This window comes from Lactiplantibacillus xiangfangensis, assembly GCF_001438845.1.
GTDB lineage: Bacteria > Bacillota > Bacilli > Lactobacillales > Lactobacillaceae > Lactiplantibacillus > Lactiplantibacillus xiangfangensis.
Genome location: NZ_JQCL01000080.1, coordinates 72,061 through 162,062 on the forward strand (window position 1 = coordinate 72,061; position 90,002 = coordinate 162,062).

Annotated in this window: 71 protein-coding genes; 55 read left to right on the plus strand and 16 right to left on the minus strand. The window is 46.3% G+C overall.

What is annotated here, in order from left to right:
• Positions 1–490: 490 nt before the first annotated feature.
• Genes IV64_RS09590 through IV64_RS09605 form a run of 4 tightly spaced genes read left to right on the plus strand, consistent with a single transcriptional unit; the run spans position 491 to position 3,918 of the window.
• Positions 491–1,684 (plus strand): betaine/proline/choline family ABC transporter ATP-binding protein, encoded by a 1,194-nt coding sequence (locus IV64_RS09590; protein ID WP_083491633.1) that lies wholly within the window; start codon positions 491–493, stop codon positions 1,682–1,684.
• The gene (locus IV64_RS09595; protein ID WP_057707024.1) at positions 1,684–2,316 is read left to right on the plus strand and encodes an ABC transporter permease; all 633 of its coding nucleotides are present in this window, start codon (positions 1,684–1,686) and stop codon (positions 2,314–2,316) included. The genes IV64_RS09590 and IV64_RS09595 overlap by 1 nt, the downstream gene beginning before the upstream one ends.
• 13 nt (positions 2,317–2,329) lie before the next feature.
• Positions 2,330–3,265 carry an osmoprotectant ABC transporter substrate-binding protein gene (locus tag IV64_RS09600; RefSeq protein WP_057707025.1) on the plus strand — a complete coding sequence of 312 codons (936 nt, stop codon included), beginning with the start codon at positions 2,330–2,332 and terminating at the stop codon, positions 3,263–3,265.
• Positions 3,265–3,918 (plus strand): ABC transporter permease, encoded by a 654-nt coding sequence (locus tag IV64_RS09605; protein WP_057707026.1) that lies wholly within the window; start codon positions 3,265–3,267, stop codon positions 3,916–3,918. Before IV64_RS09600 ends, IV64_RS09605 begins: the two co-directional genes overlap by 1 nt.
• Positions 3,919–4,079: 161 nt before the next feature.
• Here the strand turns inward: IV64_RS09605 and IV64_RS09610 are convergent, their stop codons facing one another.
• Entirely contained in the window at positions 4,080–4,424 is a 345-nt protein-coding gene (locus tag IV64_RS09610) for a hypothetical protein (RefSeq protein ID WP_157061127.1), read from the minus strand.
• Between the two features lie 189 nt (positions 4,425–4,613).
• Here IV64_RS09610 and gmk point away from each other — a divergent pair, with 189 nt between their 5' ends.
• From gmk to IV64_RS09665, 11 genes are all read left to right on the plus strand, one after another.
• Positions 4,614–5,234, plus strand: coding sequence for a guanylate kinase (gmk, locus tag IV64_RS09615; protein ID WP_057707028.1), 621 nt, complete (start codon positions 4,614–4,616; stop codon positions 5,232–5,234).
• Positions 5,231–5,443 carry a DNA-directed RNA polymerase subunit omega gene (rpoZ, locus tag IV64_RS09620; RefSeq protein ID WP_057707029.1) on the plus strand — a complete coding sequence of 71 codons (213 nt, stop codon included), beginning with the start codon at positions 5,231–5,233 and terminating at the stop codon, positions 5,441–5,443. The genes gmk and rpoZ overlap by 4 nt, the downstream gene beginning before the upstream one ends.
• A gap of 255 nt (positions 5,444–5,698) precedes the next feature.
• Positions 5,699–6,922 (plus strand): bifunctional phosphopantothenoylcysteine decarboxylase/phosphopantothenate--cysteine ligase CoaBC, encoded by a 1,224-nt coding sequence (gene coaBC / locus IV64_RS09625; protein WP_057707030.1) that lies wholly within the window; start codon positions 5,699–5,701, stop codon positions 6,920–6,922.
• Between the two features lie 22 nt (positions 6,923–6,944).
• A complete protein-coding gene (gene priA, locus IV64_RS09630) occupies positions 6,945–9,362 on the plus strand; it encodes a primosomal protein N' (RefSeq protein WP_057707031.1) in 2,418 nt (805 codons plus the stop codon).
• 39 nt (positions 9,363–9,401) lie between these two features.
• Positions 9,402–10,352 carry a methionyl-tRNA formyltransferase gene (fmt, locus tag IV64_RS09635; protein ID WP_057707032.1) on the plus strand — a complete coding sequence of 317 codons (951 nt, stop codon included), beginning with the start codon at positions 9,402–9,404 and terminating at the stop codon, positions 10,350–10,352.
• The gene (gene rsmB, locus IV64_RS09640) at positions 10,349–11,692 is read left to right on the plus strand and encodes a 16S rRNA (cytosine(967)-C(5))-methyltransferase RsmB (protein WP_057707033.1); all 1,344 of its coding nucleotides are present in this window, start codon (positions 10,349–10,351) and stop codon (positions 11,690–11,692) included. The genes fmt and rsmB overlap by 4 nt, the downstream gene beginning before the upstream one ends.
• Positions 11,693–11,709: 17 nt before the next feature.
• Positions 11,710–12,459, plus strand: coding sequence for a Stp1/IreP family PP2C-type Ser/Thr phosphatase (locus tag IV64_RS09645; RefSeq protein WP_057707034.1), 750 nt, complete (start codon positions 11,710–11,712; stop codon positions 12,457–12,459).
• Positions 12,456–14,483: a Stk1 family PASTA domain-containing Ser/Thr kinase gene (gene pknB, locus IV64_RS09650; protein WP_057707035.1), complete on the plus strand. Its 2,028-nt coding sequence runs from the start codon at positions 12,456–12,458 to the stop codon at positions 14,481–14,483. The genes IV64_RS09645 and pknB overlap by 4 nt, the downstream gene beginning before the upstream one ends.
• Before the next feature lie 96 nt (positions 14,484–14,579).
• Entirely contained in the window at positions 14,580–15,476 is an 897-nt protein-coding gene (gene rsgA, locus IV64_RS09655) for a ribosome small subunit-dependent GTPase A (protein ID WP_057707036.1), read from the plus strand.
• 21 nt (positions 15,477–15,497) lie between these two features.
• Entirely contained in the window at positions 15,498–16,151 is a 654-nt protein-coding gene (gene rpe / locus IV64_RS09660; RefSeq protein ID WP_057707037.1) for a ribulose-phosphate 3-epimerase, read from the plus strand.
• On the plus strand, positions 16,151–16,813 hold the full coding sequence (locus IV64_RS09665) for a thiamine diphosphokinase (protein WP_057707038.1): 663 nt from the start codon (positions 16,151–16,153) through the stop codon (positions 16,811–16,813). Before rpe ends, IV64_RS09665 begins: the two co-directional genes overlap by 1 nt.
• 599 nt (positions 16,814–17,412) lie before the next feature.
• Here IV64_RS09665 and rpmB read toward each other — a convergent pair.
• Positions 17,413–17,598 carry a 50S ribosomal protein L28 gene (rpmB, locus tag IV64_RS09670; RefSeq protein ID WP_057707039.1) on the minus strand — a complete coding sequence of 62 codons (186 nt, stop codon included), beginning with the start codon at positions 17,596–17,598 and terminating at the stop codon, positions 17,413–17,415.
• 237 nt (positions 17,599–17,835) lie between these two features.
• Here rpmB and IV64_RS09675 point away from each other — a divergent pair, with 237 nt between their 5' ends.
• From IV64_RS09675 to IV64_RS09770, 20 genes are all read left to right on the plus strand, one after another.
• Positions 17,836–18,198 (plus strand): Asp23/Gls24 family envelope stress response protein, encoded by a 363-nt coding sequence (locus IV64_RS09675; RefSeq protein ID WP_057707040.1) that lies wholly within the window; start codon positions 17,836–17,838, stop codon positions 18,196–18,198.
• A gap of 36 nt (positions 18,199–18,234) precedes the next feature.
• Complete coding sequence (locus IV64_RS09680; RefSeq protein WP_057707041.1) at positions 18,235–19,944, plus strand: DAK2 domain-containing protein; 1,710 nt, start codon at positions 18,235–18,237, stop codon at positions 19,942–19,944.
• A gap of 253 nt (positions 19,945–20,197) precedes the next feature.
• Positions 20,198–22,237: an ATP-dependent DNA helicase RecG gene (gene recG, locus IV64_RS09685; RefSeq protein ID WP_057707042.1), complete on the plus strand. Its 2,040-nt coding sequence runs from the start codon at positions 20,198–20,200 to the stop codon at positions 22,235–22,237.
• 30 nt (positions 22,238–22,267) lie between these two features.
• On the plus strand, positions 22,268–23,314 hold the full coding sequence (plsX, locus tag IV64_RS09690; protein WP_083491634.1) for a phosphate acyltransferase PlsX: 1,047 nt from the start codon (positions 22,268–22,270) through the stop codon (positions 23,312–23,314).
• Positions 23,315–23,352: 38 nt separating this feature from the next.
• A complete protein-coding gene (gene acpP, locus IV64_RS09695) occupies positions 23,353–23,598 on the plus strand; it encodes an acyl carrier protein (protein ID WP_057707043.1) in 246 nt (81 codons plus the stop codon).
• Positions 23,599–23,742: 144 nt separating this feature from the next.
• Entirely contained in the window at positions 23,743–24,441 is a 699-nt protein-coding gene (gene rnc, locus IV64_RS09700) for a ribonuclease III (RefSeq protein WP_057707044.1), read from the plus strand.
• Positions 24,442–24,528: 87 nt separating this feature from the next.
• Positions 24,529–28,089, plus strand: coding sequence for a chromosome segregation protein SMC (gene smc / locus IV64_RS09705; RefSeq protein ID WP_057707045.1), 3,561 nt, complete (start codon positions 24,529–24,531; stop codon positions 28,087–28,089).
• Between the two features lie 27 nt (positions 28,090–28,116).
• Positions 28,117–29,580 carry a signal recognition particle-docking protein FtsY gene (gene ftsY, locus IV64_RS09710; RefSeq protein WP_057707046.1) on the plus strand — a complete coding sequence of 488 codons (1,464 nt, stop codon included), beginning with the start codon at positions 28,117–28,119 and terminating at the stop codon, positions 29,578–29,580.
• A 512-nt stretch (positions 29,581–30,092) separates the two neighbouring features.
• Complete coding sequence (locus tag IV64_RS09715) at positions 30,093–30,440, plus strand: putative DNA-binding protein (RefSeq protein WP_057707047.1); 348 nt, start codon at positions 30,093–30,095, stop codon at positions 30,438–30,440.
• Positions 30,441–30,461: 21 nt separating this feature from the next.
• Positions 30,462–31,910 carry a signal recognition particle protein gene (gene ffh / locus IV64_RS09720; RefSeq protein WP_057707048.1) on the plus strand — a complete coding sequence of 483 codons (1,449 nt, stop codon included), beginning with the start codon at positions 30,462–30,464 and terminating at the stop codon, positions 31,908–31,910.
• A 96-nt stretch (positions 31,911–32,006) separates the two neighbouring features.
• The gene (gene rpsP, locus IV64_RS09725) at positions 32,007–32,279 is read left to right on the plus strand and encodes a 30S ribosomal protein S16 (protein ID WP_057707049.1); all 273 of its coding nucleotides are present in this window, start codon (positions 32,007–32,009) and stop codon (positions 32,277–32,279) included.
• Between the two features lie 17 nt (positions 32,280–32,296).
• Positions 32,297–32,554, plus strand: a complete 258-nt coding sequence (gene khpA, locus IV64_RS09730) for an RNA-binding protein KhpA (protein WP_057707050.1) — start codon at positions 32,297–32,299, stop codon at positions 32,552–32,554.
• Between the two features lie 356 nt (positions 32,555–32,910).
• Positions 32,911–33,435 (plus strand): ribosome maturation factor RimM, encoded by a 525-nt coding sequence (rimM, locus tag IV64_RS09735; RefSeq protein ID WP_057707051.1) that lies wholly within the window; start codon positions 32,911–32,913, stop codon positions 33,433–33,435.
• Positions 33,435–34,175: a tRNA (guanosine(37)-N1)-methyltransferase TrmD gene (gene trmD / locus IV64_RS09740; RefSeq protein WP_057707052.1), complete on the plus strand. Its 741-nt coding sequence runs from the start codon at positions 33,435–33,437 to the stop codon at positions 34,173–34,175. Before rimM ends, trmD begins: the two co-directional genes overlap by 1 nt.
• Positions 34,176–34,291: 116 nt before the next feature.
• The gene (rplS, locus tag IV64_RS09745; RefSeq protein ID WP_057707053.1) at positions 34,292–34,648 is read left to right on the plus strand and encodes a 50S ribosomal protein L19; all 357 of its coding nucleotides are present in this window, start codon (positions 34,292–34,294) and stop codon (positions 34,646–34,648) included.
• A gap of 341 nt (positions 34,649–34,989) precedes the next feature.
• Positions 34,990–36,246 carry a hypothetical protein gene (locus IV64_RS09750; protein ID WP_057707054.1) on the plus strand — a complete coding sequence of 419 codons (1,257 nt, stop codon included), beginning with the start codon at positions 34,990–34,992 and terminating at the stop codon, positions 36,244–36,246.
• Positions 36,247–36,257: 11 nt separating this feature from the next.
• A complete protein-coding gene (locus tag IV64_RS09755; RefSeq protein WP_057707055.1) occupies positions 36,258–37,421 on the plus strand; it encodes an amidohydrolase in 1,164 nt (387 codons plus the stop codon).
• 122 nt (positions 37,422–37,543) lie between these two features.
• Complete coding sequence (locus IV64_RS09760; protein WP_057707056.1) at positions 37,544–38,410, plus strand: SPFH domain-containing protein; 867 nt, start codon at positions 37,544–37,546, stop codon at positions 38,408–38,410.
• A 156-nt stretch (positions 38,411–38,566) separates the two neighbouring features.
• Positions 38,567–40,309 carry a hypothetical protein gene (locus IV64_RS09765; protein WP_057707057.1) on the plus strand — a complete coding sequence of 581 codons (1,743 nt, stop codon included), beginning with the start codon at positions 38,567–38,569 and terminating at the stop codon, positions 40,307–40,309.
• Positions 40,260–41,765, plus strand: coding sequence for a hypothetical protein (locus IV64_RS09770; protein WP_057707058.1), 1,506 nt, complete (start codon positions 40,260–40,262; stop codon positions 41,763–41,765). The genes IV64_RS09765 and IV64_RS09770 overlap by 50 nt, the downstream gene beginning before the upstream one ends.
• Positions 41,766–41,980: 215 nt before the next feature.
• Here the strand turns inward: IV64_RS09770 and IV64_RS09775 are convergent, their stop codons facing one another.
• Entirely contained in the window at positions 41,981–44,371 is a 2,391-nt protein-coding gene (locus IV64_RS09775; RefSeq protein WP_057707059.1) for an NAD(P)H-dependent oxidoreductase, read from the minus strand.
• Positions 44,372–44,532: 161 nt separating this feature from the next.
• Between IV64_RS09775 and IV64_RS09780 the strand changes: the two genes are divergently transcribed.
• Positions 44,533–45,450, plus strand: a complete 918-nt coding sequence (locus tag IV64_RS09780; protein WP_237757336.1) for a LysR family transcriptional regulator — start codon at positions 44,533–44,535, stop codon at positions 45,448–45,450.
• Between the two features lie 83 nt (positions 45,451–45,533).
• Here the strand turns inward: IV64_RS09780 and IV64_RS09785 are convergent, their stop codons facing one another.
• Positions 45,534–48,659 (minus strand): MucBP domain-containing protein, encoded by a 3,126-nt coding sequence (locus tag IV64_RS09785; protein ID WP_057707061.1) that lies wholly within the window; start codon positions 48,657–48,659, stop codon positions 45,534–45,536.
• A 187-nt stretch (positions 48,660–48,846) separates the two neighbouring features.
• Complete coding sequence (locus IV64_RS09790) at positions 48,847–51,966, minus strand: MucBP domain-containing protein (RefSeq protein WP_057707062.1); 3,120 nt, start codon at positions 51,964–51,966, stop codon at positions 48,847–48,849.
• A 394-nt stretch (positions 51,967–52,360) separates the two neighbouring features.
• Here IV64_RS09790 and IV64_RS09795 point away from each other — a divergent pair, with 394 nt between their 5' ends.
• From IV64_RS09795 to IV64_RS14405, 3 genes are all read left to right on the plus strand, one after another.
• Positions 52,361–52,978, plus strand: coding sequence for a hypothetical protein (locus tag IV64_RS09795; protein WP_057707063.1), 618 nt, complete (start codon positions 52,361–52,363; stop codon positions 52,976–52,978).
• 140 nt (positions 52,979–53,118) lie between these two features.
• Positions 53,119–53,691: an NADPH-dependent F420 reductase gene (locus IV64_RS09800; protein ID WP_057707064.1), complete on the plus strand. Its 573-nt coding sequence runs from the start codon at positions 53,119–53,121 to the stop codon at positions 53,689–53,691.
• A 303-nt stretch (positions 53,692–53,994) separates the two neighbouring features.
• A complete protein-coding gene (locus IV64_RS14405) occupies positions 53,995–57,837 on the plus strand; it encodes a bacterial Ig-like domain-containing protein (protein WP_057707065.1) in 3,843 nt (1,280 codons plus the stop codon).
• 39 nt (positions 57,838–57,876) lie between these two features.
• Here IV64_RS14405 and IV64_RS09810 read toward each other — a convergent pair whose 3' ends face one another.
• The 5 genes from IV64_RS09810 to IV64_RS09830 all read right to left on the minus strand — a co-directional run bounded on the left by IV64_RS09810 (position 57,877) and on the right by IV64_RS09830 (position 63,367).
• Complete coding sequence (locus tag IV64_RS09810; protein ID WP_057707066.1) at positions 57,877–58,512, minus strand: glutathione S-transferase N-terminal domain-containing protein; 636 nt, start codon at positions 58,510–58,512, stop codon at positions 57,877–57,879.
• Between the two features lie 220 nt (positions 58,513–58,732).
• Positions 58,733–59,479 (minus strand): alpha/beta hydrolase, encoded by a 747-nt coding sequence (locus tag IV64_RS09815; RefSeq protein WP_057707067.1) that lies wholly within the window; start codon positions 59,477–59,479, stop codon positions 58,733–58,735.
• A 102-nt stretch (positions 59,480–59,581) separates the two neighbouring features.
• Positions 59,582–59,848 carry a hypothetical protein gene (locus IV64_RS09820; protein WP_057707068.1) on the minus strand — a complete coding sequence of 89 codons (267 nt, stop codon included), beginning with the start codon at positions 59,846–59,848 and terminating at the stop codon, positions 59,582–59,584.
• 164 nt (positions 59,849–60,012) lie between these two features.
• On the minus strand, positions 60,013–61,758 hold the full coding sequence (locus IV64_RS09825) for a 1-deoxy-D-xylulose-5-phosphate synthase (RefSeq protein WP_057707069.1): 1,746 nt from the start codon (positions 61,756–61,758) through the stop codon (positions 60,013–60,015).
• A 169-nt stretch (positions 61,759–61,927) separates the two neighbouring features.
• A complete protein-coding gene (locus tag IV64_RS09830; RefSeq protein WP_057707070.1) occupies positions 61,928–63,367 on the minus strand; it encodes a C69 family dipeptidase in 1,440 nt (479 codons plus the stop codon).
• Between the two features lie 121 nt (positions 63,368–63,488).
• On the opposite strand from IV64_RS09830, the gene IV64_RS09835 reads away from it, so the two are divergent.
• The 8 genes from IV64_RS09835 to IV64_RS09870 all read left to right on the plus strand — a co-directional run bounded on the left by IV64_RS09835 (position 63,489) and on the right by IV64_RS09870 (position 71,138).
• Entirely contained in the window at positions 63,489–64,385 is an 897-nt protein-coding gene (locus IV64_RS09835) for a YitT family protein (RefSeq protein ID WP_057707071.1), read from the plus strand.
• Between the two features lie 51 nt (positions 64,386–64,436).
• Positions 64,437–64,631, plus strand: a complete 195-nt coding sequence (locus tag IV64_RS09840) for a 2-hydroxymuconate tautomerase (protein WP_057707072.1) — start codon at positions 64,437–64,439, stop codon at positions 64,629–64,631.
• A 76-nt stretch (positions 64,632–64,707) separates the two neighbouring features.
• Entirely contained in the window at positions 64,708–66,033 is a 1,326-nt protein-coding gene (gene lysA, locus IV64_RS09845) for a diaminopimelate decarboxylase (protein WP_057707073.1), read from the plus strand.
• Between the two features lie 245 nt (positions 66,034–66,278).
• Positions 66,279–67,193, plus strand: coding sequence for a prenyltransferase (locus tag IV64_RS09850; protein ID WP_057707074.1), 915 nt, complete (start codon positions 66,279–66,281; stop codon positions 67,191–67,193).
• A 163-nt stretch (positions 67,194–67,356) separates the two neighbouring features.
• Complete coding sequence (locus IV64_RS09855) at positions 67,357–68,130, plus strand: potassium channel family protein (protein ID WP_057707075.1); 774 nt, start codon at positions 67,357–67,359, stop codon at positions 68,128–68,130.
• Between the two features lie 229 nt (positions 68,131–68,359).
• Entirely contained in the window at positions 68,360–69,079 is a 720-nt protein-coding gene (locus IV64_RS09860; protein WP_057707076.1) for a WxL domain-containing protein, read from the plus strand.
• A gap of 38 nt (positions 69,080–69,117) precedes the next feature.
• Positions 69,118–70,158, plus strand: coding sequence for a WxLIP family cell surface protein (locus tag IV64_RS09865; RefSeq protein WP_057707077.1), 1,041 nt, complete (start codon positions 69,118–69,120; stop codon positions 70,156–70,158).
• A 704-nt stretch (positions 70,159–70,862) separates the two neighbouring features.
• Positions 70,863–71,138 (plus strand): hypothetical protein, encoded by a 276-nt coding sequence (locus IV64_RS09870; RefSeq protein ID WP_057707078.1) that lies wholly within the window; start codon positions 70,863–70,865, stop codon positions 71,136–71,138.
• A gap of 88 nt (positions 71,139–71,226) precedes the next feature.
• On the opposite strand, the gene IV64_RS09875 is transcribed toward IV64_RS09870, so the two are convergent.
• Positions 71,227–72,036, minus strand: coding sequence for a Cof-type HAD-IIB family hydrolase (locus IV64_RS09875; RefSeq protein WP_057707079.1), 810 nt, complete (start codon positions 72,034–72,036; stop codon positions 71,227–71,229).
• Between the two features lie 142 nt (positions 72,037–72,178).
• Between IV64_RS09875 and IV64_RS09880 the strand changes: the two genes are divergently transcribed.
• A complete protein-coding gene (locus IV64_RS09880; protein WP_057707080.1) occupies positions 72,179–73,549 on the plus strand; it encodes an RsmB/NOP family class I SAM-dependent RNA methyltransferase in 1,371 nt (456 codons plus the stop codon).
• A 253-nt stretch (positions 73,550–73,802) separates the two neighbouring features.
• Here the strand turns inward: IV64_RS09880 and IV64_RS14410 are convergent, their stop codons facing one another.
• From IV64_RS14410 to mvk, 5 genes are all read right to left on the minus strand, one after another.
• On the minus strand, positions 73,803–73,973 hold the full coding sequence (locus tag IV64_RS14410; protein ID WP_157061129.1) for a hypothetical protein: 171 nt from the start codon (positions 73,971–73,973) through the stop codon (positions 73,803–73,805).
• A gap of 168 nt (positions 73,974–74,141) precedes the next feature.
• Positions 74,142–75,182: a type 2 isopentenyl-diphosphate Delta-isomerase gene (gene fni / locus IV64_RS09885; RefSeq protein ID WP_057707081.1), complete on the minus strand. Its 1,041-nt coding sequence runs from the start codon at positions 75,180–75,182 to the stop codon at positions 74,142–74,144.
• 116 nt (positions 75,183–75,298) lie between these two features.
• Positions 75,299–76,390 (minus strand): phosphomevalonate kinase, encoded by a 1,092-nt coding sequence (locus IV64_RS09890; RefSeq protein WP_057707082.1) that lies wholly within the window; start codon positions 76,388–76,390, stop codon positions 75,299–75,301.
• A gap of 58 nt (positions 76,391–76,448) precedes the next feature.
• Positions 76,449–77,429, minus strand: coding sequence for a diphosphomevalonate decarboxylase (gene mvaD, locus IV64_RS09895; RefSeq protein WP_057707083.1), 981 nt, complete (start codon positions 77,427–77,429; stop codon positions 76,449–76,451).
• A gap of 15 nt (positions 77,430–77,444) precedes the next feature.
• Positions 77,445–78,383: a mevalonate kinase gene (mvk, locus tag IV64_RS09900; RefSeq protein WP_057707084.1), complete on the minus strand. Its 939-nt coding sequence runs from the start codon at positions 78,381–78,383 to the stop codon at positions 77,445–77,447.
• A gap of 406 nt (positions 78,384–78,789) precedes the next feature.
• Between mvk and IV64_RS09905 the strand changes: the two genes are divergently transcribed.
• The 7 genes from IV64_RS09905 to IV64_RS09935 all read left to right on the plus strand — a co-directional run.
• Positions 78,790–81,594, plus strand: coding sequence for a helicase C-terminal domain-containing protein (locus tag IV64_RS09905; RefSeq protein WP_057707085.1), 2,805 nt, complete (start codon positions 78,790–78,792; stop codon positions 81,592–81,594).
• A 72-nt stretch (positions 81,595–81,666) separates the two neighbouring features.
• On the plus strand, positions 81,667–82,167 hold the full coding sequence (locus IV64_RS09910) for a cell wall elongation regulator TseB-like domain-containing protein (protein WP_157061131.1): 501 nt from the start codon (positions 81,667–81,669) through the stop codon (positions 82,165–82,167).
• Between the two features lie 21 nt (positions 82,168–82,188).
• Positions 82,189–83,388, plus strand: coding sequence for an aminotransferase class I/II-fold pyridoxal phosphate-dependent enzyme (locus IV64_RS09915; protein WP_057707087.1), 1,200 nt, complete (start codon positions 82,189–82,191; stop codon positions 83,386–83,388).
• Between the two features lie 20 nt (positions 83,389–83,408).
• Entirely contained in the window at positions 83,409–84,704 is a 1,296-nt protein-coding gene (gene asnS, locus IV64_RS09920; RefSeq protein WP_057707333.1) for an asparagine--tRNA ligase, read from the plus strand.
• Between the two features lie 361 nt (positions 84,705–85,065).
• Entirely contained in the window at positions 85,066–86,214 is a 1,149-nt protein-coding gene (locus IV64_RS09925; RefSeq protein ID WP_083491651.1) for an RNA-guided endonuclease InsQ/TnpB family protein, read from the plus strand.
• 204 nt (positions 86,215–86,418) lie between these two features.
• Positions 86,419–87,153 carry a DnaD domain-containing protein gene (locus IV64_RS09930; RefSeq protein WP_057707089.1) on the plus strand — a complete coding sequence of 245 codons (735 nt, stop codon included), beginning with the start codon at positions 86,419–86,421 and terminating at the stop codon, positions 87,151–87,153.
• Positions 87,154–87,629: 476 nt separating this feature from the next.
• Positions 87,630–90,002: BspA family leucine-rich repeat surface protein (locus IV64_RS09935; protein WP_202813324.1), on the plus strand; the 2,373-nt coding region annotated here is incomplete at its 3' end.

The window sequence follows — 90,002 nt, forward strand, 5'->3', positions numbered from 1 at the left end:
CTTGGATCGCTACTATCAATATCAGTACAAATAATATTTGGGTCTTTAATTTGAAGCGTATCTTCGATAAAATGATTTTGGGACATTTTTTCTCACTTGCCTTTACTTTTACTTTGGTCGGTACGGGTGGTGCATTGAGGAGATTTGTCCTTTTATTTTACACAAAAATTGGGTGTTGATGGAAATCCATCAACACCCAATATTCTAGAGCCCAAATTGCCTTTTGGCCCACGTTTCGACCATAGTAATAAGGAAAGCCATTCCAAAATAGTTGATATTTCTGAATGGCTTTGTGAATTTTGTCTCACACGCTTTTTAATCATTGTGAAGATTAGCGCATTAAAGGCAGTTCTGCACCTGAAAATTCCGTATTTGCATGGCGTGTTGTTTGCAATTTACTTTTAATATACGTTATGCTAATTAGGGTACAGTTTATTAAGTGAACTGAAAAAGCAGAAAAATGATTGGAGTGATGAGGTTGTTTCTGACAATGGAACATTTGAACAAGACGTATCCTGGTGGCAAAGTCGCCGTTGAAGATTTTAATCTAGAAATCGAAAAAGGTGAGTTTGTTTGTTTCATCGGGACTTCTGGTTCAGGTAAAACGACGACCATGCGGATGATCAATCGGATGTTAAGTCAGACTTCCGGCACTATCAAGTTAAATGGCGAAGATATCAGCAAGATGGATCCGGTGAAATTACGCCGCCAAATTGGCTACGTAATTCAAAACATCGGGCTGATGCCGCACATGACGATTAGAGATAATATCACCTTAGTGCCGCGTTTACTTAAATGGCCACAAGATAAGATGGACGAACGAGCCAAAGAAATGATTAAGCTAGTCGAATTACCAGAAGACTACTTAGACCGCTATCCATCCCAGTTATCTGGTGGGCAACAGCAACGGATCGGAGTTGTTCGGGCGTTAGCTGCGGACCAAGACTTAGTTTTAATGGATGAACCTTTTGGGGCTTTGGACCCAATTACTCGTGAAGCCTTACAAGACTTGGTCAAAGACTTGCAGGAACGTCTGGGCAAGACCTTCGTATTTGTGACCCATGATATGGATGAAGCGTTGAAGTTATCAACGCGGATCGTCATCATGGACGGTGGCGAAATCATGCAGGTTGATACGCCAGATGGTATTTTACGGCATCCCGCTAACGAATTCGTTGAGAACTTGATTGGGAAAGACCGGTTGATTCAAGCCCGGCCAAGTATCACGACCGTTGGGCAAGTTATGCTTAAAGACCCAATCGCAACGACCCCCGGCAAGTCTTTGACGGATGCGCTGCGGTTAATGCATGATAAGCGTGTTGACTCCCTGTTAGTGACTGACGAAGCGGGTATCTTAAAAGGTGTGATTGGCATTGAAGACGTGGATTACAACTTTAATTCCGCAACCAGTGTCAGTGACATCATGAAGAAGGACCTGTTCTATGTTCAGTCCAATTCGTTGATTCGTGACACCGTTGAACGCATTTTGAAACGGGGCTTGAAGAACATCCCCGTCGTTGATGACAATCACCGGCTAGTCGGAATCGTTACGCGGGCAACCTTGGTTGATATCGTGTACGATGCGCTCTGGGGTGACGAAGAGGCAGATGAAGAAACGAACAATATTCACCACGGGGAGGACGAAGACGCCGACTCCGCGAGTGCCAAGGGCGGTGAAGCCTAATGATGAGTTTCTTACAAACTTACGGGGCCCAGCTGCTAGTTAAAACTTGGCAACACTTGTACATTTCGGCTTTTGCGCTGTTACTTGGCGTGATCGTCGCGGTGCCCATCGGGGTCTTGTTGACCCGTGCAAATGGGACCGTGGCTAACGTGGTGATGTCGATTGCCAGTATGCTACAGACGATTCCCGCAATGGCGCTCTTAGCGTTGATGATTCCGTTCTTTGGGATTGGGAAGATTCCGGCAATCGTGGCGTTGTTCATTTATTCGCTATTGCCAATTTTGCGCAATACCTACTTAGGGATGAAAGATGTCGAACCGGCGCTGATTGATGCCGCTAAGGGAATGGGTATGACGAGTGGTCAGTCGATCATTAAAGTCGAAGTACCCATGGCTGCCCCGGTTATCATGTCTGGGATTCGGTTATCAGCAACGTACGTGATTGCTTGGGCCGCATTAGCTTCCTATATCGGTGCTGGTGGTCTTGGGGACTTTATTTTCAATGGTTTAAACCTTTACCGAACTGACCTGATTTTAGGTGGGTCAATTCCAGTTATCATCCTAGCCCTCGTTGTGGATTGGTTACTCGGCAAGCTCGAAGCCGCTGTTACCCCACGGACAACACAGGCGTAAGGGGGATAACGAGATGAGAAAATTTAAAAAATGGATTTTAGGCATCATCGCGACGGTTGCTAGTGGTGTTTTATTAGCTGGTTGTGGTTTTCCCGGTTTATCGGGATCGTCTTCTGACACGGTTCGAATTGCCTCACAAAATACGACGGAACAACAAATTATGGCGTACGTGATTCAGGATATGATTCAGCACTATTCTAAACTGAACACGACGATCATTAATAACTTGGGTTCTGGGACGGTTAGTTTCAACGCTTTGAAAAATAACCAAGCCGATATTTCATCGATTCGTTTTACCGGGACCGATTTAACGACCATCTTAGGTGAAACGGCCGATCGGGGCAACGTGAAGGCGACCGATGATAAGGTTCGCTCACAGTTTAATTCGAAGTACCACATGACGTACTTCCCATCCTATGGGTTTGCCGATACGTACGCGTTTATGGTGACCCAAAAGACGGCTAAGAAGTACCATTTGAATTCAATTAGTGATATGAAAAAAGTCGCTTCTAAGTTAACAGTTGGGTTGGACCAAACTTGGCTGGAACGGAAGGGTGACGGTTACGACGACTTCCAGAAGTTGTACGGCTATAAATTTGGGAATACTTACCCGATGCAAATTGGGCTAGTTTACGACGCGTTGGAATCTGGTAAGATGGATGCCATTTTAGGTTATTCGACGGATGGTCGGATTGGCAGTTACGATCTTAAAATCTTGAAAGATGATCGTAACTTTTTCCCACCGTATAATGCCAGTGCCGTTGCAACGAATAAAGTCCTAAAGGAACACCCACAATTGAAGCCAATTTTGAGTCGTTTGAACGGTAAAATCGATTTGAAGACGATGCAAAACTTAAACTACAAGGTGGATAACAACTTGGTTGAACCAGAAGTGGTCGCTAAGCAATTCCTAGAACAACATAACTACTTTGAAGGGAGTGACAAGTAATGGCACACATGAATTTGCTGCAACAATTGGGGTATTACTACCAACAAAACGGTGCGTACGTGCTTAGCCAATTTACCCGTCATTTTCTAATTTCAATTTATGGGGTGTTGTTTGCGGCCATTATCGGAATTCCGATTGGGATTTTTATTGCGCATCATAGTAAGTTGAGTGCGGAGGTTATTGCCATCGCCAACGTGATTCAAACGGTGCCATCGTTAGCGATGCTGTCGATTATCATGATTGGGTTAGGCTTAGGTGTCAACACCGTGATTGTCACGGTCTTCCTATATGCTTTACTCCCAATTATCAAGAACACCTACACGGGGATGCGAAACGTTAGTCCTAGCATTCTTGATTCTGGTAAGGGGATGGGGATGACTCGCTGGCAGATTCTGCGCATGGTCGAGTTACCACTCTCACTATCAGTAATCATGGCTGGGTTGCGGAACGCGCTCGTGTTAGCAATTGGGATCACGGCGATTGGGACCTTCGTTGGTGCCGGTGGCTTAGGAGACATCATCATTCGGGGTACTAACGCCACGAATGGTGGGGCCATTATCTTAGCCGGGGCATTACCAACGGCCTTGATGGCGATTATTTCCGACACGGTCTTAGCTTGGATTGAAAAGCGGGCCGATCCAACTCAAAAGTAAGGTAAACAAAAAGATTGATTTACAGGTCACCCACCGTACTCATTCAGGGAAGTAGGGTCGGGCTGTAACATCAATCTTTTTAATTTGCGGTTAAAACACTTCAACCAATATGCAAGGTTGTATTAGCTGAAATTTCATCTTTAACCGCAAGTAATTTAGTTTTAATTAAGTGGTGCGCGTTTAATATAGCGAATCATCGTTGGTTCAATCAGGTGCGTGACGTGTTGGTGACGGTTGACTAAGACTAACTGGCCACTTGCCAGAGTTTTGAGCACCCCGTGAATGTTATAGGGATGCGTCTCCGTTAGGCTGGGTTGCATCTGTAACATAATCCGGTAGTGTTGGGTCTGAGCTTGTTTTAAGAACAAATCCCGCTGGAAAGCCGGCATCGTTGGCAGTAACGGCGCAACGATGGTCGGGGCAGCGATGAAGTCGTCCATAAATTGACGGTAGGAAGCTTGTAAATTTTTGGAAATTAATTTTAAATTAGATTGTTGATTTTGCATGTTGGCCACCTCGAACATTTGTTTGTGTTTTTATTATACGAACAAGCGTTCTAAAATGCAAGCAATAAATGACCAAAAAATTAGATTGGCAGATGTTAATCCGCGCAATCGCTTGATAAGACTTGCAATCTAGGCTCAAAAAGTGCAAAATAATCTTTAAAACATATTTAATAAGGGGAATTTGCGATCATGGCGAAACAAGGCATGTTAATCGTCTTATCAGGTCCTTCGGGCGTTGGCAAGGGTACCGTCCGGAAGGAAATCTTTGACTCAGATGATAACGATTTTCAATATTCAGTCTCGATGACGACTCGGAAAATGCGTCCGGGTGAAGTTGATGGAAAGGACTACTATTTTGTCTCCAAAGATGAATTCGAGGATGAAATTAACAGCGGCGGTATGCTTGAATATGCCAAGTATGTTGACAATTACTATGGAACGCCCTTAAAATATATCAAGCAGTCTTTGGCCGCCGGTAAGGACGTTTTCCTAGAAATCGAAGTTAACGGTGCCATGCAAGTTCGCGAAAAAATGCCTGACGGTGTCTTTATTTTCTTGACACCACCCGATTTAATGGAACTCAAACACCGGATTATTGGCCGGGGCACGGATGACATGAGTGTCATCAATAAGCGGATGGCCAAAGCCGTCGATGAAATCAAGATGATGCGCAACTATGATTACGCGGTAATCAACGACGAAGTGCCGTTGGCTGCAGCGCGGATCAAAGCGATTATCAAGAGCGAACGTTACAGTGTGAAGCGGGTCATGCCCGAGTATGAAGAAATGTTAGGAGATGCGGAATCATGATCTTATATCCATCAGTTGATGACTTGTTGAAACAGGTTAATTCACGTTACTCATTGATTATGTTAGCTAGCAAGCGGGCCCATGAATTAGATGCTGGGGCAACCCCAATGCTTAACGAATATAAGTCCGTTAAGACGATTGGTCGGGCCTTAGAAGAAATCGCTGCCGGCGATTTAATGATCGACCCCGACGAAACTGACGAAAACTAGTTCCGCTAAATTAGCTGCGTAACCGGTATGGTTATTGTGGCGAGTATCATAAAGAAATCCCTAGTTGGTCTGCAAAATGGCCAGCTAGGGATTTTTAGTTTGACTGCCGGCGGCTTTGAACTACAACTCTGATGTAATTCTTGATACAATTAAACCATGTGTAGTTGCGACTACTAACGTCGTAATGAAAAACGGTTTTATAAATTTGAAAGTTTGGCTGGGAGTTTCGAGTTCGGCCACAAAGGACGTGAAATAGTGGATATTTGGAATAAACGGCACGTGACGGTAGTGATCAGTGGTGGGATTGCCAGCTATAAGGCGTTGCTATTGATTCGGCAATTGATGAAACGGGGCGCGACGGTTCGCGTCGCAATGACGGCCCACGCGGCGGAGTTTGTGACGCCATTGACGTTTCAGACCCTCACCCAACAACCGGTCGTACTAGATGAATTCACCGCCACCGATCCTAAATACGTGGTCCACGTCGCCTTAGCTGATTGGACGGAGACCATGATTATGGTGCCGGCGACGGCTAACCTAATTGCCAAAGTCGCTAATGGGATTGCGGATGACGCCGCAACGACGACGATTCTTGCAACCACCGCACCTAAGTTTGTGATTCCAGCGATGAATTCGCACATGTATGCCAATCCAGCGGCACAACGAAACTTAAACCAGTTAGTTGCGGACGGCCTGCACGTTTTGACACCGGCGACGGGGATGCTTGCGGAAGGTTACAGCGGCAAAGGGCGGTTACCTGAACCGGACGTCATCATCGACTGGTTAACGGATCAGTTGACCCAGCTAACGCCTAACTTACCGTTAGCGCACCAGCACGTGCTGGTGACAGCGGGCGGAACGCGTGAAGCCATCGATCCGGTTCGATACATTTCAAACCGGTCTTCCGGTAAGATGGGTTACGCGGTTGCCCAGGTCGCACGTGAAATGGGGGCTGATGTAACCTTAATCAGTGCAACGGATCAGCTCCCCGTTCCGGTGGGCGTTCACCTGGTTAAAGTGGCTTCGGCCGCTGAGTTGTTGACGGCCGTGAACGCGGCGTTTCCAACGACGAACCTGTTGGTCATGGCGGCGGCTGTCTCTGATTATCGTCCAGTTCAGTCCGCTGATCAAAAGATTAAGAAACCGGCCGATCACGGTGACCTGACGCTCCAATTAACGGAGACGCCCGATATTTTGAAACAACTAGCGCCGCAAAAGACGAGCCAGTACGTGGTCGGTTTTGCGGCCGAAACCCAGCACCTGCTGACGAATGCGCAACGCAAATTAACGCAGAAACGGTTAGATCTGTTGGTCGCTAACGACGTTTCGAAACCTGGCGTTGGATTTAACGGTGACACGAATCAGGTCACGCTATTGCGTCCAAACCAAGAACCCGTGAAAACGGCGTTATTATCAAAAATTGAAATTGCTCGGACCATTTTGACGACTGCGGTGGCCGGTGGTGCGGTGAAAGCATAGGTTATTAGAGAGGAAGACGAGTGTGGCACAAATTGCCCAAGTTTTAGTCGATGTGCCGACGATGCAGACGAATCGGCCGTATAGTTATCAGATCCCAGTGGCTTGGCAATCACAAGTCACACCTGGCATGCGGGTCGTTGTGCCCTTTGGCCGTGGCAAGCGTCGGGTCCAAGGGTTCGTTTTAAAATTAGATGAAACGACTAACTATGACGGTGACTTAAAGGCCATCGATGCGGTGGTTGATCTCGCTCCAGTTTTAAATCACGAAGCCTTAGAAATGACAGAATGGTTAGCGGAAAGTACGTTTTCATTCCGAATCACTTGTGCCCAGACGATGCTCCCGGCCGTGATGCGTGCGAAGTATGAAAAGCAGTTACGCGTGACCGCTCAAACGACGAGCACCGTTCAGCAGACGGTCTTCAAAGACCAAACGGAAGTGCCGTTTGACGACGTTGCGACGACGCCCAAAGCGGTGAGTGATTTATTGCGGCTACAAGCCGACGGACAAGTTGACGTTTATTATCACGTTAAAAATCAGGCCCGCCGCAAAACCCAACTGGCCGTTAAACCGCTCCTGACGTCGAGTGAGTTCACTGAAGCGGAAACCGATGTCCGAGCGGGGGCGACCCAACAGTTAGCGTTACTGAAAGGCTTAGCAACGTTAAACGGGGAAGTACTCGCACAGAAGGCCTTTACCGAACGCTTTGGTGTCAGTGAAGCAACCATTCGAGTGGGAGCTAAAAAGGGTTGGTTAGAAAAAGTTGCCGTGGAGGTCTACCGGGACCCCTATGCAACAAGTAATATTAAGCCAACTAAACCGTTAAAATTAAATGATGAACAACAAGTCGCCGTCGATCAGATCGTCACGGCGATTGAAGCACCGAAAACGACGACCTTTCTACTAGAAGGCGTCACGGGTAGTGGGAAGACCGAGGTTTACTTACAAGCCATGGCAGCCGCCCTAGCACAAGGCAAGACGGCCTTAATGCTGGTGCCTGAAATTTCGCTAACGCCACAGATGGTCAACCGGGTGAAGGGCCGCTTCGGTAAAGCCGTTGCGGTACTGCACAGTGGCTTGTCCAGTGGTGAAAAGTACGACGAGTGGCGACGCATTCAGCGTGGTGAAGCGCAAGTCGTTGTGGGCGCCCGCTCAGCGGTATTTGCCCCACTTAAGAACCTGGGTCTAATCGTCATGGATGAGGAACATGAAAGTACTTATAAACAAGACGATGCGCCACGCTACCACGCGCGCCAAGTCGCGTTGTGGCGGAGCCGTTACCATAATTGCCCGGTCGTTTTAGGCTCAGCGACTCCATCCTTGGAGACCCGGGCCCGGGCCGAAAAGGGTGTTTATCAGCGGTTAGTACTAGCTGACCGGGTCAACCGGCGGCCCATGCCGAGTGTGTCGATCATTGATATGAAAAAAGAAATGCAGCAACACGCTGAGAGTAACTTTTCAGCGCCATTACTAGTTGCGTTACAGGACCGCTTGGACCGACACGAACAGAGTGTGTTAATGTTAAACCGACGGGGTTACTCGTCATTTGTGCTCTGTCGTGACTGTGGGTTTGTCTTAAAATGTCCTAATTGTGATATTTCATTGACATTGCACATGGATACGCACACGATGAAGTGTCATTACTGTGGTCATGAAGAAGCCATTCCCCGGGTATGTCCGAACTGTCACAGTCGGCAAATTCGGTATTACGGGACCGGGACTGAAAAGGTTGAAGAAGAGTTACGCGATTTGTTACCGGACGCCCGTATTATTCGAATGGATAATGATACGACGCGTAAGAAGGGCGCACACGCGAAATTGTTAGCGCAATTTGGCAGTGGCGAGGCCGATATTTTAATTGGGACACAAATGATTGCGAAGGGGTTAGATTTTCCTAACGTGACCCTCGTTGGCGTACTTAACGCGGATACCGCCCTCGGATTACCTGATTTTCGGGCAAGTGAGCGCACCTTCCAATTGTTAACGCAGGTTAGCGGTCGGGCTGGCCGGGCTGAAAAGACGGGGCACGTCTATATTCAGACGTTTAATCCGGATCATTACGCGATTCGATTTGCCAAGCACCACGATTACGAAGGCTTTTTCAAGTATGAGATGCGGATGCGGCATCAGGGCGGTTACCCGCCGTACTACTTCACGGTCCAAATTACGGCGAGTGATTTAGACGAGGCGGTTGCTGCTAAGCGGATGTACCAGCTCTTACAGTGGTTACGGCCACGGTTAGCGCCCAATACGATCATTTTGGGACCGACGCCCAAGCCGATTGCCCGTGTCAACCGGCGCTATTATTATCAAATTGTGATTAAATATAAGCAGGAACCTAATTTAAAGCAGACTTTGACGACCTTACTGCACGAAACGCAAGTTCAGCAGCGTCAAGGTCTCCAGATTGGCATCGACGTGGAGCCATTACACTTCATGTAACGGGTGCCGTTATTTTGGAACGTACGGAGGAATAATTTAATGACATCAATCGTATTTATGGGGACCCCGCAGTTTGCGGCCCCAATCTTAGAAAGTCTCATCAAGGAAAAGTACCAGGTCTTAGCCGTTGTGACCCAACCGGATCGCAAGGTGGGGCGTAAGCACGTTTTGACCGCGTCACCCGTTAAACAAGTGGCCGTGGCTCATGATATTGAAGTCTTACAGCCTGAAAAAATCGGCGGCAGTCCCGAAATGCAACGGATTATTGACTTGCAACCGGATCTGATTGTGACCGCAGCGTTTGGACAGTTCTTACCAACTAAGCTTTTAAAAGCCGCTAAGGTTGGCGCCATCAACGTTCACGGCTCCTTGTTACCGAAGTATCGTGGTGGTGCGCCGGTTCAATATTCCATCATTAACGGCGAAGCGGAAACTGGGATTACCATTATTTACATGGTTAAAAAGATGGACGCTGGTGACATGTTAGCTCAACAAGCGATTCCGATTGAAAAGACCGATGATACCGGGACAATGTTTGAAAAGCTCAGCGTGGTCGGGCGTGACTTACTGTTAGCAACGTTGCCGAAGTTGCTAGCTGGCGAGTTGACGGCGACCCCTCAGGACGAAACGCAAGTCACTTTTTCACCAACGATCAAACCCGAACAAGAAGAATTGGATTTCTTTAACCAAACGGCGACTCAGATTGACGACCAGGTTAGAGGGATGCGTCCCGCCCCAATTGCCTACGCGATGCTCGACGGTAAACGGACCAAGTTTTGGGACGTGACGCCACTTGACGAGCAGGTGACGCAAGCAGCCGGACAAGTGGTCCGCAAGGCCAAGCATGAGCTCGTCTTAGCAGCGGCCAACGGAACGGCCTTAGCGGTTAACACGATTCAACCGGCAGGTAAACCTAAGATGACAATTACAGACTTTTTAAATGGGTCAGCGGATAAATTCGCGACCGGAGAGCAGGTTATTAGTAAATGAGTACAGTAGACAACACACCCCGCTGGTTAGCAGTGGCAGCCTTAGCAAAAATTAAAGATGGCGCTTATTCCAACTTGCAGTTGAACCAGATGATCAATGACCATACGATGGATCGGCGTGACATTAATTTGCTGACGAACATGGTCTACGGCGTGATCCAACACCGCATGACCCTTGAATACTGGTTGAAGCCCTTCGTACGCCACCCCAATCAGATCGATCCTTGGGTTAAAGAGTTACTGTTGAGTGCGGTCTACCAGTGGCAGTATCTGGACAAAATTCCACAACGGGCCGTCTTTAACGAAACGATTGAAATTGCCAAGGTTAAGGGTCATTCCGGGATTCGGCGGTTTGTGACCGGTGTGTTACACCAAATGGATCGTAGCGGACTACCTAGTTTTGACGATATTAAGGACCCCGACGAACGTTTGAGTGTGATGTACAGCATGCCCGTTTGGTTAATTGATGAACTTCGGGATCAACTCGGTGCTGATAAGATGGTCAGCATCTTGAAATCACTCAACCAGCCTGCTAAGCAATCACTGCGTATTAACCCAACCGTTTCGACCGTTGAAGACGTGCAAAGCGCCTTGGAAAATGATGGCCTGACCGTTGAAGCCAGCGAAGTGTCACCACTAGGATTGATCGTCACTGAGGGTCAAGCCATTAACACCGAGGCCATGCGTTACGGGATGTTTACAATCCAAGATGAAAGTGCCCAGTTAGTAGTGCCCGCATTAGATGTTCAACCAGGCGATAAAGTTCTAGATGCCTGTGCGGCGCCTGGTGGAAAAACGACCCAGATTGCGGCTGAATTGGATGCAGATCAGGGTGGCGAAGTTGTCGCCTTAGATATTCACGCCAATAAAGTAAAACTAATCGGTCAAAACGCCGCACGCATGCACGTTGCAGACCGTGTCGCGGCAACCGAACTCGATGCGCGTAAGGTTGGAACTGAATTCGGTGATGAACACTTTGACCGGATCCTCGTTGATGCGCCATGTTCTGGTTTAGGACTCATTCGGCGGAAGCCTGAAATTCGTTATGAAAAGCAGCTCAGCGATAGTATGAATCTGCAAAAGATTCAGTTGGCGATTTTATCGGCGGCGGCCCCAACCTTAAAAAAAGGTGGTATCATGACGTATAGCACTTGCACGATTTTGCGGCAAGAAAATCAGGATGTGATTGAGCAATTCTTGGCAGCACACCCCGATTTTGAGTTGCAGATGACGCCAACGAAACAAGCTTTAAAAGCGGATCGGGATGTGAAACCATTGTCGATTTATCCGGATGACTACATGTCAGACGGCTTTTTCATTGCTTGTTTGCAAAAAAAATAACGGTGGAGTGGTGAACAGTGGATTTTGCATACCGGTCGGATATTGGCCAACAACGTGAAGAAAATGAAGACTACGTCGGCGTTTTTAAGAATAAAGCGGGGATTAACTTCGCCATCGTCGCGGACGGTATTGGCGGACACCAGGGTGGTGACGTGGCTTCTGAAATGGCCGTGTCACACATGGGGTATCGCTTTGAAAATACGACTTTTGATCAGCCGACTGATGCGGTTAAGTGGCTTGCAAATGAAGTTCAAGATGAAAACCAGCACATCATCGAAAAGGCCCGTGAGTTTTCGGACTTAAAAGGGATGGGGACGACCATGGTGGCGACCTTACTCTTTGATGGCGAATTCTTAATGGCTAACCTCGGTGACAGTCGGGGCTACCTGTTCCGTGAAGGTGAGTTACACCAGTTAACGGAAGATCATTCTTTAGTGAACGAACTCGTTAAACGGGGCGAAATCTCAGCTGAACAAGCCAGAAAACACCCGCAAAAAAATATTATTACCCGGACACTCGGTATTTCGCCAGATGCGGATATTGATACCAACTTATTCGAAATGGACGCTGGTGACCAGTTGCTCCTCTGTTCTGACGGTTTAACTAATATGGTGCCGGATGATCAGTTAGCAAGCGTTTTGAAAGCAACTGACCAGACGGCAGCTCAGAAGTGCGAAACTTTAATCAAAATGGCCAACACGGCTGGGGGACTAGACAATATTACCGCCTTGATCGTTGCGGTAGATGGTGAGGTGGCCGGTAAATGACACCCAACTATACCCTTAGCGGACGATATCGAATCGTTCGGTCATTAGGTGAAGGTGGGATGGCCAACGTTTACTTGGCACACGACTTAATCTTAGATCGCGATGTTGCGGTCAAGCTCTTGCGTTTAGACTTGCGCGATGATCCAAAAACCATTAAACGGTTTCAACGCGAGGCCTTAGCGACAACGGAATTAGTGCATCCGCACATCGTTAGTCTGTACGATGTCGGTGAAGAAAACGGTATGCAGTACCTTGTTATGGAGTATGTTAAGGGAATGGATCTGAAGAACTACATTAAGGAAAATTTCCCGCTACCGTTACAACAAGTCATTGATATCATGGAGCAGATCTTAAGTGCTGTGGCCACCGCCCACGCGCATAATATAATTCATCGGGACCTCAAGCCCCAAAATATTTTGATTGATGAACAGGGCAACGCCAAGATTACCGATTTTGGGATCGCGGTGGCGTTGTCCGAACACTCGATGACCCAAACGAATACGATTTTAGGCTCCGTTCACTACCTCTCGCCAGAACAGGCCCGCGGTAGTATGGCGACGAAACAGTCTGATATCTATTCGTTAGGCATTATTTTGTATGAAATGTTGACGGGGTCGGTCCCGTTCAAAGGTGAAACGGCGGTTTCAATCGCATTGAAGCATTTCCAAAATGCGATTCCATCCGTTCGTGATTTTGATGCTGATATTCCGCAAGCCTTAGAAAACGTTGTTTTACAAGCGACAGCTAAGGACCCGCGGGACCGCTATATCACGGTTGAAGATATGGCCTCGGATTTGCTGACCACGTTATCAACGACGCGGGCTGGTGAAAAACGGTTTATTCCGGCTGATTTAAATAATGATGAAACGCGGATTATGCCTAGTGCGGATATTCAGGCCGCTATTAAGGCAAATCAGGATGGCAAAACGCAGGTCATGCCGCGTGATCCAGTGGCAAAATCGACCGAAGTTCACCCGAAGACACCTGAGTCTAAACCGGAAACAGACGATGCTCCGTTGCCGACCCGTTCGTGGTCTAAACGGCACCCGTTACGCCGGCGAATCATTATTTTTGGGAGTATTTTCGTGTTACTCGTGGTCGCAGTTGTCATTGGCTTAGAATTGAGTCGGCCTCAGTCGACGACGGTTCCTAAGGTCACTGGCATGTCGCAGGCCGCAGCAACGAAAGTGTTAGCCAAGCATAATTTGTCAGTCGGCAAAGTGAAACGCATTAAGAGTAACCGCGTTCGCACGGGACAAGTGGTTAAGTCCGACCCGGGAAGTAAGACGATTATTTCTCAGCACGCTCGGATCAACCTGACCGTTAGTAACGGTGCTAAAAAGATGAGCTTTGGTAACTACGTCAATGAAAGTTACCGAGACGTTCGGCAAACATTGAAGTCAGCTGGCTTTAACGTTCAGGAACGGTTTAGCACTTCGGACGTTGCGGAAGGCCAGATTATTAGTCAGGACGTGGTTGCGGGAAGTACCGTGTTACCAACCGCGACGACGGTCACTTTTACAGTCAGTGCGGGGAGCCGCTACGTTGAGTTGAAAGATTTAACGGGCGAGAGTCGGACTGATATCGTGAATTACGCACAGTCAAATGACCTGAACGTGAACTTTAAACGGGGCTACTCGTCTGACCAAAAGGCGGGGTATTCCTATGATCAAACGCCGGATGGTGGCAACGACGTCCGGGCTGGGTCAACGATCACGGTGACCATGTCACGTGGAAGTCAACCGAGTGGTCAAGGTACCCCGGAGAACTTTTATGTGAAATTGACTTTACCGTATAAGTCATTGACCACAACGGCGACACCTGCAAATGATGTCAAAATTTATTTGCAGGATGATAATCACGTCTTGGGGACACTGTACCGCGACGTTGCAATTATGCACGATACCCGGGTCAGTTTACCGTTTGAACTCAGTGGCGACACCAAGGGACGTTACCGCATTGTTCGTAACGGGGTCACCATCAGTGAGAAAGCCAACATTACCAGTAAGGATGCAACAAATTAAAATAGTAAGTCATGCGCAGGCATGACTTTTTTTGGTACAATAGGGATAGTTATTCAGAAGTGGACCGTACCAAATCAAGAATAAGGTGGTGCTAATTTGAAAATTGGACAAATTCGACAGTCGTTAAGTGGTTTTTATGACATTTATTCAGACGGTCAAACGTATCGAACCCGGGCGCGCGGAAACTTCCGTAAGCGTAAGATTACCCCGTTGGTTGGGGATCAGGTAGAATTTGATAGTACAACGTTACAGGAAGGCTACCTTTTGAAAGTATTGGACCGGCAGACGCAGCTGGTACGGCCACCAGTGGCCAATGTCAACTTAGCGGTCGTTGTAACGGCGACAACGAAGCAGGAGTTTTCAACTAACTTGTTGGATCGCCAACTAGTGGCATTAGAAGTGGCGGGAATTCAAGCTGTCATTTACTTTGCCAAAACGGACTTGTTAGACGATGAGACCTACGCGCAACGGGAACAATTGGCACAACGGTATCGCCAAATTGGGTACCCGGTCATTATTGATCGAACTGCCTTTTCAAAAGCGTCGTTAGCGGCGATAAAAAAAGAACTGGCGGGGCACGTTGCGGTTGTCATGGGGCAAACGGGGGCCGGTAAATCGACCCTGTTGAACCACTTGCAACCCGGCCTAGATTTAGCGACTGGTGAAATTTCGCAAGCCTTGAACCGTGGGAAACATACGACTAGAAAGGTCAGTCTGATTCCCATCGCTGATGGGTTAGTCGCTGACACACCAGGGTTTTCATCGTACGAAGTCTTTGACATTGCGGCCAACGAACTCACGCATTATTTTCCAGAGTTTGTTCAGCTTGGACAAGACTGTAAGTACCGTGGTTGCGTGCACATTAACGAACCGCACTGTGCGGTCAAATCAGCGTTAGCCGACGGTGACGTTTTGCAAAGTCGCTACGATAATTACCTGCAATTTTACGAAACAATCAAGAATAAAAAAGTGATTTATAATAAGAAAAAATAAAACGAAAAGTGAGTGAGACTGATGATTAAAGTTGCCCCTTCAATTTTAAGCGCGGATTTTGCTAATTTACAACGCGACGTTCAACTGGCAGAAAAGGCCGGTGCGGATTCGATCCATATTGATGTGATGGACGGTCAGTTTGTCCCGAACCTATCTTTTGGGATGAAGACGGTTGCTGATTTACGTCCGGTGACGTCACTAACGTTAGATTGTCACCTGATGATTGTGGAACCAGAGCACTTTGTTGAACAATTTGCGAAGGCCGGTGCGGATCTGATTGGGGTCCACGTTGAGAGTACGCGGCACATTTACCACGTTCTCCAATTGATCAAGCAGGCGGGTGCCAAAGCTGAAGTGGTTGTTAATCCTGGGACGCCGTTGAGCATGATTAGTGAAGTTTTACCCTTAGTTGATCAGGTCTTGATCATGACGGTCAATCCTGGTTTTGGCGGGCAACATTTCTTAGAACCAATGCCCGCAAAAATCAAGGCGCTTGCGGCGATTAAGCAAGAACACGGCTATGATTTTGATATCCAAGTCGACGGCGGCATCAATGCCACTACGGTTAAACAATGTTACGATGCGGGTGCCACGGTTGCTGTCGCGGGCTCATTTGTCTTCGATAGTTCGGACCCAGCTGCTCGGATTCAGGATATTAAAGTGGCGACGAACTAATGACAACAACGGTAAATCTACTCGTGGGTGGGCCGATGGCGAATTGGCCGGACCATTTAGAACGGATTCCTGGTCCCTGGGTCGGTGCCGACCGGGGTGCGCTACGGCTAGTCAAACTGGGTATTAAACCAGTAATGGTCGTCGGTGACTTTGACTCGATTACCGCGTCAGAATTGGCGACGGTCAAGGCGGCTTTGGCCGGTGCGGTCATTGTGAAGCCTGACCAAGACCATACGGATACGCAACTAGCGCTGAAATCGATCTTTGAACAATTAGATCCAGACGAAGTCCATATTTACGGTGCGACCGGTGGACGACTGGATCATTTGTTGGCTAACGTTTGGTTAGTCTTAGATCCATTTTTTCGCAAATGGGCACCCAAGGTCAAACTGATTGATCGCCAAAATACTGTCGAATACTTTTTACCAGGGGACTATCAAATTCATAAGGAACCAGACAAAAAGTACTTGGCCTTTGTCCCGTTGATGCCAATGCACCTAACGCTTCCCGATGAGAAGTACCAGTTGCAAGCCGACCATAATGACTATCCAATTTCATGGGCCAGCAATGAGTTTGTCGGGACGAGTGGCCGTTTCAGCTTTGACCAAGGTGTCTTAGCCGTCATCCAGAGCCGGGATGAAGCTTCTGCTCGGCATGAATAGGGTAAGCAAATTAGACATTTAAGATTTCGTCCGGCCGTCACTGATAACATGCGGTCGTGGGACCGGGTCAAGCCTGAGAAGCGTCTTGCCCCTCGCCCGGAACACTTGCAAAGGTCGCAATTGTCCCGGACCGTCCGTGGTGTAAAGCCGAAACACCATCGGCTAAACGCCACCTTCACGACTGATATTATCAGTGGCAACCTCCGATTATCTAACAGAATAATAATATTAAACAAATTTTAGCGCAGGCGAGCAGAATTGGTGTGCTGTGTCAGCAATGTCAGCCGGCGTTTTTTAGCCGACTGATATTGCAGGGCACTTCAGAGACGTGGTTTATCGGCTCTGAAGCGAGGCCACAGACCGCACTTTGGCTGTGACCGTCCCTTATAGCACACCGGTTCTGATCGACGGAGCGGCTAATTTAGTCACAATTATCAGTAATAAGCAAAAAAGATGGCTCCTAAGAAATGAATTCTTAAGGGCCATCTTTTTTTGGTGGAATATTCAATTATAAAGTTTATAAAAAAATATGCCGTCAAACGTGATTTTAGGTAACAAAAAACGCCAGGCACAAAAAATTGTGGTGGCGGTTTGTTGCGCTAAACGCGCGTTACTTTACCTGATTTCAAAGTCCGAGCTGAAACCCAAACCTTCTTTGGTTTACCATCAACTAAAATGCGAACTTTTTGCAAGTTAGCTTTCCAGCTGCGGCGGCTGTGGTTTAAGGCGTGAGAACGCGTGTTACCAAAGTGCGTCCGCTTACCCGTAACGAAGTCTTTTGCCATGTTGATCTGCCTCCTTCGGTAATCATTGATAAAAGGTCGTTGCTTTATCATTCACTTGAATAATTTATCATAGTTTAATACAGGTTGCAATACATTTCTATCAAGTAATTTTACTTTACTGCTAAATTCCTACGCTGCGGGCTTTCAATAGCACGGTCGCTTGATTTTTCTTTCATGGGTTGTTGTGCTATGATAAACTATCGTAAATGAGCGCGTTAAAACAAGGAGGCTATTTTCATGGCTGTCAAAATCAAAACGCAATTTGGAACAATCGATATCGATAATGATGTTATTGCGACGGTCGTCGGCGGTGCCGCGACGGATAATTACGGGGTTGTCGGCATGGCTAGTCGTAATCAAATTCGTGATAATTTAAATGAAATTTTACGCCGCGAAAATTATGCGCGGGGTGTCGTCGTTCGTCAAGAAGACAACGGTGTCGCCATTGATGTCAATGTCATTGTTAGTTATGGCACTAAAATTTCAGAAGTTTCACGCAATGTCCAAGCCAAGGTCAAATATAATTTGCAAAACATGCTTGGCGTTACGGCCAATTCGGTCAACGTCATTGTCCAAGGTGTGCGGGTAATGAACGACTAAATTGAAGTTGGTGTAAGCCAAGGAGGAATTTTGAAATTGAAAATCACCACGATTACTAACCTTGAATTTGGCAAAATGGTGCAAGCTGCTTCTCAAAAGCTAAACCAACGTGCTGAGTTCATTAATTCTTTGAATGTCTTTCCGGTACCAGATGGTGATACCGGGACTAATATGAGTTTGTCGATGGCCAGCGGGGCGAAATACGAACGCGAAGAAACCAGTACCCAGGTGGGTGACTTGGCTTCAGCCCTTGCCAAAGGTCTATTAATGGGTGCGCGCGGAAATTCTGGCGTGATCTTGTCACAAATTTTTCGGGGCTTTTCGAAAAACGTTGCCGGTAAAGCAACGTTAGACGCCAATGATTTGGCAGAAGCCTTCGCAGCTGGCGCTCAGACGGCTTATAAGGCCGTTATGAAACCTACTGAGGGAACTATTCTGACTGTCATCAGAGAAGCTGCTGGTGCCGGTAAAAAGGCCGCCAAGAGCACTGATGATATTTGTGAGGTTATGACCAAGGTCGTTGACGCAGCGGAAGCAGCACTGAAGTCAACGCCTGATTTGTTACCTGTTTTGAAGCAAGTCGGGGTTGTAGACTCCGGTGGTCAAGGTCTAACTTTTGTATTGGAAGCTTTTAGTGACGCCTTAAGTGGCAAGATCGATGAATCTAAAGACTACGTCCCAGATGACGCTGAAATGGATTCCATGATCGACGCTGCCCATCACCAAAGTGTCCAAGGGAAATTAGATCCTAATGATATCAAGTACGGTTACTGTACTGAAATCATGGTTCGAATCGGCGACGGTAAGCTTGTCGATCATAAATTCGACTACGATACTTTCTACGATTACTTAGCAAAACTAGGTGATTCGTTACTCGTCATTAACGATGATGAAATTGTTAAGGTGCACGTGCACACTGAACATCCCGGCGATGTCATGACTTGGGGCCAACGCTTTGGTGCGTTGATCAAAGTTAAAGTGGATAACATGCGTTTACAACAAGAAACCATCATGGAACATGACCAAGAAGAAACGAGTGCTGAAAACAAAGTAGCCGCAGCGGAATCCGCACAGCCACAAATCGACATGCACGGGTATGCCATTATTTCAGTTTCATCTGGTGATGGGATTGCCAAGCTCTTCACGGGCTTAGGTGTAACGCACATTATCGCTGGCGGTCAGACGATGAACCCAAGTACGGCGGATATCGTTAAAGCGGTCAACGACAGTGGTGCCAAACAAGCCCTTGTTTTACCAAACAACAAGAACATCTTCTTAGCTGCTGAACAGGCGGCGGAAGTGGCTGACGTTCCGGTCAAAATCGTTCACAGTAAGACGATTTCGCAAGGGATGACGGCGATGTTGGCGTTTAATCCAGAAGCCGACTTGGAAGACAACCAGGCTGAAATGGAAGACACGCTTGATACGGTCATCAGTGGACAAGTGACCCACGCGGTTCGGGACACGACTATCGACGGCTTGGAAATCAAGAAGGCTGACTACATGGGCTTAGTGGACGGTAAAATCGTGATCACGAACCCTGACCGTGAGACGGCAACGTTGGACATGGTTAAAGCCATGCTTGATGAAGACAGCGAACTCGTCACGATTATTTATGGTGCGGATGCCACTAAGGCGGACGCAGATAAATTAGCAAAAGCTGTTCAAGCGTTAGATAGTGAACTTGAAATTGAAATTCACGAAGGGGACCAACCGGTTTACCCATTCTTGATTTCAGTCGAATAAAGTTAGCTTAATTAAATAAATTATGCAGATTGGGGTTGGGCTTGTTAAGGTGCCAGTCCCTTTTTGTGTTTTAATTAAAGGTTGGAAGTTAAATTTAGGAATTGGTTACTGTTGTATCAGTATTTAGACTAATACAAATGAGTTAGTCTGGTTGCCACTGATGCCACCCGATGGAGCGGTAACTAGGTGTTTGGTCAGTCATTAAAGTCTTTGGTATAATTGACACATAATCTTTCGGAAAGGGTGTGCGGAGATGGCACAACAATTAAGTGACGCCGTGGGAACGCTGAGTGGTGTTGGTCCAGCACGACAAAAAGCGTTAGCGGAACTAGGTATTAATACGGTCGCCGACCTTTTAACGTACTATCCCTTTCGCTACGATGATCTCCAAGTCAAAGATGTTAATGAAATTGCTGATCAGGAAAAAGTGACTTTAAAGGGAACCGTTGCGTCGGAACCAGTTTTAGCACGATTTGGCCGTAAAAAGAACCGCTTGAACTTTCGGCTGTTGATTGAACACGACGTTTACATGGTGACCTTTTTTAACCAGCCGTACTTGATGAAACAAATTGAGACGGGCCAACCGATTGCCGTTTACGGTAAGTGGGACGCTAAGCGTAGTAGTCTGACTGGGATGAAGATTATTAACCCTAATAACGCCGACGAAGCGTTTGGTTCAATTTATCCCGCTAGCAAGTCGGTCCGGCAAACGACACTTCAGAAGTTGATCAAGCAGGCGTATGACAATTACGCCGATTTGTTGGTCGATATCGTGCCGCCGGCGTTAGAGACGAAGTACCGGTTACTGTCGCGGCGTCAGATGGTCCATGATATGCATTTTCCAGCTAGTCAGGATGCGTCTACGGCGGCGCGCCGCTCTGCCACTTACGAAGAGTTCCTATTATTTCAAATGCAGATGCAAGCACTCAAAAAAAATGACGCGACGACTAATGGGATTGCGATCCACTATGACAATGACCGTTTAAAAGCGTTTATCAAGACGTTGCCGTTCGAATTGACCCACGCGCAAAAGCGGGTGGTCAATGAGATTTGTCTGGATTTAAAATCATCACAGCACATGAACCGGTTGTTACAAGGGGACGTGGGTTCTGGTAAAACCATTGTGGCCGCCATTGTGATGTATGCGGCCATTACTGCTGGTTATCAGGCGGCCTTAATGGCACCGACTGAAATTTTGGCGGAACAACACGCCAATAATTTGGCCCGGGTGTTTGCGGATACCGGTGTTAACGTTGCGTTGCTGACGGGTTCAACGAAACCCGCGGCCCGCAAGACGCTGTTAGCGGCTTTAGCTGCTGGTGAAATCAATCTTTTGATTGGGACGCACGCCTTAATTCAAGACGGGGTCGAGTACGCCAACTTAGGATTGGTCATTACGGATGAGCAACACCGTTTTGGGGTCAATCAACGGGCGGCCTTCCGGCAAAAAGGTGGGCAGCCAGATGCGTTGGCCATGACGGCGACGCCGATTCCCCGGACGTTAGCGATTACCGCGTATGGTGAAATGGACGTATCAGAAATTGATGAACTGCCCGCGGGTCGTCAACCGATTCAGACGACGTGGGTGCGCAGTAATCAGGCCAATTCAGCCCTGAGTTTCGTGCGGCAACAAATCGATGCCGGCTCACAGGCTTACGTGGTGACACCACTGATTGAAGAATCGGAAACACTGGACGTCAAAAACGCCGAAGCGTTATCCGCTAATTTGCAAGATTACTTTGGTCCGTCGATTAAAGTTGGTCTGTTACACGGGCGTTTAAAACCGGAAGAAAAGGAAGCTGTTATGGCTGAATTTAAAGCGGGTGACCTACAAGTGTTAGTCTCGACGACGGTCATTGAAGTGGGGGTTGATGTTAAGAACGCCACCATCATGATGATCTACGACGCTGACCGGTTTGGTTTGGCTCAGCTCCATCAATTGCGGGGCCGGGTCGGCCGGGGAAGCAAAGCGTCGTTCTGTATTTTAGTAGCTGACCCTAAGAATCAACAGGGGATTGAACGGATGCAGATTATGACCAAAACGACCAATGGTTTTGTGCTTGCCCAGAAGGACTTAGAATTACGGGGTGCTGGGGACGTGCTGGGCGTCAAGCAATCGGGGATGCCAGCCTTTAAAGTTGGTGATCCGATTGCGGATTTGAACGTTTTACAAGTTGCTCAGCAAGACGCACACGCCATTGTGCAACAAGCAGATTGGCAAGATCAACCGGACAACCGGGCACTGGCCCAATATTTAAAAGTGAAATTAGCAGCGGTCGGGACCTTAGACTAGCTGGTGAATACGAGAGGAAATGGTGACAAGATGATCAAGATTGCGATCGATGCCATGGGTGGCGACTACGCCCCTAACGCAGTAATTGAAGGGGTCGAACAGGCCCGCGACTTATTTGAGGACACGGTCTTTTTACTTTACGGTCAACGGGACGTCATTACTGCCCAGTTAAAGAACCGGGAACGCATCCAAATTATTAATGCTGACGAAGTGATTACGATGGAAGATGAACCGGTACGGGCCGTGCGCCGCAAAAAGAATTCATCGATCGTGATGGCGGCGCAAGCCGTTAAAGACGGTCAGGCCGACGCCTTTTTCTCTGCCGGTAATTCGGGTGCGGTACTAGCAGCCGGGTTATTTATTGTTGGCCGGATCAAAGGGATTGACCGTCCCGGATTAGTTACGGCTTTACCCGTCGTCCGCAATGCGAACCAGTCGAACTTTGTGATGATGGACATTGGGGCTAACGCTGACAGTAAGCCGTTAAACTTGCAACAATACGGTGTGTTAGGGACTTACTACGCGGAACGTATGATGCACGCGAAGAATCCGCGGGTCGCCTTACTTAATAACGGGACGGAAGACGATAAGGGAAATAAGGTGCATAAAGCAGCCTTTGAGTTACTTTCCCAGACGGCCGACATTAACTTCGTTGGTAACGTTGAATCTCGTGATTTATTGAACGGGGTTGCGGACGTGGTCGTTACCGACGGTTTTACCGGTAACGCCGTTTTAAAGAGTATTGAAGGTACTGCCCGTTCTATGCTAGGACTAGTGAAGGACGCCGTTTATAATACCGGGGTCGGTGGTAAACTAGGTGGCTTGCTCTTAAAGAATGGGTTCAATCAGATTCGTTCTCAAATGGACTACTCACAGTACGGTGGGGCCGTCTTATTAGGCTTGCAGGCGCCCGTTGTGAAGGCGCACGGTTCCAGTAAAGCACCAACCATCGTTAATACGATTCGTCAAATTCGGCAGATGGTCAGCACGGATCTCGTGCCCGGTGTGGCGGAGTACTTTGCCACCCAGCAAGCTAATCAGCAAGCAAGTGTAGACAAGCCCGCGGAAAACGATTAGAATACTTTAGTGAATTCAAGTTAGTGAGGAGTTTCTACATGACGAAAGAAGAAATTTTTAATAAGATTGCGGCCATCATTGCTGATCGTTTTGAAATTGATCAAAGTAAAGTTACCAATGAAATGAATCTGCAAAAGGATTTGGACGCTGACTCCATTGATTTTGTCGAATTTGTCTTGGAACTTGAAGATACCTTTGGAAGTGAAATTTCTGACGAAGATGCCGAAAAGCTTTCAACGGTTGGTGAAGTTGTCGATTACGTCGCTGCTCACCAAGCAAAATAATGGTCCTCAAAAAGCAGGTCTCCCGATTGGGAACCTGCTTTTTGAATATTAGGGGGATCACACCTAATAAAATTGTTATTAAACAGCCAATCATAGTATAATATTTAATTGTATCGGTATTTTGTTTAAGGAAGGAAGCACAATATGATTACAGAATTAGCTGCGATGCTCAAAGACCGTTTTGGGATCGTTTTTAACAATCCTGATTTATTAGCGGAAGCCTTCACACAGGCCTCATACGTCAATGAACATCAGGATCAAAACTTGAAGTTTTATGAACGGGTCGAATTTTTGGGGGATGCCGTCTTGGAATTAGCCGTATCCGAGTATTTATACAAACGCTATAAAGACATGCCCCAAGGCAAGTTGACTCGCCTCCGAGCTGCGATGGTGTGCGAAGATAGTTTCGCCAGTTTCGCGCGGGAGTGCGGGTTTCCGCAATATATTCGCTTAGGTAAAGGGGAACAAAAAGCCCGGGCGTGGGAACGTGATTCCCTCCTTTGCGACATTTTTGAATCCTTCGTGGGCGCTTTATACCTAGATCAAGGCCGTGAACCAGTCTTGAAGTTCGTTCGCCAAGTCATCTTTCCTAAGTTGGATGAAGGCCGCTTTGACGGGGTCTTTGATTATAAGACCACGTTGCAAGAATATTTACAACGAGATGGCGATGTTGCTATCGACTATCAACTCATTGAACAAGATGGTCCGGCCAACGAACGGTCTTACGAAATTGCCGTCTTAGCCGATGGTAAAAAGATTGGTCAGGGCTGGGGACATTCCAAGAAGGAAGCCGAACAAAGCGCTGCGCACCAAGCTTACACTCAAGCACAACAGCAGGATTAGTTTTGACTGTGACAGTGAAGTATAGCTATCGAAATATTTTATATTGTCGTTAAGTAACGATTAATAATTACAGGAAGTTTGTGTCGAATGCAACTTAAATCATTAGAAATCAGCGGCTTTAAGTCCTTTGCCGATAAAACCAAAATTGATTTTCAAGCCGGAATGACTGGCATTGTCGGCCCAAACGGTAGTGGTAAGAGTAACATTATCGAAGCCATTCGCTGGGTCCTGGGCGAGCAGGCTGTCAAAAGTTTGCGTGGAACAAAAATGACCGACGTTATCTTTGCCGGTTCTGCAAACCGCAAGCCGCTCAACATGGCAAAAGTCACGATTACGTTTGATAATAGTGATCACTTTTTACCACTAGACTATGCGGAAGTCAGCATTACGCGTAAATTATTCCGGAATGGTGACAGTGATTATCTGATCAATAATCAAAGTTGCCGGCTAAAAGACATCACCAACTTGATGATCGATACGGGGCTTGGAAAAGATTCCTTCTCCGTCATTTCACAAGGTCGAGTTGAGGCGGTCTTTAACGCCAAACCGGAAGATCGTCGGAGTATTATCGAAGACGTTGCGGGTGTTTTAAAGTACAAAAAGGATAAAAGTACCACGGAGGCTAAGCTAGCAGAAACGACCGACTATTTAGATCGGGTCAATGACATCATCGCGGAACTTGCGCAACAAAAAGGACCGCTGGAGCAACAAGCTAGTTTAGCTCGGGATTATCAGGATCAAAAACAAAAGTATGACGATTTAGACCGTTCACGGTTAGTCAAAAAGATGACAATTGCGCACGATCAATTAGTCACGGTCAACCAAAAGCTGACCGGCGCCAAGACGCTCGTTGCCCAGTACCAACAACAAGTTGATGCTGGTGCGACCAAGTTGGCAACGTTGACGGCTCAACAAGCTGAACAACGCCAGTTAAAAGATCAACTGGCAGCCAAAAACTTGGAACTGACGAAAACGATCGAAAATACGCAGGGGCAACAAGGGGTCGACGCCGAACGCCGGCAGAACCAGCAGGCCACGCAAAGTCGTTTACAAGCGGAACTGGCTAACGCCACGGATCAGCTGGCTAGTTTGGGTGAACAGCGATCCCAACTAACCGCACAGCTGAGCCAACAACGCGAGCAAATCAAAAAGTTGAAGGCGACGGTCGCCGAGTTGACAACGGCGACTAGTGAAGCGGGACGTAAACAACTGGCTGATCAATTAACTGCGTTGCGCAATGCGTACGTAGATGAGAAGCAGGTTCAAGCCGAACTAAATAATGAAGCTAAGAACTTAGTGAAACAGCACCAACAAGCGGGGAACCAAACCGATGCGTTGGCCCAACGTTTAGTGACCGCCCAAGCTAACCTTAAGCGGGCACAAACGACGGTCGATGTTCATAACCGTGACCAGAGTACCTTGCAAAATCAATTGACGCAGCAACAAACTGCACTAACACAGCAACGGGAACAGTTTAAAGCTAACGCCGTTAAGATTGATCAGCAACAGCAACGGTGGTTAGATGCTGCCGGGATGATGCAACGCGAAAAGTCACGGTTAGAGGCGTTACAATCGGTCCAAGAACGTTACACGAATTTTTACGCCGGTGTACGAATGGTTTTGCAACATCGGCAACAGTTTGCCGGTGTCGCCGGCGCGGTCTCTGAACTGTTAACGGTCCCAAGTTCATATACAAAGGCCGTGGAAGTCGCGCTTGGTGGGCAATTACAAAACATCGTTTGTGATACCCAGCAGACGGCCAAGGTCGTGGTTAACTTCTTAAAGCAGAACCACGCTGGTCGGGCGACCTTTTTACCAGTTGACCGGATTCAGGCCCGGCAACTTGCCGTCAATACTGAACACGAGTTGCAACAACAACCCGGTGTTTTGGGTATTGCCAGTGAACTGGTCGACTGTGAACCCCAGTTACTAGCGATTAAGCGCTATTTACTGGGTACGACGGTCATTGTTGATACGTTAGATCACGCCATGGCCATTTCGCGGACCCGCCGTTTCCGTTGCAAATTAGTAACGGTTGGTGGCGAAACGATTGCGGCCAGTGGTGCGATTACCGGTGGTGCGACTCGTCACGATGACAACGGACTGCTACAACAGCAACAGTCCGCTGAAAAGATTGCGGCGAACGTCGACCAAATGCAAGGCGAACTAATCACTTACGAAAAGGACTTGGCTGACGCTAAGAAAGCTAATCAGGACCTCTCTTCACAGATTGAGACGAATCAACAACGGCTGAGTGACTTAAAGGATCAGTTGAATCAGGTCCAAGCTCAGTTACAGGCGGCTCAAAGTGAACAGACTCAATTGGCGCGTCAGGTTAAAGCCCTCGATTATGAACAACGCCAGCGTAGTCAGGCCGATGATAGTTATGAAGACCAGGTTACGCGTAACGAGCAGGCTAAGGCCGATAACGACGCTAAGTTGAAAGACTATCAGGCACAAATGGCAACCGTTGAACAGCAGCAAAACGACTACGAAGCCTACCAAAAGGCGCAAAGTAGCCGGCTGCAAGACCAACGTGAACAACTGGTCACGTTGCAGGAACGGTGTAAACAAACGCAGGTCCAGGTCGAACAGTGTGACCAACAAGTCCAGCAACAGACCCAGGCGCAAGCGCAAGCGCGCGCTAGTTTGGAAGAAATCAAGACGGACCTTGCGAGTCAACAAATGTCGGTACAGGAACGGGCATCGGTCCTTAAAACGGCTCAAGCCAGTCAGGCTAAAGTATTGCAGGCCCGTAAAGACTGTGACCAACGATTAGGGGACCTCAACGACACCGTTGAAGAGCTTTCAGATCAACAGGTTCGCAATCAGCAACTGGCTGCTGCCGCAACTGATGATTACCGGCGTCTTGAGTTAAGTCAAACCAAGTTAACCGGTGAAGTCGATCATGCAACGGCGGATTTGGCCGAAAAGTATAGCTTGACGGTCGAAGCAGCCAAAAGCGATGTCAGTGACTTAGAATTGCCTGCCATTAATGAGCAGTTGAAATTGTTAAAACGCGGGTTGGATGAAATTGGGACGGTTAACCTAGGTGCGATTGAGGAGTTTGATCGCGTGAAGGAACGTTACGACTTCTTAAGCTTGCAGGCTAGCGATTTGAAAGAATCTAAAGCCCACCTGTTACAAACGATGGCTGATTTAGATACGACCGTTGCGACCCGCTTTAAGACGGCCTTTGACCAAGTTGCTAAACAGTTTAGTACGATTTTTGTGCAAATGTTTGGTGGTGGAAAGGCCGAATTAATTTTGACCGATCCGGAGCACTTGCTGACGAGCGGGGTCGATATTATGGCCCAGCCACCTGGCAAGAAGTTCCAACGGTTAAGCCTATTATCTGGTGGGGAACGGGCGTTGACGGCCATCACCTTGCTATTTGCAATCTTGGCGGTTCGTCCAGTGCCGTTTAGTATTTTGGATGAAGCTGAAGCCGCGTTGGACGATGCTAACGTTGACCGTTTCAGCCAATATTTAAATGACTTTCAAACGGGGACACAGTTTGTCATCATCACGCACCGTAAGGGAACGATGATGCATGCCGATGTCTTATACGGTGTCACCATGGAAGAATCCGGGGTCTCCAAAATGGTCTCGGTATCCTTAGCAGATCTTAAAAATGAACAAAACTAATTCAAATAAGAAAAGGAAGTGTTCAACATGGGACTGTTTAGTCGCCTGAAAAAAGCATTCAGTTTACCTGAATCTGAAGAATCCCAAGCAAGCGCGGCGGCGAGTGAAGCCGTTGACAGTGAAACTAGTCAGGCAAGTGCTGGCACTAGTGACGTTGAAAGCGTCGCTGCCAGCAGTGCGCCAGTCGAGAGCACGGTAGCTAGTAGTGAAGCCCCAATTTCTGAGGCGCCCGTTTCGGCTCAAGGCGTTTCCGAAGCACCCGTTGTAGAATCAGTTGCGGCTGAATCAACGGCGTCACAGGCACCTGCTAGTGAGGCAGAATCAACTGAAGCTGATTCTGCCTCAGCCCCGCAATTAACAGCGAGTGAAGCCGTTGCGAAGTCAATTGCAGCTTTGAAAGCAGCGGTTGCGAGCCAAAGTGCTTCTGTAGCAGCACCTGCTAGCGAAGAAGCGGCCACTGTAGACGAGTCGAGTGACGTGCCAGAAGCAGTCTCGGCAGCAACCAGTGCGGCTGTGGCTGAATCTGAGGTATCAGCTGAAAGCGAAGCGGAACCAACTGAAGCGCAGCGTTACGATGAAGGCTTGAAGAAGTCGCGGAAGACCTTTGGGGATCGCATCAACGCCTTTTTGGCCAACTTCCGGCACGTTGATGAAAGCTTCTTTGACGACCTGGAAGACACGTTGATTGAATCCGATGTGGGTTATGAAACGGCAATGCGGATCAGCGACGAGTTACGTGACGAAGTAAAGCTTCAAAACGTTAAGAGCAAGAAAGAAATTTCTAGCGTTATCGTTGAAAAGTTAGTCGATATGTACGGTGAAGCCGGTAAAGGCGAAGATAATTCGATTCACATGGCGAAAAGCGGCCCAACCGTGATCCTGTTTGTTGGGGTCAACGGGGCCGGTAAGACGACGACCATCGGTAAAATGGCAAACATGTATAAACAGCAGGGCAAAAAAGTCCTACTGGCTGCCTGTGACACGTTCCGGGCGGGTGCCATTCAACAACTGCAAGTTTGGGGCGAACGGGACGGCGTTGACGTTGTTGCTGGCCCTGAAAAGAGTGATCCAGCCTCCGTTTGCTTTGACGCGGTCAAGAAAGCTAAGGCCGAAGACTACGACGTGCTCTTCGTTGATACCGCTGGTCGGTTGCAAAACAAGGTCAACTTGATGAACGAGTTGGAAAAAATCAAGCGGGTCATCACGCGTGAAATCCCAGATGCACCGCACGAAGTCTTACTAGTGCTGGATGCTACGACTGGACAAAATGCGTTGAATCAAGCGAAACTGTTCAAGCAGTCCACGAACGTGAGTGGCATCGTTTTGACGAAACTCGACGGGACGGCTCGTGGTGGGATCGTGTTGGCGATTCGAAACGAACTACACCTCGCCGTGAAGTATGTTGGTCTAGGTGAAAAAGTAACTGATTTACGGCCATTTAACGCCAATGACTTTGTCTACGGGCTATTTAAAGATGTCATTACAGCCTAAATGAATAATCAAGATGGTGCTTAGGACTCGCTCTTAAGGACCATCTTTTGTGTTTGGGTAAAGTCTAACTTAGCCGCTACGTTGGGTAGCCTTGGGTTGCTATGGGGGACGGCCCCAGCCACACTGCGGTCTGAGGCCTCAATTCAAAGCCGATAACCCGCGTCTTTGAACTGCCCCGCAAGATTAGCAGGAAAAAGTCCTGCCAATCTTGCCGACACAGCACCCAAAGCTACCCAACTTCGCTAAAAGAAATTTTACGATTGTTATCACTGGAATAACTGACAAGCAACTAATTTTTATTAGCTCAGATCTTGATACAACGGGACTTAATTCCAAATGTCCTATGCAACCTCTAGTCTAGGTGTCTGGAGATTAGCGAAACTAAAACTAGGTACAAATGAGCGCCCTTTCATTTTTTATATGAAAATGGCGGCTGAGAGTTGACGAATCCTACTAAAATCGGTAATCTTAACTAGTATGTAGTCTGAGAATATCGCGCGAGGAGTCACCGCATGGAAATTGAAAAAAATTATCGGATTAACTCGCTATTTGAGTTTTATGAACCGTTATTAACGACTAAACAAAAAGAATATATTCAACTGTACTACGGCGATGACTATTCCTTAGGTGAAATTGCGGCCGAGTTTTCGGTCTCACGCCAAGCGGTCTATGATAATATCAAACGGACCGAAAAGATTTTAGAAGGTTATGAAGCCAAACTTAGCTTGTACCATGATTTTGTGGAACGTAACCACGAAGTCGACGCTATTTCTGACTATATCAAAGCGCATTACCACGGTGATGCAACGTTAATTAAGATGATTCAACAACTAGTTAGCTTAGAAGCTGACTCAGAATAATATAAAGGTTAGGTGACACTGATGGCATTTGAAGGCCTAACAGAACGTTTACAAAAAGCAATGACCAATCTCCGACGTAAGGGGAAGGTCTCAGAAAGCGACTTACGGCAAACGATGCGCGAAATTCGCCTCGCGTTGTTGGAAGCCGACGTTAACTTTTCAGTCGTTAAGGACTTTGTTAAGACGGTCCGCGACCGCGCCCTCGGGGCAAAAGTGCTGGAAGGTTTAAATCCAGCGCAACAAATCGTTAAGATCGTTAATGAAGAATTAACGAAGACGATGGGTGAAACGGCCGTACCATTGAACAAATCGGCCAAGATTCCAACCGTTATTATGATGGCCGGGCTTCAAGGGGCCGGGAAAACGACGACCGTTGGGAAGTTAGCCCTCAAGCTTAAAAATGAAGAAAACGCGCGGCCATTAATGATTGCGGCCGACGTTTACCGTCCCGCTGCGATCCAACAATTACAACAAGTTGGGGATCAAATTGGCGTACCGGTCTTTGAAATGGGAACGGACGTTGATCCGGTTGAAATCGTGCGTCAAGGGATGGCCCACGCAAAAGAAAACCATAATGACTACGTCTTCATTGATACGGCTGGTCGTTTACAAATTGACGAACAGTTAATGAATGAATTGGCTAACATCAAGGATTTAGTCCATCCTGACGAAATTCTGTTAGTAATCGATGCCATGACTGGGCAAAATGCCGTTAACACGGCCGAAGGGTTTAACGATAAGTTAGACGTGACCGGGGTTGTTTTGACCAAGTTAGACGGGGATACCCGTGGTGGGGCCGCGCTTTCTATTCGGGCCGTGACTGGCAAACCGATCAAGTTCGTTGGTCAAGGTGAAAAGATGACCGACCTTGACGTCTTCCATCCAGATCGGATGGCGGATCGAATTCTTGGTATGGGTGACATGCTGACGCTGATTGAAAAGGCGCAAAAACAGTATGATGAAAAAGAAGCCGAAGAAATGAACCGCAAGATTCAGGAAAACAGCTTCGACTTTAACGATTTTCTTGCGCAATTAGACCAAGTTGACAAGATGGGGAGCATGGAAGATATCATGAAAATGATCCCCGGAATGGCTAACAATCCGGCCATGAAGAACGTCAACATGGATCCTAAAGACATCGCACACGTGCGGGCCATTGTTTATTCAATGACTGAAAAAGAAAAAACGGATCCCGATTTATTGAATCCTTCACGGCGCCGGCGAATCGCAGCTGGTTCTGGGCGTCCAATCCACGAAGTTAATCGGATGATCAAACAATTTAACCAAACCAAAAAGATGATGAACCAAATGTCGAAGGGTAACTTTGCCGGCATGGAAGGCCTGATGGGCGGCAATGGCGGCGGTATCGGTGGTAAGATGCAGCAAATGGCCATGAAGCGCATGGTGCGGCAAACTAAGAAGACAAAACAAAAGCGTTTAGCGAAGGCAATGCGTCGTCGGAAACGCTAGTTTAAAAGATTTTTTAGCCTGTCAAGAAAAAGTCCTTTACAAGCTATTGATTTACTGGTATATTATTACCTGTTAAAGAATTCGGGAGGTGTTTAAATGTCAGTCAAGATTCGTCTAAAGCGGATGGGTTCAAAGAAAAATCCATTTTACCGGATTGTCGTAGCAGACTCACGGTCACCACGTGATGGTCGTTTTATCGCCCAAGTCGGCACATACAACCCACTTACTGAACCAGCCCAAGTTAAGCTTGAAGAGGAAGATATCCTCGGTTGGTTGAACAACGGTGCGCAACCTTCAGATACGGTTAAGAATATTTTATCTAAAGCCGGTATCATGAAGAAGTACCACGAAGCAAAGTACACTAAATAATAAAGCGGTAATAGATCATGGCAGATATTAAAGCTTTAATCACCACGGTTGTCACGCCTTTGGTCCAACATCCTGATGATATCCAAGTTACTTTTAAGGAAACCCAACGGTACCTTGAATATAACTTAACGGTTAACCCCGAAGATATTGGACGGGTGATTGGTCGCCAGGGACGGGTTGCTTCTGCAATTCGGACGATTGTGTATAGTGTCCGCGTTTCAGGACCTAAACGTGTCCGGCTTACGATCGAAGACGGACAACAAAAAAACTCTTGAGCAAGCAGCGATGTTTTGTTTAAGAGCTTTTTTATTACTTATCTAAAGGGTTTAATAGTGGTCGCTTCGTCGATTAGGACTGGGGGACGGTTCCAGCCATAGTGCGGTCTGGAGCCTCGATTCAAAGCCGATAAACCACGTCTTTGAATAGCCCCGGATTAGCTGCGAAAAACTTTCAGCTAATCTTGCCGACACAGCACACCAGTCCTAATCGACTTCGCTGCAGGCAACTTTATTAACATAAGGATGGTTGGGGCTTGTCAGTGATTGCAAAGACAGGCTACAAGGGACTAATTTGTAGTAGTTTAAAATAATATAATGAGATTAAAAATAGAACGATTTAAGGAGGCTACTAGATGGATTATTATCGGATTGGGACGTTAGTCAACACGCACGGTATTCGTGGTGAAGTGAAGGTTGTTGTGATTACTGATTTTCCTAAAAAACGGTTTAAAGTGGGGCAACAAGTGACTCTGTTTAAATCACCAGACAAGACCATGAACGGTGTCACGGTAACGATTGCCACGTCACGTCAACAAAAAGGGCTCTTTTTCCTGACATTTAAAGGGCTCGGTAACATTAATGATGTTGAGCAGTACAAAGGCTGGACCATCATGGTAAAAGCTGAAGAATTACACAAGTTACCAGCTGGCGAATATTACTATCATCAAATCATCGGCTTGTCCGTTGTGACGACGGACGGTGAAACTCTGGGTAAGATCAAAGAAATTTTAGCACCGGGTGCCAACGACGTTTGGGTCGTTCAACGTGACCATGGTCAAGACGACGTCCTCTTGCCAAAAATTCCACAAGTGATTAAAAAGGTTGATTTAGACGCCGGTGTGGTCACGGTTGAACTAATGGAAGGGCTGATCGACTAATGCAAATCGATATTTTAAGCCTGTTTCCAGGAATGTTTGAAGGGCCGTTGCACGAGTCAATGATTGGTAACGCCATCGAAAACGACGTCATTAACGTGGATGTCACGAACTTTCGGGATTACACGACGGACAAGCACAACCACGTCGATGACTATCCGTATGGTGGCGGAGCCGGGATGTTGCTCCAGCCCCAGCCCATCTTTGACGCCTTAGATGACGTTCAAAAGAAGCATCCGTCCAAGGGGCGGGTCATCTTGTTGGATCCTGCGGGTGTGCAGTTTAACCAGCACGTGGCGGAGGACTTCGCAAAAGAAGACCACCTCACGTTCATCTGTGGCCACTATGAGGGCTATGACGAACGTATTCGGTCACTTGTGACGGATGAGGTCTCACTTGGCGACTACGTCTTAACTGGCGGTGAATTAGGCGCCATGGTGATGATTGACGCAACCGTGCGGCTGATTCCTGGTGTTTTGGGTAACGCCGAATCTGCACCCGGTGATTCGTTTTCTAGCGGCCTGTTAGAATACCCCCAATACACGCGGCCGGCTGATTTTCGGGGGATGCCCGTGCCAGATATCCTGCTCAGTGGGGATCACGGCAAAATTGATGACTGGCGGTTAGCGCAGGCCCTCAAGCGGACTTATGAGCGTCGGCCCGATATGTTAAAAGATTTGAAACTGTCTGGAAAAGCCCGCCAAATGCTGGCGGACATCCAGGCTGACGAGCTGGATCACTAAATTTAGCTTGCATTCTTTAGAATGAATATGTTATTCTATTTATTGGCTATTATGCCCATTAACGATGTTCCGCTGACCAGGTTGTCACGAATGTCGGCGAAAGGAAGATACAAATTATGCGTCAAAACAAATTGATCGAAAAGATCACCAATGACCAACTCCGGACAGATATCCCTGATTTCCGTGCCGGTGATACGGTTCGTATTCACGCCCGTGTTGTTGAAGGAACTCGTGAACGGATCCAATTATTCGAAGGTGTCGTAATCAAGCGTCACGGTTCAGGAATCAGCGAAACTTATACTGTTCGTAAGATCAGTAACGGTGTCGGTGTTGAACGGACTTTCCCATTACACACACCACGGGTTGCTGCCATTGACGTTGTACGCCAAGGTCGTGTACGTCGTGCTAAGTTGTACTACTTACGTGACTTACATGGTAAAGCTGCACGTATCCCAGAACGTCGTCGCGGCTAAATCACAATGTAATCAGTTTGAATTAGTGGCGTAAGCCTTGATTTGAACGCAAAGAACGACTAACTGAATTTTCAGTTAGCCGTTTTTTGTTACCTGTAATTTGAAATTGATTCTAAATTTAAAATGTCAGGATAGTTTGTCCAATTTTTGATTTGGATTCTTAATGAAAGGGTGGAAAAAGGAATTGTAATTAAAGATGAAACCGCTTTAAAAATGGCTTTAGTCGGATATTAGCTAAAAGGGTCGTAATTAAGTTAGCAATCTGTTAGATTATGATTAAAATATAATTAGAAAAATGAATGACCAACTAATTATAAATAATTTAATGGAGTGTGATGCTTATGGCTGCAATTATTGCGCTAATGACTGTTATGGGTTTTATCATGGTAGGTGAATGGGTTTCAACCCGTTCTCGGGCCTTCATCCCGTCAGTTTTCATTACGGCTGTGCTATTTTTGATTGGATTCTGGACGATCGTACCGAAAAACGTGGTTCCCCAAGCTTCCTTTGGGACTCAGTTCATTGCAATTACGCAAGCAGTTTTGCTAGTCCACATGGGGACCCTTATGGACTTGAAGCTATTACTTAAACAATGGCGCGCCGTGACCATCGCCTTAGCCGGTGTAGTTGGGACCGTGGTCCTTGCCATGGGTGTTGGGAGCCTACTATTTAGTTGGCATACCGTTGTCGCAAGTGTGCCACCTTTGACTGGTGGCTTGGTTGCTGCTTTCTTAATGACTTCCGGGTTAAAAGCCCAAGGCATTACCGCTTTAGTTGCCTATCCGGTTGCAATGTTCGTTGTACATAGTATGCTCGGTTACCCATTGACGTCATGGATGCTAAAGCGTGAAAGCAAACGCCTCCTCGTGAAATATCACGCTAATCCAGCACCCGTCGTCGCCGTTGACGATGCCAAAGTTGCCCGGGCGACTAACAACACGACCGCCCAAGTGACGGACAGTGCGCGGGACAACGAAACAGCAATTGCACCAAGCAAAGCATTTTCTCGGTTTAAGCTACGGCGCTGGCAAATTTCCGATGCCTACGATACACCAGCCTTTATGTTATTTAAGGTCGCCATCGTCACGGCATTGGCAGAATGGGTCGCTAGTTTATTACACGGCACGATTAACGCATTTATCGTCTGCTTGGTCTTCGGTGTTATTGCTCATCAATTTGGCTTCCTAGAAGATTCCGTTCTTGAAAAGGCGGGCGTGTTCCACTGGTTAATGTACGGCTTACTAGCCTACATCTTCTCAAACTTAAGCATCGTTAAAGTTAGCATGTTGTCAGGAATCTTAGTCCCAATCGTGACCTTGATCATCTTAGGTGTTCTCGGCATGTTCTTAGCTTCCGCTGTATTAGCAAAGCCGTTAGGGTTCAGTCGCGAAATGGCTTTTGCCAGCGCGCTGACCGCGTTGTTCGGTTTTCCAGCCGATTACATTGTGACCCACGAAGTTGTTAGCATCATGGGTTCCACTGACAAAGAGAAGAAATATTTACTCGATAATATGCTACCAAAGATGTTAGTTGGTGGGTTTGCGACCGTGTCAGTCGCGTCGGTTATTATTGCATCGGTATTCTTGAAGATTTTGTAGGGGGCATTTTTATGACAACAACTGATTTAACGACTTGGATGACGGGGTTACGTCATCAGATTCACTCATATCCAGAACTCGCACTACACGAGGTGAAAACAACCGCGTTGATTAAGAAAACGTTGACGGATTTAGGCGTTCGCGTTTTACCCTATCCCGGGGCGACCGGGGTGGTGGCTGAGATCGGCCATGGCGAACCAACCGTCGCGTTACGGGCGGATATTGACGGTTTACCCGTTTTGGAAAAATCCGCGTTGCCATTTGCTTCCACGGTAAAGGGCCATATGCACGCTTGTGGGCACGATTTTCATACCGCGGCGTTACTAGGTGGCGCACGGCTACTAAAGGCACATGAAGCCGAATTAAACGGAACCGTTCGCTTGATTTTTCAACCGGGTGAAGAAGGATACGTCGGGGCGAAGCTCATGATTAAAAATGGCGTGTTAAACGGTGTTCAAGCTATTGCGGGGTTTCATAACCAACCAGATATCCCGGTAGGTACACTTGCGCTGAAGACCGGTCCAATGATGGCTAGTAATGATAACTTTGACGTCACCATTAAGGGCCACGGTTCTCACGCGGCGATGCCGGAAGCGAGTCATGATCCCATCGTCACGCTGGGAGAATTGATCACGGCGTTGCAGACGATTCGCAGTCGTAACATTGCGCCGGATGCGCCGTTGGTGTTGACATTAGCGGCAGTTCAAGCCGGGACAACGTTTAACGTGATTCCCGATTCAGCGGAGTTTAAGGGGACTATCCGGACGTTCAGCGCGGCTAACCGTCAATTAGCCAAGGAACGGTTCTACGACATTGTTGAGGGTGTGACCAAGATGAATGGTCAGACGACGGAAATCAAATGGGACCGTGGTCCAAGCTGTGTCAATAACGATGAAACGTTGACGGACGTGTTGGCGAAAGCGTTGGCCGACACCGTGACCATCGTACCAGCGCATCCTTGCAATGCGGACGATGACTTTGCGTTGTATCAAGAACGAGTCCCCGGATTTTACGGTTTCCTTGGGTCGGGTGGGACCGGCGTCTTACACCAGTCCAACTACAGTTGCAACGATGCCGGACTGATTTACGGGGCGAAGTTCCACTTGATGGCGGCGAAGGCAATGCTAGCAGCCGTTTCAGCCGGGGTGTTAAATCCGGTCGACCAGGCGGTTTAAAAATTAGATGATGATGTAAAAGACGTTTCACTAATCAAGTGGGACGTCTTTTGCATCGTTGTAGAGTCGAACCTAAGCGGGTACGCATGCTATAATAAGAGGCATTGAAGGGGTGACCATCATTGAAAGAAAAACAAGTTTTTCATATTAATGGGTACATTGGATTGGTCCTAGCAGTCTTATTCGTACTGGCCGGGGGATGGCTCGTTTGGCTGGGCGCAACTGGGGATCAGATCTTTAACGTATTTTTAGGGGCGTTGCTGATCATTATTGCGGCGTTCGGGGCAAGTTCGCTGACCATCGTGGGTCCAAATGAAGCGCGGGTATTAACGTTCTTTGGAAAATACATTGGGACGATTCGTGATTCGGGGCTATTTATGACCGTGCCACTAACTAGTAAATTTGCAATTTCACTACGGGTGCGTAACTTTAATAGTGCCATTTTGAAGGTGAACGATTTACGCGGAAACCCGGTCGAAATTGCGGCGGTGATCGTGTTTAAAGTGGTCGATACGAGCATGGCGCTGTTTGCGGTGGATGACTACGAACAATTTGTGGAAATTCAGAGTGAATCCGCAATTCGGCACGTGGCATCTGAGTATCCTTACGATACGTTTGACGATAAGGAAAAGATCACGCTACGGAGTAATCCAACGGAAGTTTCGGACCGTTTAACGGAAGAGTTACAGGAACGGTTGAACGTGGCCGGGGTGGAAATCGTGGAAACGCGCTTGACCCACTTGGCATACGCGACGGAAATTGCGAGTGCGATGCTGCAACGGCAACAGTCATCCGCTATCTTATCTGCGCGGAAGGTAATTGTTGAAGGGGCCGTATCGATTACTGAAGAGACGATTCAGCGGTTAGAAGAGGATACTGGTATGACATTATCAGATGAAAAAAAGATCCAGTTAATTAATAATTTGATGGTCACGATTGTGTCGGAACGTGGGTCACAGCCGGTGATTAATACGTCGAATGTGAATTAAATATATGTGAATAGTATAAAGTATTGGAAGACTGGGTTAGTCTTAGTAGCCCAGTCTTTTTGTATGTCTCTAGTGAGGAGAAAAGTGAGTAATTAAGGAATTATGTAAGCGTTATTATAGTATAATTATTTATATATAAATATAGAAGGTGTTTGCATGAAATCAGAACAATTTTTGACACAAAAAGTGAGCTCATTACAAAATGAGTTTGAGTTAGCCGGGATAAAAGCATATGACTCAGAACAGTTGCAAGGCAAAAAGAAGAAGCAGTTGACCAACGCAGCTAAAGTAATTGGCGCGGGAATCAATCAAAATTTAATTACTGCGGTTTTAGATTCGACAATATTTGGTAGTGGTAAAGAAGGCGCGGTGTTTACAGGAAAATGGTGCATGATTCGAGGCTCATTTGGTGACCCTAGTGGCAAAATTGATTTAGCGCGTCTACAAAGTATTGATTATGTGATTAATACGTCGACAAATGATAAAGGAAAAGAAGTTAAAGAATATCGGCTTGAATGGAAATATCAAGATGATAATGAGGAAGCTGAAACACACTACTTATCAACGAGTACAAAGACTGATGGTGACGTACTAGCGTGTGTTGATAAAGTTTTAAATGATTTTAATGAAAATGCTGATAGTGAAAACATTAAAGAAACGGATCACGGTCAGACTTTGACGGATTTAGGGGAGGATGCTGTATTTCAGTACTTAAAGATAATTTATCTTTATTTAGTTGGCCCAGAAAATAACTTTGGCGACCATGAGTTACGCAATTACACAATGTTACAGAGTCAATTAAATGTATCTAGCGAAATGGACCAGCGGTTAAGAGTATATAGAATGGAATCAGAACATGAAACGCTTGCATCTCAGGTAGAGGCTTTGAAAACATTTATTCCGGAAGGTAGTCAGCCCACAATTTTTCAATCTTTAGTCAATGATATTTTATCGACATTTAGTGATGATGATTTAGCTGGCTGGGAAGAGGAGCCTAAATTGGCAACTGTCTTGCAAGTAACGAATGTAAGTTCAGATCAAGCCAAGTTTTTTGCCCGTAACCAGCAGTTAACTAGGCGACAATTAAATGAAAAGTTAACTGACAATGAGGTCAAGGAACTAACTAAAAAGCTAGCGGCCTCTGGTGCTTCTGTCGGAGCGTCACTTTTGGCGTTAGCAGTAACCGGTGCGAGTGTAGGTGCATTTGGTGAAGCAGGTCTTGGAACCCTGGCATTTATGACGATGAGTACGGGGGGCTTAGGGCTCGCCGTGGTAGGAATTGGTGCTGCTAGTGTAGCGGCGTACAAGGGTGTTGAATACTTAACAAATTCACAAAAGTCGAAATATGCCTATCGAAATGAACTTTTGCAGGCAAAAGTTATTAAGCTATCTAATTCTCAACAAATCATTATGAAAGATATTAATTATATGACCGATAAGATTGCTGATGAAATGAGTAAGAATGAAAGTAATGAAGTTAAGCTGGAAAGAGCAGAACGTTGGATTGCTAGTGTTAGAAATCGTTCAAAAGTAGGAACAAAAATGGATCAAGAGCGTATTTCGGCTAACCGTGAACAACTCATTTCAGAAATACCAGTACAAATTGACCGTGAAAAATTACATGATTTGGTACAGTCACATACGTTTGGTAACGAAATTGAAACTCAGATTTTAGGACTTTATGACGATGAGGATAATTTACAAGCTAACTTATCAGTACGTAGTCTGAGCATGTTGTTAAATCGTTTAAATAGTATTGAATATACTAAAGCAGCTACAATGGCCAATACTAAGGTTGCCGGTAAGAAAGTTAAAGGAATGGCAAATTCATTTATTAAGAGGTATACGGATGACAAATCAGAACAACAAGATGACGAATCTGAACAGCAACCTGAATAAAACAGCAGAAGTATTGTCAGTAAACCAGGATGAAGCTGAAAAGGCACTTCATCGGACACAAGAATTGACGTCGATGGTTGATGAATTATCAGAAAAAAATGATAATCAAGCTGAACGTTTGGATGATTTATTGGATTCATTAGATGATATAGATCTTGATGATTTAAATCTTGACGATCTTGAGGATTATGATGAAGAGATTCCGGTGCTTAACGAAAAAGTTGATTTGGAACCATTAACGTACATGCAAACGAGTCATGATTTTGATTCTTTGATTGAGCAAAGCGAAGAATACGCCGAAAAATGCAATTTAGACCTAAGCAACCCATACTTATCTGGACTGAGTGAAGTTGAAATCAATCAATTAAGCACGAGATTGAGTGAAAAATATGAGCAGACGAGACTGGATAAATGGGACTATGCGTTTGCTGGTGTTGTTGGCATTATCGGTGGCTTAATGGATGCCTTCTTAGTAGGGTCAGTAACTGATGGCAATAATCCAAAAACAGTTGATGAACAAGGCCGACTGAGCAAAGGTGTCGATAACGTTTATCAAACATTTGTTAAAAAATATGCTTCGTTTGAATCTGGTAAAAAAATGGATTCTCCAAGTCAAGCAATCCGGTGGTTGGAAAAGCACCATAAAGTGTCATATGATGCCTCGAATAATGGCAAAGTAATTGAGGGCGTCGTTAAAAATATGAACCCAGCTAACCATCATTTATTATCAATGGCTCATGATCCTGGTCCTTTGGGGCTAATTTCTGGTATTTTGGATCAAATGGATGGGAAGAGTACTTTTCTGAGTGGTGGACAGCTGGTTCGCGTCGTAACAGACTCTGCAGAGTCGAAAGCCGTGACTAGCCAAACAGGTCCAACAAAAGTAATTGCAGCGGCGCAAAATTGGTTTGGTCATATTTGTTCAGATGTTTCAGGTGCAAGTGGTAGCAAAGGGCGTGGTGCAGGGCTACCCGCACCTTTCTATGAACTGACACAAAAATTGAATTTTGGTAGTGTAAATATTAAGGGTGACAATAAAAGTTTTGCGGAGGTTTTTGAATGGCTCTATAAACAAGGCTTGGATTGTCGGGCGTTTACTGCCCAAGCGATACCCGTTCTCATAATGGAAACACTGGTACGTTTATATTGGGTTTATAAGAATCATTTTTACTATGGAAAGACTTGGAAAGAAAGTATACCCATCGCAAATAAAATGGATTTACAGAAATTAATATTGACTGCAACTGCAACTTTTGAAACAGTTGACATAGCAGACAGTATTATTCAAAATGGGGCCAATGTCCAAGCTTTATTGCGTATTAATTTTGTCGGAATCGTAGATATGTCGTTCAGATCGTTTCAGGTACTACGTAGCACTGTCTCAAAAGGTAAGCATATTGACAAGCTAGATAGTGACTTGCAAGTTGAATGGACGCGTGTTTACCAGACAATTTAAACGTGGGTAAGCCTCATTAAGCTTCGTGAGTGTGATTTGCTAGGGGAAAAGGATTAATTAAAGTTGAGAAAAAACAAGCAAAGTCGCAACCTGCAATCGATTGACTGCGTGGTTACGGCTTTGCTTGTTTTTTAAGTCCTAAAAATTAAATTTGCTGGAAAGGTGTGACAATCTGATTTAAATCTCATCTACATTTAAGCGGTTCAAAAGTATAATTATTCACTGACTTTAGCAAGTGCATTTTTAACAGCACTCTTCAGTGCTCGACTTGAGGCGGAGGCCCCTGAAATACCGTCGACATCGTAGGTGTTATTAGCCACCATATTTTTAGGCAGTTCCTCAACCGCTTTTAACCCAAAGTCTTCACTTTCGTTTTGTTCGATAACCTCGACATCTTTGATCTTACTATCATCGTAGGTGACCCGAACAACAACGCGACCGCCAATCCCTTGGTCGCTAACCCCTAAATATTGATTCGATTCCAAGTCGATGTCATCGAGGTTGGTTTGTGCAAGGTCGTTTTGTGGCGCAACATTACCGACTTCACTTGGTTCGGCATGATTATTTGAGGTAGTAGTATCATCCTTAGGTTTGGCTGCATTTTCACCAGCAATTTTACCAAAGATGAGGCATTCTGCTAAGTTATTCCCACCTTGATACAGGTTAGTGTTGATCCCACCTAATTCACCAGCACCGTAAAGATGGGGCACGGGTTCACCATTTAAGCCAATGATTTCTGCATTCGCATTTCGTTTTGGCCCACCTTGCGTGTTGAGCATCGTATGGGTTAACGCAGCTGCATAGAAGGGGCCGTTATCAAATTTACGCATGGATGCCGGTGCACGGTGGTATTCATAATCTTTTCCTTGTTCAGCGAATAAGTTGAAGTTAGTGACAGTATTGACCAAGTTGTCCGAATCAACACCGAGCTTTTGTGCTAACTGCTTGATGCTATCGGCTTTGACTAGTGTATCCAAGAAATCAGAGTAAGGGATGTTTTTATTGGCCTTAATTTGTTCTAACTGAGCCTGATCAAAAATCAAGTATGGATGTTGGTTTGCACGGGGAACGCGCCAAGTTCCGTGGTCCCAAATATGGCCGTGACGGCATTCTTCGTCTTCTTTGAAGTAACGGGTCGCATCGTCCGCAATGGTTAAAATGCTTCCGGTATATAGATCTGGCCAGTAGTCGAGAATCAAGCGCGCACGCTTTCCGTCTGGAACCTTAAAGGCGAGTCCATGAAGGAAGCCAACCGCTTCGTAATTATGCATATGCCATAATTTAGCACCGACTTCGGCTGCCATTCGAATGCCATCGCCACGGTTGTAAAGGGTACCTAGTGGTGATAATTTTGTTTCGCCAAGGTAATCTTGAATTTGCTCTTTATTGTTTTCAAAGCCACCAACGGTTAAAACGACCCCGTTTTTTGCACGAATATTGTAAGTTTTCCCATTACGATCGATTTGTGCACCCAAAATGACTTTACTGATTGGATCTTGAATTAAATGCATTGCTCGGGAGTTCAACCAAACATCAATTGAATCAGAACGGTCAAGTACCTTTTGACGAATAATCTTCCAAAGTGCCGCATCAAAGATTCCGTTATGCACGGTCAAAGCGTCCGTTGAATCCGCGCCTGCAAGTTCTGGAAATTCTGAGATAACACTTTTGGCAAATGCGGATAATTGACCACCGCTGTGCTTGAAACTATACGGTTTAACGTCTAAATAATTTTGGAGATAGTTAGGAAAATCAACCATTTTTTTAACGAAAATATCAATCATCTTTTCATCGAGATCAAATGGTGCGGTCATGGCCTTGTAGTAGGCTTTTAATCCGGGAACGTCATCTCCAGAAGCTAAAATTTGAGCAGCGTAGCGGGTGTTACCGCCTTCGTGGCCAGCGGGTGCAGCATCAACTAACAATACTTTGGCACCACTGTCCGCGGCATGGCGGGCTGCAGTAGCGCCAGCACCACCAAATCCGAGTACCAGCGTGTCATAGGTGGTACTCCAAGCAATTTTATCAACATAGTTCATATCGGTTTCCTCCTCAGTTAAATCTGGGACCATTTTATGAATGAAATCTAGATAGTTATCGAAACATTCCGTTAAGAATGCGATAGTTTGTTTATTCTTTAACTTGTGATTGGCATCAAATTCATCCCGACAGTTTCCTAATAAAAATTCATTACCTGGAAGTACTAGGGCGTTGACGCCGGGGGAGTCCAAAATCTGTTTTAAATTGATTTGGGCACGCGAGGTTCCTTGACTACCGTAAGATGCCCCGACGACCATGACGGGTTTGTCTTTAAAGGGATGACTAGTACACGACAGCCATTCAATCATGCTTTTTAAGGCAGCTGGAATGGCGTGATCGTATTCCGGAGTTGCGATAATGACACCGTCAGCATCGTCGATTCGTTGCGAGATTTCTTTGACGGATGCCGGGACGTTATGACAATTATTTTCATTAAAAAGCGGTAATTGATTGATTTCAATGAGATCGACTTTTGCCCGGTCACTAAAAATACTTTTCATGTATTTTAGTAGGAAGCGATTGAATGAATAGTCAGCGTTAGTTCCTGTTATACCAATGAGTTTCATTACTTCACCAACCTTTGTGTTATTATTAACAAGTCTTGTTAAATTAAGCGTTCCTAATTAGTTCTCCTTCATTATGAAACCGTTTTCTGTTAAAGTAAAAGTACTTATCGGCATATGACTATAACTGATTAGTTATAGAAAGGGGCCTAATATTGAGTGTGATGAATGATAAATTAAAAGACATTTTGGAAGGCGTTACGAAGTATTCAACGATTACGCAAGTTTCGAAGGCGTGCTATGTCAGTCAGCCCTATATTAGCCGCCTACTAACGGAAACCGAAGCCGACTTTGGGATGAAACTTGTTAATCGAAACTTAACGCCAATAAGTCTGACGTATGCCGGGACACGGGTCTTAGCATATTTGCAGGAGGAAGTTTTAATTGATCGGAAAATGCAATCAGAAATGCAACAACTTTCGGAGCATCAGGGTGGTTCATTGACCATCGCTGTGTACCCCGGATTTGCTAATTTTTGGATGCCACGGTTATTGTTTAAAATTCAACGGCGTTTTCCGGCGTTACACATCAAGATTGTTGAAGAAACGACTAGTATTGCTGAACGCGACTTACCATCTGGAAAAATTGATATTTTTATTGGAAAGGTTATTTACAATGAAAAAATTAATAGTTCAAGTTTGGGACGGATTCCGCTTTATTTAGTGATTCCGGAGTATTCTAAACTGTTTAAGCGGGGGCATTTATACCGAGATAGTGTAAGTGATGACATTAAAATTTTGAATGGCGCGCCCTTCATAACCATTTCACAAGAATCACGGTTTCAAGAAATGATTGATCACTTTTTAAAGGATAATGGTGTGCGGGTTAGAAACGTCGTGGAAGTTCAAAATACGATGTTAGCGACTTTACTTGCTGCAAGTGGGGGTGGGTATACGATTACGATGAAACAGATTATTGAGAATCTTCCCAAAATTGGGGACATTAACGGGCTGAAGTTACCAATCGACCAATTCTCTTTAGACGTTGGTGTGTCATACTGTGAATCCAGTTCGACTTCTAAGTTTATCGAGGAAACCGTTTCAATAATAAAGCAGGTTGGATTGACCGGATTAGGTTGTTGAAGCTTAAAATAATCAGTTTAGAGATTAAAAAAACGACTCACCGACGGATGATAGTTGTCGGTGAGTCGCTTTGTTGCTGATTACTACTTAAATCGTTTTAATAAGGTGAGTCCTAATCCAAGCAAACCTAGTATGCCAGTAACTGCGATCCAACGAGTCCGTTGCTCGTTAGTTGCGGGAAGTGCTTTATCCTGTGTTGGTTTTGTGTGAATCTTTTCCGTTGTCACCGTTTTAATTGGTGACGTTGGTAGGGGCTTGGTAGTCGCTGGCTCCTTAGATGGTTGACCTGGTTTCGGTTGGTCAGGTTTAACCAGGTCCGGCTCACCAGCTGGATCAGTGGGGAGGACTGGCGGCTCGGTCGTGTTTCCATTGCCATCGCCATTAGCACCACTATCGGGAACCGCTTGCACGTGCAAGTGAACGATTAACGTTTGTCCGTCGCTAGTACTCAAAGTAACGGGATAGGTCCCGACTTTATGACGATTAGCTTGGCTAAGATCGACGCTCACATTCAAAGTTTTACCATTTTTATCCTGAGCCACGGCTTTGAAGTCACTGGCGGTTGGCGCTGGACCGTCCACGGTCATCGTAAAATCTTGCCCGGTTAACTTCCGTTGGTCCTTGTCAGGGGCCTGTTGCTGATAAAAATAACTGACGGTCTGATCCTGTTCGTTGAACGTTCCGGTAGTGGCACCCGTTGTTCTAACGTGAGTGTAGCCGGCAATTGCTTTAACGGCGGTGGTGTACGTCGTATCTAATGGCCCGGTCAGCGTATCTTGAGGTGCTAAGGTGTGCCCGTCTAAATCCAAATAATTGACGGTCACTTGTCCTAGTTTAGCGGCTTGCTTAGCGTACATTAGTGTGACGGTGGCTGGCTTTTCACTAAATTGTCCGGTCAGATCGCCATTAGCGTGTTGGTATTGGTAATCTTTAAACGTCGGTGGCGTGATGGTATAAGTGGCCGCAATGCTTCCAGTCAGCTCAGCATCTGGCGCCAGAGTTTGACCATCGGTAGTTTGATACTTAACGATGACTTGCCCTTGCTTTTCCTCGGTGGCGTGATAAATCAACGTGACGGCTTGGTCGTCCTTAGTGAAAGTACCGTTTAATGTGCCCTCAGCATGGTGATACGTGTAACCCGCAATATTTGGCTGGCTAACAACGTATGGTGTGTCGACATCACCAGTTAAACTGGTCGCGGGAGCTAGTGTTTTACCTTGATCATCCAAGTAGTTGACGGTGACTTTCCCCCGAACCACGGCATCCTTTCTGTAGGTTAGGGTAACGGTTTTAGCGGTTGACGTAAATTGTCCAGTCAGGTCACCTTGAAGGAAGGTATAGCCGTCAATGGTTTTCTTTTCAATCGTGTAATCAGTTGCGATTGGTCCGGTCATCGTCGTGGGTTCGGCCAATTGCTTGCCTTGGTCATCGACGTAGTTTACGGTGACCGTTCCTTGAGCAACTTGTTTGCGATAAATGAGATTGACGGATTGACTAGTCGTCGTATAAGTTCCGGTCAGTTGGCCCGATTCAAAAGTATAGCCGTCAATGGTTAGTGGTTCGATATTATAGGTGTTACCGAGTTTGCCCGTCATGGTCGTCGGCTTAGCGAGGGCGTGACCGTCTGAATCGAGGTAGTTCACGGTAATACTACCCTCGGTTGGAATCTGGCGATAAGTCAACGTGACGGTCTGTTCGCTACTATTGAACGTGCCAGTTAAGTTACCGGATAGGTAATTGTAGCCGTCAATGGTTTTTGGCTTGATCTCGTAACTGGTTCCTAAGTCACCCGTCATCGTCGTGGATGGCGCAATGGTTGTGCCCGCTTCATCTTGATAATTGACGGTCACTTGCCCCTGTTTGGCATAATTGAGCGTAATGGTCTGTGCGGTGCCACTAATGGTCCCCGTAAGTGGCACGTCATCTTGAGTGCCCTGATAAGTGTAGCCATCAATGTCAGGTGGTGTTATGGTGAACGGATCATCGATTGCACCCGTAATCGTGTCGGCTGCCTTGATTGGGTGGGTTGGGTCAGCCGAATCGACATAGTTGACCGTCACCGGTGCAGCAGCTTTAGGTTGCCAAACGAAGGTGTCGATCGCGGGGGTGTTGGTTCCATCGTAGATCGATACTAATTGGTCAGTCGTTAAAACCTGATCACCATTCGGCTGACTGGCCGTTCCCGTGCCGATGTTCTGCCAGTACCCCGTATATTTATTGGTTTCAGAAATCGAGCGCAGGCCGGTGCCAGCGAGCTTGGAATAGGGTCCCAGTTTAATTTCTTTAAGTAACATGGCGCTGTTAAACATTCGCCAAGTTCCACCGTAAGAAGTGCTTAAATTGCGCATGTCAAAAGAAGAGATATCAATATTGTTGATACCAGCCAGGGTGAACATGCTCTCCATACTGGTGATATGGCTGGTGTTTTGCCAGTTAGAAGTATCAATTGATTCCGCTTGTAATTGGAAACCAAAATTAGCTAGGCTAACTTTGGGTGCTTGAAAATTCCAGCCAGATAAATTTAACAGTTTAAATAAGCGCTGATAATTGTCATCGAAGTCACCCGCACGTCCGAATGCCATGGATCCGCTAGTTAACGCACCGACGTCCCAGTGACTGAGGTCAAGGGTCCCGACTAGTGCGGTTGCGAAGAAGGTTCGATCGATGGTTCTAACTTTACTGGTATCCCAGTGTTCGACACCGGTCAGATCCGTTAGTTGTGAGTCTGCGTAGAATAGATCGTTAAGATTTGTCGTTCGACTGGTATCGACATTGTCGAGGCCGTCGATTTGAGTTAGGTTACCCAAGCCGGCAAAGAGTCCCGCGGCTGCGGCGTTAAACGTGACTGGTCCGGTGATTTCAATCTTGGTAATTGAGGCGCTGTAAGCTTTCCACGGCGACTTATCGGTCGTGTTATTCGCAAAGTCACCGGGGCCAATCGTCAAGGTACCATCTTGCAAGGACCAGGCGCTGGAACCAAACGTCCCCGTGATTGGTTCACTGGTGGTTGTGGTCAAGGCGAATGCCGTCAAATTTTTAGCAGCCAGGGGTGTCACTGGTGTGGTTGATTGCGTTAATGAAGATGAAGGGAATGGATCAGGTGAGGATGCGTGAACTGATAATTGAGAAAACGCTGTCATTGTACTGAAACTTACAACAACGAGACCGAGTGTTTTCCAACGAGTTCTGGGTAGTTGGTTGGTAACCATGATTTTTACTCCTTTTAGTTTAGTAAGTGCGGTTAACAATTAAACCATAGTATATTATGAATATTGACCAATGTACATTATTCGCAATTATAATAAATGGGTATAAAAGGGGTTTTGATACTATAAAATTGGGTGTTGATGGATTGCCATCAACACCCAATTTTTGAGCAAGCGTCATTTAATTGACCTATGATTTGAAACGTTTAAATAAAGCCAGCCCTAGTCCGAGCAATCCGATTAAACCCGTAACTGCGACCCAACGAGTTCGCTGCTCATTAGTTGCGGGGAGTACTTCGTCTTGTGTTGCTTTTGCCTGAACTCGCTCCGTCGTTGCCGTTTCAATTGGCGACGTGGGGATTGGGCTCATTGTTTTTGGAACTTCAGTTTTAGAAATACCTGGTTGGTCGGGCTTGACTAGGTCTGGTTCACCCGCTGGGTCAGTTGGAAGAACTGGTGGCTCAGTAGCATGACCGCCATCGTTGTCGTCGTCCCCGTTGTCACCACCGTCGGGAGCCGCCCGGACGTGCAAGTGAACGATCAACGTTTGACCATCACTGGTCCGCAATGTGACCGGGTAAGTGCCGACTTGGTCAAGTTGTGCTTGAGTGAGATCCACCTCAACCGGCAATGATTGTCCATTCTTATCCTGCGCGCTGGCTTTAAAATCGGTGGCCGTTGGGGTGGGGCCATTGACGATCATCGTAAAGTCTTGGCCGGTCAGTTGCCGCTGATCAACATCGGTCGTTTCTTGTTGATAGTAATAGTTGACCGTTTGCGCCTCAGCTGTAAACGTCCCGGTTGGGGCCCCGGTAGTTTTGATATACTTGTAACCCGCAATTTGCTTAACGGTAGTCGTATAGGCCGTGTCAATTGCGCCCGTTAAAGTTGCTTTTGGCGCAATCGGTTGTCCATTCAAATCTAAATAATTAACGGTGACTTGTCCGTTGGCAACGGCATCCTTTTGGTAAATTAGGGTAATGGTCGGCGTCGTTACACTAAAAGTTCCCGTTAGCTGATCACTTGCATGTTGAAAGTGATAATTTGTAAAGGTCGGGGGCGTAATGGTGTACGACTCACCAATCGTCCCGGTGAGTTGGGTGTCGTCAGCCAGCGTTTGTCCGTCGCATGTCTGGTATTTGACGTTAACTTGTCCTTGTGGCTCAGGAGTCGCTTGATAGATCAGGGTCACAGTCTGAGGCGTTTTTGTAAATACGCCGGTTAACGGACCGTCAGCGTGTTGGTAGGTGTAGCCGTCAATCGTCAGCTGGCTAATGGTAAACGGAGTAGCCACGTCTCCCGATAACGTTTGCGATGGTGCAAGTGATTTACCCGCAGTATCTTGGTAATTGACGGTGACCGTCCCTTGTGCGAGCGGTTCTTTGCGATAGGTCAGCGTAACCGCTTTATCGGTCGCCGTGAAGATCCCCGTTAGTTCACCAGTCAAAAAGGTGTGGCCTGGAATGGCTATTTTTTCGATAGTGTATTCACTGTTAACGGGACCAGTCAGCGTTGTCGGTTCCGCAAGCTCATGGTCTTGTTCATCAACGTAACGGACGGTCACAGTGCCATGAACGACGTTTCTTTGGTAAATCAGTGTGACTGATTGATTAGTAGCGGTAAACGTTCCGGATAATTGCCCCGACTGATACGTGTAACCACTGATTGTCGGTGGCGTAATGGTGTAGGCGCTACCAATTTTGCCCGTCATGGTGGTTGGCGCTTCAATCGTGTGACCTTCATCGTCTAAATAATTAACTGTAATACTGCCTTCGGTTGGGATGGCGCGGTAGGTTAAGTTCACGGTTTGTGGTGCTTCCGTAAAGATTCCTTGAAGATCACCCGCGACATAGTCATACCCGGGAATGGCGAGTTGATCAATCGTGTACGTGGTTCCCACGTCACCGGTCTTTTTCTGAGCCGGCGCAATCACGTTGCCTGCTTCGTCCAGGTAGTTTACCGTAACCTGGGCCTGTTTGGCGTACAGTAAGGTGATGTCCTGCGCAGTCGTGCTAAACGTCCCGGTTAATGAACCGTTACCTTGCGTGCCGCGATAAGTGTAACCGTCAATTGTGGGTGGGGTAACCGTAAACGGATCATCGATCGCACCAGTGAGTGTGTCCGTTGGCTGAATGACTTGACTAGGATCAGCCTGATCAACGTAGTTCACCGTCACCGGTTCCCCAGCGTGGCGTTGCCAAACGAACGTATCCGTTGCGGGGGTCTGAATCCCGTCGTAGCGGGCGACCAGTTGATTAGTCGTTAGCACTAGATCGCCTTTAGGTTGGCGGGCTGTCCCGTCGCCAACGTTTTGCCAGTAGCCCGTATACTTATTGTTATCAGGCACTTGGGTGAGATTGGTTCCGGTCAACTTAGAATTTGGCCCGAGTTTAATTTCTTTGAGGTTCTCGTTGTTTGACAACATTTTCCGTGTGCCATTCGAGGAAGTTGGCAAGTGGCGCATATCAAACGAAGAAATATCAACTTTTGACACCCATGAATAGTAGAACATGTATTGCATGTCTGAAATATTGTGGGTATTTTTCCAGTCAGAAGTATCAAGATCAATGTCCGCTAGTTCTTGGAGAAATAAAGCTAAAGAGGTATTAGGGCTTTTAAAATTCCAGCCGGACAGGTCGAGCCGTTTAAACTGGGATGTTCCGGTACGTGCAAATGCCAGCGTTGTCCTATTCAATGAGCTAACATCCCAATGACTGAGATCAAGGGTGCCAGCTAAACCGGTCGTCATAAAAAGATAGGAAATGTTTTTAACGTTGCTTGTGTTCCAGTATTCAATGCCAGGGACACTTTTTAAATTAGGGTTATACCCAAAGAGGCTTGACATATCAGTAGTCTTACTGGTATCAACCTTTTCAAGACCGTCAATTTGGGTCAGTTTGGGGAAGTTCGCAAACAGCGCGTTAGCTGTCGTATTGAGGGTCACTGGTCCCGTGATTTCAATTTTGGTAATCAAAGCTCGATAATCATTCCAGGGAGAACTGTTGACGGCGTTATTTGCAAAGTCACCGGGCCCAATTGTCAGGGTGCCGTCTTGTAGTGACCAATTACTGGTGCCAAATTGACCCGTGATGGGGTCTTCCTTAGTTGCCGGTGTCGTTAGGTCAAGCAAGGTCGACGTTCCTGGCAGTGAAGCCATTGGGTGAGGTTGTGTGACTGAATTGGCTAGCGATAGTGGGGTTGTAAAAGTAGTTGCTTGTGCTGATTGAGCGGTGAGTGTCATGACGCCGGCACTTAAAAGTAAGAGGCCAAGGCCAGTCCACTGGGTGCCGGGATGCCGTTTTGTAAGCATGGGGGCGTTCTCCTTTAGCTGGTTAGTCAGTTTAGTTAACGATTTAAAATCAACTAAATTATAATATGGATAATGACCGGTGTACAACAAATGCTAATGTGAAATATAAAACATTTGATACATTGGGTATCTGAAATGACTGCTATATACAAATATGCGTGATAGCGGTAATTACATGGAAACCATAAGCTTTAAACCAAGTCGGTGTTATACGTCACAAGAATTAATATTAATGGTGTAGTTGTCGCTTGAAGAGATAAATGTGCCATGCAACTAAGTGCGAAGCCAAGTTGATTACAATTTTTCAAAAAACAAAAATGAAATTGGCAGTAAATGCGTAACTAATAATCATCGTGATAAAATCATGAAAGTTCATTATTGGGGGAGATTTTGTTTGAAAAGCGTAAAGTCGGTTAGTTTAGGGTTATTGTTGGTCATGATGGGGACAGTTTTGGTGGGCTGCAGTAGTGGTGAAATAACGACCACGACTGATGAATCGGCTAGTTCACAGGTCGAGCGGTCAACGAGTGAATCAGAGGAAGATGAGGCAAGTAGTTCTTCGGCGGATGATAAAGTGACAAGTTCCTCAGAAGATGAGGCGGAAACCAGTTCTTCAGCGGACGAAAAAGCGACGAGTGCTTCAGAGGATGAAACGGAGACCAGTTCTTCAGCTACCAGTGATTCATCTGAAAATCAGGTTACTGATAAAAGTAGTTCGACTAAACCAAGTACCAGTGTAACGACGGCATCTTCTAGTTCGGTTACACCAGCACCACACCGGGCGCCTAGTCACCCTCAAGGCAATTCTAGTCAAGCACGGCCACATGTGATTCCAGATTCTAAGGTGTCAACGGTTGGTGATCCGCGAATCTGGGGAAATCCGCGCACGAAACTATATTACACACCAGCTCAAAATTACCGTGGCTTTCGTCCGCGGCACGCCGTTCCTTTTGACAATGAGGCGGCGGCTAAAGCGGCTGGGTACACACAATCACCACGCCGGCCACGGTAGTGCCACGTTGATTTTTTAAACTATAAAATCACTAAACCTAGACATGTCGATAAATACTGATACTGTTGAGCTAATTAGTTGACCTTTGTAACTGAAACCCGTATGTTGAAAATAACATAATTTATTAGGAGGTCTGTTTAATGGCAAAAGTAACGATTTTTGGTCAAGGCAATATGGGTCAAGCAATTGGCGATGTTTTCAAACAAGGTGGTAACCAAGTCACCTATTTGGGGCATCATGATGCAGTGACGGATTTAGGTGAAATTGTGGTATTAGCAGTGCCTTATCCCGCTGCAATTAGTATTGCCAAGGCTAACCAAGCCGCATTGGCGGGTAAAATTGTGGTTGATATTACTAACCCGTTGAACTTTGATACCTGGGATGAATTGGTCGTTCCAGCGGACAGTTCGGCGGCAGCGCAAATTGCCCAGTTATTACCGAACACTAAGGTCGTTAAGGCGTTTAACACGACCTTTGCAGCAACTTTGCAAAGTCGTAAAGTTGGTGACAATCAAACGACTGTCATGGCAGCGAGTGACGCTGAAGATGCCAAGGTGACTTTAGCGGATGCGTTAACTGATAGCGGCGTGGCGTTTGTTGATGCCGGTTCCTTGAAACGAGCACGTGAAATGGAAAGCTTAGGCTTCTTGCAAATGACCTTGGCAGCTAAAGAAAAGATTGGCTGGACCGGTGGCTTTGCGTTAATTAAATAAATGCGACTAATAAAAAGTGGTCAAAATCATGCGTTGATTTTGACCACTTTTTTTGGTGTGATTACTGATATAACTAGTTTTGTTCGGTTAAAGCGGGGTGCGCCTTCCTGTTTAAAGACGCGTTGAACTGCTGGTCAGTGACGTCAAATGGTGAATGGCAGCCCTGACGAGTCGCAATGTTTGTTATAAAAAATATAATTGATGCAAATAAAAATTGAATACTTTCATTATCCTATGATTATAGTGTTAATATGAGCTTATACAAATATGTAGACCATTAACTTTGAAGGGGGTTCATATTAAATGAAGTCAAAGGAAATGTTACACTATAAAATGTATAAAAGCGGTCGCTTCTGGGTGTTTGCGGGAATCTTAGCAACGACTTGGCAACTAGGAACTTTTACTGCAAGCGCGGATGCACAACCGGCAGCAACGGGTACGCCAGATACTCAAACTGTAGTTGCAGGAACGTCGTCTGATTCAACGTCAAAGGAGACGCCTCTCAAGCAACCAGCTAATTCTGCCGCACCTGCGACTAATGATAGTCAGGCACAGGGGCAACCGATTAATTCGCAATCTGAAAACAATAATGATCTCCTGGATAAGCCGCAAAGAGTTGATCAAAGTTCTAGTGCGGTACCTACCTCGGACGGAAATAAAAGCGTTCAGTCAGAAACACAATCAACAGAATCTTCTGAAGCCAAGTCAGCTTCGGAGCGGGCTAAGCCGATTGAACAACAGTCTGCGGCACCAGTAACTAACAACAATGCTGACAGCGCTAATCTAACGTTAGTTCAAAAAACTAATCAGCAGGAGAGCGGTCCTATAAACGATGGAGCGGGAGACGATGTTGCTTCAAAAGAAAGCGCTACCATTGGAGCAACTAAATTAGCGATGATTCGACCAATGTCACTTAAATTAGCAAAAGCTAATATGCTGCGGAATACCCAACCGGTGACGCCAGCGAAAGACTATGCTGGTTACCAGGCTGCAGATCCTGACAAAAAGGGTCTTTTTGGAACCAGTGAATGGTGGATTGATCCTACGGGTACCCCGTATACGTTGCACATTGGTGCTGGTACCTTAGCAGACACAACTTATAGTTGGGATTATTCTATTGATGGTGTTGATCCGGAGACACCATGGGTCGATAATTCACTTAAAATTGACAAGATTATCATTGAAGATCCAGTCGTAGCGGCACCATCAGTACCCGCTTTGTTTGCAAATCTTACTAATTTGACACAAATTGAAGGATTAGGACTTTTAGATACGAGTCAAGTGACTGATATGTCATACATGTTTCAAGATGATCTTAATCTAACCAGTTTAGACGTGGGCAATTGGGATGTGAGTCATGTTCAGAATTTCCGCAAAATGTTTTTGGGAACATTGAACGTATCCGTGCTAAATATTAGTCAATGGAATACTAGTAGCGCAATTGACATGAATGGAATGTTCACCAGTTCTGGTGTTAAAGCATTAGATGTCAGTCAATGGAATATGGAGAAAGTAACTAACAATAGAGGGATGTTTAACTACGGGGCGTATACACCGGGTGGTATGATAGCAGAGTTTAGCTTATTAAAGAAGTTAACCGTTGGCTCAGCGTTTAAATTTGTCGGTGAAACTGAACGTTCTGCTGATATTGGTCGTACTAGCAGGGATTACCCTTACACGGAGCGGTGGATTAATAGCAAAACACATCAAGTTTACGATGAAAAAGAAATTTCAAAGTTATATGATGAGACAGCGGCAGGGGCAGCGACCTATGAAGCTGAGACTGACGAGATTGATCACAGTATATTAAATACATTTGGTTTTGAAATTTTTTTAAACGATTATGATTGGGATCTTGGCTGTGGTGCAAATTTCAACAATTCCCGTGGAAATGTGTTTGTAATTCACAATCGTTCATCAAATATATCCTATCAAGGTGATGTGGATGTGACTAAGCTAGGGAGTTATCCGATTACAATTAGTTATACCGATGATATTGGTCACACAATTGTAGGTCAGCCAAGTCTTGTGACTGTTATAGATCCGGGTGATAGTCAAGCCTATATTACAAGCTCTAATATGACACTAGTTGTGGGGCCGAAGCTTACTACGGAAACTGTGAATGATGCTATAGAGAATTCAGTTGGTGGTAAAACCTATGATGGCAGGCCAATGATGTACGAGGAAACAATCTATATGATGGATGACAATAGCCTCATGTTGGATTACATTCCAACGTATATTCCTGAAACTTATTCGATTGTATACGAGTATGAAATGGCGCCGGGTGAGGATCAGGTAACAATTACCAGTAAAAGTACGCTCAACATCATCAAGACAGCCGCCACCGTAAAATTAAAGCCAACCACGATTATCGCTGGTCCAGATGCTAAATCGTGCTTTAATAGCAGTGACTACTTTGCTGGCGGTTTGGACGGTACGGGTCAGCATGCGTTAACGGCGTCCGATGTAACGTTTGGTGGCTTAGACGCGATTAAATTTGACCAGCCCGGTAAATATCGGATTACGGCTTCGTATGAAGACGTGTCGGGTAACCAGATTGAAGCCATGCCGGAATATGTTACGGTTATTCCGAATACGGCGCAACTGGAATTACAACCGGTCACTATGATAGCCAGCCCGAATGTTAAATTCGATCCAACTAGCGTCATTAAAGTGGGAACCACCGCTTTTGGTACCCCGATGACGACGGACAATGGTCTGACCATTACGAGTCAAGTTGACGCGCAAACGGCCGGCCAGTATTTAGTAACGGTTAGCTATACTGACGCATCCGGCAATGTGATCACTAAGGATACCCAGGCGACGGTCGAAAATCATTTGGCTATTCAGACCGAACCAGTCGACATGATGCAGGGCCAAACCTTTAACCAGACTAAGGGAATTTTATCAGCGGTTGATTCGGCGGGCAATGCGATTGATTTTGCCAAACTTAGTTACGATACAGCGGCTCTAGACGTTAATCAGCCCGGGACTTATCAGGTTAAGGTAAGTTATACCGATCAGTTTGGTAATGCCACTGACGCTACCATTCCGGTCACCGTGCACGCAAATGAAGTTGTACTCAAGACGGTACCGGTGATTAACTTATGGTTGGGTGAACAGCTTGATCCTACTCAGGCGGTAATTAGCGCTACGGTCAATGGTCAGGTGATTTCTAAGGATGAGTTGTCTTATGACGTTCAACAAATCAATACAGAAAAGCCTGGAACATATCAGCTTGGGATTAGTTATCAAAGTCAAGCTGTTCAGGCGGTTCCCGTGACGGTCAGCGCGGCTAGTTTAGTTGTCGTACCAGCGGTTACCATTACTCAAGGAGCGACCTTCGACGTTGCCAGTCTGATTAAACAAGCAACCGATGCTTTTGGTCAAACGTTAGCCCCAACGGCGTTACGCTATTCGGACACCGTGGATACTTCTAAAGTTGGTCAGCAACGGGTCACCGTGACCAATCAAGATGTATTTGGTAATGTTTTGACTCAGTCCGTAACAGTTACGGTACAGGCTGCTGCGGTGAAGCCGACACCGGAACCAGAGCCGAAACCAGACCCAGACCCAGACCCAGACCCAGACCCAGACCCAGACCCAGACCCAGACCCAGAACCAAAGCCAAATCCAGATCCAACACCGAATCCGAAGCCGGAACCAACACCAGATTCAGAGCTTAAACCAAAACCAGAGCCAACGCCGGAACCAGAACCGGTGCCAGCACCAAATCCAGCACCAGTGACTAAGTCGACACTAACAGTACCAACTCCGGAACCAGCAACGCCAGTGGTTAAACCACAACCAACGACGCCCAAACCACAACCAGCTCCGGTAGCACCAGTGGTCAAAACACAATCAGCGACGCAATGGACAACTGATTCAGTTCAGACAACGCTGGTACCAAAGCAACGAGTCAGGACGCATCGGCAACTGGCAAAAGTAATGCCAGCTAGTAGTGCAATCAGTGGGATTACTGTTAATCCGACGCAAAAGGCAGCCCCAACGCAAACTCAATCCACGACGTTGCCAACAACCACTGAAGCCCACACTGAATTGTTAGCCTCACTATTGGGTCTGATGATGTTAGGAACGGGCTTAGCTTTTTCCAAATGGATGACTAAGCGACGCCAAAACTAATTTTGATTGTTGAATAATTTTAGTCTTAAAGATTTAGTTTTACTCGGTTAAAGCGTGGGGTGCGCCTTCCTGTTCAAAGACGCGTTGGACTGCTGGGCGTGAGCGCATGATCTCATCGAATTTTTTAAGGCTAGGAAGGTCGGCAAAGAAATAGTTGAGTCGTTGCATCCAGTTGGTCATGACGAATAAATAAGGATCTGCAACGCTGAGCTGATCGCCCATCAAGTAGGGACCATGGGTGGCGAGGTGCTGATCAACGTAGGCCAGACGCAGCTTGACCCGTGACCACACTAGCTTTTTAGAATCAGGGGTATTTGGTAGCCAGTTACCTTTCCGGAAAGGCGAAATGAAATTTTTATGTAATTCTGTTGCGATGTAGTTGAGCCACGTGCGTTCTTTCCAATAGTTATGGGTATTATAAGCAGGTAGGTTGCCGTGGGACGACTGCTGTTCGATAAATTCCAAGATAACCGCGCACTCGGTCATTAAAGGTAGGTCATTTGTCTTCAATGCTGGGACGTAAGATTTGGGATTGAGCGCACTGTAATCGCCCTTTGACCAAGTCTTGCTATCCAAGTTCACTTTTTCTAGTTGATAAGGTAGACCAAGTTCTTCTAATAAAATGTGGGGTGCCATGGAACTTGCACCGGATGCGTAGAATAAGGTTAATGTCATAATTTTTTATTCCTCTTTTTCAAGATAGCATAACAGGTGTTTGCTGAGACAATGAAAAATTTAGGTAAATTTTGGGTTAATAATTTTTAGAGAGACCGATGTGGTCTGAAAATCCAATTGGGTATTTTGGATAGTCTAAAAGACGGTTTTAGCTCATAAAGAAGCGCCATGTCGCAATATTATCAGCGGCATGGCGTTTTTATGATGTAATCAAAATTTATTAATCTGAAATAAAGTCTGTCGCCAACTGAAGCACCGTTTTCCGAGCAGTACCATCTAAACGGTGGCTGGCACCGGGGATGAGGTGGAAGGTACTGTTTTGATAGACGTTGTCGTAGCGTTGTGAAGCATGGTTGGAAACGATGTTATCGGCGTCTCCGTGAATCAAGCAAACGGGACCAGTGTAATTTTGTGCGGTCTCGTAGATGGGGAGCAATTGTGCCGTGCGAAGGTAAAAGCCGCCCAAGACCTTGCCGTTATCCATTGGTAGTTGCGCAGGAATGTGATGTGGGTCGTAAATGAGGCCACGGGTGTGCCCGGCAATTGCATCGTCTTTAAGGGTCGCAGCGGGGGCCATGAGAACTAATTTATGAATCAAGTCGGGATAGTAGCCGGCTAACATGCTGGCCACCACACCACCTTGAGAATGACCCAATAGGTCGATCTGTTTAGGTGCAAGTCGGGTCTGAACGGCTGTCAAAACGGCTTGAGCGTCGGCAATTTCATTGAGTACGGTCATGTTGATGAAATCGCCATCACTGTTGCCATGACCGTTAAAATCAAACCGCACCGTGCCCACGCCAATTTCGCGTAGGTGCTCTGCGAGTTGGACTAGTAAGGCCGTGTCCGTATAACCCCGGTTACCCGTAAAGCCGTGCATGAGAATGGCAATCGTGCCATTAGGTTGGGGTGCTGGTTCATAAATACCAGCTAAAGTTAAGCCGTCACGTGTTACGTTAAATTCCATCTTGAGAAGCCTCCATTTTTCATTGGTACCTCTCTAGGATAGTCGGAAATTGTTAATATTGCTAAACTTTTTTGAAAGGCAGTGGCGCATTCCCATTAATTACTAGTGCCACTCGGTCAGCAGTGCGATAAAGATGGCGGCAATGTACGCCGACATTAGGCGTTCTCGGATGCCAGCGGGGAGTTGCCGCAAGGGCCGCGTTTTGAGACTACTAATGATGACTAAGAGAATCATGGTAGCGCTGACGCCTAGGTTGAGGTAGGCAAATTTTTGACTGGTAACGATCCCGGACCAATGTGCTAACCCAATCAGCAAGTTTAAAAAACAGCCGATGACAATCGTGACCCACAAGTTATTTAAACGTTTCATCAGCGCACCCCCATCAGAATTAAAACAATCGCATTGACCATACACCCGCTCGAAGTGAATTTCGATTACAAATTTTTGTACGGTCATTATCCAAACCAAATAGCCCGGTAAAACCACCTAAGATGGGTTTACCGGGCTATTTGTGTTTATAGGACTGTTAAAAATTAGTTCAAATGCGTTGTAATTTCAGTGACCACTTGTTCAGGGGTGAGTTTGAATTCGTGCCAGAGCGCCGCGGTCGTTTCATGGTCGTTGAACCGTTTGGCAGCACCCAGGTTAATCACGTGCATGGCAGTATCACCATAATGGCGACTAACTTTCTCACCAAACCCACCACTCAGGCTAGCTTCTTCTAGCGTCACGACTAGTTTGTGGGTTTCATTTAACCGGTTTAAGGTTGCCGTATCAAGTTCTGAAATGTCACGCGGATCAATGACCGTCGCGTCAACTTGATGATTTAGTAATTGTTGTTGGACCTGTTCCGCTAACGGCAATAAACTTCCCACACCGATAATGGCTACGTCTTTACCCGCATGCAAGGTGTGCATTTGATGAACATCAAAGTCTGGTGCTAACGGTGCCGAATGCACTCCGTTACTAGGCACGCGGATCGCCACGGGCCCGGTCGGTTGATGGAGTGACCAACGCATCATTGCGGCTAACTCTTCCTTGGTAGTTGGTGCTAAGTAGGTCAGGTTAGGAATGTTGCTGAGCATCGCAATATCAAAAATTCCTTGATGGGTAGGGTCGCCAGCACTAATTCGACCACCTGAGACCATGATTGTGACGGGCAACTGGTTGATTCCTAAGTCGTGCGACAATTGATCGTAAGCCCGTTGGAGGAACGTGCCAGAATGAAAGACGATCGGCCGTAAGCCTTGCTGTGCTTGACCCGCTGCGAAGGTGATTGATTCTTGTTCAGCAATTCCAACGTCAAAGTAACGGTTAGGATGGCGGTTGCCGAAACGTTTCAAGTCGTAACCACCAGGGATGGCCGCTGTAATGGCCGTCAGCGGTGTGTGTTGAGTCGTTAATTCATCTTCGAGCACGCTGTGGATGGTATCGTTATAACTTTCACCAGTTGCGGGGTGTAACGTGGTCCCCGTTTTTAGGTCAAATGGGACGTGCCAATGGAAGGCTTCCTTATTTTCAATGGCGGGAGCGTAACCGTGGCCCTTTTCGGTGTGAACGTGAAGAACGACAGGGTGATCGATATCTTTGATGGCTTTAAAAGCGGCCAGCATGCTAGCGAGGTCGTTGCCGTTATCGACATAACGGTAATCTAATCCCATGGCTTTGAATAAGTTATTTTCACTTTGCCCCTGGGTGTCACGGAGTTCCTTTAAGTTGCGATATAAGCCACCGTGATCTTCAGCGATTGCCATCCCGTTATCGTTGACTAAGATAATTAGGTTGGAATGTAGCGTGGCCGCGATGTTTAAGCCTTCTAAGGCCAAACCACCGGATAACGAACCGTCACCGATAACGGCCATTACGTTGCCGGATTTGTTTTGTAAATCCCGAGCACTGGCCATCCCCGTTGCGAGTGCAATCGAAGTGGACGTGTGCCCGATGTTGAAGTAGTCGTGGGGACTTTCTTCTGGTGATGTGTAGCCACTGACATCGTCGTAGTGGGCCGGGTCAAGCCAGGCTTCTTTACGGCCAGTTAAAATTTTATGGGTATAGGCTTGGTGTGAAACGTCCCAGACGACTTTGTCGATTGGTGAATTGAAGACCGTGTGAAAAGCAATGGTCAGTTCAACGACGCCCAGGTTAGGGCCAACGTGACCGCCAGTTTGGCTCACCTTGGTGAGTAACACGTGGCGAATTTCAGTTGCTAATTCTGTTAACTCGGTCAGTGATAACGGTTTGAGGTCGGCCGGCTGATTGATTTTATTTAAAATGTTCATACGATCGCTCACTTTCTGTTTCAAGGTTACTTTAATAGGGTAGCACCTTCGAGTAACGCTAAGACAAGCCCTTTTCGAAAAAAGGCAGAAAAAAACCGTTCAGAAATTTAAAGTTTTTGAACGGTTTTTACCATCGCAACGTTATGATTCTCGGCAATTAGGCGTTGAATTATAAGTTTAAATCGGTTTGATAATTTAATGGTGACATATCAGTACTCTTAGTAATTAAATCCGCGGTTAAGGTTTGCATTGCTTGAATCGCCATGTCGGCGGCTTCCTGGTTGGCTTGGGTTAATTTAGCCGTTAAGGCGTCGCCGGTGAGTGCTGCAATTTCATGGTCAGTCACAATTAGGTGGTGACCGAGTGCAATTGCTAATTCCTTTTGCGCAGCTTGCATGTCGCCGTGAAGTTCGTGGTAGTGCGCGTCAACGAGTACGCCAACGTGCTTAAAAATCCAGTAGGCGGAAGTTGGGTCATACTTTTCAGTCGCCACTTGGTAAGCTGCAGGGGTGTCACTAGCCCCGGCGTAAAATGGAACGTAGACACTTTCGGCAGCCACACCCATGGCTAACCAGTGAATGCCACAAGTTTCTTTAGGCAGATCTTCACGAATTTGTAAGACGTGTGATTCTTGCGTTTTAGCAAGGCTGATTGGCCGGTAAGTGTGTTTTTCCGCTTTCGTGCCGTTACCGACGGGATCAAACGGTGTCCCTTCATAATGGGAAGCTAAGTAGTGTTGCACCTGATCGATGTGGATCAACCCACTTGCCCGTTGAATGAAGGGTAAGGTAAACGACTCTGGTTCTTGTGGCACGTCCGGTGTGAAGTACTTTTGCCCGTACCAAACGCGGGGGGTGTTGTAATGAAGGTCAGAGAGGTCGGCCGTCCCGAAAACTTCGCGGAAGTTTAGCCCGTTGTCCATTGAAGCTAATTGGTTGTCTAATACAAAATTACGGATTCCCTTAGCGTATAAGAAGTTGTCATGATCAGCTAAATCAATTTCTTGAATGGCTAACTGGTTGGCCACGACGGCGTACGCGTCGTCCGGAATCCGCTGAGCGACCCAATAATGGCCGGCCCCCGTTTCCATGTACCAGACTTCGTCAGCGTCACTAAATAAAATTCCGTTGGTTTCGTAGGTTCCGTGATCTTCAACAATGCGGCCGAGATGTTCAACACCTTCACGTGCGGAGTGGATGTATGGCAAGGTTACGGTGACCATGGCTTCTTCACCAATCCCGTCTTTGACGTAAGGATCAGCGGCCAAGACCCGGGCGTTGCAGTAGGCACTTTCAGTCGCACTCATGGCGACCCCGTATTCATTGATCCCGTCTTCTTCAAACAAACCGTATTTAGGCGTCCATTCGGGGGTCGCCGTATATTTGGCCTGAATGGTTGGCAAGGTCATCGTAAACGGGTGGTCTTCATCATTTGATTTGAAGACTTGGGGTGTCGCAAATTCAGTATGGGGATGAACGACGAATTTTTTTGCCCAAGCGGACCGGGAGTCCTCGTTACGACCAATCATAGTGGAGCCGTCCGCGCTGGCATTTTTACCAACGAGGATACTCGTACAAGCAGAATAAGGATTAAACTGATGGGTCAGCATAAACTTCCTTCTTTCTATAATAGTTAACTTTACTGATTTAATTTTATCATTTTTGCGAATCAATGCGTATTTTTTAGTTATAATAAGGACGGCTTAAAATACATATAAAGAAGGTCTAGTTATGGCGCATATTTCTAATCCCCGGTTGGCATTTGCATGGCAACTCGTGATAATGCTAGCATCGGCAATTATTTCTGCCGTCGGACTGAACGAATTTTTAATTCCGGCAAATACCTTTAGTGGTGGCGTGAACGGGATTGCTCAGTTACTGTATTCCGTTGGCCAGCCGATGGGGATTCACATCAATACCGGTTGGTACATTCTGATTTTTAACATTCCAATTGCGTTATTAGGGTGGTTTAAGCTGGGACACCTGTTCACGATTATGAGCTTCGCTACTGCGTTTCTAACGTCGATGGCCGCGGTCATCGTCCCCGTGATCAACGTTGCGCATAATGCACTACTCGGGGCATTATTTGGCGGAATCTTAACGGGAATTGGGATCGGAATTACGATGCGTTACGGTTTTTCAACTGGTGGTTTCGACATTATTGTGCTGGTGCTAGAACGCGTGACTGGGCGAACGGTCGGTAGTCTGATGTTTATCACCAATTTACTGATCATCGTGATGTCGGGACTACTGTTTAGCTGGCAAAACGCTTTATTCACGATTATCGCCATTTATGCGTCAACTAAGCTCGTTGATTTGATTCATACGCGGCACCAAAAGCTGACGGCGATTATTGTGACGGGGCATCCGGATAAGGTGGCCAAATCCATTCAGCACGCTATTTTACGTGGGGTCACAATTATTGGTTCTAAGGGTGCTTACTCGGGACAACCGAATGCGACGCTGCTAGTGGTCCTGAGCCGCTACGAATTATACGCGTTACAGCGGGCAGTTCAGACGAACGATGAGCACGCGTTTATCGACATTTTAAACACCGTCGATACATCCGGATTATTCATGAGTGAACGGGAACAAGCGGCCCAGCGAGAAAGTTTGCAAAAACCATAAAATTAAAGTAAGATTAGTTTCTGTAAGAATAATAAGAGGAGTGTGAACCCAATGCCAATCGTACACATTGATCTAATTGCCGGCCGTTCACAAGAACAGTTAAAGAACCTGGTGAAAGATGTTACCGATGCCGTTAGCAAAAATACCGGTGCACCGGCCGAACATATTCATGTTATTTTAAGTGAGATGCAAAAAAACCGTTACAGTGTTGGCGGTGTTTTAAAGAGCGACGAAGAAGCTAAGTAGGCTTTTGATTGTGAAACCGGCCCGGATCATCGGCCGGTTTTTTTGAAACAAATGCACGTTGAGAAGGGGTTAGATCGTGAACGAACAAATTAGTGCTGACGCCCTGAATGCGGCCCACCATTTGACGGTTGGCGGTGTGGATACTTTAGCCTTAGCTAAGCAGTATCAAACGCCGTTATATGTCTATGATACTGGTGCGATTCGGGACGAGATTGCGGCTTTTAAAGAAGTATTTGAAACGAATCAAGTTAAGTATCAAATTAGTTATGCCAGTAAGGCTTTTGCTACCGTTGCGATGTATCAGTTGATTGCGCAAGAAGGCATTCACTGTGATGTCGTTTCTGGTGGTGAATTGTATACCGCTCAACGCGCCGGTTTTCCAATGGAAAAGGTTTCATTTCACGGTAACAATAAGTCGCTTGATGAACTCACCATGGCCTTGGATGCCGGTGTGGGTTGCATCATGGTTGATAACTTTTATGAACTAAAAATGTTGGCCGATTTAGCGGCCACTCGTCAACAGATGACGACAATCATGTTGCGGATCGCACCGGGAATCTCGGCGCATACCCACGATTACATCTCAACTGGGCAAGAAGATTCTAAATTTGGGTTTGATTTAAACAGTGGTCAGGCTGATCAGGCCGTAAAACAGGCGTTATCAGCTGAGTATCTGGACTTAGTCGGGATTCACTGTCACATCGGGTCACAAATTTTTGAATTAAATGGTTTTGAAATGATCGTTGATAAGTTGGTCAGTGTCTTTGCACGCTGGCAAACGGAACTAGGTTTCTATCCGAAAGTCATGAACGTTGGTGGGGGCTTCGGGGTCAAGTACACGTCCGAAGACCAACCACTTCAGCCAACGGAATTTGTCGATGCGATTCTTAAGGAAACGTTAGCCCAGACAAAAGCACACCACGTCCCGATGTTAGAAGTTTGGATCGAACCCGGACGTTCACTAGTCGCAACCGCTGGGATGACGTTATACACGCTCGGAGCTTCTAAAGATATCCCAGGTATTCGGAAGTACTTAGCAGTTGATGGTGGTATGGGCGATAACATTCGTCCAGCGCTCTATGAAGCTAAATACGAAGCGGTATTGGCTAAAGACCCAACGTTGCCGACTGAACAAGTCGCTTCAATTGCGGGTAAATATTGTGAATCCGGTGATATGGTCATCTGGGACCAAGCCTTGCCCGCAACTAAACCCGGGGATGTTTTAGCCGTTCTCGATACCGGGGCATACGGCTATTCAATGGCTAGCAATTATAACCGTAATCCACGGCCAGCCGTGGTCTTCTGTGAAGACGGTCAGAGCCAGTTAGTTGTGGAACGGGAAACGTACGCGGATTTGACGCGGTTAGATCTCCCGTTAGCAGTACCAGAAAAAACGGAATAATATATGTTGAATGACAAAACGTGTGTTGATGGGTATTCCCACCACACACGTTTTAGTTTACCCATAATCCTTTGGTAACTGAATCTTGGTATTAGCAAGTGATTGACTGATATTGCCAATAGAGCAAAATTCAAGCGCTTTTTGCTGAGCAAACCGAGCCGATAAATGATAGATGCGAAAAGTAGGCAAGACGATTACGAAAGGGTACGATAATGGTAGTAATAAGCTGATAGGAGTGTCAGAAGATGCAAAAGTGGTTAACTTGGCGGGTGTTTTATGAATTAACGGAAATTTATACCGCACCGTTAAACGTGATGTGGTTTATTTTAGGGGTGGCGATTGCACAGTACCACCTTGGTACGGTGAATTGGATCAATGTCGGACTGTGCTTGACTGCCGTCTTTATATTTGATCTAGCAGTCAACGTTTCGGATAATTATTATGATTACCGGCACGCCCTGGACCGAACGGATTACGCGCAAAAGACGAATCCCATTGGTCGGCTCAACTTGCCCGTGGCCGGTGTTGGGCATTTGGCGCTGGGGTTATACGTGCTTTCACTCGTTCCCGGGATCTGGCTCGTTATGCGGACCGGCTGGTTGGTTTTATTATTAGGACTGTTAGGTTATGTGATTGGAATTTTTTATACGGCGGGACCGCATCCGATTAACGCGACCCCGTTATGTGAAACGGTCGTGGCGCTATCCATCGCGTTTTTAATTCAGCTGACGTGTGTTGTTGTCTCGACGTACGGTCAGCGGCCCGTTACTTGGTCGATGGTGGGGGCGACCTTCTTACTGTGCTTACCGTTGACATTAATTTTCTTTACCATTCAATTAGCCAATAACACGGCGGACCGTGACGAAGATATCCGTAATCACCGGTATACCTTAGCGTACTATTTAGGCAAAAAGGGTGCGGTGCGTCTGATTCAACTGTTCTTAGTCATCGGGAGCTTGTGGCCGATCGTAAACGCACTTCTTGGGCTGGCCCCCGCAATTACGCTGGGCGTCGTCCTATTATTGCCGTTTATGTGGCGTGGTATGCGGCCGTTTTTTGCGGTGCAAGATAAGCGGACGACGTTTATGACAACGGTGAAGAGCGCCTCACTATTTTTTATTTTGTATCCACTATTATTCGTGGCGGGAACGTGGTTATAAGAAAATGTAAAGGTCGCTTGAATGGTAGGCCATTAAGCCATAGGTGGCTTATATTATTATTTAGCTAAGGGTTGAAAGGTGAATAATGATTACTATTGCGGCATTGACGGCGATTTTAGTCTTTTTGACCTTCGTTTTAATTTTATAAAGTGGGGTAAGTGTTATGAAGGCAAAACAACGCCGGTGGATCGGTGGCTATCATTTAAGTGTGACCATTCTCACGATTTGGTCCGTCATTAACGCCCTCTTACTGAGCTTTCACGTCGGTGATTGGCGAGTGGAGGCGCAGATTTCAAACGGGCTGTTAGTCGTCTTTGTGGTCGATTATTTTGTTCGGCTGACGCTGTCTAAGGATCGGAAGACGTTCCTGATTCATTCTGCCTTCGATTTGATGGGGATTGTGCCCATGCATCCCATATTTGCGGTATTTCGATTAGGTCGACTGGCACGGATGATTCAATATCACCACTTATTTTGGAAACTAGGGTTAGATGGCAAGTGGACCCATGATTTTCATCGGTTCATCTACAGCACGGGATTTATTTACTTATTTTCAATTAGTATCGCAATTATTGTCCTCAGTGCTTTATTGTTTTCTGTATTTGAACACCAGAGCTTGTCGGATTCGCTTTGGTGGGCCATCACGACGGCGACGACGGTTGGTTACGGGGATGATACGCCACATACGGCGGTTGGAAAAATTATTGCGGTTGGCTTGATGTTTGGTGGAATTGGGTTTATTGGTTTGCTGACAAGTACGATCACGGATTTCTTCACCAAGGAGACGAGTGAAGCCGTCCAAACGACGGATAGCGAAGACCAACAAAATTTACAACAATTACTCATTAAAGTTGAGACACTCACACAAAAAATTGACCAACTACAAACGGAAGTCCATCAGTTAAAGGGTGGGAACGCTAAAAAGAAGGATCGCTAAAAAGAAGGATCGCCATTGATGGGCCACTAAATTTGAGATAAAACCAAAAGATCATTCAGAAATAGCAACTATTTCTGAATGATCTTTTTTACTAGTATGCAAAGTTGCCGAACAAAATTTTTAATAGCACCTTTTTTGTACAACCATGGTATTGTTTGGTTGCTGACAGAACGTTAACGTTGCATAGTCTTAAGTCATCCACAAAATAAGTTAGAATGGAGAAATGATCATGCGTTCAGTAAAAATTATGGCCGGCCTGAGTAGTACCGTCACGCTGGCATTACTAGCACTGAGTCCCGTTGCTGCCATGGCGGCCGGTCCTGGAACCACGACGAGCAACTTGACCACGGTTTCAAGCGGCTATGTTGCTGACACGACTGGCTCTGCTGAAGCGGCCTCAGATGCAGAATTCACTGTCTCACCAGGCAGTTTGACCTTAAATCAAGTACCAAATATTTCATTAGGTAGTGCTGGTGTCAAAAGTATTGCAACCGCTGACACAACGCTGCCAGTTGTTAGCGGTACCACAACTGGTGGGACAGGCTACGATGGAAATAGTTCTGGTACCTTGAATGTTAGCGACTATCGTGGTACTCACGCCGGTTGGTCGTTATCGGTCGGCATGGGACCGTTCACTTCTGGCGCCAATACCGTCACCGACGCTAAATTAACGTTGAATGAAACGGCCGGCACGTTAGATAACACAGCCACGGCCGCGCCAGTCAGTCTGTTATTGTCTCAGGGCACGGTCACAAGCGGCTGGATCAGCAATCCCGAAAACTTGTGGAATGCGGACACCAACACCGGTGAAGGTAATAACACTGCGACGACGGCCACTAGCAGTAGCCTATTGATTAGTAAACAACCCTTGATTTCAGCTGGCACTTATACCGCAACTTTGTACTGGGCACTCGATAGCGCACCGATAACGGTCAAACCAGCAAGTTAACGTAATTGAAACGCTTAGCATGACTAGAGGTGGCTGGAATGTCGTTACGCAAACTAATTTGGGGGTTGTTAACTTTAGGCCTACTCGGCGGACAAGCATTTGGATTTCCACTGTCAGTTCAAGCCGCTCAAACGCCGACCGCAAACTTTGTCGTCACTCCTTTATTTCCTAAGAATCAATTGTCAACTAAGGATGGTTACTTCAATCTCAAAGTCACGCCGGGAAGTACCCAAACGTTAAAACTGTCAGTGAATAATCCCGGAACAACTCGACGCGAGCTACAGATTATTCCGGTCAATGCGACGACCGCGGATTCTGGCACGATCGTTTACATTCCGTCCAACCGCACTGATCCATCCGCAAAAACGACTTTTACAAAAATGACTTCGCCAGCGGTGACCGTTGACTTAGCACCACACCAAGGAAAGACCGTCTCGTTTGTAACCAAAATTCCTAAGAATGGTTTTACCGGTGAAATCTTAGGTGGCCTCTTCGTCACTAATCCTAAAACTAGCAAGGCGAGCACGAAACGGACAGCGCAAAATTTCCAATTGGCCAACCGCTATGCGGTAACCACTGCCGTTGCACTTTGGTGTCAGCCTAACCAAGCGGTACCTGCCAAGGTCCAATTAGCTAGTACGAAAGTTATCACCAACGATGCTAGTACCGCACCTGTCGTCGTTGCCAAACTCCGTAACTTAGCTCCCATTGCGTTTGGTGAACTCAAGATTAAGACTCAGGTTTTTGAAAAGGCAACTGGTCACGAAATCGTTTCACAGACCTTGAAAAATCGCTCCATGGCGCCTAATAGTTGGTTCAATTCTGAGATTGGTCTCGGTGATAAGCCCCTAGCTCCCGGTAAGTATACCTTGAAAATGCAGTTAGCTAGTGGTGACCGTCATTGGCGGTTTACCCAAGACTTTACGTTATCGAAAGTGCGGGCGCAGGAACATAATACGCGCACTAAATCCGTTAAAGGAGCCGCAACCGCGTGGTACTGGTTCGCTCTTGCAGGTGGCTTAGTGCTAGTCATCGCTAGACTTGCGTACTGGCTTGGACGTCGGCACAAAGATCACTAAGTAGAACGAAATCATCAAAGATGGTCCTGACGACATGTGCAACCAACATATTGTCAGGACCGTTTTTTTGATTTTTCAGTGGATCATCATCCTGGCACTAAACGGTTAATAACTAAAGGTTGAAAGTTAAATTTAGGAATTGATTACTGCTGTATCGGTATTTAGACTGATGCAAATGAGTTAGTCCGGTTGCCACTGATGATATGCGGTCCCGGAACGATTGCAAAAGTCGCAATTGTCCCGGACCGTCCGTGGTGTAAGTCCGGCAAAAAAAGCGCCGCACCAACACCACCTTCGCGACCGATGCCATCAGTGACAACCTCCGATTATCTAAATCGCAATAGTGAGTCTGTTTTGAGCGCAGTCGGGTAGCCTTGGTGTGCTGTGTCGGCAAGATTGGCAGGCTTTTCTTATCTGCCAATCTTGCGGGGCGATTCAAAGACGTGGGTTGTCGGCTTGGAATTGAGGGAGCAGACCGTACTTTGGCTGGGACCGTCCCCCATAGCACACTAGGGCTACCCGACGGAGCGGATAATTTAGGCATGACTATTGATACTGTTATGGTGTTAATAGCAGTTTTAGACTTTTCAACCTTTAGTTAATAAGGAAAATAACGCAATAAAACTTGTGGTTAGGGTTTTTAAGCCAAATATCTTAAATTGAAGTTATCAGATCGGCATATCTGAGTTGAGGAAGTGATGGCGATGAAGACCAGAAAACGAATTTTAATTGCGGTTTGGTGGCAACATCAGTACATGTGGCAGTGGATCATCGCGTTAACGGTAAGCTTATTAGTGTGGTTTGAGGATCGACTAGGGGCGTTGGCCGCCACGACCCATTTTCATGATCGTATGGAGGATGTCCGGTGGCTCTGGCGTGATCGAACCTTGCACTTGGGGACACTGGCCATGATTACGGTCATGGTTATACTAGGCCTAGTCCTCATGGCCCGTATTCAGCGGCGACACCACTTGGCATAAAATCTAGGTAGGAACGCAAAAGAGAGTGCGACAAATTGCCTTTTGTCGCACTCTCTTTTTAATATTTTAATTAATTTTATGATGGCAGTTATTCTGCCAATTCAAAATAATCGTTTAGGTAACGGGCAACTCCATTTTGATCATTATCATAAGCCGTCGTATCGTCGGCCGCCGCTTTGATTGCAGGGGTGCCGTTGGCCATGGCAATACCCAGACCAGCGTATTGGAGCATTTCTAAATCGTTATGTTCATCCCCAAACGCGATAATGTCGCGACGTGGAATCTTGAAGTAATCAGCTAAGTAAGCGACGCCCTTGGCTTTATGAACGCCCTTAGACGTTACTTCTAAGATAGCGTTGGGGCCGCCCCAAACGCCAACGTCGACGAAGTCACCAAAGTGTTTGTTGATCCAGTCGATCACGGCAGTCCGGCGATCCATCTGAACGATTAAGACCAATGAATTCGGGTTCCGGGTCAACGTTTCTGGCGTTAATCGGGGACTGTTGGCAATTTCTGGGAAAAACTTGCCCGCAATGAGGTCTTGACCAGCCGTCATGGTACTATTCTTGTTTTCAGCAATGATTTCGCTAATGCCTAACTGTTCACGATATTGGACCAGTGCCAACACGATCGCCTTGTTAACGGTGAACTGGTATTCAGAATCCCAAGACTGGTGTGGTAGGTGCCCTAATGAGCCGTTAAAGTTAATCATGGGACTAACGAGCTGTAAGCTATCGTAAATGGCTTGTGAGCCCTGATACGATCGACCAGTAATAATGCTAACAACGTGACCCGCAGCTTGCAAACGCTGCATCGTTTGGATGGTTGCTGCGTTGAGCTTAGAATCTGCATTCAAAGTAGTTCCGTCTAAATCTAGCGCAATTAGTTTTCTTTCCATATCAATCAAACCTCTCATTCACCACAGTTAATTAGTTAAATTTAGCATAGATTTCTTATGATTGCGAATCTTTGAATCCTTGCGGTGCGGGTGAAATGTGGTAATCTAATTGAGGATACTTTTGTGACTAGGAGGGCTTTTTGTGGAATTACCAGCAGAATTTATTAGTAAATATAAAAAACTTTTGGGTGACGAAGCCCCAGCATTTTTAGCCGCTTTCGACGGTACCGTTGAGAAGGGGTTTCGGGTCAACCCTAACAAAGCGGTGACGCCTGCCATGACGGCTAAAATGACTGAACGGATTCCGTATAGCCCAATCGGTTACTACGGTCGGGTCAATGGCAATGCCATGGAACATTTGGCGGGTGCCGTGTACAGCCAGGAACCCAGTGCCATGACCGTGGGCGAGTTTGCGCGACCCGAACTAAACGAACGGGTGTTAGATCTTTGTGCGGCGCCCGGTGGGAAAACGACCCATCTACTCAGCTACTTGAAGCAGACGGGGCTGTTAGTGACTAATGAGATCAATCCGAAGCGGGTAACGGCTTTAGGTGACAACGTTGAGCGTTACGGGGCGTTGAATACGGTCATTACGAATGCGGCACCGGACGCGTTGGCAAAAGAATTTTCTGGATTCTTTGACCGAATCTTAGTGGACGCACCGTGTTCCGGTGAAGGGATGTTCCGCAAAGACCCGGATGCCGTTCAGTATTGGACGCCTGATTATCCGGCGGAGTGTGCTACCCGGCAACGTGAAATCTTAACGGAAGCCGTCAAAATGCTTAAGCCCGGTGGTCACCTAATCTATTCGACTTGTACGTTTGCTCCTGAAGAAGATGAACAGATGATGGCTTGGCTGTTAAAGACTTATCCCGAGTTTGAGTTAGAACCATTAACAAAGACGGCGGGAATGGTAGATGCTAAGCCAGAATGGGCCGATGGGAATCCTGAATTAGCAAAAGCGGTGCGGTTATTTCCACACCGCATGCGTGGTGAAGGACACTTTATCGCTAAGCTTATTTACCATGGTGAAACGGCCGCAAAGCCAAAACGGACGGTGCGTGATGAATTGACGCCGGCTAATCGCCAACTCTGGCAAGACTTCTTGGATAAGGCGGGCGTGAAGCACTTTCCACCATTGGTTTTACAAGCACACGGCGACCAGCTCTACGGTATCCCAGCCGCGATGCCGTTAACGCGCAAGGCCAAGGTCTTTCGGTCCGGTATCTTACTGGGTAGCTTTAAAAAGAAGCGCTTTGAACCTAGCTACGCCTTAGCGCTAGCCAGTGATGCGATTGACTTGCCTAAAATTGCGATTGATCATGACCAGTGGCAAAAGTACGTTCACGGTGAGACTTTCCAATTGGCAACGGCGGTGAAGAAGAACGGATTCCGCGTTTTGACCTGTGATGATTTACCGGTCGGTTTCGGAAAAGTCGTCGGTTCGACCGTTAAGAACTTCTTTCCAAAAGGCCTACGTTTTCTCGCAACGCCGGATAATACTAGTTTATAGATTGTTAAAAGTGATTTAATAATGATAAAAAAAGTGGGTTTGGAACAAAACTCAAAAAGTCAATCAGGAAAATTTCTGGTTGGCTTTTCCTATTGCTATGGTCGAAACGTGCGCCAAAAGGCAATTTGTTCCGCTTAACCCGAAAGCAGTGATTATTCCAAAACCCAGGAATAATCACTGCTTTCACGTTAATGCTCGCAAATTAACCACCTTTTGTCCCACTCTTGCTTTTTTATCTGGACCGTTAAAAATTCTAACTGAAAGTCTTCGTCTGAACAATTTGCACGCAGTCAGGGCAGTACGCCACCGCGTTGACTTGTAGGAAACTGCGAATTTCACCCAGTGTTCGGTGTGGGACTTGCAATAAGAAATAGGCGCGGTCCGGCCGTTTTAGTGGCTGGCCACAATTTTGACAGACTAACATAGCCATTTCCCCCTCGTTGATTTTCTTAATCATAACGGGGTATCAATCAAAATGATAATATAGTCAATTGTAAACAAAATTGCCTTATTAAAAGACAGTTGGTTATAACAATAAGCTTAAAATCGCCACTGAAAAGGATTCCTTTCAGTGGCGATTTTCTATAGCTGATTATGAATTTAACGACTGCTTGTACGCAACAAGATCAGCTGAATACGTTAATTTGTCAGTCATCGTGTGTAACTGCGTGACGGTGGTCGCACCGACTAGCGCCATCAGCAGGCGTAACTGGTCCTGCCAGGCCATAATCATGGTTTCGACTTCTTCGTTGGTGTGATGCAACAGGGCGTGTAGGATGGTTCCGGCAACGCCCACCGCATCGGCGCCTAGCATTAACGCTTTTAAGACGTCGAGTGGCTGTCGAACGCCCCCGGTCGCCAGAATGGTGAGGTCTTTAGGATGATCTTGAACGGCCAAGAGTGATTCAACCGTTGTCAGACCAAAGTTATGGAGGTAGGCCATGTCGCGTGCGTCCCGTCGCCGGTTTTCGATGTCCACGAAGTTGGTGCCACCGTGACCACCTAAATCGAGGTAACGGACGCCGGCTTGGTAGAGTTTAGTCATCGTGGGGCGTGAAATACCAAACCCAACTTCCTTAGCGATAACGGGAACGTTCAAGTGACGAACAATGTTTTCAATGTTTGCTAACCAGTGAAAGTCGCGGTCGCCTTCAGGCATGACGATTTCTTGAACAACGTTTAAATGGAGTTCCAAAGCATCGGCCTGTAACATGGCAACGGCCGCTTGCGCCGCAGCCAGTGAATGTCCCGCCCCTAAATTACCAAAGACGAGGCCAGCGGGATTGTTTTTCCGAACGGTCGCAAATGTAGGCGCTAGGTCGGGATCTTTAATTGCAACGCTTTGTGACCCCGTAGCAATTGGTAGGTGGCACGCCGCTGCAATTTGGCTTAAGCGGGTATTGAGTTTGCCAGTCTGTTGTGAACCGCCAGTCATGGCTTCGATATAAAGCGGACTTTCCCAGTGCCACTGACCAACGGTTGTTGCTAGGGTGACGTCGGCGACCCGGGTTTCCGGGAGGGCGTCGTGGCGAATCTTCACTTGGTCGAATGAGTTGGGTTGTGCGCCGTGGTAATATTTTTCTGCCAGCGAAACGTGCTCGTCTTTACGGTGTGATTGTTGACTTTGCGGCACAAAGGCCACCTCCAATTTAAAAAGGGCCCGGGACGGATTTCCCGGACTCGTTTCGGATTTTTAAAACTTAGTTAATCGCAATCGTGATTAAAATCAAAATTTGTAAGTGTCATCGGTTACGCGTTGGATATTGAGTCGTCACTGACCGTGTGAACGGTTAAATTCAACTGTTCAATACCATCGTGCGCCCACTGTTTTAATAAGTTTGCTGGGTTGATTGCCTGGTCGATTAAGACGATCCCACAATCACCACCACCGGCACCGGAAGTTTTAGCAGCGGCACCCGCAGCTTCAGCAAGGTGAATCATTTTCTTTAAGATGGGGGTCTCGATGGTCACGTGACTGAAAGCCCCTAAAGTTTGTAATAAGTGGCGGTTACAACGAATTTCGGTTTGAATCGCCTGTAAATCCCCAGCGTGAAAGCCAGCAATCATCCGTTTTAGACAGGCTTTGCTATCTTGTAAGAAGGTCTGGTACTCGCCCCGTTGCTTAGCTTTAACTAAAGCCACTTTATCGACTAAATGGGAGGTCGATGCGGGGGAGCCGGTCCACCCAATCATCAAGCGTAAATCAGCTGGTGGGGTAAGCAGGTCGATTTTTAAATCCGGCCAGTCCATGTCCAGCAACTCACTTAAACTTGTTTGCTTTCGTTGAACGTGGAGCCAGTCCCGATCAAAGGAATGGTAGGCGATCCAGCCACCGTAAACACTGGCGGCGATGTCACCCAAAGAACCGTTACCTTGTACGGATAGGTGGGCAATTGCGGCTAATTTAAATAGCTTAGGCTTGTCCATGGGTAGGTGGTAGAAGCGGCAAAGTGCTTTGACCGTTGCCACGGTGACCGCTGCGGATGAACCCAGCCCGTACTTTTTGCCGTCCGCACTGTCCAGTTCGCTATTGATGCCTAAGTGGTAGACGCCTAGGTCGCGTCCTAGTTCGTGGGCGTAAGCTTCCGTCAGACTAATCGCAGAGAGAATGTAATGAAACGGGTTATCCCGGTTGTCAAAAACCATTGCATCTCCCTTACGGCGCCAGACGATTGAATTTTCCTGATACTGCTTGGAGACAATGCTCCCAACCGTATCACTGGATGAAATTGTAGCGGTCACAAATTGATCTAACGCCACGATAATCGCTGGAAACCCACTTTCAACCACGGCGTATTCTCCCGCAATGTAAAGTTTTCCAGGTGCTTTCACCGTAATCATGCCATCATGTCCTTTCATGGCCTGCGCAGACGTTTCACGTAGCCATTTCTAAATTAACTTATGCTTCTGTCATTGTAATCCCAGGTCCCGGTTTGGCAACAATCAGTTGTTCCGGGGCAAAGTATTGTTGTAACGCTGTCTTAATCACAGTCGTATCGTGACCCGCACAGATGATCTTCACGTTTGGGCCAGCATCCAAAGTATAATAACAGTTTATCCCGTGTGCACGCAAGTCTGTCACTGCCTGAATCGCAGTCAGCGTATCAGCCGTGAAGTAGTTAAAGGCGGGGGCCGCGCTTAAATTAAGGGCGTGCATCCGCATTGCGTTGGTTTCAGCAATGGTTCCGACCGCTGCTAAGTCCTTAGCGGCAATTGCTGCGCGCATTCGGGTTAAATCAGTTTCGGCAGTTTCGACCCAAGCAGGGTAGTACGGGGAGGTCGCAACGACGCGCGCCATACCATCCGTTGAACTAATCGGTTTTTTGGTTGCTTTGAGGACGACGGCAATCATTTGAATATCCCAATCCACGGGGTCTTGAATCACCTCAGCAAAGGAAGATTGGTCGTCGTGCCCAGCATGCCATTCGACAAAACCACCAAAAATGGAGCGGGTGGCGGAACCGGAACCCCGGCGTGCTAACCGACTCAGTGCAGTCGCGTCTAGGTCCATGCCCGCAGCGCGACTACTAGCAGCTGCAAGGGCCGCAAAGCCAGAAGCTGAAGAAGCGAGCCCTGCCGAAGTAGGCACGTGATTCGTTGTTTTGACCGCTGCCGGGGCATGCAGGCCGCTTCGCTGACGAACGAGGTCTAAAAAGCGACTGATTCGTTGGGACTGTGCTGGTTGGAGGAGTTGATCGTTGAAGTAGACTTGATCGTGATTTAATTGAGTGTCAAACGTGACACTCGTTTCGGTATAAAAGTGATCCAATGTCAAAGAAATGCTGCCATTTTGTGGCAACATTAATTGCGCGTCTTTTTTTCCCCAGTATTTGACGAGTGCGATATTCGTATGGGCTTTCGCCGTTACTGTTTTAGCCATAGTGTTCCTCCAAAGTTAATCATTCGCAAGCAGGGGTTCGACCCACGTTGCCGTGGCGCCCGCTGCGGACAGCTTTTGTGATAAATCATTTGCGATACTTTCTTCAGGTGCGACGGCAATCATACAACCACCCTGACCACTCCCGGTCAGCTTAGCGGCAACCGCACCGTTTTGCCGGGCAACGGCTAAGAGCTGTTCTAAAGCGGGATGACTGACGCCTAGTGAGCGCAAATCGTCTTGCGCGCCGTTTAACGCCCGGGCCAATTTTGGTAGGTTACCGTCGGAAAGGGCGTCCCGAGTCATCCGGGTGAGGTGCCCGAGGTCGTCGATACGTTGTTGAATGGTCTCGCCTTCGACAATTAGCAGGTTTCTGACCGTTGCCACGGCAACCTTGGTCTGACTTTTAATCCCCGTATCGGCAATGACTAAGTAGCCTGGCAGCTTGACGGGAATCGGATAATTTTCACGGCCCTTAACAAACCATACCGGTGAAGTGGCACTGGCCGTGGCAACGTCTAAGCCGCTTGGTTGGCCATGTGTGTAACTTTCAGCTACGTTTGCTGTTTTCAATAAGGTCTGATGAGACAATGGTTGTTCGAAAAAGTCATAGAACGCCCGGGTGACGGCCACTGCTGCCGCCGCTGAGGACCCCATCCCACGTTCAGACGGGATGTCGCTTGTAATGTGAATATCGAAGCCCTGTTCAGGTGCGTCAAAGCGGGCCAATAGGGCTTTAATCAACGCTTGGATACCGCCTAAGTTAGCGGTCATACTGTTGAAGTCTCCATTAAAGTACCGGCTTTTAACCAGTTGTGCCGTTTCACGTCGGTGAATGACGGCTTGCATTTGAATCGTCGAGATTGGGAGGGCAATGGCGGGTTGACCGTAGACGACCCCGTGCTCACCAATCAAAATAATTTTGGCATGACTAGTACCGGTAGCTAGATTTTTCAATCGTGTCGCTGCCTTTCTAAAATGAATTAATAATAGGATTATGATACCTTATTATCACGCTTTTTACCACGGTTGCCCGGTGACAAGTCCCAGTCCGTATGAATCATTAGAAATTTTAGGCCTCAACTATGTTCGGTTAACAATCATTGCAATGAGCGTCTTTCCGTTCACTTGCTTGAAAATTTATGGCTAGGTCACCAGTCAAAGTTCACATGTGTATGATAAAATGAGAAAAAGATTAAATTCAGACCGGCTAACTCGTTTGTAAAGTCGGATTTAGGGCCGGTGTTTCTAGTGACCAAACGGAACGGAATAACTTTACTGGTATGCTATAATTTAATTTGAGAATGTTGGCATGAATTCAGTGCCAGCACATTGATATAGACTAAAATTTGGGGAAATGACCATGAAACCAAACACAACCTATGCCGTCGTTGATATTGAAACGACTGGTACTAGCGTTAAGGATGGCGACCGTATTATCCAAATCGGCTGTGCGTTCGTCAAAAATAATAAAATAATTAATACATTTGCGACCGACGTCAATCCACTGACCACGGTACCGCCAGTGATTGAAAACCTGACGGGAATTAGTAACGCACGGGTTCGAAAAGCACCACCGTTTGATGACTTAGCGGGTACCGTGTACAGCCTGTTACAAGGAACGGTGTTTGTGGCGCATAACGTTAATTTTGACTTACCGTTTATTAACGCCGAATTAGCACGGGTGGGTTATCCAGAATTGCCAATTCAGGCCGTTGATACGGTCTCACTGAGTCAGATTCTGTTGCCAACGGCGTCGAGCTTTCGGCTACGTGATTTGAGCCAACTACTAAATATTAATCATGAACATCCGCATTCCGCGGATAGTGACGCAATCGCTACGGCCCACTTGTTCATCTTTTTGCAAAAGCGGTTGGCACAGTTGCCGTTGATCACCTTGCAACAGATGGTGCAGTTGACGCCAGAGTTGCCACGTGAGACGGCTGAGCTTTTTTCGTACGCGTTTCAACAGGGCAAGCAACACCCGTCGCGGTTGCCAAAAGATTTGATGATTCGCAACGGGATCGCCTTGAGAAAGCAGTCGTTACCGCAACAAGCCGTTGGCCGTAAAGCACCACGTTATCCATTGACTAAAGCCCAAAAGGTACATCTATTTGGGCATAATTTGACTTACCGGCCGCAACAGGCGCGGATGATGAATCAAATCTACCGGCACTATACGAAGGATCAAACTAAAGAAAATCCATTACTGATTGAAGCACCTACCGGAACGGGGAAAACGTTAGGGTACTTATTACCACTCGCTTATTTAGCCCATGATGATCAGCAAGTAATTGTCAGCACCGCAACAACGGTCTTACAGACGCAGTTGCTTGATCAAGGTGTTCAGTTGTTGAATGCGTTGCTTCCAGAGCCAGTGACGGCTGTCGTCATTAAAGGAAATCAACACTACGTTGATTTGAACCGCTTTGCACGGGGACTAGCCCTGCATGAGCATTCAAAGCAAACGCAACTTTTGAAATTGCGGGTGTTGGTCTGGTTAACAATGACGACGACCGGGGATTTAGACGAATTACACTTAACGACGTATCAAGCGCCGTACTTCTCGGAAATTGCGCACCATGGGATCGGCTCACTGAAAGCTGACGATCCGTTCTTTAAGGAAGACTTTTTACGTTTTCGGGATCAGTTGACCGCCCAAGCGACGTTCATTATTACCAACCACGCTTATTTGATGCAACACGTTGCGCAATTAGGTAGTCGCCAGCAGCGACCGTTACTCGTTTTAGACGAAGCTCAGCATTTGGCTGACGGGGTCTTACGAGAATCACGGCAAAAATTTGATTTTAACTTTTACATGTCGGCCTGTCACAGTTTGACGAGTCGAATCGATCAGGACCACGGGTTGAGTTTGCGGGCATTATTCGCGGAACAACCTCAGGCGGATTACCGGTTGAAACTGTTAGATAACTCACTGGGTGATACTGATTTGCATTTACAGCAAGTCCAAGCGGCGTTGGCACGTGAGTTTGTCCCGCATCAGAAGGGCGGTAGTCAACCAGTCGAGATTGGCGTCAATACGAGCCAAATTACCGAGTTCTTCGCGGAACACAACCCGTTAATCAAACAATTACAAACGGCGATTGAAAACTGTTTCTTGCAGTTTCAACAGCTTAACGAGCAGTATCACCACGATCAAGCCCAGATTTTACCTACTGAACAGCACGTCTTAGATGATTTTTATAACCGGTTGCAAGTTTTACGCCATGGCTACGACTTGCTACAAACTTGGCTAATGCCGGCGACCCGGGAACAACGGGTCTTCTGGATTACGTTAAATCAGTGGCATGACCGTGGGAGCCTGAACTTATCTGGAAGCTTGATCGACACTCAGGGCTACTTCAAAGAACGTTTGTACCCGTACTTCAGTGCACCGTTATTGACCGGGGCAACCCTATTTTCAACGGGTAAGTCCCAGTACGTGTACAATCAGTTGGACATTGACGCAGCCACGGCGGAGCACCATCAGCTTTCGACGCCGTTTGACCTGGAAAAACAGGCCCGGTTAATGATTGCGACGGATGCAACCCCAGCCGAACAGCCGAGTGGGAAGCAACGGGTCGCTTACTTATCACGTGCCATCGAACAGATCGTGACCGCAACGCCTAAACAGACCTTAATCTTGTTCAATTCGTTGAATATGATCGAAGGGGTCTTCTACGGCTTACATCAAGGCAATCTAAGCGCTAATCGGGAAATTCTAGCGCAAGGGGTCAACGGGAGTCGCGAAAAGCTCTTACGCCGGTTTATTCAAGGCGACAACGCCATCTTACTGGGTGCCGCTAGTTTCTGGGAAGGCATTGACTTACCGCAAGATCAGTTGGAATTGTTGATTATCACCCAACTGCCGTTTGAGTCGCCCGACCAAACGACGACGAAGGCACGTTACCAACAATTACGGCAAGCTAAACTGAACCCGTTTTATAATGAAGCGGTTCCTAAGGCGGCACTGAAATTACGTCAGGGACTAGGCCGATTGATTCGGACGAGTCAGGACCGGGGGGCTGCGGTCATCTTAGATGATCGGTTGGTTACGAAACGGTATGGGCAAACGATTTTAAAGGCGTTACCTAAAACGTTACCGCCAAGTAATGGCTCGTTAGATGAAATTACGGGTAAACTTCAAAGTTTTTTCAAAACTGAGTAAGAAAGCATTCCGCTGACAGTTAAATTTGCTATAATTAATTTATCTGTTTTTTGAAAGGATCAGGATAAAGATATGCGAGTTCAACGTAGAAGACGCCCGGAACGGGTGATTATGATCGTTTTGTTAGTCGTATTAGCGATAATTGTCGCCATCTACGGGACGTTATGGGTTGCTCAGCGGCCGATGCACCAGGCACAAAAAACGGCGTACAGTTTAGCTGTCAGCAAAGGCAAGTTAAAAACGACGACCGGGTTCTCGCAGTATAACGGAGAACAGAGTTATTACGCCGTAACCGGGACAACGAAGAAAAACGTGCCAGTCTACGCCATTATTAATACCAATTCCAAGCACCAAACGACCGTGGTTAAGCAGACGGCGGGCATTTCCCGCACGAAGGCACTGCGTAAAGTTTGGGCTAAGCGTAATCCCAGCAAGGTCATTAAGGCCACGCTAGGTAAGTACGATGGTGAAGTGGTCTGGGAAGTCACGTATCTCAATAAAAAGAACAACTTGTGTTATGAAGTTTTACAATATTCAAATGGTAATCAGTTAAAATCAATACTCAATATCTAATGCTAAGGGGTGCGGATGTTTATGGAATTATCACGAAAAGTCATGCAAATTCAACCGTCGGCAACGTTAAAGACTAGTGCGATGGCCAAACAAATGATTGCTGATGGAATCGATGTTATTAATCTGGGGATTGGTGAACCAGATTATCAGACACCGGACAATATTAAGCAAGCCGCTATTGATAGCATTCAAAACGGAAAAGCTAGTTTCTATACGCCTGCGACCGGATTGCCAGAATTAAAGCGTGCAATCAGTGCTCGAATTGAGGCCGACCACGGCTATCATTTCGATCCCAGCCAAATTGTCGTCACTGACGGGGCTAAGATGGCGTTGTTTACGTTGTTTCAAGTTATTTTGAATCCAGACGACGAAGTCTTATTACCAGTGCCATACTGGGTCAGCTACTCCGAACAAGTTAAATTGGCGAGTGGTGTTCCAGTTGAAGTTGGGACGGACCGGCAGTTACGGTTCACCGTTGCGGACTTAGAAGCACAACGGACCCCTAAGACTAAGGCCTTAGTCTTGAATTCGCCGCAAAATCCGTCGGGACTCGTTTTCAGTCAGGAAGAATTAACGGCCATTGTCAATTGGGCGGTTAAAAATGATATCCTAGTTATTGCCGATGAAATTTACGAGAAATTGCTCTATAACGGAAATCATTTTACGTCCGTTTTGGAGTTAGGCGATGCCAATATGGACCACATCGTCTTGATCAACGGGGTCTCTAAAGCGTATTCAATGACCGGTTGGCGAATTGGTTATGCGGCGGGCCCTAAAGCCATTATGGCGAAAATGGGAGTCGTCCTTGGCCACGCAGCCAGCAATCCGGCCGCCGTTTCACAGTATGCGGCGATTGAGGCCTTTAGTGGTGACCAGTCGTCAGTTGAAACGATGCGCCAGGGTTTTGAAGCGCGATTGAATGAACTCTATCCGTTAATCTCAGGATTACCAGGTTTTAAGATGACGGGCGGCAAACCAGCGGGGGCCTTTTACATGTTCCCAGACGTGACTGAAGCGTTACGTTTGACTGGTTATTCAGACACACCAGCTTTTGTACAGGCCGTGTTAGAAGATGCTCACGTTGGATTAGTGCCAGGTGAAGCCTTTGGGTTACCTGGTCACGTTCGGTTGAGTTATGCGACTGATATGGAGTTGTTACGCGAAGCTTATCGACGTTTACAAAAATTTATGGAACAAAAAATTGCTGAACAAGCAAAGTAATTGGAGGATGTAAGTAAATGGTGCAACAGATCAGCATTATGGATGCAAAAAGCCACGTAGATGAAAAAGTCAAAATTGGGGTTTGGCTAACCAATAAACGCTCCAGCGGTAAAATTGCCTTCCTACAATTACGTGATGGGACTGCCTTTTTCCAAGGGGTAGTTGTGAAGAGCCAAGTCACACCAGAAGTTTTTGAACTGGCTAAAGAAGTTAAGCAAGAAACCAGCATGTGGATCACGGGTGTGATTCATGAAGATAGTCGTTCCAAGTTCGGTTACGAAATCGAAGTGGAAGACTTAGAAGTTGTTGGTGAAAGTGAAGAATACCCAATCACGCCTAAGGAACACGGGGTTGATTTCTTACTTGATCACCGTCACTTATGGTTACGTTCAAAACAACCATGGGCAACGATGAACATTCGTAATGAAGTGATTCGTGCCACTTATGAATTTTTCAACCAAGAAGGATTCATCAAGATGGATTCACCAATCTTGACGGGGAGTGCGCCAGAAGGAACGACTGAACTGTTCCATACGGAATACTTTGACCGGGATGCTTACTTGTCACAAAGTGGGCAGTTATACGCTGAAGCCGGTGCCTTGGCATACGGTAAAGTCTTTACCTTTGGCCCAACGTTCCGTGCTGAAAAGTCAAAGACGCGTCGTCATTTGATTGAATTTTGGATGATCGAACCCGAAATGGCGTTCATGCACCAAGAACAAAGCTTGGAAGTTCAAGAACGTTACATCGCTCACTTAGTTCAATCAGTAATTGACAACTGTCAATACGCTTTAGATATTTTAGGGCGTGACGTTGAAACGCTCAAAAAGTATACGAAGTTACCTTACCCACGGATCAGTTACGATGAAGCCATCGACTTATTAAAAGCTAACGACTTTGACGTTGACTGGGGTGTGGACTTTGGATCGCCAGAAGAAACGTTCTTGGCTGACCACTTTGACCAACCCGTCTTCGTCTTAAACTATCCAAAGGCAATCAAGCCATTCTACATGAAGCCACACCCAACTCGTGACGACGTGGTCATCTGTGCCGACTTATTGGCACCAGAAGGCTATGGTGAAATCATTGGTGGGTCTGAACGGGCGACGGACTATGAATACCTACTCGACCAAGTCAAGAAGGCCGGCTTAGATCCTAAGGACTACGCTTGGTACTTAGACTTACGGAAGTACGGTAGTGTACCGCACTCTGGTTTCGGGTTAGGGCTAGAACGCTTCTTAACTTGGATTACAGCGGAAGATCACGTTAGAGAGACCATTCCATTCCCACGTTTGTTAAACCGCATTTACCCGTAAACTTAAAAATGAAACAATTGAGTAAGAGCGTGAGGCGCTGGTCTCACGCTCTTACTGTTCAAAGGAGATTGCAATCATTAACTAAAACATAGGAAAGTGTAGAACTATGTAGAAAAATGTCAAGCTTCCCACAGAGAGTAAATATGGAGGTGGCGAGCTTGGCAATGATTAAAGCTAGTGATAAGCCATCACAGTTCATTCACTGTAAAAAGTGAAAATTCGCGTTGTGGCTTGCCCAACTGAGTCAGTCTTATTTATACCAAAGAAATCATTCTCGATGATCAAATCACTGACATCAATAGTGGTCTAAATTATAATGAGAAGTGAAAAGACAAAACTGATTTGGGTGGTGATGATGCTGATGATTCGAACGCAAAAAGTAAGGCTTTATCCCAATCGTTATATGAAAAAGGTGCTCGATAGCCTTTGTGATTATCGTAGGTATTGCTGGAATGAAGGACTGGCTACTTGGAATGACATGTATGACTTATATACGATTGATCCCAGCAGTCCCCATCCCAGTGCTTACATAGTTCGGAATGAATTAGTTGCGAATAAAGCTGATTGGCAATATGCGTTATCAGCACGTGCCTTACAATTGGCGGTTGCTGACTTAGGTCAAGCTTGGCAGAACTTCTTTGATAAGTCACAACCTGACTGGGGTAAACCGACGTTCAAATCAAAAAAAGCCGCTCGCCAAGGGTTTAAAACGGACCGAGCTAAAATTGTCACTGGTAAGCTTCGCTTGGATAAACCGCACGGCGTTAAAGATTGGTATGACATCAGGATTAGCAAGCATGCTGATTTGTCAGGCACACTGAAGGTGGTCAGTATTTACCTTGAAAATGGGAAATACTGGGCCAGTCTTCCTTTTGAAGTTGAGCTTGAACCTAAACTACGAACTGGTCATAATTCAGCCGTTGATGTGAATGTTGGTCATTTGAATTACACGGCAGGTGTTATCAATACCTTACCTAAGCGATTACGTAAGCTGTATCAGCGGATCAAATTCTACCAAAAGCGGTTAGCTCATAAGCGAGTCGTGAATGGTAATAAGGCGACTAAGGGCAGTCGTTACGTTGCAATGAGAGCCAAATTGCAGCGTGACTATCGCAGAGTTGCCAATATTCAACACGACATCATGCAAAAGTTTACGACACAGCTAGTCAATGATTACGACAAAATTGTAATCGAAGACTTGTCCGTTAAGGCGATGCAGATGAGCCACGTTGCTTCTAAAGGCTTACAACGGTCAATGTTTGGCTATTTCCGCCAGATATTAACTTATAAATGTGACTGGTACGGTAAAAAAATGATACTTGCAGATAGCCAATACCCTTCAACGCAGCGGTGTTCAAAGTGTGGCCATACCAAATCTGGGAATGACAAAATCACATTAAAAGGTAATGCAATACATCAGACTAAGCATAGTGAATATATTTGTTATAGTTGTGGCGCAATACTTGACCGTGATAAAAATGCTGTTGCTAATTTACTAGCTTTAATCTAAAAATGAAAACTAAATGGGGCTGGCTAAGCCCTTAAGCTGCCATAGTTGGTCCATGCGATTACTCCCTAGTGGAATATCGGAATACTAGCGTCATAACGGCAGCAAGCAAAAATCAAGAAAGGAAATATGCAACCTTTCTAAGTGTAGAAATCAGCCATGATTTTCTACATTTCTCCATGTTTTGCATAGCAGGTTGCTGTTGCTATGGAACCTTTAGCACACGCATTGATTTATGATGGCGAGACCACGTTATCCAACGCCTTATTAGCGCATTACCGTGAAATTGGCGTGACTAACGATGAGTTCTTAGTGTATTTGCAGTTCAAGCGACTGATGGATCGGGGCAACCAGTTTCCCGATGCCGCGGTCGTTGCTAAGAGCCTTGGTGAATCGTCGAATACCGTTTTTCAGCGACTCCACGAAATGCTAGCAAAAAAGTTATTAACGATCGAATCAGTCACGGGAGACGATCAAAAGATTCATGATCGTTATAATTTTGATGGGCTGTACGATAAATTGGTCGTTGCGCTCAAGCAACCGGAACGGGCCCAAGCGACACAGAACGAGACGGCAACAAAGGCCAATCCCCGGCAAAAAGTCTTTACGGATATTCAGCAGGAGTTTGGCCGTGCGTTATCGCCGATTGAAATGGAGAGCATTAGCAAGTGGTTCGATGAGGACCATTATGATCCGGACGTGATTGGATTGGCGTTACGGGAAGCCGTTTTGCGGCAAGTCTATAATTTAACCTACATGGATCGAATCTTACTAAATTGGCAAAAACGGGGGCTTAAGACACCCGTACAAGTGGAAGCAGAACGCCAACGCAGCATTGAGCAACGGTTGAACTCAGAGCCCAAACCGAAGCGCCAAGTTGGTCAGAATGCCAAACCTAAGATTCCGTTATTTAAGATTGGCGAAGAAAATTCTAAACAGTAAATCAAGTAACCCCCAAGGTTGGAATCCTAACCTTGGGGGGTTTACTGTCAGACGAAAAAGTTTTCGAATCATTTGTGACTAGTAGAATAGGTTAACGTGATTAACTTATTTTGCCCTTTGTCGCTGATAGCCCTTATCAGCTGAATATAACTATTTATAATATCAAGAAATGTTTATGAATAATAAAAATGCCAAATTGGGCCTTAAATTAGCTTAGCAGTTAGATTATTCATAATAAATATTAATAATCAATTTAAAACTGGAATCTGTGAGACCACACAAGTTCCAGTTTTTGTTTATCGAAAATGTGCTATAAATGGCGGTGTACCAACGTTTGTAAGCTTGAACGTCACAAGTTTAACGGGTACACTATTTATGACGATGAATATTAAACTAATTTAAATATACGAGCAAGTCGGCTGTCAGACTAAATCCGGACTAAGTTTGACAGATTGATGGGACAAGGGGCGTTTTAAATGCATAAGAGCCAGCGAGAAGAATTGAGTCGTAATAATTTCAATAACAAGGTCGCTAACAGAGGGCGTTTGTGGGTGTTCGCTGGGGTGTTAATGATGACGACCTGGCAGGGCAATCAAATGCTTGTTCATGCTGATGAGACCAAAACGGACAGTACTAGTAATGATGCTTCTTCAGTGACGAGTAATGCGAGTCAATTAAGTGCTAAAACTGTGGCGTTGAGTAGCGCTAAGAATAGTGCGGATAGTTCAAGTGTTTCAACGAATTCGTCCGCGACGAGCGGTACTTCAACCAGCAGCACGAGTGCGGCAACGGTTAGTTCAACTTCAGCTCAGAGTAGTGAGACAGCAACAAGTGCAGTAGTGGGTAGTTCCAGCGAAAAGGGTCAGTCCAGCAGTACGACTGCCACTAGTGCTTCAGCTAGTGCGGATAAGACTAGTCAGGCGGGTCGCACGGTGGCGGTTTTATCTGCCGACACGCAAAAAAGTAGTGCGGCGGCCGTTAATACGGCTACAGCTACGCCAGTCAGTTCAGGTTCAGATGCGGCACAAGCTAATGCCCAACAGGCACAGACGTCACAGCCAGCGACTGGTAATCAGACGGTGACGACCGCAGTCGCGGCGATTGATTCAACTGTTGACGGGACAACTAATACCGAATTAGTTAATGAGATGGTCAGTCAAAACAGCCCAGTTATGGCTGGTAAAATGATGACGACGATGGCCATGACTAGTTCTGACCAACGGGTGACTAATAAACGAGCAGCCTTGTTACGGGCGGCCGTGGTCGCGGCTGACATTGATGCTGGTACCGACTGGAATATTGATAGTAGTGGTGTACTGCACCTTAATACTGGGGTACTGACTGCGAATACAGCGTCAAAGTTAAATGACGCGTGGACACCGAATGCAGCCAAAATCACCGCAATTTCGATTGATAGTCCGGTGACTGCCGGAACCAGTACAGCTAATTTATTCAAAAATTTAAACCAGGTAACGACGATTAATGGATTGACTAATCTTGATACGAGCCAGTCGACTAGTTTTGCTGATATGTTTTTCGGCATGACTAATTTAGCGAGCCTGGATCTGTCGAGTTTTAAGACTAGTCATGTGACCAATTTAGGAAACATGTTTTTAGGTGATTCTAACTTAACAAGTTTAAATGTGAGTGGTTGGAACACTAGTAAAGTGACTAACATGAGCCGAACTTTTAACACGTGTCAAAAACTGACTAATTTGGACCTGTCTAGCTGGGATACAAGTGCGGCCACTAATATGGATTCCATGTTTTTTGCGGATAGTGGTCTGACCAGCCTGAATCTTAAGAATTGGAATGTCAGCCAAGTGACATCGCTAACCAATATATTTGTGGGTGATACGGCTTTAGCTACGTTAAACGTTACTGGTTGGCAGTTGAATTCCAAAATCACAAGTTTGAACAAGCTTTTTGCTGGACTTAAGAGCTTAACTGAATTGGACGCGGATAATTTTAGTGCGAGTGCTGCAACAACGGTTGATAACCTGTTTAATGGTGACGTTGCCCTCACGACCCTGAATGTTAATAATTGGAATTTAAGTAGCGTGACGAGTTTGAAGAGTCTCTGGCAAGCATTGCCAGAGTTAACGACGGTCAAGGCTGCAAACTGGCAAGTTGGCCAAGTAACGACGGCCTTTCAGATTCTTTACAATGATCCTAAGTTGACCACGGTAGATTTAAGTGATTGGCAGACGGATAGCTTAACGACGATTCGGGGGGCTTTCAACCAGGATACAAGTTTAACCAGTGTTAATTTGGCAAACTGGGAGACTAGTAAAGTAACCGATATGGGCTATCTTTTCCACGATGATAGTGTGCTAACTGATTTGGCACTTACCAATTGGAAAACGGATAGCTTAAGCATAGCAGATAGTATGTTTAGCAAAACTAGTAGCTTGACAGCTGTAGACGTTGGCAACTGGGATACGAGTCATCTACAAAATGCGGCTAATATGTTTGGTAACATGACTAATTTAACTGATTTAGATACCTCAAAATGGAAATTAGACCAATTAACGGATGCTAATGACATGTTCAATGAGGATACAAAGCTTGCCACATTAGACACGAGTGGTTGGGGCCTTAGCAATTTGCAAAATGCCTACGCGATGTTTAGAAACATGACTAATTTAACTGATTTAGATACATCAAAGTGGAAATTAGACCAGTTAACAGATGCTAGTGACATGTTCTATGGGGATGCAAAGCTTGCCACATTAGACACGAGTGGTTGGATCCTTAACAATTTGCAAAATGCGGGAAATATGTTTGGTAACGTGACTAATTTAACTGATTTAGATACATCAAAGTGGAAATTAGACCAGTTAACAGAT

Coding starts and splice junctions, on each gene's coding strand:
- rpoZ (WP_057707029.1), top strand. CDS start 5,231: ATGATCTTATATCCATCAGTTGATGACTTGTTGAAACAGGTTAATTCA.
- IV64_RS09840 (WP_057707072.1), top strand. CDS start 64,437: ATGCCAATCGTACACATTGATCTAATTGCCGGCCGTTCACAAGAACAG.
- khpA (WP_057707050.1), top strand. CDS start 32,297: ATGGCAGATATTAAAGCTTTAATCACCACGGTTGTCACGCCTTTGGTC.
- gmk (WP_057707028.1), top strand. CDS start 4,614: ATGGCGAAACAAGGCATGTTAATCGTCTTATCAGGTCCTTCGGGCGTT.
- IV64_RS09715 (WP_057707047.1), top strand. CDS start 30,093: ATGGAAATTGAAAAAAATTATCGGATTAACTCGCTATTTGAGTTTTAT.
- IV64_RS09865 (WP_057707077.1), top strand. CDS start 69,118: ATGTCGTTACGCAAACTAATTTGGGGGTTGTTAACTTTAGGCCTACTC.
- IV64_RS09775 (WP_057707059.1), bottom strand. CDS start 44,371: ATGAAACTCATTGGTATAACAGGAACTAACGCTGACTATTCATTCAAT.
- IV64_RS09665 (WP_057707038.1), top strand. CDS start 16,151: ATGACAACAACGGTAAATCTACTCGTGGGTGGGCCGATGGCGAATTGG.
- trmD (WP_057707052.1), top strand. CDS start 33,435: ATGCAAATCGATATTTTAAGCCTGTTTCCAGGAATGTTTGAAGGGCCG.
- fmt (WP_057707032.1), top strand. CDS start 9,402: ATGACATCAATCGTATTTATGGGGACCCCGCAGTTTGCGGCCCCAATC.
- pknB (WP_057707035.1), top strand. CDS start 12,456: ATGACACCCAACTATACCCTTAGCGGACGATATCGAATCGTTCGGTCA.
- IV64_RS09830 (WP_057707070.1), bottom strand. CDS start 63,367: ATGCTGACCCATCAGTTTAATCCTTATTCTGCTTGTACGAGTATCCTC.
- IV64_RS09790 (WP_057707062.1), bottom strand. CDS start 51,966: ATGCTTACAAAACGGCATCCCGGCACCCAGTGGACTGGCCTTGGCCTC.
- smc (WP_057707045.1), top strand. CDS start 24,529: ATGCAACTTAAATCATTAGAAATCAGCGGCTTTAAGTCCTTTGCCGAT.
- IV64_RS09915 (WP_057707087.1), top strand. CDS start 82,189: ATGGAATTATCACGAAAAGTCATGCAAATTCAACCGTCGGCAACGTTA.
- rpmB (WP_057707039.1), bottom strand. CDS start 17,598: ATGGCAAAAGACTTCGTTACGGGTAAGCGGACGCACTTTGGTAACACG.
- acpP (WP_057707043.1), top strand. CDS start 23,353: ATGACGAAAGAAGAAATTTTTAATAAGATTGCGGCCATCATTGCTGAT.
- IV64_RS09610 (WP_157061127.1), bottom strand. CDS start 4,424: ATGCAAAATCAACAATCTAATTTAAAATTAATTTCCAAAAATTTACAA.
- plsX (WP_083491634.1), top strand. CDS start 22,268: ATGATCAAGATTGCGATCGATGCCATGGGTGGCGACTACGCCCCTAAC.
- IV64_RS09800 (WP_057707064.1), top strand. CDS start 53,119: ATGGCAAAAGTAACGATTTTTGGTCAAGGCAATATGGGTCAAGCAATT.
- IV64_RS09750 (WP_057707054.1), top strand. CDS start 34,990: ATGGCTGCAATTATTGCGCTAATGACTGTTATGGGTTTTATCATGGTA.
- IV64_RS14405 (WP_057707065.1), top strand. CDS start 53,995: ATGAAGTCAAAGGAAATGTTACACTATAAAATGTATAAAAGCGGTCGC.
- IV64_RS09600 (WP_057707025.1), top strand. CDS start 2,330: ATGAGAAAATTTAAAAAATGGATTTTAGGCATCATCGCGACGGTTGCT.
- IV64_RS09605 (WP_057707026.1), top strand. CDS start 3,265: ATGGCACACATGAATTTGCTGCAACAATTGGGGTATTACTACCAACAA.
- IV64_RS09890 (WP_057707082.1), bottom strand. CDS start 76,390: ATGATTACGGTGAAAGCACCTGGAAAACTTTACATTGCGGGAGAATAC.
- rpsP (WP_057707049.1), top strand. CDS start 32,007: ATGTCAGTCAAGATTCGTCTAAAGCGGATGGGTTCAAAGAAAAATCCA.
- IV64_RS09755 (WP_057707055.1), top strand. CDS start 36,258: ATGACAACAACTGATTTAACGACTTGGATGACGGGGTTACGTCATCAG.
- IV64_RS09810 (WP_057707066.1), bottom strand. CDS start 58,512: ATGACATTAACCTTATTCTACGCATCCGGTGCAAGTTCCATGGCACCC.
- IV64_RS09815 (WP_057707067.1), bottom strand. CDS start 59,479: ATGGAATTTAACGTAACACGTGACGGCTTAACTTTAGCTGGTATTTAT.
- IV64_RS09835 (WP_057707071.1), top strand. CDS start 63,489: ATGGCGCATATTTCTAATCCCCGGTTGGCATTTGCATGGCAACTCGTG.
- IV64_RS09870 (WP_057707078.1), top strand. CDS start 70,863: ATGAAGACCAGAAAACGAATTTTAATTGCGGTTTGGTGGCAACATCAG.
- ffh (WP_057707048.1), top strand. CDS start 30,462: ATGGCATTTGAAGGCCTAACAGAACGTTTACAAAAAGCAATGACCAAT.
- recG (WP_057707042.1), top strand. CDS start 20,198: ATGGCACAACAATTAAGTGACGCCGTGGGAACGCTGAGTGGTGTTGGT.
- IV64_RS09780 (WP_237757336.1), top strand. CDS start 44,533: ATGAATGATAAATTAAAAGACATTTTGGAAGGCGTTACGAAGTATTCA.
- IV64_RS09590 (WP_083491633.1), top strand. CDS start 491: ATGGAACATTTGAACAAGACGTATCCTGGTGGCAAAGTCGCCGTTGAA.
- IV64_RS09855 (WP_057707075.1), top strand. CDS start 67,357: ATGAAGGCAAAACAACGCCGGTGGATCGGTGGCTATCATTTAAGTGTG.
- rplS (WP_057707053.1), top strand. CDS start 34,292: ATGCGTCAAAACAAATTGATCGAAAAGATCACCAATGACCAACTCCGG.
- IV64_RS09825 (WP_057707069.1), bottom strand. CDS start 61,758: ATGAACATTTTAAATAAAATCAATCAGCCGGCCGACCTCAAACCGTTA.
- IV64_RS09765 (WP_057707057.1), top strand. CDS start 38,567: ATGAAATCAGAACAATTTTTGACACAAAAAGTGAGCTCATTACAAAAT.
- rnc (WP_057707044.1), top strand. CDS start 23,743: ATGATTACAGAATTAGCTGCGATGCTCAAAGACCGTTTTGGGATCGTT.
- IV64_RS09860 (WP_057707076.1), top strand. CDS start 68,360: ATGCGTTCAGTAAAAATTATGGCCGGCCTGAGTAGTACCGTCACGCTG.
- IV64_RS09770 (WP_057707058.1), top strand. CDS start 40,260: ATGACAAATCAGAACAACAAGATGACGAATCTGAACAGCAACCTGAAT.
- IV64_RS14410 (WP_157061129.1), bottom strand. CDS start 73,973: ATGTTAGTCTGTCAAAATTGTGGCCAGCCACTAAAACGGCCGGACCGC.
- rsmB (WP_057707033.1), top strand. CDS start 10,349: ATGAGTACAGTAGACAACACACCCCGCTGGTTAGCAGTGGCAGCCTTA.
- IV64_RS09675 (WP_057707040.1), top strand. CDS start 17,836: ATGGCTGTCAAAATCAAAACGCAATTTGGAACAATCGATATCGATAAT.
- ftsY (WP_057707046.1), top strand. CDS start 28,117: ATGGGACTGTTTAGTCGCCTGAAAAAAGCATTCAGTTTACCTGAATCT.
- IV64_RS09875 (WP_057707079.1), bottom strand. CDS start 72,036: ATGGAAAGAAAACTAATTGCGCTAGATTTAGACGGAACTACTTTGAAT.
- rimM (WP_057707051.1), top strand. CDS start 32,911: ATGGATTATTATCGGATTGGGACGTTAGTCAACACGCACGGTATTCGT.
- IV64_RS09820 (WP_057707068.1), bottom strand. CDS start 59,848: ATGAAACGTTTAAATAACTTGTGGGTCACGATTGTCATCGGCTGTTTT.
- mvaD (WP_057707083.1), bottom strand. CDS start 77,429: ATGGCTAAAACAGTAACGGCGAAAGCCCATACGAATATCGCACTCGTC.
- IV64_RS09850 (WP_057707074.1), top strand. CDS start 66,279: ATGCAAAAGTGGTTAACTTGGCGGGTGTTTTATGAATTAACGGAAATT.
- IV64_RS09595 (WP_057707024.1), top strand. CDS start 1,684: ATGATGAGTTTCTTACAAACTTACGGGGCCCAGCTGCTAGTTAAAACT.
- IV64_RS09910 (WP_157061131.1), top strand. CDS start 81,667: ATGCGAGTTCAACGTAGAAGACGCCCGGAACGGGTGATTATGATCGTT.
- IV64_RS09905 (WP_057707085.1), top strand. CDS start 78,790: ATGAAACCAAACACAACCTATGCCGTCGTTGATATTGAAACGACTGGT.
- IV64_RS09930 (WP_057707089.1), top strand. CDS start 86,419: ATGGAACCTTTAGCACACGCATTGATTTATGATGGCGAGACCACGTTA.
- IV64_RS09925 (WP_083491651.1), top strand. CDS start 85,066: ATGATTCGAACGCAAAAAGTAAGGCTTTATCCCAATCGTTATATGAAA.
- IV64_RS09785 (WP_057707061.1), bottom strand. CDS start 48,659: ATGGTTACCAACCAACTACCCAGAACTCGTTGGAAAACACTCGGTCTC.
- rpe (WP_057707037.1), top strand. CDS start 15,498: ATGATTAAAGTTGCCCCTTCAATTTTAAGCGCGGATTTTGCTAATTTA.